Source organism: Paenibacillus sp. J22P218 (assembly GCF_056269195.1).
Map to the genome: position 1 here is coordinate 1 of NZ_JBWDNL010000007.1, position 115343 is coordinate 115343.

Annotated in this window: 92 protein-coding genes and 1 tRNA gene (1 of these 93 running past the window's edge); 14 read left to right on the forward strand and 79 right to left on the reverse strand. The window is 52.1% G+C overall.

What is annotated here, in order from left to right; genetic code table 11:
• Positions 1-118: 118 nt before the first annotated feature.
• The 7 genes from AC0YN0_RS25925 to AC0YN0_RS25955 all read right to left on the reverse strand — a co-directional run bounded on the left by AC0YN0_RS25925 (position 119) and on the right by AC0YN0_RS25955 (position 9963).
• Complete coding sequence (locus tag AC0YN0_RS25925; RefSeq protein WP_475823857.1) at positions 119-1729, reverse strand: DUF3502 domain-containing protein; 1611 nt, start codon at positions 1727-1729, stop codon at positions 119-121.
• Positions 1730-1833: 104 nt separating this feature from the next.
• A complete protein-coding gene (locus AC0YN0_RS25930) occupies positions 1834-2745 on the reverse strand; it encodes a carbohydrate ABC transporter permease (RefSeq protein WP_475823858.1) in 912 nt (303 codons plus the stop codon).
• A gap of 20 nt (positions 2746-2765) precedes the next feature.
• A complete protein-coding gene (locus AC0YN0_RS25935; protein ID WP_475823859.1) occupies positions 2766-3734 on the reverse strand; it encodes an ABC transporter permease in 969 nt (322 codons plus the stop codon).
• 19 nt (positions 3735-3753) lie between these two features.
• Positions 3754-6567 (reverse strand): beta-galactosidase, encoded by a 2814-nt coding sequence (locus AC0YN0_RS25940; RefSeq protein ID WP_475823860.1) that lies wholly within the window; start codon positions 6565-6567, stop codon positions 3754-3756.
• Positions 6568-6985: 418 nt separating this feature from the next.
• Positions 6986-8032, reverse strand: a complete 1047-nt coding sequence (locus tag AC0YN0_RS25945) for a LacI family DNA-binding transcriptional regulator (RefSeq protein ID WP_475823861.1) — start codon at positions 8030-8032, stop codon at positions 6986-6988.
• A 449-nt stretch (positions 8033-8481) separates the two neighbouring features.
• Positions 8482-9120 (reverse strand): nucleotidyltransferase domain-containing protein, encoded by a 639-nt coding sequence (locus tag AC0YN0_RS25950; protein ID WP_475823862.1) that lies wholly within the window; start codon positions 9118-9120, stop codon positions 8482-8484.
• A gap of 39 nt (positions 9121-9159) precedes the next feature.
• Positions 9160-9963 carry an undecaprenyl-diphosphate phosphatase gene (locus AC0YN0_RS25955; protein ID WP_475823863.1) on the reverse strand — a complete coding sequence of 268 codons (804 nt, stop codon included), beginning with the start codon at positions 9961-9963 and terminating at the stop codon, positions 9160-9162.
• Positions 9964-10126: 163 nt separating this feature from the next.
• Here AC0YN0_RS25955 and AC0YN0_RS25960 point away from each other — a divergent pair, with 163 nt between their 5' ends.
• Positions 10127-11209 (forward strand): GIY-YIG nuclease family protein, encoded by a 1083-nt coding sequence (locus tag AC0YN0_RS25960; protein ID WP_475823864.1) that lies wholly within the window; start codon positions 10127-10129, stop codon positions 11207-11209.
• On the opposite strand, the gene AC0YN0_RS25965 is transcribed toward AC0YN0_RS25960, so the two are convergent.
• The 17 genes from AC0YN0_RS25965 to AC0YN0_RS26045 form a co-directional block, all read right to left on the reverse strand.
• On the reverse strand, positions 11193-12380 hold the full coding sequence (locus AC0YN0_RS25965; RefSeq protein WP_475823865.1) for an alpha/beta hydrolase family protein: 1188 nt from the start codon (positions 12378-12380) through the stop codon (positions 11193-11195). The two genes, AC0YN0_RS25960 and AC0YN0_RS25965, sit on opposite strands and share 17 nt — an antisense overlap.
• Positions 12381-12543: 163 nt before the next feature.
• Positions 12544-13806 (reverse strand): allantoate amidohydrolase, encoded by a 1263-nt coding sequence (locus AC0YN0_RS25970; RefSeq protein ID WP_475823866.1) that lies wholly within the window; start codon positions 13804-13806, stop codon positions 12544-12546.
• Positions 13778-15211, reverse strand: coding sequence for a dihydroorotase (locus AC0YN0_RS25975; RefSeq protein ID WP_475823867.1), 1434 nt, complete (start codon positions 15209-15211; stop codon positions 13778-13780). Before AC0YN0_RS25975 ends, AC0YN0_RS25970 begins: the two co-directional genes overlap by 29 nt.
• A gap of 48 nt (positions 15212-15259) precedes the next feature.
• Entirely contained in the window at positions 15260-16804 is a 1545-nt protein-coding gene (locus AC0YN0_RS25980) for an HAL/PAL/TAL family ammonia-lyase (protein ID WP_475823868.1), read from the reverse strand.
• Between the two features lie 2 nt (positions 16805-16806).
• Entirely contained in the window at positions 16807-17913 is a 1107-nt protein-coding gene (locus tag AC0YN0_RS25985; RefSeq protein ID WP_475823869.1) for a DUF917 domain-containing protein, read from the reverse strand.
• 45 nt (positions 17914-17958) lie between these two features.
• Complete coding sequence (locus AC0YN0_RS25990; RefSeq protein WP_475823870.1) at positions 17959-19599, reverse strand: urocanate hydratase; 1641 nt, start codon at positions 19597-19599, stop codon at positions 17959-17961.
• A 42-nt stretch (positions 19600-19641) separates the two neighbouring features.
• Positions 19642-20442: a DUF427 domain-containing protein gene (locus tag AC0YN0_RS25995; protein ID WP_475823871.1), complete on the reverse strand. Its 801-nt coding sequence runs from the start codon at positions 20440-20442 to the stop codon at positions 19642-19644.
• Positions 20442-21767: an LLM class flavin-dependent oxidoreductase gene (locus AC0YN0_RS26000; protein ID WP_475823872.1), complete on the reverse strand. Its 1326-nt coding sequence runs from the start codon at positions 21765-21767 to the stop codon at positions 20442-20444. The genes AC0YN0_RS25995 and AC0YN0_RS26000 overlap by 1 nt, the downstream gene beginning before the upstream one ends.
• Entirely contained in the window at positions 21760-23106 is a 1347-nt protein-coding gene (locus AC0YN0_RS26005; protein WP_475823873.1) for an LLM class flavin-dependent oxidoreductase, read from the reverse strand. Before AC0YN0_RS26005 ends, AC0YN0_RS26000 begins: the two co-directional genes overlap by 8 nt.
• A gap of 101 nt (positions 23107-23207) precedes the next feature.
• Positions 23208-24095: an ABC transporter substrate-binding protein gene (locus tag AC0YN0_RS26010; protein ID WP_475823874.1), complete on the reverse strand. Its 888-nt coding sequence runs from the start codon at positions 24093-24095 to the stop codon at positions 23208-23210.
• A gap of 16 nt (positions 24096-24111) precedes the next feature.
• Positions 24112-24765 carry an ABC transporter permease gene (locus AC0YN0_RS26015; RefSeq protein WP_475823875.1) on the reverse strand — a complete coding sequence of 218 codons (654 nt, stop codon included), beginning with the start codon at positions 24763-24765 and terminating at the stop codon, positions 24112-24114.
• Positions 24762-25922 (reverse strand): betaine/proline/choline family ABC transporter ATP-binding protein, encoded by a 1161-nt coding sequence (locus AC0YN0_RS26020; protein ID WP_475823876.1) that lies wholly within the window; start codon positions 25920-25922, stop codon positions 24762-24764. The genes AC0YN0_RS26015 and AC0YN0_RS26020 overlap by 4 nt, the downstream gene beginning before the upstream one ends.
• A gap of 280 nt (positions 25923-26202) precedes the next feature.
• On the reverse strand, positions 26203-27474 hold the full coding sequence (locus AC0YN0_RS26025) for an LLM class flavin-dependent oxidoreductase (protein WP_475823877.1): 1272 nt from the start codon (positions 27472-27474) through the stop codon (positions 26203-26205).
• The gene (locus AC0YN0_RS26030; protein ID WP_475823878.1) at positions 27464-28615 is read right to left on the reverse strand and encodes an LLM class flavin-dependent oxidoreductase; all 1152 of its coding nucleotides are present in this window, start codon (positions 28613-28615) and stop codon (positions 27464-27466) included. Before AC0YN0_RS26030 ends, AC0YN0_RS26025 begins: the two co-directional genes overlap by 11 nt.
• 224 nt (positions 28616-28839) lie before the next feature.
• On the reverse strand, positions 28840-29604 hold the full coding sequence (locus AC0YN0_RS26035; RefSeq protein ID WP_475823879.1) for an IclR family transcriptional regulator: 765 nt from the start codon (positions 29602-29604) through the stop codon (positions 28840-28842).
• 173 nt (positions 29605-29777) lie between these two features.
• Positions 29778-31049 (reverse strand): S-layer homology domain-containing protein, encoded by a 1272-nt coding sequence (locus AC0YN0_RS26040; RefSeq protein WP_475823880.1) that lies wholly within the window; start codon positions 31047-31049, stop codon positions 29778-29780.
• A gap of 221 nt (positions 31050-31270) precedes the next feature.
• Positions 31271-32029, reverse strand: a complete 759-nt coding sequence (locus AC0YN0_RS26045) for an SDR family oxidoreductase (RefSeq protein WP_475823881.1) — start codon at positions 32027-32029, stop codon at positions 31271-31273.
• Positions 32030-32324: 295 nt separating this feature from the next.
• Between AC0YN0_RS26045 and AC0YN0_RS26050 the strand changes: the two genes are divergently transcribed.
• Entirely contained in the window at positions 32325-32843 is a 519-nt protein-coding gene (locus AC0YN0_RS26050; RefSeq protein ID WP_475823882.1) for a TetR/AcrR family transcriptional regulator, read from the forward strand.
• On the opposite strand, the gene AC0YN0_RS26055 is transcribed toward AC0YN0_RS26050, so the two are convergent.
• The 6 genes from AC0YN0_RS26055 to AC0YN0_RS26080 form a co-directional block, all read right to left on the reverse strand.
• Positions 32840-33682, reverse strand: coding sequence for a helix-turn-helix domain-containing protein (locus tag AC0YN0_RS26055; protein WP_475823883.1), 843 nt, complete (start codon positions 33680-33682; stop codon positions 32840-32842). The two genes, AC0YN0_RS26050 and AC0YN0_RS26055, sit on opposite strands and share 4 nt — an antisense overlap.
• 153 nt (positions 33683-33835) lie before the next feature.
• Complete coding sequence (locus tag AC0YN0_RS26060) at positions 33836-34966, reverse strand: glycoside hydrolase family 53 protein (RefSeq protein WP_475823884.1); 1131 nt, start codon at positions 34964-34966, stop codon at positions 33836-33838.
• 16 nt (positions 34967-34982) lie between these two features.
• Positions 34983-35837: a sugar ABC transporter permease gene (locus AC0YN0_RS26065; RefSeq protein ID WP_475823885.1), complete on the reverse strand. Its 855-nt coding sequence runs from the start codon at positions 35835-35837 to the stop codon at positions 34983-34985.
• A 3-nt stretch (positions 35838-35840) separates the two neighbouring features.
• Positions 35841-37250 (reverse strand): carbohydrate ABC transporter permease, encoded by a 1410-nt coding sequence (locus AC0YN0_RS26070; RefSeq protein ID WP_475823886.1) that lies wholly within the window; start codon positions 37248-37250, stop codon positions 35841-35843.
• Positions 37247-38572 carry a sugar ABC transporter substrate-binding protein gene (locus AC0YN0_RS26075; protein ID WP_475823887.1) on the reverse strand — a complete coding sequence of 442 codons (1326 nt, stop codon included), beginning with the start codon at positions 38570-38572 and terminating at the stop codon, positions 37247-37249. Before AC0YN0_RS26075 ends, AC0YN0_RS26070 begins: the two co-directional genes overlap by 4 nt.
• Before the next feature lie 427 nt (positions 38573-38999).
• Positions 39000-39752: an SDR family NAD(P)-dependent oxidoreductase gene (locus tag AC0YN0_RS26080; protein ID WP_475823888.1), complete on the reverse strand. Its 753-nt coding sequence runs from the start codon at positions 39750-39752 to the stop codon at positions 39000-39002.
• Between the two features lie 197 nt (positions 39753-39949).
• On the opposite strand from AC0YN0_RS26080, the gene AC0YN0_RS26085 reads away from it, so the two are divergent.
• Positions 39950-40591: a TetR/AcrR family transcriptional regulator gene (locus tag AC0YN0_RS26085; protein ID WP_475823889.1), complete on the forward strand. Its 642-nt coding sequence runs from the start codon at positions 39950-39952 to the stop codon at positions 40589-40591.
• A 59-nt stretch (positions 40592-40650) separates the two neighbouring features.
• On the opposite strand, the gene AC0YN0_RS26090 is transcribed toward AC0YN0_RS26085, so the two are convergent.
• A complete protein-coding gene (locus tag AC0YN0_RS26090) occupies positions 40651-41175 on the reverse strand; it encodes a GNAT family N-acetyltransferase (RefSeq protein ID WP_475823890.1) in 525 nt (174 codons plus the stop codon).
• A gap of 167 nt (positions 41176-41342) precedes the next feature.
• Here AC0YN0_RS26090 and AC0YN0_RS26095 point away from each other — a divergent pair, with 167 nt between their 5' ends.
• Both AC0YN0_RS26095 and AC0YN0_RS26100 read left to right on the forward strand, forming a co-directional pair.
• Positions 41343-42368, forward strand: a complete 1026-nt coding sequence (locus tag AC0YN0_RS26095) for a matrixin family metalloprotease (protein ID WP_475823891.1) — start codon at positions 41343-41345, stop codon at positions 42366-42368.
• A 114-nt stretch (positions 42369-42482) separates the two neighbouring features.
• The gene (locus AC0YN0_RS26100; protein WP_475823892.1) at positions 42483-42911 is read left to right on the forward strand and encodes a hypothetical protein; all 429 of its coding nucleotides are present in this window, start codon (positions 42483-42485) and stop codon (positions 42909-42911) included.
• A gap of 3 nt (positions 42912-42914) precedes the next feature.
• Here the strand turns inward: AC0YN0_RS26100 and AC0YN0_RS26105 are convergent, their stop codons facing one another.
• Genes AC0YN0_RS26105 through AC0YN0_RS26140 form a run of 8 tightly spaced genes read right to left on the reverse strand, consistent with a single transcriptional unit; the run spans position 42915 to position 52382 of the window.
• Positions 42915-44687, reverse strand: a complete 1773-nt coding sequence (locus AC0YN0_RS26105) for a sulfatase (RefSeq protein ID WP_475823893.1) — start codon at positions 44685-44687, stop codon at positions 42915-42917.
• Positions 44684-45706 carry a formylglycine-generating enzyme family protein gene (locus AC0YN0_RS26110; protein WP_475823894.1) on the reverse strand — a complete coding sequence of 341 codons (1023 nt, stop codon included), beginning with the start codon at positions 45704-45706 and terminating at the stop codon, positions 44684-44686. The genes AC0YN0_RS26105 and AC0YN0_RS26110 overlap by 4 nt, the downstream gene beginning before the upstream one ends.
• A complete protein-coding gene (locus AC0YN0_RS26115) occupies positions 45707-47029 on the reverse strand; it encodes a sulfatase-like hydrolase/transferase (RefSeq protein WP_475823895.1) in 1323 nt (440 codons plus the stop codon).
• Positions 47026-47820, reverse strand: coding sequence for an ABC transporter ATP-binding protein (locus AC0YN0_RS26120; RefSeq protein ID WP_475823896.1), 795 nt, complete (start codon positions 47818-47820; stop codon positions 47026-47028). Before AC0YN0_RS26120 ends, AC0YN0_RS26115 begins: the two co-directional genes overlap by 4 nt.
• Positions 47789-48787, reverse strand: coding sequence for an ABC transporter ATP-binding protein (locus AC0YN0_RS26125; protein WP_475823897.1), 999 nt, complete (start codon positions 48785-48787; stop codon positions 47789-47791). The genes AC0YN0_RS26120 and AC0YN0_RS26125 overlap by 32 nt, the downstream gene beginning before the upstream one ends.
• An 18-nt stretch (positions 48788-48805) precedes the next feature.
• On the reverse strand, positions 48806-49666 hold the full coding sequence (locus tag AC0YN0_RS26130; RefSeq protein ID WP_475823898.1) for an ABC transporter permease: 861 nt from the start codon (positions 49664-49666) through the stop codon (positions 48806-48808).
• A gap of 13 nt (positions 49667-49679) precedes the next feature.
• On the reverse strand, positions 49680-50666 hold the full coding sequence (locus AC0YN0_RS26135) for an ABC transporter permease (RefSeq protein ID WP_475823899.1): 987 nt from the start codon (positions 50664-50666) through the stop codon (positions 49680-49682).
• A 15-nt stretch (positions 50667-50681) separates the two neighbouring features.
• Positions 50682-52382 (reverse strand): ABC transporter substrate-binding protein, encoded by a 1701-nt coding sequence (locus AC0YN0_RS26140; RefSeq protein ID WP_475823900.1) that lies wholly within the window; start codon positions 52380-52382, stop codon positions 50682-50684.
• Between the two features lie 329 nt (positions 52383-52711).
• Between AC0YN0_RS26140 and AC0YN0_RS26145 the strand changes: the two genes are divergently transcribed.
• The gene (locus tag AC0YN0_RS26145; protein WP_475823901.1) at positions 52712-53401 is read left to right on the forward strand and encodes a TetR/AcrR family transcriptional regulator; all 690 of its coding nucleotides are present in this window, start codon (positions 52712-52714) and stop codon (positions 53399-53401) included.
• A gap of 71 nt (positions 53402-53472) precedes the next feature.
• Here the strand turns inward: AC0YN0_RS26145 and yqeK are convergent, their stop codons facing one another.
• Together yqeK and AC0YN0_RS26155 are read right to left on the reverse strand one after the other, a co-directional pair.
• Entirely contained in the window at positions 53473-54102 is a 630-nt protein-coding gene (gene yqeK, locus AC0YN0_RS26150) for a bis(5'-nucleosyl)-tetraphosphatase (symmetrical) YqeK (RefSeq protein WP_475823902.1), read from the reverse strand.
• A 26-nt stretch (positions 54103-54128) separates the two neighbouring features.
• Positions 54129-54473 (reverse strand): hypothetical protein, encoded by a 345-nt coding sequence (locus AC0YN0_RS26155; protein ID WP_475823903.1) that lies wholly within the window; start codon positions 54471-54473, stop codon positions 54129-54131.
• 361 nt (positions 54474-54834) lie between these two features.
• Between AC0YN0_RS26155 and AC0YN0_RS26160 the strand changes: the two genes are divergently transcribed.
• Positions 54835-54975, forward strand: a complete 141-nt coding sequence (locus AC0YN0_RS26160; protein WP_475823904.1) for a hypothetical protein — start codon at positions 54835-54837, stop codon at positions 54973-54975.
• A 234-nt stretch (positions 54976-55209) separates the two neighbouring features.
• Here AC0YN0_RS26160 and AC0YN0_RS26165 read toward each other — a convergent pair whose 3' ends face one another.
• From AC0YN0_RS26165 to AC0YN0_RS26200, 8 genes are all read right to left on the reverse strand, one after another.
• Positions 55210-56826 carry a beta-galactosidase gene (locus AC0YN0_RS26165; RefSeq protein ID WP_475823905.1) on the reverse strand — a complete coding sequence of 539 codons (1617 nt, stop codon included), beginning with the start codon at positions 56824-56826 and terminating at the stop codon, positions 55210-55212.
• A complete protein-coding gene (locus tag AC0YN0_RS26170) occupies positions 56823-59273 on the reverse strand; it encodes an alpha-L-rhamnosidase-related protein (protein ID WP_475823906.1) in 2451 nt (816 codons plus the stop codon). Before AC0YN0_RS26170 ends, AC0YN0_RS26165 begins: the two co-directional genes overlap by 4 nt.
• A gap of 17 nt (positions 59274-59290) precedes the next feature.
• The gene (locus AC0YN0_RS26175; RefSeq protein ID WP_475823907.1) at positions 59291-60892 is read right to left on the reverse strand and encodes a response regulator; all 1602 of its coding nucleotides are present in this window, start codon (positions 60890-60892) and stop codon (positions 59291-59293) included.
• Between the two features lies 1 nt (position 60893).
• Positions 60894-62666 carry a histidine kinase gene (locus AC0YN0_RS26180; protein WP_475823908.1) on the reverse strand — a complete coding sequence of 591 codons (1773 nt, stop codon included), beginning with the start codon at positions 62664-62666 and terminating at the stop codon, positions 60894-60896.
• A 119-nt stretch (positions 62667-62785) separates the two neighbouring features.
• Positions 62786-64516, reverse strand: a complete 1731-nt coding sequence (locus AC0YN0_RS26185) for an extracellular solute-binding protein (RefSeq protein WP_475823909.1) — start codon at positions 64514-64516, stop codon at positions 62786-62788.
• Between the two features lie 89 nt (positions 64517-64605).
• Positions 64606-65493 carry a carbohydrate ABC transporter permease gene (locus AC0YN0_RS26190; protein ID WP_475823910.1) on the reverse strand — a complete coding sequence of 296 codons (888 nt, stop codon included), beginning with the start codon at positions 65491-65493 and terminating at the stop codon, positions 64606-64608.
• 34 nt (positions 65494-65527) lie between these two features.
• Complete coding sequence (locus tag AC0YN0_RS26195; protein ID WP_475823911.1) at positions 65528-66502, reverse strand: ABC transporter permease; 975 nt, start codon at positions 66500-66502, stop codon at positions 65528-65530.
• Between the two features lie 266 nt (positions 66503-66768).
• Positions 66769-68814 carry a beta-galactosidase gene (locus AC0YN0_RS26200; RefSeq protein ID WP_475823912.1) on the reverse strand — a complete coding sequence of 682 codons (2046 nt, stop codon included), beginning with the start codon at positions 68812-68814 and terminating at the stop codon, positions 66769-66771.
• 313 nt (positions 68815-69127) lie between these two features.
• On the opposite strand from AC0YN0_RS26200, the gene AC0YN0_RS26205 reads away from it, so the two are divergent.
• Entirely contained in the window at positions 69128-70012 is an 885-nt protein-coding gene (locus AC0YN0_RS26205) for a pentapeptide repeat-containing protein (RefSeq protein WP_475823913.1), read from the forward strand.
• Here AC0YN0_RS26205 and AC0YN0_RS26210 read toward each other — a convergent pair.
• Together AC0YN0_RS26210 and AC0YN0_RS26215 are read right to left on the reverse strand one after the other, a co-directional pair.
• Entirely contained in the window at positions 70004-70354 is a 351-nt protein-coding gene (locus AC0YN0_RS26210; protein WP_475823914.1) for an MmcQ/YjbR family DNA-binding protein, read from the reverse strand. The two genes, AC0YN0_RS26205 and AC0YN0_RS26210, sit on opposite strands and share 9 nt — an antisense overlap.
• Positions 70355-70439: 85 nt before the next feature.
• On the reverse strand, positions 70440-71474 hold the full coding sequence (locus AC0YN0_RS26215; protein ID WP_475823915.1) for an alpha/beta fold hydrolase: 1035 nt from the start codon (positions 71472-71474) through the stop codon (positions 70440-70442).
• Positions 71475-71612: 138 nt separating this feature from the next.
• Between AC0YN0_RS26215 and AC0YN0_RS26220 the strand changes: the two genes are divergently transcribed.
• Entirely contained in the window at positions 71613-72692 is a 1080-nt protein-coding gene (locus AC0YN0_RS26220; RefSeq protein WP_475823916.1) for an AI-2E family transporter, read from the forward strand.
• 17 nt (positions 72693-72709) lie between these two features.
• Here the strand turns inward: AC0YN0_RS26220 and AC0YN0_RS26225 are convergent, their stop codons facing one another.
• From AC0YN0_RS26225 to AC0YN0_RS26290, 14 genes are all read right to left on the reverse strand, one after another.
• Positions 72710-72871: a hypothetical protein gene (locus AC0YN0_RS26225; protein WP_475823917.1), complete on the reverse strand. Its 162-nt coding sequence runs from the start codon at positions 72869-72871 to the stop codon at positions 72710-72712.
• A gap of 23 nt (positions 72872-72894) precedes the next feature.
• A complete protein-coding gene (gene gluQRS / locus AC0YN0_RS26230) occupies positions 72895-73851 on the reverse strand; it encodes a tRNA glutamyl-Q(34) synthetase GluQRS (protein WP_475823918.1) in 957 nt (318 codons plus the stop codon).
• 80 nt (positions 73852-73931) lie between these two features.
• Positions 73932-74008, reverse strand: a tRNA-Asp gene (locus AC0YN0_RS26235).
• 349 nt (positions 74009-74357) lie between these two features.
• The gene (locus AC0YN0_RS26240) at positions 74358-75047 is read right to left on the reverse strand and encodes an LrgB family protein (RefSeq protein ID WP_475823919.1); all 690 of its coding nucleotides are present in this window, start codon (positions 75045-75047) and stop codon (positions 74358-74360) included.
• Positions 75022-75399 carry a CidA/LrgA family protein gene (locus tag AC0YN0_RS26245; RefSeq protein ID WP_475823920.1) on the reverse strand — a complete coding sequence of 126 codons (378 nt, stop codon included), beginning with the start codon at positions 75397-75399 and terminating at the stop codon, positions 75022-75024. Before AC0YN0_RS26245 ends, AC0YN0_RS26240 begins: the two co-directional genes overlap by 26 nt.
• A 4-nt stretch (positions 75400-75403) precedes the next feature.
• Complete coding sequence (locus AC0YN0_RS26250) at positions 75404-75883, reverse strand: NanQ anomerase/TabA/YiaL family protein (RefSeq protein WP_475823921.1); 480 nt, start codon at positions 75881-75883, stop codon at positions 75404-75406.
• A 95-nt stretch (positions 75884-75978) separates the two neighbouring features.
• A complete protein-coding gene (locus tag AC0YN0_RS26255; protein WP_475823922.1) occupies positions 75979-76833 on the reverse strand; it encodes a MurR/RpiR family transcriptional regulator in 855 nt (284 codons plus the stop codon).
• Positions 76834-76850: 17 nt separating this feature from the next.
• Positions 76851-77735, reverse strand: coding sequence for an ROK family protein (locus AC0YN0_RS26260; protein ID WP_475823923.1), 885 nt, complete (start codon positions 77733-77735; stop codon positions 76851-76853).
• Between the two features lie 6 nt (positions 77736-77741).
• Entirely contained in the window at positions 77742-78437 is a 696-nt protein-coding gene (locus tag AC0YN0_RS26265) for an N-acetylmannosamine-6-phosphate 2-epimerase (RefSeq protein WP_475823924.1), read from the reverse strand.
• A 24-nt stretch (positions 78438-78461) separates the two neighbouring features.
• The gene (locus tag AC0YN0_RS26270) at positions 78462-79307 is read right to left on the reverse strand and encodes a carbohydrate ABC transporter permease (RefSeq protein ID WP_475823925.1); all 846 of its coding nucleotides are present in this window, start codon (positions 79305-79307) and stop codon (positions 78462-78464) included.
• A gap of 17 nt (positions 79308-79324) precedes the next feature.
• The gene (locus AC0YN0_RS26275) at positions 79325-80200 is read right to left on the reverse strand and encodes a carbohydrate ABC transporter permease (RefSeq protein WP_475823926.1); all 876 of its coding nucleotides are present in this window, start codon (positions 80198-80200) and stop codon (positions 79325-79327) included.
• A 106-nt stretch (positions 80201-80306) separates the two neighbouring features.
• A complete protein-coding gene (locus tag AC0YN0_RS26280) occupies positions 80307-81716 on the reverse strand; it encodes an ABC transporter substrate-binding protein (RefSeq protein WP_475823927.1) in 1410 nt (469 codons plus the stop codon).
• Between the two features lie 46 nt (positions 81717-81762).
• Complete coding sequence (locus AC0YN0_RS26285; RefSeq protein WP_475823928.1) at positions 81763-82674, reverse strand: dihydrodipicolinate synthase family protein; 912 nt, start codon at positions 82672-82674, stop codon at positions 81763-81765.
• A 324-nt stretch (positions 82675-82998) separates the two neighbouring features.
• Positions 82999-84783: a cache domain-containing sensor histidine kinase gene (locus tag AC0YN0_RS26290; RefSeq protein ID WP_475823929.1), complete on the reverse strand. Its 1785-nt coding sequence runs from the start codon at positions 84781-84783 to the stop codon at positions 82999-83001.
• Between the two features lie 277 nt (positions 84784-85060).
• Between AC0YN0_RS26290 and AC0YN0_RS26295 the strand changes: the two genes are divergently transcribed.
• The 3 genes from AC0YN0_RS26295 (at position 85061) to AC0YN0_RS26305 (ending at position 88334) form a co-directional block, all read left to right on the forward strand.
• On the forward strand, positions 85061-86458 hold the full coding sequence (locus AC0YN0_RS26295; protein WP_475823930.1) for an ABC transporter substrate-binding protein: 1398 nt from the start codon (positions 85061-85063) through the stop codon (positions 86456-86458).
• A gap of 77 nt (positions 86459-86535) precedes the next feature.
• Complete coding sequence (locus AC0YN0_RS26300) at positions 86536-87432, forward strand: carbohydrate ABC transporter permease (RefSeq protein ID WP_475823931.1); 897 nt, start codon at positions 86536-86538, stop codon at positions 87430-87432.
• A 14-nt stretch (positions 87433-87446) separates the two neighbouring features.
• Positions 87447-88334 (forward strand): carbohydrate ABC transporter permease, encoded by an 888-nt coding sequence (locus AC0YN0_RS26305; protein ID WP_475823932.1) that lies wholly within the window; start codon positions 87447-87449, stop codon positions 88332-88334.
• 88 nt (positions 88335-88422) lie between these two features.
• On the opposite strand, the gene AC0YN0_RS26310 is transcribed toward AC0YN0_RS26305, so the two are convergent.
• Positions 88423-90072, reverse strand: coding sequence for a response regulator transcription factor (locus tag AC0YN0_RS26310; protein WP_475823933.1), 1650 nt, complete (start codon positions 90070-90072; stop codon positions 88423-88425).
• Positions 90073-90332: 260 nt separating this feature from the next.
• On the opposite strand from AC0YN0_RS26310, the gene AC0YN0_RS26315 reads away from it, so the two are divergent.
• Positions 90333-91337 carry an ABC transporter substrate-binding protein gene (locus AC0YN0_RS26315; protein WP_475823934.1) on the forward strand — a complete coding sequence of 335 codons (1005 nt, stop codon included), beginning with the start codon at positions 90333-90335 and terminating at the stop codon, positions 91335-91337.
• 66 nt (positions 91338-91403) lie between these two features.
• Here AC0YN0_RS26315 and AC0YN0_RS26320 read toward each other — a convergent pair whose 3' ends face one another.
• From AC0YN0_RS26320 to AC0YN0_RS26375, 12 genes are all read right to left on the reverse strand, one after another.
• Complete coding sequence (locus tag AC0YN0_RS26320; RefSeq protein ID WP_475823935.1) at positions 91404-92135, reverse strand: creatininase family protein; 732 nt, start codon at positions 92133-92135, stop codon at positions 91404-91406.
• Positions 92132-94240 carry a beta-galactosidase trimerization domain-containing protein gene (locus tag AC0YN0_RS26325; RefSeq protein WP_475823936.1) on the reverse strand — a complete coding sequence of 703 codons (2109 nt, stop codon included), beginning with the start codon at positions 94238-94240 and terminating at the stop codon, positions 92132-92134. The genes AC0YN0_RS26320 and AC0YN0_RS26325 overlap by 4 nt, the downstream gene beginning before the upstream one ends.
• An 83-nt stretch (positions 94241-94323) precedes the next feature.
• Positions 94324-95859 carry an ABC transporter substrate-binding protein gene (locus AC0YN0_RS26330; RefSeq protein ID WP_475823937.1) on the reverse strand — a complete coding sequence of 512 codons (1536 nt, stop codon included), beginning with the start codon at positions 95857-95859 and terminating at the stop codon, positions 94324-94326.
• A 101-nt stretch (positions 95860-95960) separates the two neighbouring features.
• Positions 95961-96845 carry a carbohydrate ABC transporter permease gene (locus tag AC0YN0_RS26335; RefSeq protein WP_475823938.1) on the reverse strand — a complete coding sequence of 295 codons (885 nt, stop codon included), beginning with the start codon at positions 96843-96845 and terminating at the stop codon, positions 95961-95963.
• Positions 96846-96868: 23 nt separating this feature from the next.
• Positions 96869-97762, reverse strand: coding sequence for an ABC transporter permease (locus tag AC0YN0_RS26340; RefSeq protein WP_475823939.1), 894 nt, complete (start codon positions 97760-97762; stop codon positions 96869-96871).
• Positions 97763-97979: 217 nt separating this feature from the next.
• On the reverse strand, positions 97980-104057 hold the full coding sequence (locus tag AC0YN0_RS26345) for an S-layer homology domain-containing protein (protein ID WP_475823940.1): 6078 nt from the start codon (positions 104055-104057) through the stop codon (positions 97980-97982).
• A gap of 67 nt (positions 104058-104124) precedes the next feature.
• The gene (locus AC0YN0_RS26350; RefSeq protein WP_475823941.1) at positions 104125-105294 is read right to left on the reverse strand and encodes an alpha/beta hydrolase family protein; all 1170 of its coding nucleotides are present in this window, start codon (positions 105292-105294) and stop codon (positions 104125-104127) included.
• A 5-nt stretch (positions 105295-105299) separates the two neighbouring features.
• Positions 105300-107516, reverse strand: a complete 2217-nt coding sequence (locus AC0YN0_RS26355; protein ID WP_475823942.1) for an alpha-galactosidase — start codon at positions 107514-107516, stop codon at positions 105300-105302.
• A gap of 174 nt (positions 107517-107690) precedes the next feature.
• Positions 107691-109919, reverse strand: a complete 2229-nt coding sequence (locus tag AC0YN0_RS26360; protein WP_475823943.1) for an AraC family transcriptional regulator — start codon at positions 109917-109919, stop codon at positions 107691-107693.
• A gap of 103 nt (positions 109920-110022) precedes the next feature.
• A complete protein-coding gene (locus AC0YN0_RS26365) occupies positions 110023-111060 on the reverse strand; it encodes a LacI family DNA-binding transcriptional regulator (protein ID WP_475823944.1) in 1038 nt (345 codons plus the stop codon).
• Positions 111061-111362: 302 nt separating this feature from the next.
• Positions 111363-112385, reverse strand: coding sequence for a Gfo/Idh/MocA family protein (locus AC0YN0_RS26370; RefSeq protein WP_475823945.1), 1023 nt, complete (start codon positions 112383-112385; stop codon positions 111363-111365).
• On the reverse strand, positions 112385-113233 hold the full coding sequence (locus tag AC0YN0_RS26375; RefSeq protein WP_475823946.1) for a sugar phosphate isomerase/epimerase family protein: 849 nt from the start codon (positions 113231-113233) through the stop codon (positions 112385-112387). Before AC0YN0_RS26375 ends, AC0YN0_RS26370 begins: the two co-directional genes overlap by 1 nt.
• Before the next feature lie 157 nt (positions 113234-113390).
• On the opposite strand from AC0YN0_RS26375, the gene AC0YN0_RS26380 reads away from it, so the two are divergent.
• Positions 113391-114329: an AraC family transcriptional regulator gene (locus AC0YN0_RS26380; RefSeq protein ID WP_475823947.1), complete on the forward strand. Its 939-nt coding sequence runs from the start codon at positions 113391-113393 to the stop codon at positions 114327-114329.
• 51 nt (positions 114330-114380) lie between these two features.
• On the opposite strand, the gene AC0YN0_RS26385 is transcribed toward AC0YN0_RS26380, so the two are convergent.
• On the reverse strand, positions 114381-115343 hold the 3' portion of the coding sequence (locus AC0YN0_RS26385) for a LacI family DNA-binding transcriptional regulator (RefSeq protein WP_475823948.1). 75 nt of this gene lie beyond the right edge of the window; only the last 963 of its 1038 coding nucleotides appear in the window; its start codon lies off the right edge, out of view; its stop codon occupies positions 114381-114383.

Sequence of the window (115343 nt, forward strand, 5' to 3'; positions counted from 1 at the left end):
TTTATTTTTATGGGGGGGTATTAAAAAAACTGGGTCGCGTGTTAAAAATTTTTAACGGGGCCCCCCCAAAACCCGTCTGGGTTTTGGGGCCGCTCCCCCTGTGACTCGGCTTATTCGATTAACCTTCGATCAGCTTCTTGTAAGCGTCCATTTGACGTTGCAGCTCGGCGAGCACTTTGTCGTAGCCCGCTGTTTTCAGCTTGTTGCGGAATTCTTCAACCGCTTTGACCGGATCGCCTGCTTTACCGTACCCAATGGCAGGCCCCATCTCGCCGGATACTTGCGTAACCGCTGTAAGCTCAGCCTCGACCGGCGTTTTGTCGAAGACGAATTGGCCGTAAGGGTAAGGTTTTTTGTAGCCGTCGTATTCCGCATAAAGCGTTTCTTCCAATTGATCCCATGTCGTTGCGCTCGGAATTTCGAATTTGTCGACGCGGCCGCCCCAGAAGTCGGCGTAGAATGCGTGCTTCGCTTCGTCGTAGCCTGCCGGCTGTTGACGTTTGCCATCTACTACTTCATATTGAACGCCTTCGAGACCGTAGTTGATCAGGTGATAAATTTGCTCGTCGTTGCGAATCAGATCGTACGCCATAAGCGCGCGTTCCGGGTTTTTGCTATGCGCGCCTACCGATGTGCCGCCATGCGTGATCGACAGCTCCATCAGGTTGTTGGCGCGCGTACGGTGGAACGGGAACATTTGCAGCTCGGAGCCCGGTTGGTCTTTGTCCATTTGGACGCGAAGTCCGCCGAACGTTTGCGTATGATGCTGGTCAACGCCCGACAAGCCGGCACGGAGTGCTGCGCGTGCGTCGTTCTTATTGTTCAATACGTCTTCGCGCCAGTAGCCTTTGTCTGCCCATTCCTTCATCAGCTTGGCGTAGTTCAGGAACGTATCCTCGAATACGGGGCTGTTCACCGTATATTTCTCGTCATACGATTTCGTTGCGTAGATCGGCAGGTAGCCCGTGGCGATCGGCAGCTCCAAGTTATCGGAGTATGATGCGACATAACCGCCGAACGTGCTCGTTTGCGCAGCTGCGTCCCAAGGAATAACATCCGGCTTGTTGTCTTTAATATATTGAAGGTATTTGCCCATTGTTTCCCAATCCTTGATCGGCTCCGTAATGCCTGCTTCCTTCGCCCAATCTCCGCGATAGTAGAAGCCGTGGTTAACCCATTGCGTGTACTCGTTTTCGGGAATGAGTACGATTTTTCCATTGAATTTGCTCTCTGCCCAATCTTCTTCCGGAATCGAGTTCCACGTCTGCGGCGCGTACGTAGGCAGCAAATCGTCAAGATTCATGAATGCGCCGCGCTGAGCGTTGCCCCAAGTATCGAGCCAGTCCGTACCGATCGTGATAAGGTCGATCGCTTCGCCCGATGCGAGCAGCAGGTTGTATTTCGTTGTCCAGTCGGCCCACTCCACCCATTTCCATTCCAGCTCTGCGTTGATTTTTTCTTTCATCAGTTTATTAACTTCGGCCAGCACCGCCTCGAACTGTCCATTGGTCGGTTTATTGCCTAGTACGACGTAGCTGATTTTGACGAACTTGGACGTATCCGGACCTTTCGTTTCTTCTCCGCTGTTGTCTGGGGCATTCGTCGCTGCACCTTTATTCGTTTCGGCTGGCGGTTCGTTGTTGCCTCCGTTATTGCCTGAGCAGGCCGCTACAACGAAGATCATCATGATCGCAATCAGCAGCGCGGAAATTCGCTTCAAGTTGGACATTGCTATTCTCCCCTTTGGTTTGATTAATTGGGCCTTAGCCCGCTATGTGAATAGACCGCTTGCGACAGACAGCCTACGGCACATCGAACACCAAACGCCAAACACTACCCTTTTACCGCGCCAACCGTAATCCCTTTAATAAAGTAACGCTGCACGAACGGGTAGAACAGAATAACCGGCCCCGTAGCGACGACTGCAGTCGCCATCTTCATCGATTCCAGCGGCACATCGCGCAGCTCTACGTTGGAGGCGGCAGCGGAATTTCGAATGAAATCAGCGCTAGTAATCGTGTTGTACAGAAACAGCTGAAGCGGACGATACTTCATATCCGCCGATAGGAACAGCATCGAGTTGTACCATTCATTCCAGTACCCCAAGGCAATGAACAAGCCGATCGTGGCAAGCGCCGGCGTCGTCATTGGCAGAATCAGCTTCAGGAAAATCGTGAAGTCGCCTGCGCCGTCGATTTTGGCGGACTCGGTAATGGCATGCGGAATCGAGCGCACGAAGCTTTTCATCATAATAATGAGGAACGGGCTAAGCAGCCCCGGAAGCAGCACAGCCAAGTAATTGTCCTTGAGCGTCAAATATTGCGTCATTAGCAGGTAAAAAGGAACTAACCCGCCGGAGAACAGCGTCGTGAAGTAGATGAAGAACGAGATCCCGTTGCGGTAGCCGAAGTCGGGACGCTGGAGCGCGTAGCCGGTCATCGCAACCAGGAACAAACCGATTGCCGTGCCGGCCAAAGTGATGCCCAGTGTAACGAAATACGAGCCGATCATCATATCGGGATTTTCGAATACGATTTTGTACGCGAACGTACTGAATTCTCTCGGCCAGAAGTTAAAGCCAAACTTCTTAATAGCTCCCTCCGCGGTGAATGAAGTGCCGAGTATGAGAAGGAAAGGCAGCAAGCAGCAAAGCGCGAAGAAGGATATGAACGCATAGCCGAACACTCTGACGATAATGCCGCTCATATCGGTTCGTATGCTTCTGGACTCCTCCGATTGTTCCATGACAGTCACCTCCTAATGGGTTAGAATAGGGAGTTCTCGGGCGACGCTTTCTTCACAAGCCAGTTCGCGGTAATGACAACGATGAAGCCAAAGACGGATTGATAGAGACTCACGGCGCTGCCGAGCGAGAAGTTGAAGTTGGTCATAAGCGCCCGAAATACGTAGGTCTCGATAATATCCGTCGTCGGATACAGCGCCGTATTGTTCGCCCCGACAAGGTTGTAAAAGAGTCCGAAATTTCCTTTAAGAACGCCGCCGAGCGAGAAGAGCATCAGAATGATAAACGTCGGCTTCAGCCAAGGAATAATAATGTAGCGGATGCGCTGGAACGCGTTCGCACCGTCAATCTCCGAGGCTTCGATAATTTCATTGTCGAGACCCATGATAGCTGCGAAGTAAATGATGGAGCCGTAGCCGGTAGCCTGCCATAAGAAGGTGAGGACGATAATGAACGGCCAGATCGTAGGATTGGAGTAGGTTTTGACTGGCTCCATGCCAAGAGATTCGAGTATCCCGTTCAACAGGCCGTAGTCGTAGCTGAGGATGTTGTAGGCAATGAGGCCGATAAGCACGGCCGAGATGAAGTGAGGAAGAAACATGAGCGTTTGCGATACTTTTTTGAACCATTTTTTGCGCAGCTCGTTAAGCAGGATGGCGACGAATATTTGCAGGAAGTTGCCTAACACGATAAAGACCAGATTGTAGGCTACCGTGTTGAAGGTGAGCCGCCATAAGTCGCCGTTGATGACGAGAAAGCGGAAATTGTCGAAGCCGACGAATGGACTTTTGAATATGCCGTCCGAGTAGTTGTATTGAATGAACGCAAGGTACAAGCCCGGCATCGGCAAGTAGGCGAATATGATGAAGAAGAGGATAGCAGGCAAGCACATAAGCATTAACGTCTTGTTATTCCAAAAGCGCCTGAGCCGTCCCGAACCGGCAGGCAGGGGCTTGCTGCTCGGGACGGATGTTTTCAGAGCGGTTGACATGGTAATCCCTCCTTGTTGCCTAGCATTGAACAGGCGTGAACGAGATGGAATCCAGTGTACCTTTATTGCTGCGATCGACAGCTTCCAGCCATATCCGGACTCTGCCTTCACCCCCTTGAAGCCAAGCACCCGGCAAGTAAGCCGAATTCGTGCTTCCCCCTGTCAGCACTGGGCGATCATCATCGCAAGGCAGCCATAGTCTGCCTATGATTCGATCCTCCAGCATAACGGTCAGCTTCAGCCCCCTGCCAGTAAACTTCATGCGCCAGCCTGCGCCCGAGCTGGAATTGACGACCGCCCCATACAGCCAAGCCGTTGCTCCCGGTTCGAGCGAGATCGGCAGCTCCGCTCGCGTTGCTTGATCGCGTTCCCCTTCTGCCGCCGCTGCCAGTTGCGGCTCCTCCGCCCCGCTGACGGACCAATCGGTCGCATCATTGCCCTCGTATAAGACGACATTGCCGGATGGCAATCCGAGCACTCTCTCGATAAATAGGGTCAACCGCGTCTCCTTGCCTGCCTCTACATAAGGCGTAATGTCGACATAGGGATCGAAAGGGTTGACGATTAACTCGGCAGACGTATCCGCAACATATACCTTCGCATGCGACTGCAAGTCTTGAAAATAAAGCGTCCACGAATCGGCATCCGCCGCTGCCCGGAAGGTCCGGCTATAATATTCGAATGCCGGATGATCGGGAGACAACCAGCCGCCGAAGCTGACGATCGGCCACAGACTCCGATCGGTGTCGCCAATAAGAGCTTCCTGAAGCTCTCGCCTGTCTGCGCGGTATACGCTCCAATTCCGGCTTAGATCGCGCACAGCCGTTATCGATGCCATGCCGGACATTCCCTTCATCGCGTTCAGCCTTAATGCCGGAAGCCTCGGGTCATCGAAGTTCGTATGACCCCATATTTCAGTTCGGGCGGTGAGCCTGCCCTCCTGCAACGGACGCGCTTCGTCCAGCGGCATGTAGCGGCTGCCGCCGCCCGGCGTTGCCGTACCGACATAATCACCGTCTGCATACAACGAGATGACATCGCTTGCTTCGCGAAGCAGAATACCTTGCACGGGCTTGCCGCCAGGCACATCGACAGAGGCTTCGTACCAGGAATAGCCTCTATATACGCCTAACGTTTCCAAGCGGCTTGCTTTCGCTTCTCTGCTGACTAGATCCTCGCGAGGGTTGATCGGCTTAGCCTCATCGTCTGCGCTTATCCCATACGCGATGACCGGATGCTCTTCAGCACTCTCATAGCGGATAGCTTCGACGAAGGCGATCGCTCCAAGCTCATCGAATGGCTCGGCAATAAGCGCATCCTCTCTGCTATGCACATAAAGCGTTAGCTCGCTTCCGTCCGCCAGTCGAATGCAGCACTCGGCAGCTTCCTTTCCCTCGAAGCTTAACTGCAGCGCACTATCTCGCTGCTCGGCTGCTAGATGATGCGCCTTCTCCACGAACCAGCCTTCTCCCAGCTCCAGCAAGATGCGGCCTCTTCCTTCCGTGTGGAACGCAATCGCCGCGCCTCCTGCAAGCCGCTTCGCCATATAGAGCTCCGCTGTCGACTGTGCAAGCTTCCCTTGAATGCCCCAGCCGGTAAGCGGCAGCTGCACCGGAAGCGCCAATGATCGACCGCCCTTCAGCACGAACGTCGTAGTTCTGCCTACGATCCGTGCATCCGAGAATGCAAGCTCCTTGTCGCGATCGTCCAAATTCGTTATGAACAGCAGTTGCCCTCCGTCCTGCAAGGTCAATACATGCGGTCCAACGACTCCGCTCGTTTCCCCTGCGACTGCCATACTCGCTGCTTCCTCCGCGCTTGCTACCGTAGCGGCGGCTAGCGATGAGCCGTAGGCTTCAAGCAAACGTCCGAGCAGCCTGCCCTCGTAAGCCTCCTGCCTGATATGGCCTTCCGGCGAAATCATGCCGCCGAAATCGTAATCCGAAGTCATGAACGCAAGCGGCTTACCCCAATTGTTCGTCGCGTTCGTGAAGCCGAAGTCCGTACCCGATACTTGCAGATAAGGCCCAAGCAGCTTGGCGCCGCAGGCTAGCAATCTTCGCAGCAAGTAATGCGCTCTGTTCGTCTCCGTCACGAGCAGCGGGTAGTTCCGCTCGGCCAACAAATCACGATAATGCAATACTTTGGACTCGAACTCCGGATCGCGATTGTCCGGATAGAAGTTGCAGGTCGGAACGACTCCGTCCGCAAGACCGGATGCCTGCGGCAATCCCCCTTGTCCGGCGCAGGCGAAGATGGGTACCGAAATGCCGTGAGCCAGCGACTTATCGCGAAGCGCTGCCATGTACCCCGCCGGATCGGAGCAATCGTAGAAGTCCAGCTCATTGTCGAGCTGCACCGCGATAACCGTACCGCCTTCTCCCGCCTGGTAAGCTTTCAACAGCGGCAGTACCCGATCGTACCAGCTTGATACGCTTCGCAGGAATGTATCGTCGTTATCCCGAAGCTTCATGTCTTTGGCGAACAAATACGCCGGCAGAGCGCCGCCATCCCATTCCGAGCAAATATACGGTCCAGGTCTGGCTACAACCCACAGTCCAACCTCCGCAGCAGCCGCTAGAAAAGCGCTTATATCACGCTCGCCGCCGAAATCCCATACCCCCTCCGCCAGCTCGTGATAATTCCAAGGGAAGTAGACGTCGATGCTGTTGTAACCGAACACCTTAACCTGCTCCATCCGCTCCTTCCAGTAAGCCCTCGGAATGCGGAAGTAAAATAACGACGCGCTTAGCAGTACTTGCGGCTTGCCATGAATGCGTACCGCTTCTGCTTCGAATTGAACGGCTGCCTTCGCCTGAATGTCCATGCTCATGCCTTAACCCCCTACCGCATTTAGTGTTTAGTCGCGAATAATGTTCGCAATAATCATCGAAATATGTAACCCGTTTCATGAAACCCGTTACATTTTTGGCAAAAATAAATACACTCTCAATCGACCGAGCGTGAACGGCCAAACGCCTCTACAGTGGCGGCGTTAAGCAATCGTTTCGCGCAGAATTCTAAATGACTGGCTAGAATTCAAAAAAAACAATAATTGTTTTTTCTGCGGTATCCTGACGTGTATCGTGTGCGGATCGTCGTATGTGTGAAAGCACCGAAAAAGAAATGTAACGGGTTTCATTTGTGAGTGTGACAACTGCCAAAGTTTAGACACCTTGATTCTATTCAACCATGAAAGCGTTGTCAATAAGTTTTTTTTGGAGCTGCTATTCGTCTTATCTTCACCTTGCTTATCTCGGAACCGCAGTCGTCTCTCGTATGATGAGCTCCGGTCTTACTCTCGTATGCTTATTCGCTTTCGTCTTCGTAATCAGCTGGTGCAGCACGTCTGCGGCGCTTCGGCCCACATCGTAGCATTTCAGAGAAACCGTCGTCAGCTCGGGAATGCTGTTCGCGGCATACGGAATATCGTCAAAGCCGACTAGCGACAAATCTTGAGGCACGGACATGCCGGCTTTGTAAGCAACCTTCATGACGCCGATCGCAACAAGATCGTTCGCGCAGAAAATAGCGGTCGGAAGCTCCGCTTCTTGCAGCAGCTGGTTCATGAACCGCTTGCCGCTTTCGACCGAGAAGCCCCCATCTAGCAGCCATTCCTTGCGAACCGTCAGTCCATTTTGCTCCATTGTGCGAACGAAGCCTTGAATACGCTGCAGCGTGTTGGACATGCCCCGATAACCGCCTACAAAGGCGATATCGCGGTGCCCTAGATCAATCAGATGCTGAGTCGCCAGCACGGCGCCTTCGCGTTCATCGGCAAATACACGGTTCATCGATTGGCCGGGCAAGCTCCCGTTAATCAACACCGTCGGCACGCGTTTGCTCACCTCGATGACTTCGCTGACCTGCTCCTTCGTCGGCCTGGCTAGATTAATTCGGCCGCCGATCATGACGATACCATCCACCTGCTTCTCCAGCAATATATTTAAATATTGCGATTCACGTTCATACTGCTCCTTGGAATCGCCGTTCGTGGATGCGGTATCGCAAAGAAAGAAAGTATATCCCTTGCTTCTCGCTTCCTGCTCCAAACCTGCCAGCACCTCGGGAAAGAACGGGTTCGTAATGTCCGGTAAAATGACCCCGATCATGCCTGTCTCCTTCTTCGATAAGCTTCTAGCCAGCGCGTTCGGCTGGAACTGATACTTGTTAATGAGCTCGACGATCCGCTCGCGCGTCGATTTCTTCACGGGAGCGGTGTTGTTAAGCACGCGCGACACCGTCGCTACCGAGACGTTCGCTTCCCTTGCTATGTCGTATACCGTGACCGGTTTCAAATGTGGGTCGCTCCTTTCCCATGATCCGTTCTTAGGTAGAATAGCAGACTTTTTCCAAAATAAAAACGAATATTTTCCAGCTTTTTCAAATCTATTTATACGACAAAGTTCGACTCCTCTCCTATAGAGCTGTCAGACATTCATTCTCCTCGCTTAGAGGTACGAGAAGACATCAGAGTTTGATTGGATATTGTACAGTCATTTAGACGAGAAAAAGCTGCTGAGGGCTAAAATGCCGGTTTTGACTGTATGTTTTCCACTCAAAAGTGGCTTCACGTCAAAAATATCCCCATTAATGCGCAAAAACCTCAAACGCTCCACTGCAAAGCGGAAAGCTGAGGTTCATCGTTATGTAACTTTTTGAAACTGCTGCTGATCCTATGAAACTCGTAACCCCAGTTCCACACATCGACATATTGTCTTATTGATTTCACATGGTACCTTCGACGTTATCGATTGCCGTTCGACAAACGCCGCACACCGAAGAGCAGAGCGTCGACCCATCGATGTCCACCAGGAAATTGGATGCTTAACGCAGAGCTGAGCCATTGTTTCTCGTCCTCGGAAAGCAAGGGGAGCATCCGCCATAAATCCTGCTCATCCTTTTCCCTAATGTTCGAGCTGCCTCCCTTGTACAGCAGCTGTATTTCCGGCCTCAAGTACGGCATGCCTTCCTTCGTGCGGACAAGTATATCAGCAGCAGCTTTGCGAATCGCCGTTTCTCTTCGGTACACCCAGTCCCCCTGCTCTGTATCGACGAGCATCATTTGGAATGCCCAAGACGAGCCTCCTATCCTGCGAGCCCAAATATCGTTTGTCGCGTTTAGATACTCGCCTTGCTGCCATCTGCTAAGCTTGCCCTTCTCCGCTTTGTAAAGCTCCCATTCTGCCGACAACGGGTCGAAGGCGGCGACATGCTCCTCTCGAAAAAGAACGATATCGATATCGCCGTGCGGCCTGGACTGCTTGCCCGCATGCAGATCCAATGCCCAGCCGCCGGCGATCATCCATCTTACAGGGAGCACGGAGAATATGCCCTCAGTTTCCGATAGAGTTATAGGTTCCCAATTATGTATATCAGTCCCCATGCCGCAATCCTCCTAGGCTAGATGCGCTGCCCCAATGGGTTAGCGCATGACCAAAAAGTAAAATACCGCCGCAAGCACGAAGCGGTACAATGCGAACCATTCCAGCTTCAGCCGCTTGATCAAGTTAAGGAATGTCACAACCGCAATCATAGCGACAACGAAGGCCGCGATAAAGCCGATCAGGAACAAGAGCAGCGCGTCCGAGGTCAGATGCTCGCGGCTATCGTACATATCGAGAATCGTCGCCCCGAACATAACCGGCACCGATATAATGAACGTAAAGTCCGCAGCAGCCTTCTGACTCGTTCCGAGCAGCAAGCCGCCGGAAATCGTGGAGCCCGATCGGGAGAAGCCCGGCCAGAGCGCCAAGCATTGGAACAGGCCGATCCCCAGTGCCTGCTTGTATGTAATGTCGTCGGTATTCTCCGATGTTACCTTCCGCTTGACGCGGCTCGCAACAATCATCAGTATGCCGCCAATAACGAGTCCGATAAGCACTTTATCCGAGCCGAACAGCACTTCCTTGATAAAGTCCTTTAATACCAAATAAACGATAAGCGCAGGAATCATCGCGATGATGAGATGAAGGGCATTCAGCTTGCCCGGCGTCTTGAATTTAAAGGCCAGCATGTCCTTCAATATGCCCATATACCTAGACCAATAGAGAACGAGCACCGCCATGACCGCGCCTAGCTGAATGACGATTTTGAACGTATCCGCCGCTTCCCCTTCGAAATTGAGCAAGTCTCCCACAAGAATCATATGGCCCGTAGACGATACCGGAAGAAACTCCGTCAACCCTTCTACGATGCCAAGAATAATCGCTTTAATGAAATCGTACATAAATCATTGTCCGCCTTTCTTACCCTATCGGTTAGTGAGTGCGATAACTTAGCAAAGTATACTATAATTACAATGCTGCTTGTTTACTAGATATATAAGTTGCCAGCTGCAGTTATTCCATTATGCCAGAAATAGACAAGCCCGTACAAGGAGATTGAGGCCTATGCCGTTCTTGTTCCAACCAGGCGATTATCCGGAAAGTCCTGGCTGCTATATGATGAAGAGCGCCGATGGCCGCATCCTATATATCGGCAAATCCAAAAGCTTGCGGAATCGGCTGCGCTCTTACTTCACCAAGCAGCATGAGCATAAACGCATCAAACAGCTCGTAGAAGAAATCGCCTCTATCGAGATTGTGCTCGTCAATAACGAAGCAGAGAGCCTTCTATTGGAAAATAATTTGATCAAGCTCCATAAGCCCCCCTACAACCGTGCTCTGATGAAAGAAGAAAGCGGCTACGCCTACTTGCAGTTTACGCAGGAGAAGCTTCCTAGACTGGAAGTCTACTACCGAAATCAAATGAGCAGCCGTTCCAAGGAATCCGCCGGCGAGAAGTTAGGTCCGTTCAAGAGCTCACGATATCGCGATGCGCTCCTGACGGTCGTAGCCGAGCATTACGGACTGCGTACTTGCGATCCTATGCCGAAGCGCGTCTGTCTGCAATACCATATCGGCAAGTGCAGCGGCGTATGTGAAGGGCTCATATCAGAATCGGATTACTTGGACAATGTGCGCCAGGCTTCGGAACTGCTCATGAACAAAGGGGAAAGCTTGATCGAAACCTTATATGCGCAAATGGAGCGCTATGCGGAGCTGATGCAATTCGAGAAGGCGCAACGTCTCCTTCTTAGCATTCGCAACCTGGAGCATGCATCCGACAAACAAATCGTGGAGAGACAAACCGCGATTGACCAAGACGTCCTTTACTTTGAACATCCGTTCGTCATGATCGCCAAAGTAAAAGAAGGCATGCTGAGCGAATTCCAGTTGCTGCCCCTGGACGACGGAACGCAAGACAATGCTGTTGATACGTTTCTTATGACGCACTATGCGCCGATTAAGGGACAAAGCAGGCCAAACGAACTGATCGTGAATGAGATCGACGAATTGAAAAATGTCCGCTCAGCGTTAAACCCTCGGGGAGCAGCCCCCATTACGATCACAATCCCAAAGCGAGGGGTCAAATACGAGCTGCTGCAGCTCTGTCGAATTAATTATGAATACCGCGTCAATGCGCCAAAATAAAATCCACGACCGGCTTTGGATCCTCCAAGCTATGAGGATGATGCCCAACTCCCGGCTTGACGATCATCTCGATCTCTCCGCCGAGCTTGCGGTACCTCTCCTCAAGCACCGACGCATTTTCGCTCATCGGAACAGGAATATCCGCATCGCCTGCAACGACAATGATCGGGACGCCAGCCTGGGCTAGCGGCTCGAGCCGATCAAGAGGCGATACGCCTTCATAGGCCGTCTCCTCATCCGTCATGCCATAGACGGCTTTGCACTGCTCCCATTCTGTTTTCCATTCCCAATCTGCGCCGACTCCTTTACCTTTGCCGCCCGGCCAGCTGCTGATGTCGAGCACCGGGGCATCCAAGTAAACGGAACGGATGCGTTCGGGATGGGCAATCGCATAATTCATCGCGTAAAGCCCGCCGCGACTGAAGCCGAAGAGGACGGTCTTGTCGGCCACGCCGAACGTCTCGGTAACGAATCTATGAAACTTCTCCATCAGATCTACCGCTCCAGGGCAACCGTACAGATCGCTGATTCTGTAATAGGCGATTGCCCAGCCTTGGCTGAGAAGCGCCCGATCAACGGTTGCGAAGGCGTCGAAAAACTCGGCACGCCATAGCCATGGCTTACCCGGCGCGTAATCCTTCGGGGCCACGATGAACCCCTCTCTTCCTTCCAGCATGAACTCGCTACGTTTATAGCCGTTCCATTCTCCGACTTTAATACCGTCATCCCATTGCAGCTCTCGTTCCAACGTAATATTAAACAACGATTGAATCAGTCTTCTAGCAACTAGCCAATCAAGCTTCATTTGAGACAGCCCCGCCGGCATTTCGTCAAGCCGTACAACGTAGTCCGCCTCAAGTTCCGCACTCTCTCTGATCAATACTGAATCAGACTCCACGACAACGATCGCCTTAGCACCGGCGGAACGTACGCTCTCGATGGATCGCTTCAATGATTCTGCAGTAGAATGCAAGCTTAATAGGACCCAATCGATTGGCTCTGCTTCCAACTGAGCCCATTTAACAAAACGAATCTCCCGATTTGGGTGATGCTTCCCGAAGTATGCGTCCAAACAGCCTGCAACGCCGCCATCGTTCCAAAGGCTGCCCTCCGCGAAAGCGACTGTCAGCCTGGCGGGAACTTCGCCGTTTTTACCGAATAAAGGTATCATACCATCCCAACCTTCTCTCCATTAGTGTAGCAGTTTATTAAAGGAATCTTTGCATTGATCATACACCTTCCTCCATCAAGCGACTATCCCCGTTTCAATTAAAAAAAGCCTAGCGAAACAGAGGTTAACAACCTCAGAATCGCTAGGCATTTATTTATTTGGTTTAAACCACATTATTGTCCAAATGAATGATTGCGCGAGCCAATGCCTCTGCTCCCTGGGCGATAGGCTGAATATCCGTCCATTCTTCCGGACAGTGGGAGCGTCCGCCTAAGCTTGGCACGAACAGCATCCCGATCGGCGCAATCCGGCTCAATTGGTTGCCGTCATGGCCGGCGCCGCTTGGCAGCTCGGCATACAGCGAGTCGCTCCCTAACGTTTCACGGCATGCCAGAGCAAGCGCGCTGCGGATTTGCTCGGGAACGGTTACCGGTTCAGAGCGGGTCAGAGCTTCAATTCGAATGGATAGTCCCCGATTCTCCACCAGTGCTCTGGCGCGTTCCAAATATTGCTCGCACACTTCGGCGATCAACGCGGCGTCGATGCTTCGAACCTCAAATTTAAACGTTACTTCGCCAGGCACGACATTCGCCGCATTCGGATTAACATTTACGACGCCGATGGTGCCGACAACAGGACTGCTGTATGTTTTGCGGCAAATCGTTTCCAGCTCGACAAACAGCTCTCCGGCCGCTGGCAAGGCATCGCGCCGCATCGTCATCGGCGTTGTCCCGGCATGATCGGGTTGCCCGATAACCGTTATTTGATATCGGCTAATGCCGACAATTCCGGTTACTACCCCAAGCGGTTTGGACGTTTCCATCAAGACGGGGCCTTGCTCAATATGCAGCTCCAAATAAGCGGCAATCGAGCCTTGCTTCCTCGCCTCTTGTTCAAGCCGAGCAGGATTACCGCCCGCTTCGGCGATACAATCGATCAGCACGCGTCCCTCCGGATCACGGCTATTGCGCATATCTTCGCTCAGGTTGCCGACCATCCCCCGGCTTCCGACGGTTGAAACGCCGAAATCGGTTGGTTCCTCCGCCGTGAAATCGACGATTTCAAGCGAATGCTCCAATTGAATGCCCGCTTCCTTCAGCATCCGAACGATTTCCAACCCTACCACTACACCCGCTATGCCATCGAATCGTCCGCCGCCAGTAACGGTATCCGTATGCGACCCCACCATAATAGGAGGCAGCTCAGGCTTGCGTCCCGCAAGTCGGCCAATGACGTTCGAGGCAGCATCCTGATAAACATCTAGCCCCAGCGAATCCATCTCCCGCTTAAGCCAAACGCGTCCCTCTTCATATAGCGCCGTGAAAGGACGTCTGGTCCATGGCCGCTCCGGATTCGTGATTTTGCTTAATGCTTCAATATCGGACCAGATTCTGGCCTCACTTGGCTTCAACGACAACCGAATCATTGCTCTTCGCCTCCTTGTAAGGTTTCAATGGCAAATACGACGCATGGCTGGGCTTAACGAATTGCCCGATGCGCTTATCGGACACGGACTTGCCGTCATAAACCTCATGGCCGCGAACGTAGGACGCCCCAATTCGGCCCTTCATTTCCAGTCCGTGATACAAGCTCCAGCCTGCGTTGCTATGCTGGTCGTTCTCGTCGAGCTTCCACCGAGCGGCAGGATCGATCGCAATAAAGTCGGCATCCGCGCCTATTTTGAGCGCGCCTTTGCGATCGGAGAGTCCATATACTCTTGCCGGATTTTCGCTCACTAACCTTACAAGGTCGTGGATCGACAGCCGCCCTTCCGCTACGCCGAAGGCATACAATAACGGCACAAGCGTTTCTACTCCCGGCGCACCCGATGCATTGTCGAAAATGTTCGACGCGCTTTTTCTCTCGATTTTCCAAGGAGCATGATCAGAGGTTACGAGACCTATAGCCCCGTTTCTGCACTGCTCCCACAGCTCCGATTGATGCGTAAGCGCTCGAAGCGGCGGATTGATCTTAGCTTTGGCACCAAGGCGCATCATATCGCGGTCCGTTAGCACGAGATAGTGGATGCATGTCTCGACGCTTACGGCAACGTCTTCCCTTGCATAGCTTTCCGCCAACTTTACCGCATGCGGAACGGTCGTATGATGGAAGTGGACATGCGCCCCGGACCAATAAGCAAGCTCAAGCGCGGTCGCCACGGCCGTGCTTTCCGCAACCGGCGGCCTTGATTTGCAATGCAGCAGCGGATCATGATGCACATCCCCCGCCTCATGCTTCCTCGAAAGCCGGCGAACGATTTCATCATTCTCGGCATGCAGGCCGACGGCGCGGTTCTGAGCGGCAATATGCTCGAACGCTTCCAGCATTTCGCCGTCATTGATTCGAGGAAATCGATATGAGTTCGTATTGAACGTGGATAGCTTAAAGCCGCAAGCGCCCGCTTCAGTGAGCCTGGCGATTTCGCCCATGTCGCCATCCGGCCGGATCGTCGCAAGCAAGGCAACGTCAACGAACGCTTCCCTCCCAATCCGTTCGGCTTTCCTTTCCAGAAGCTCTGCCGTCCATACCGGCTCGTCGGAATCGTATGGCATATCGATAATCGTCGTCACGCCGCCGGCTGCCGCGGAGCGAGTCGCTCCCGATATTCCCTCGGAAGGCTCGCTGAAGCAATGAACATGCGCATCTATCGCTCCGGGGACAATCCACATGTCGGCAAAGTCTTGATGATTGCAAGAGTCAAACGGCTCTCCATCTTCTAATATCGCCGCAATGCTGCCTTGATTTATTGCCAACACGCCGTTATTCACGATTCTACCGCCGGGCAGGACCAAATTGCCGCGAACGGAAAGTTCGTAGGCTTGATCTTTCATTTTGTAGGTTCACTTCTTTCGATAGAAATCGAGATGATAAGACAACTATTATTGCTCGCCTAATGCGGATTTGATGGCTTGCAGCAGTTGACCGCTTTTGCACAATTCATATATTTGTTCAATATCCTTAGTATGCTCACGATCGTGGTCCAAGAAAGGCACAACGGAGCGAATGGCACGATATGCGGCAGCCGACCCCTTACCTAGCCGCAGCTTCCCGCGCAAATCAATCGCCTGCGCGGCATGCAGCAGCTCGATAGCGAGCACGTAGAACAGCCGATCAATGATATCCCTTGTTTTGGCTACGACGAACGGCGCGTTCGTGCCGTGATCCTCGATCTCTCCCGCGAGCGAATAATAATCGGCGGAAGCCGGATTGGACAGATGGCGAATTTCGGCGTCAATTGCGGTTACCGTTTTCTGTACGGTGCAAAAGCCGATGGACGATGCTTCATCCGCGGTAAGAAAGCGGGTCAATCCCGTAAAGGCGGGGTTGCCCAGCTTTAATGTCCGGAAGCAGGAACTCCGCGAGACGTGGACAAGCGCATTGCCCAGCATCTCGAAGCCGAGCACCCATACAATCGGATCAAAATTTGCACAGGCTACGATTCGTCCCTCATCCGGTAGCACGCACGGGTTGTCATCCGAGCTGTTCAAATGAGTAACAAGCCGACTCTCCGTGTAGGCAAACGAATCTCTTGCGGCTCCGTGAACTTGGCAAGCATCCCTAAAGCTTAGCGGGTCCTGCAGCGATTCGGCATCTTGACTGTCCCAAAGGTCGCTATCGCGAAGTAAACGACGAATGCCATCCAAGCTCTCAAGCTGCCCTCGATAAGGTCTGACATGATGCACGGCGGGATCGAGCGTGCTGACATTGCCGCGCAGCGCCTCGAGCGACAACGCAGCCGCAGCGTCTGCAAGCTCCAGAAGCAGGCGGCCTTCATGCAAAGCCAGCGCTCCGATTCCGGACGATACCGCATTGGAGCTGACGATTGCGAGCCCGTCTTTCGGTCCCATTCGCAAAGGTTCCAGCCCTGCCCGAAGCAATGCATCGCCAGCCGGGATGAGCTCGCCGCCATAGCGCACGTCCCCTTCACCGATCATGGCCAAACCAATGGGCGAGATAAGGGTAATGTCCGAAGCGCCGACCGACCCGCGAAGCCGCAGCACGGGATGAATGCCGTGATTAAGAAACTCCGCGTATCGCAAGGCGACCGCCGGCTGGACGCCCGTATGTCCTAGGAGAAGGCCGTTCAACCTGGCTAGGAGTACCGCACGCACTTCCTCCTCCGTCGCCTCCGGCTTAACTGCTGCATGATGAGAAAATAACAAATTACGGTTAAATTCTTCGAAGAAGGAGGGCGTAATCTTCTTGTCCTTGTTCCAGCCTACGCCTCGGTTCAGACCATATACGGGCTGATCCTGCTCGGCAAGCTCGAATACGAGCTTCCGCGACCGCTCAAGTCTTTCCGTCGCCGCCGCAGCTACCGAAACCCGCTTCTTTCCGTGCGAGACGTTGTATAATTCCTGTATCGTAAGGCTTCTTCCGTCAAGGAGCAGCGTTTCCCCGCGATCTACCCTCCCGCTATTCACGGCTAAACCCCTGCTCCGGACGGCGTTCCCAAATATTTCAGCAGCTCGATTCCCATCGCTTGCTCCACTTCCGGATAAACGGAAGGATCCTTCACGCTCGAGCTCAGCGGAATAAGGGAACGGTCAATGACGAATACGCCGATCTCCGCCCCTTCTTCGATATGTCCAACACTTACGGGACGTCCCGTCTCCAGCGATAAGGTGGCGATGACATCCGGGAAGGTGCTAAGCCGCTCTCCGTCCGGCCCATCCACGGCCATATATTCATTCATGACATGCAGCTTCACAACTCTGCCGTCCGCTTCTTCCAAATCAATCGTGCCAAGGTCGAAAGCGCCCGCATAATGGACGTCCTTCTTCGTTATGCGGCCTCTGGCCAGCAATTTGCCGCCGGTATGGCCGCAAATCGTTTGAAGCACATGCTCTGCGCCTTGCTGCTCCGCCTCGATAATGGCCTTTCCAAGCTCTATCGCCATAGATATGCCGCCTATCGCCGCATGCTCCCTTATATACTTCGCCGGCAGCGGATGCCGAGCGGCAGCGATAAACCCGCCAGCCATATCGGATGCCGTTCGCAAAATATTGGACGTACGCGCCGGCGTTCCTTTCACGACCAGCTCGATATACGAGCCAAGCTCCGGCTTGCCGCCGACTACCGCTTGAATGGTCTCGTATTCAAGGCTTGAAGCGAGTCCCAGCGAACCCATCTTGCCGGTTGGATGCGCCCTGATGTCGCCGGTGGCGTCTACGACGACAAGGCCGAGCGCGGCAGCGGGCAGCCAGCCGTTAATCGAGCTCGACATGCCGTTCTGCGGCGTCATGACGCCAACGATCCTTCCCTCGTACTGCTCCATAATGAGCTCGACCGCTTTAATATAATCTTTGCCTAGCATCTGCCAATCCGTACCTGCAGGCGCGCCGATTGCCGTGCATGTCAGCACGATCGCATCGTCCGGCAGCTCATCCACCGATACAAGCTTCGGTTTGCCGATCGCCAGCGCCGCGCCTCCGATTTCTAGTCCATGGTCGACCCAGCCGCCGCCTCCGCTTGCATAGACGGAACCTCCCCGGACTGCTGCGAGCACGTCCTCTTTCGTTAATTCACGCATGTCATTATCCTCCTGCCAGGTAGTAGTGAAAGTGTGCAGCTCATATCAATCGGCGTTAACGCGCCGTATCCCTTTTTTGTCGATTTCGTCGAACGATTCCTCGTAGCCGGCATCGGCGTAACGAAGCACGCCGAGGCCTGTATCATTAGTCAGCGCCGTCTGCAAACGTTCCTCCGTCGCCTCTGCTCCGTCGGCTACGATCGTAATTCCAGCACTGGTCATGAAGCCGGCATAACCGCCGCCTCCCGAATGGATGGCAACCAAATCGGCCATCGACGAGCAGCTCATCATCGCATTCAATAACGGCCAATCAGCGATGGCATCGCTGCCGTCCTTCATCCTCTCCGTCATAATCGTCGGATGCGCCATCGCGCCGGCATCCAGATGGTCGCGGGAAAAGGCGATCGGTCCCGAAAGCTTGCCTTCTCTGACCATTTGGTTAACCGCTAGCGCCAGCTTCGTCCGGTCGCCGTGCCCGAACCAGCCGATTCGAGCAGGCAACCCTTCCACCGGCACGTAGGCGTTAGCCAACCCAATCCAGTTGGTCACGATATCGTTGTCCTTGAATTCGTCCAAAATATACTCGTCGATGATGCGAATATCTTCCTTATTGCCGCTAAGCGCGATCCAGCGGAAAGGCCCGATTGCTCTTGCGAACAGAGGGCGCAGAAACGCTTCGGTAAATATATCGATGTCGAACGCATCGGGCACGCCGTATTTGACCGCTTGCGTTCGAATGTTATTGCCGTTGTCAAAAACGATTGAGCCGCGCGCTTTAAATGCGAGCATTGCGCCTACTTCCCTTGCGATGGAAGCTCCGGCGTCGTCTTGCAGCTTTTGCGGCTCCGCGCCCCTAGCTTCAGAGGCCTCGGCGACCGAATAACCGCTTGGAATGTAGCCGTATAGAAGATCATGCGCCGACGTTTGATCGGTAACGATATCCGGAATGATGCCTCTTTCCAGCAGCTCCGGATAGACGTCCGCCGCATTGCCCAGCAGCCCGACCGATACGCTTGAACCGCTCGCCTTCGCTTCGGCGATCCAGCGCAGCGCTTCGTCCAGATCGCTGGTCTTGCGCTCCAAATACCCGGCCGCGATTCGCTTGTCCATTCGCTCCTCCGACACCTCGACGCATAGGATAGCCGCTCCCGCCATCTTCCCTGCAAGCGGCTGCGAGCCTCCCATCCCGCCTAGTCCCGCGGTAAGGATAAAGCGGCCGCTTAAGCTGCCTCCAAAATGCATTCTTGCGATGCACTGAAAAATTTCATAGGTGCCTTGAAGCACCCCCTGCGAGCCAATGTACTGCCATGCGGCAGCCGTGAGCCCGCCCCAGATGATCAGCCCTTTTTCCTGAAGGGAGTAGAAGTTATCGCTTGTCGCCCAGCGCCCGACGATGTTGCAATTGGCCATAATGACCAGCGGAGCGCGCACATGCGTTTTGAACACGCCGATCGGCTTGCCTGACTGAATGACGAGCGTCTCGTCCTCCTCCAGCGTCAGCAGCGTGTTCACGATGGCGTGATAGGAAGGCCAGTTGCGAGCGGCTTTGCCGAGCGATGCGTACACGATAAGTTCCTTTTGGTTTTCGCCGTTTTCCAGTACGTTTTCCAGCATGCGGAGCAGCGCCTCCTGACGCCAGCCCTTGCAGCGAAGCTCCGTTCCTCTTTGCGCTTTAATCAAGTCCATTCGCGAGGCTCCTTTCTAGATGTTCCTAGCCTATTGAGGCAATCAGATGCCTTTCAGATACAGATGCTCGCCTTCGACGGGCTCCCACTTTTCCCCGTCGATATAGAAAGCCTCCGCCTTCTCTTGATAGAAACCAATCAAATCCTTCAGTTTAAGCGCTTCGGGAGCAGGATCCGAGTAACGAACAGCAATCTCTTCTTTAAGCCCGTTTATGTTCGCCGTCCAGACTTCCGAAGTTCCCTTGTAGGGCGAGTATGCCGTTTTGTCCGTCAATGTAAGCTTATCCAGCCGTACGTCTTCCTTCGGCAAAAAATATCGCGGAGCCATTCCCGTTTCGAAAAGAATGACGGGCTGCTGGCTCTCGGCAAGCGTCTCGCCATTAACGACGACTTTAATCGCTCGAGTACTGTGCAGCGTATCGATGCGTACTTTGGGATCGCGCGGGAAACCGAATACTTGCTCGTTTTCCTCGAACACCTGAACTTTTTTCCAATAGAAAGCGATGTACCCTTTCAGAAATGCGCTTTTTTCGATCGGATCCTCGTACGTCCAAATCGCGTTCTGCGCCAGTTCGCCGTCTACCTTGATGTGCCAATAGGAAGCGGTCCCCTTCAAGTTGCAGAATGAGCTGCGGTCGGTTTTCACCAGCCATTGCTCATTAACATCCGATAGCGGAAAATAATAGACGGGCACAACCTTCTCTTCGCGCACCAAAATGACATGTTCGCTCTCTACGATCGTCGCTCCGTTAAACACTACCTTCACTTTACGTTTTACTGGCTCGAAACCGATCGTCCGTTCTTTGACGGTAGGGACTTCGCACAACAAATCTTGGTTTTCCATTATAAAATCGCCTCCTTTATTTTCAGTCCAAGCTGCTCGCTCAAAGTTCCTTCCGCGTACTCTTGCTGAACGAGACCCCGCTTTTGCAATTCAGGCACGACAAGCTCTACGAAATCTTCCAGCCCCCCAGGCGTATGCGAAGGTATGATGTTAAAACCGTCGGCAGCGCCCGATTCGAACCAAAGCTCCAGCTGATCGGCAATCGTTTGCGGCGAGCCGGTAATCTCGAATGCGAGCTTCGATTTGGAGAAGCGTTGATAGAACTGGCGAATCGTCAGGTTTTCCTTGGCGGCCAAGGCGGCTATGCTGTCCAGGCCTGTTTTGCTTTTGTTGAATGTATCGCGGTCCGGCAATGCCGGCATTGGACCGTCGAGCGGCAGCACGGACAAATCGATGCCCAAGCTGCTAGACAGCGAATCCAGCCCGACTTCGGGCAGCACCAGTTCGGCGAGTTGCGCTTCCTTCTCGGCAGCTTCCTCATCCGTCCTCCCGACAATGAGGAACACGCCCGGCATTACCTTTAATTGCTCCGGTTGTCTTCCATATGCGGCAAGTCTGCTCTTGAATGCATTGTATTGCGCTATCCCCTCTTCCAGCGTTCGCGGGGTCGTAAACACGATATCCGCCTGCGAAGCGGCAAGCTTCATACCGGCCTCCGAAGATCCGGCATGGACAATAACCGGACGACCTTGCGGCGAACGGCCAAGATTGAGCGGACCTTTGACGCGAAAATGTTTCCCTTTGTGCTCAAGCGGCTTCAGCCTGCTCGTATCGGCAAACACGCCTGTTTCCTTGTTAGCAACGAAAGCCCCTTCCTCCCAGCAGTCCCATAGCCCAAGTGCGACGTCGACGAACTCCTGCGCGCGCTCATATCGTTCCGCATGCGTGAAATGGTTTTCCCTGCCAAAATTACGCGCTTCCTCGTCGTTCGTTGAAGTAACGATATTCCATGCCGCCCTGCCGTCGCTCAGATGATCGAGCGTCGCGAGCGACCTCGCCGCGTGGAACGGCTCATGATAGCTGGTCGATAAAGTTGCCGCAAGCCCGATATGCTCGGTTACCGCGGATAACGCCGACAGTAAGCCGATAGGCTCGACGCTTTGAAAATTAGACGTATGTTTGATCGCAAGCTCGGATTCGTATATGCATAATTTATCCGCGACAAAAAAAAGGTCGAACAATCCCCGCTCGGCCGCTTGAATCAAGCGCTTATAATAGTCCAGCTGCATGAATTGGTCAGATGCGGCCTCCGGATGCCTCCAATTCGCCAAATGAGTCGAAGAGGTAAAGGCGCCAAGCAGCATTCTATCGTTTCTTTTAACCATTTGATTTCTCTCCTCCCGACAAGGCATAGCGATTCACTGGACGGGTTAGCCCCAAGTTGTCCCTCAGGGTGGTCCCTTCGTATTCCGTTCGGAACAGTCCTCTTTGCTGCAGCAACGGAATAACGTGATCGACGAATTCGTCCAACCCGCCTGGCAAATAAGGAGATGTAATATTAAAGCCGTCAGCCATACCGCTTTCGAACCGCAGCTGCAGCTCGTCGGCAACCTGCTCGGGCGTCCCTACGATTTCCCACATCGAAGCCTTCATTAGGTCGGTATATAACCCCCGAACCGTTAACCCGCTCGATTCCGCTTCGATAAGCTTGATTAACAGTCGTTTATTCGTTTGGTCAGGAGCAAGCGTATCGGCCAGCTTAGGAAGCGGCTCATCCAGCGGATAGGCGGAGTAATCGACTCCGAATAAGTCCTGCAAGCGCGATAGGCCAAGGCCCTCCGGAATCAGGCTGTCCAGCAGCTCCGACTTCGACCGCGCCTCTTCCTCCGTCTGCCCGACGATGACCAATACGCCAGGCAAAATGTTCAAATCATGCGCTTGGCGTCCGTATTTGGCTAATCGATCCTTGAAGCTGGCGTACAGCTTCTTCGCCTCGTCTGGCGATTCCGGCGATACGAATACCGCATCCCCGTTCCGGGCAGCCTGCTCCTGGCACGCCTCCGAAGCTCCCGCGTATACGATGACCGGATTGCCTTGGGGCGGACGAGCGGCGTTGAGCGGTCCTCTAACCGAGAAATGCTCGCCGACATGATTAAGAACATGAAGTTTATCTGAATTGGCGAATACGCCTGATTCCTTGTCGACAACGAAGGCATCGTCCTCCCAGCTGTCCCAGAGCCCCTTCACGACCTCAACGAATTCATCCGCACGCGCATAACGTTTGCCATGCTCCAAATGCGATTCTCTGCCGAAATTCCGGCCTTCCTCGTCGTTCGTAGACGTCACGACATTCCATGCCGCCCTGCCACCGCTAAGATGATCGAGCGATGCCAGCTTGCGCGCCGCGTGAAAAGGCTCGTTATACGTCGTGGAAAGCGTGCCCGCAAGGCCGATATGCCGGGTTACTGCCGCTAAGGCCGAAAGAAGCGCAAAAGGCTCCATTCGAATGTAGCTCGTATAGATACGCATCGCTTCATGATCGAATACGGCCAATTTATCGGCGACAAAAAACATATCCATTTTGCCTCTTTCGGCGGTTTGTACAACCTTCTTATAGAAGGAAAAGCGGTGACGCTCCGCATCACCGCCCGGATAACGCCAGCTGCCGTTATGGTTAGTAGAAAGAAATGCATTTAAAATCATGTGCTTTGGCCGGTTAGTCATGCCGTTCCACCTCATTTTCTTGTCAGTAAAGAGAGAAAAGAGCCATTTTGAGTAAAGCGGCTCTTTTCTGCATTGATTTTACCTAGCAAATAGACAGGCAATTATAGCAATCCATTTTCCTCAAGCCATTGCTTCGCCACGTCGGCTGCCAGCTTTTGCTCAATATCTACCTGCTCGTTTAGCTTCTGCATCGCTTCGTCATTGATTTTGCCCGCCAATTTAGCGTATACGTCCTTAAGCTCGGGATGAGCTTCAAGCGTTGCTCCTTTTACGAAAGGCACCGCATCGTAAGGAACGAAAGCATTTTTGTCATCTTCAATAATGACGTTGTTGGTTGAAGGCAATGTGCCCGAAGTGGATAAAGTCGTGAAAATATCGATTTGGCCGTCTTCGGCCGCTTTGAACTGCAAGCCCGGATCCATCGTTTTGATTTCTTTGAATTGCGTATTGTAAACTTTATTAATGAGCGGCAAGTCGTCCTCGCGCGTAATGAAAACCTGCGAAGCGCCAAGCACCAGCTCTTGTGACTGCGCCGCGACGTCGGTCAAGTTTTTGATGCCGCGAGCATCCGCTTTGTCTTTCGGCATAACGAATACCAACGTATCGTTAAAGCCGATTTTACCCAGCACCTCGACGTTGTTTTGCTCTTTCATGCCTTTCTTGACGATGTCGTAGGCTTCGCTCGGCTCGTATACCGGCTCATGCTTCAACACGTTCAGCAATGCCGTTCCCGTATATTCCACATAAGTATCCACTTCGCCGGACTTGATGCCGTCGTAGAGCAGCGTATCGTTCAGCTTGACGATTTTCGTAGACAAATCCGTTTCCTTCTCGATCAGCTGCGCCACGATATTAGCAAGAATATCCTGCTCGCCGAAACCTTTCGTCGCGATTGTAATCGTTCCTGAACCAGAGGATTTAGATGAAGAGCAAGCTGCCAGCATAATAACCAAAACCAGACTTAAAGCGATACCGAACCATTTTTTCATATGAATACAAACCCCTTTATCGTTTATTCAACGTATGACGCAGTCCTTTTGGCGTCAGCAGTCGGTATAAGACAAACAAAATTATGTTAGCGATGATAACAAGCAGCGATACAGGCAAAGCCCCTTCTAATAGCGTAATCGTATTAATCGAGGCCAGACCGCGGGTAATAATGTCGCCGAGTCCGCCCGCTGCGATATAGGAAGCAATAGTCGCTCCGCTAATGGCATGCACGGCTGCCAATCGGATGCCGGCCATCATGTAGCTGCGGGCAATCGGCATTTGCACCTTCCATAGCAGTTGCCCTCTGGTCATCCCCATTCCGACACCGGATTCAATGACGGATTGGTCAACCCCTCTAATGCCCTCATACGTATTCTGAAGAATCGGGAGCAGCGCGTAGAGCGTCAACGCGATGACGGCCGGCTTGGTGCCAATCCCGACAATCGGAATGAGAAAGCCGAATAATGCCAAGCTTGGAATCGTCTGAACGACGGAAATAGCGGTAAGAATCACTTTGGCGAACCGCTCATGGCGCGTACAGTAGATGCCGAGCGGAATCGCGATTAGACATGCAATCGCCACGGAGATGAAGGCAACGTTAACATGTTCGACCGTCTTGGCGGCAATTTCCGGCCAATCCCGAGCCAGTCTTTCGAAAAACAGATTCACGCCTTCACCTCCTCGGGAAGCAGCTTAGCGGCAGCCGCCTCGATAATACTCGCTTGGCTAATAACTCCGCCGATATGATCGTTGTTCCCGAATACGGGAATGATGGCATTCCGTTTGAGAGCTTGCAGCACTACGCTTAGCGGAGCGTCAGCAGCAATGGGGTCTACTTTGACGGGCTGCAGGTCCGACAATAAGGCAGTTCCGTCAAGCTTATCCAGGGCACGCAGCTCCAGTGCGGACATGATACCTGTGTAAACCTTGTTTTCATTTAATACAATCAGCCCTTCGGCCCTTGTATCATCCGCCACCTTAACTGCTCTAGCAACGGTTTGGTCGTTTGGTATGAAGACGGGCTCCGTTATGAAATTTCGGGCTGTAGCCGAGTGATTAGCGAAGCGGTTATCCTCTTTGGCTGCATATCGCTCAGCTCCAACGAACTCCTTCACATAATCGCTTGCGGGATTGCGCAGCAGTTCATCGGGAGCACCGATCTGTTCAATCTTGCCATCCCGGAGCAATACGATGACATCCGCGATCTTTAAGGCTTCATCGATATCATGCGTTACGAAAACGATCGTCTTGCCCACCTTCTGGTTCAACCCTATAAGCTCGTTCTGAAGCTGGACACGGCTAATCGGATCAAGCGCGCTGAAAGGTTCATCCATTAAAATGATTGACGGCTCCGAAGCAAGCGCCCTGGCTACGCCTATGCGCTGCTGCTGTCCCCCGCTAAGCTCATGGGGATACCGGCGCCGGAACTTCTCCGGCTCAAGGCCGACCATTTGAAGCAGCTGGGCTGCGCGATCAGCAAGCTCCTTCTTCTTCTTCTTCGCTGATTTCAAGCGTGGAACTATCGTAATATTGTCTTCGATCGTCATATGCGGGAATAACCCGATCTGCTGAATGACATATCCGATATCGCGGCGAAGCAAGACGGGATCGAGACTGCCGATATCTCTTCCTTCCACGAAGATCGTACCGGCATCGGCATCCACCAGGCGGTTGATCATTTTCAGCAGCGTTGTCTTCCCGCAGCCTGATGGTCCGATAAGCGTTAAAATTTTCCCTGTCGGAATCGACAAGTTAAAATCTTCTAACACGTTGCCGGATCCGTAGCTTTTGGTCACGTTTCTGAAGTCAATCGCCGTTGCGCTCATGCATGTATCCTTTCTCCAAACAAATTTTAACCATAATTTCCGATGAGTTTAGTTGGTTTAATATTCGAAAAAATAAATAATCGAATCAACCTTCGCCAAATAAGAGAATGGAACACCTCCCGATGGAGCTCTATACCATCTGTATTAAACACCCTCCATTGGCATGGTTGGATTATTTATCACTTAATGATAATCAATTATTACTAGTTAAATATATTTTATAAACATCATTCTGTCAACCAACTATTCCAATCGGATTAATAGTTTTACCATTGTAAAGCTATTGGCTTCGTTCTGGCAAACCCAAGTGTTCGCGCAGCGTCGCCCCCTCATAGTCGTTGCGGAACAATCCCCTGCGTTGCAGGACCGGAATTGCCAAATCCACGAAGTCGTTTAGACCACCCGGCAAATACGGAAACATAATATTAAAGCCGTCGCTTCCTTCTTTATCCAGCCACTCCTCCATATAGTCGGCAAGCTTCTCAGGGGTCCCAACAAAAGACAGATGGCCTCGCGAATCGGATATTTTTCGGCTCAGCTCCAAGATCGACAGATTTTGTTTGGAAGCCAGCTCCGCTAATTGGCTGCGGTAAGCCAAATCATCATGCGTCAGGGGAGAGCTTGGCTCAGGCAGCTCGGGCAGAGGTCCGTTAGGATCGTAATCCGAGAGATCAAATCCGAGACTTTGCGAAAGGCTGTTAATGGACAGGGTTGGATGAATCAGACTCGATAGATAGGCCTGCTTCTGAAGCGCCTCTTCTTCGGTAGCCGCTATAATCGGGCGCAAACCCGGCAATATTTTGATATCGTCGCGATTTCTTCCGAATGGAGCCATTTGGTTTTTGACGTTCGCGTAAAAGGCTCTTCCTTCCTCCAGATTGGAGAAGGTCGTAAATACGGCATCGGCCGTCTTCGCGGCTTGACGCTGGAATTCGGCCGATCTGCCGGCCTGGATAATCAAAGGCTGCCCTTGCTCGGATACAGGGATGTTCAACTCCTCGTTAACTTCAAACCATTTGCCCCGATGATGGAAAGCTGCTTCGGAAGAGGCGCCGCTTCGCCAAAGCTTCTTAACCAGCTCGATATATTCGTCCGTCCGCTCATAACGATCGGCATGGCTCATCTCTTCCCGCTTGAACAGATTGTCATCGTCTTTGCCGATCGTGCCGGTCACCGCATTCCAAGCTGTTCGGCCTCCGCTTAACAAATCGGCAGTCGCCATCTTGCCGGCAATTTGGGTAGGCTCCATATAACTCGTATTCAACGTACAAATGAGACCTATTCTTTCGGTGTGCGATGATAACGCCGAGATAAGCGTTAACGGCTCAATGCCTCTTGTAAGGGCATGCTCGGCGATTCGGTCTCCCCGCTCCTGACCCGGCAAGGATAAGGCATCGCCAAAAAAAAGCATATCGAGCTTGCCGCGCTCGGCCGTTCGCGCCAGCTCCTTATAAAACTCGAGCGTAAAGATACCTTTCGGATCCAGCCCCGGATGCCGCCATGTATTGACCGTGGACATGATGGCGCTTAAGATCAATCTTTTACCTGCCATAGTCGTTATTCCCCTTCCTCTGATGTTCCTCAGTAAGAGAATACAGCCTATTTCCCGGACGCGATAATCCGATGTTTTCTCGAAGAGATTGGCCTTGGTAGCTTCGTTGCACGATGCCCTTCTGCTCAAGCAAAGGAATGACTTGTTCCACGAACGCTTTCACATGCGCCATCAAAGTCTCCGATGAAAGAATGAAGCCATCGACCGCTTGTTGGTCGAACCAGTATTGCAATTCATCCGCCAATTGCTCAGCCGTACCGGATAGCAGAAGCAGAGGTTTCGCTTCTCGTCCTCGTTGGTCGCTTCCAATAGGATTTTGCTTGTCTCGTTCTGCCACACTTTCCATCGACTCCGTTACTTCAATCTTAATGAGCGCAAACTGTCTCGCTTCCGCTTGAAGGCGACGCTTTATTTTCCGATTTCTTTCGATAGCGTCTGCGAAGGATGCCGGGCGCAACATAACAATATCCGCCCAACATGCCGCGTAATCATCGCTTAAAGCAGACTGCTCTTCCGTCGCCAGTACAGGATACCCTTGCAGCGGACGCGGAATGCTAAGCGGCCCTGCAACGTTAAAGTGCCGGCCACGATGATCGATCGTGCGTACACGATTGCCATCCAAAAAACGGCCGCTTGCTTGATCCGCCAATATCGCCTCATCGTCCCAGCTGTCCCACAGCTTCATCGCGACATCGAAAAACTCCGCTTTCCGCTCCTCGCAATCGCCAGCCGTTTGCCCTAATGCCAATTGCCATCCTGCCCTGCCGCCACTGGCATGATCCAAGGACGATAGCGATCGCGCGACGTGGAACGGCTCATTACGGCAAACAGCCGCTTCGGCTATGAGGCCGATATGGCTCGTTATTCCTGCTAGATAACCCATTAACGAATAGCCGTCTAGATGAATGGGCGTATTGGAAAAGGGTTCTACGGCAATAGGGGCTCCAGACGCCGGATCCCTCTCCAGTATGAATGCGAAACCCGCCGATTCGGCTAGCTGGACCTTTTGTCGGTACCAACTTCTCCATTCGGCCGCAGCCGATCGGCTCTGAGCCTGCCTATCCTGTTCCCCGATGCTCGTGCCCGCGTCTCCCAAAGACAGCGCGAATAGAAGCGGTCTTTCTCTCAAGCGATGACTCAACGCGTTCACTCCCTTGCGATCAAATACGAATTAGAGTTTTTTATAAATTATCATTATTAGATATTTAAATATTACATATCGATAATACTAGTAAATATATAACCATTCTTTTCGTCTGTCAACATCTTTTCATAGTATTCTTATCCGAATTAAACAAACAAAAAAACAGGACTGTCCCTAAAGGTGTTTTAACCTTTTGAGACAGCCCCGTTTTTGTAAATTCACTATATAGGTTCCGAATTTTCGCTTGCCTGCATTCCGAATTTTCGGGATAGCTGTTGAGCCGCGTGCCAGACAAGCCCCTCGTTGTCCGAATCCTTCACGAATCTAAAGTTAGGGCCGGCAATGGAAATACTGGCAACAACCATATTGTAGCTGTCGAGGATCGGAGCCGCAATTGCAAATACATCCGAATCAACTTCCCCATGCGTAACGGCAACTCCCTTACTACGAATAGAAGCAAGCTCTTCCCGTAAATCTGACGGAGACCCGGTATAACCTTCCGCCTCTATATCCTTAATAAACTTTTCCTGGAACTTCTGATTTTCATAAGCTAAAATGACTTTCCCGGATGCGCCAAGATGCAAGGGCAGCGAGCGTCCGTCTTCAATAACAAACTGAATCAATTCGCGGCTTTTGACATGCTGAATGCAAATGGCATTGATTCCAGAGCGAATGAACAGCAATGAAGTTTCATGCGTTTTTTCCGTCAATTCCTGCATAATCGGCAATGCCAATGAAAGCAATTCCCTATAGGTTTGCTGCGTAAGACTTCTTGCCAAGTCCAATATCCGCAGTCCCAACCCTATCTGACGCTTTCCTTTACGCTCTACAATGCCGTTCTGTTCCAGCGTCTGAAGAAAGCGGTAAGTCGTGCTCTCGGGCAAACCAGCCTTATCCGCAATTTCGGTAACGGATAAAGTGCCGTTCGATTCGGCCAATGCGAATAAGATATCGAGCGCACGGCTGAGCGTTTGCGTTCCGTTCATTTTACAACCTCCATTTACGTCCATACAATCGATCGTTTCATGCAGATATGAAATCTGGTTAGTTATAACAGGTTGCAACCTCTCAAAAAGTATAGTTAACCGTCATTAAAATAGCAATGCTTTGTCACATAGAAAAAGGGCCTGCTCATAAGCAGACCCTCCCTATTTCAAATTTATTGTGCCGCTGGAACGGTAAATACCGTAGCCGACAAATAAGTGCTCTCCATGTAACCGATATCGACGATAAATGTTTGTTCCTTATCCGTTGCTTTGAATGGCGTGAAGCGGAACGTCACCTTATTGGCTTTGGCATCGTATTCTCTCGATGTAATCTCGATCGGAGTGTACTCTCCGTCCACATCGTAAGAAAGATCGACTTCATCGATATTCATATTCGCCTTGTACGTTTTGCCGTCATACTCGTATTCAAACCAGTCCGGCTCGTCGATAAAAGTAAATTCGATAACGCCATTGCTGCTTGTGATTTGTTTGATATTGTTATAGTCCAAGCGTACCTTCTGAACGCCGACGATCGCTCCGTCTTTTTGCGACGTTGCGACAACCTCGAATTCGCCAACCCAGAAGTACCAGCCAATCGTTAAGCGGCCTGTGTTCGGGTCGATGCGAATACCGTAGTCCTCGCCATCGCTCCAAGCTGGAAGCTCCGTTTTGAACGGAAATCTAAGGCTCCATGTCACTTTCTCGCTATCGCCTGTATACGTATACGGATAGAACTCCTTCAGATCTTCAAGCGCATAGTCGAGAACGATGTTCTTCGCGCCTTTGATCGTGGTCGAAATATCTACTTTCAGCGGAGGAAGCTGGGTTGGATCGGAAGGCGCTTCGGGGCGTACCTTCAACTCCGTCATCCCTGCATCCTTTACATTCTTAATAAACTGGACCGCTTCGGCGCGAGTCAACAGCCCTTCGCCTTGGTAACCCTTGATCGTTGCGGAGTCTTTGCCTTTGGATAGCTTGTTGGCCAGCAAATAATGAATAGCGTTATTGCCTTCATAATTCACGCCGTTAGCGCCTGCAATAATCTCGGCAACCGACAATCGGCTAATCGATTGGCTGCGAATCTCCTTGCTATCTGCGCCCTTAACCGGGTAATTGAATGCATCGACGGATTGATAGACTGCATCCGTCCAATGTGCTCCCGCTGCCGTCTCGCCTACTTCGACTTTGAATGCGCCTAGCAATATCTTCACAAACTCTGCTTCAGTTACGAGTTTGTTCGGCTTGAACGTGCCGTCTGGATAACCATTAACAATCTTGTTGGCTTGTGCCCACGCAATCGTGTCCTTCGCCCAGTGCTTCTCCACGTCGGAATACGACGCTGCATCGGCTTGTACGGTTGGTACCAAAGCGATGAATAGAGAAAGAATAAGAAATAATGAAACCGTCTTTTTCGTAAAATAGCTTGCTGCTGTTCCTACTGTCACATGAACGACTCCCATCCCAATAATTTACTAATATATAATACATCAGGGCAGTCTGTTTGTCATTCCGTTTATTTACACATTTTTCTTTTTTAATAGCTAGATTATGAATAATAACCAATTAATAATTGAGATTACCCTTTGATTACAGATTAAGTTTTATAATGCATTAGCATATGAAATAGCGGTCCCGAAGCGGGACCGCTAATTTATTGACTGTATGTTTAATAAGCCAGCCAACCTGCATCTGCTGTAACGACCGTACCGTTCACGAAGCTTGCGTCATCGGAAGCGAGGAACAAAGCAACCTTCGCGATTTCCTCAGGCTCGCCCGCGCGCGGGTTAATGCCCATGCCGGCCATCGCGCGGCCCATGCCAAACTCGTTCGGTGCGGTGAGCGTGGAACTAATATTCGTAATGACACCGCCTGGCGCAATCGCATTGCAACGGATGCCTTCATTCGCGTATTGGAAGCCAACGTTTTTCGTGAAGCCGACTACGGCATGCTTAGCCGCCGTATAAGCCGCGCCCGCTCTGGAACCCTGCAATCCGCCTGCAGAGGCGATATTTACGATGACTCCGCTTTTTTTCTCGAGGAATATTTTCAAGGCTTTGCGTGTCGCTCTCATCGGGCCTGTCGTATTCACCGCGAAGACGCGATCCCACAGCTCGTCCGTCAGATCGGCAGCCGGATCGAAGTTATCCATAATGCCCGCGTTGTTAACAAGAATGTCCAGCGTGCCGTATTGCTGTACCGTCGTGTCGATCAAGTTCTGAATATCTTCTTCCTTAGCGACATTCGTTGCCAGCGCAAGCGCCGTTCCGCCCTTGCTTACGATCTCATCGACAACCTTGCCGGCCGCTTCTACATTAATATCCGATACGACTACTTTAGCGCCTTCTGCCGCAAACAATTGTGCAATTGCTTTGCCCATTCCCGATGCCGCACCCGTCACAATAGCTACTTTGCCTGATAGTTTCATGCTTCATCCTCCGTTTGCTCAATTGGTCATGCTCTATTCATCGAAACCGCTCAACATTAGCAATCATGCGACAGGATAAACATCACATCACATGATGCTTTTAGTATAATAAAGGTTAAATGGACGAACAATCAGTAATCGCCGGCCGTTTGTTCAGTAATGAACAATGAGGCCTCGTATGTTCGTTAACGCTGCAATAAAAAGGACGTGATGCAAGGTGCAAGTGTCCAAGCCCAAGCTTGACCGCAGGATTGTACGAAGTAAAGATGCCCTGAAACAGGCGTTGTTATCACTTATGATGAAGAAAAAGTTCTCCTCTATCTCGATTACGGAAATCGTCGAGCTCTTCAATTACAATCGCGGCACGTTCTACGCTCATTATGATAATAAGGAAGCTCTGCTTGACGAGATCATTGACGAGCTGATGGATGAATTCAAGCAAGCGTATCGGTCACCGTATGAGCAGGTCAAAGTATTTCATGTTGCCGAAATGTCGGCGAACGCGATCAAAATATTCGAGCATATCCATACACGGGCTTCCAGCTATAGCGCCTTAGTAAACAGCGACGTCCTCCATGTCATTAAGGACAGAATGTATCGCGTCCTGCAGCAATTGTCCATCACGGATATGAAGCAGATAAACAACGAAATCAATCAAGAGCTGCTCACGGTCTACAGCGTAAGCTCATTGCACGGCCTAATCTTCTACTGGATCGAGAACGGCTTTCCGTATTCACCGTCCTATATGCAAGAGCAGCTTCACAAATTAATTAACAGTCAAGCCATAACAAGCCCCATCCATATGCGTCACTAATCGGCAATGTGCAGCTCTCTGTACTTCGCAGGGGTCACGCCTTCCTTCTTCCTGAAGGTAGCGACAAAATGGCTTACGTCGTTAAAACCGACCTTTGCAGATACATCCTTAAGCGCCATCCCTGGATTATGGACCATAATTTTTTTGGCCTCCCGTATTCGCAATTGAATGAGGAACGAATACGGGCTCATGCCGAAGGCGTCGCGGAACAGTTCATTCAGGTAAGAAACACTCATTTGAGCTTGCTCCACGATTTCGGGAAGTCCAACGTTAGCTGCGCAGTTATTCTCCATCCACTGTACGACGGGCCTTAGTTTATCATAATACTGGGATAACGACGGCTGATCATTGCGCATTCCGAATTTTCGCAGCAGCATAAGCAAATGGTACAGCTCCGTAGAAGATTCCAGACCTGAGAATTCGGCGTCCCGGTCTGCCCTATGAAGCATCTCTCCCATGATGCTCGAGAAAGAAACGCGATCTGCTTGCTCCGTATACATCGCAGAGCTGTTCATATCGAGAGACTCCAATATAGCAGGCGCAGCTGCCCCACCGAACGTTATGTAAATAGTGGACCACCGGTCTGTAACGGGGTAGTAAGCATGCGGGGTGAACGGCGTCAGCAGAACACCTTTTCCTTCTGTCAGGGAGAGGCTTTCGCTTGCGAGATCGAACTTCCCCTCCCCTTCAAGCGTATGCAGCCAATGATAGTACGGGTACCCGTCGGGTCTCGTGAATATCCGCTCCCATGCGCTATAGCCAATCGTCTCGACGTAGACAGGCAATGAGCGCTCCAAGGAGTTGAAGACGCATCTAATGTTCTCATCTGCCCAATGCACGATTCATCCCACCCATTATTAGACTTAATATGTCATTCTTTTTGCTAACTGTTCGACAATATCCTCCTTTTCCCTTTTTAGCGTTAGCTGAAAGAATGCTGAAAAAAAAGCATTCTGCTCCATTTTAATAACAGGAACAGAACGCTCTTATAGCTAGAATTGGTTGAACACATTTATCGAATCGAGAGCTTTTCCTTGGAAATCGAATAAGCCTTGGTTAGCCCAGTGATTCCCCATTGAAGCGACATCGTTGCCATACTTCATTCCAGCGAGGCTTGCCCAGCTCGTATGCTCCACCGGCAGCCAGCCCGGCTCCCAGTATACGATGCCTAGTCCCTTGTGCGCCGGAAGCTGGCTCACCGTTGTCATCAGGTCATGCAGAAACTGCTTTTGGCCTTGAACCGTAGCCGGGTAACCGCCGCGCGATGCTAGTTCTTCGTTGAAGATATCTCCCCCTGACGGGCTATCCGATGTGAAACCGTACGCCGTCTCGACGACGAGCACTTCTTTGTCATACCTTCCGCTTATATCTTCCATATTGAAGCGCAGTTCTTCCAGACTGCCGTGCCAGATCGGATAATAGGACAAGCCTATTATGTCGTAATCGACGCCTCGAGCACGCATCTCATCGAACCAGGTCCGGTAAAGCACATTAGAGCCCCCCGCATCGAGATGCAAAATAATTCGCATGGAGCCGCACTCTCTTGTCGCCCGAATTCCAGCGCTAAGCAGGCGTGCCAATCGATCGTACGATGACTTCCATTCCTCTCCCGAGGCCGCCTCGAACTTCCGATCTTCAAACAAATACTTAGGCGTCCTGCCTTCCGGCCATAACATGCCGTTCGTTGTCTCATTGCCGATCTGTACGAAGTCCGGCAATACGTCGCATGCTCTGCATACCTCAAGCACTTCTCTCGTATAGCGATAGACTTCTTCCTCAAGCTCATAGCCCGTCAGCGCATGCCAGCTTTTAGGCTTGTATTGCTTCTTCGGATCGCACCAGAAATCGCTGTAGTGGATGTTAAGCATGAATTGCAGGCCGTGCTCCTTCGCTCGGCGCGCGAGCTCAATCGTCGTCTCCAAGTCATTCGTGCCGCCCATATACGGATTGCCTTCCTCATCATGAGGATTAACCCATAACCGAAGCCTTACGACATTCAGTCCGTTCAGCTTCAAAATCTCGAATAAGTCCTGTTTCCGACCATCGAGAAAATAGGCTCCCCCGAGTGTCTCTACTTCCTTCAGCATCGAAACGTCTGCACCCTTAATGAACGTATGATCCATCTCTGTCTACCCTCTCCTATCCTTTGTCTCCGCCTGCGGTCAAGCCGTTGATCAAATACTTCTGTAGCGCGATATACAAGACGGCTATCGGAATGGCAACAAGCACGGAGCCTGCTGCGAAAAGAGTAAATTCATTCCTCGTCTGGTCGCTAATCATGGAATATAATCCAATCGCGACTGTCTTTTTCTCCTCGCTAGATATAAGCAGCCTAGGCAATATGAAATCCATCCATGGTGCGGCGAATTGCAATACGGCAACGAAAGTGAGCATCGGCGTTGCCAGAGGCATAATAATTCGAATAAATATTTGTGTCCGGGTTGCCCCGTCGATAAGAGCTGCCTCATCAAAGCTTATTGAAATGTTATCGAGGTAGCCTTTCAACAACCAGATGTTATACGGGAGCTGCGCGGCGACCCCGACAACGACCAGTCCCGTTAAGCTGTCCAGCAATCCGAAGTTAAGGAACAGCATGTATACAGCAATCGCCGTCAGGAAAGCAGGAAACATTTGCAAAATAAGTATGGTAAGCAAGCTTGCCTTCTTCCCCTTGAACTTGAACCGGGAAAATGCATACGCGCCGAGCGTGGACAGCAGTACGCCGAATACCATGTTGGCCGCCGCTACCTTCAGCGTGTTCATATACCAAATCGGAAAGTTCGTATGCTGGAACAGCTCCTTATAATTTTGCAATGTGGCATTATCCGGTATTGCCGACGCGTTGGCCAGTCCCTTCGAGCTGCCGAAGGATGCTCCGACTATCCAAATGAGCGGATAAATAACGATAATGGCAACAACGATGAGCTCGACGTAGATGAGCAGCGTCCTGAGCAGACCTGCAACGCTTGTTTGCTTGCGATTCATTGCTTTCATAACTCAAAGCTCCTCGAAAGATTTCGATTTCCGCAGATTAATTAGCGAGAAGCTGGCAACGATCAGGAATACGATGATCGACATGACCGCCCCCATGTTGTACAGCCTGTTGTCCAGCGTCAGCTTGTATAACCAAGTAATCAACAAGTCGGTGTTGCCCGCGAAGTTGTAATCCGGGTTCGCCGGACCGCCTTCCGTTAAGAAGTAAATAACTCCGAAATTGTTGAAATTGCTAACGAAAGAAAGCATTAATAATGGCGCAGTCGCCTTATAGACGAGCGGGAACGTAATTCTCCAGAACATTTGACCCGAGGATGCTCCGTCGATACGCGCCGCCTCGTAATAACTTTCCGACACGGTCGTCAACGTACCGCCGATTAATGCCATGAAATAAGGGAAGCCCAACCACAAATTAATGAGCAATGCCAATATTCGCGCCAAATAAGAATGGCTTGGATCGGTGAACCAATAGATCCGTTCAGACGTCAAGCCGATATCCATAAGAAATTGGCTGACAGGACCGAATTGTCCATTGAACATCGACTTGAACACAAGCGCCGAAATCATCGCCGGTACCGCCCAAGGCAAAATATAAATGCTGCGCCACAGCTTCTTGAGCTTAACTGAGGAATCATTCAACAGCACGGCTTGAAAGAACCCGGCGAAGTACGTCGTTACCGTCGCCAATATCGCCCAGACGAACGTCCATAACAGCACGCCTACGAATGTATGCATCCACGAGAACACCTGCGTAACTGTAGCGAAATTGTCCAGTCCGACCCAGTGAATAAGCTTCGTTGGCGGCGTATTGCCCCTGCTATAATCGGTAAATGCAATGAGCACGCCGAACACGATCGGCAGCACGCAGACGAACAGCATAAGCACCGCGGTTGGTGACAGGATGATGTAGGCGTACATCGACTCCCATAACCTTCGTAGATCATGCAGCGAACTTCTCTGCACACCGGTTTCATTCAACAGCCGTCTCGTACGTGCCGCATCGTATATATTCCATACATAGAAAAGGAATAAGAGCATGATGAAGAACAGAGCAATGATGCCATTAGCCATAAGTACGATAGAATGATCGCCATCGGTCAGTCCGTTAAGCCCCATTTTGCGCGGATGCGTTCCCAGCGTAAGGAGACCCCAGATGCCCTTCAGGAAAAAGCCGCCATTCTCTCGGAAGCGGAAGCCGCCTTCCATAGCGATATAGTTGCCTGTAGCAATCTCCGCCGCCGCGCCGCTCATGCCAATTAGAAAGAAAAATATACCTTTTAAGTATTGACGATTCGCCAACTGGCCGGCTCCCCAGACGATTACGGACAATAATCCGGGGAACCATGCAGCCATCCGCCCTTTATGCATAGGGCTCGCTGCTGCGCCTTCTACGTTGCCTGTTACTAATCTCACTTGCCTAACGCCTTCAAGTCAGCATATTCCTTCTCAGCCTTCTGCTGCGCGTCGCCTACCGGCATCAGATTATCCCATACGTTTACGATAAGCGCATTGCCGGACGTATACATGTATTCTGGAATTTGCGGGGTCAAGTCAGCATTTTCCGACTGTGCAATAATGCCTGCAATATGCTCATTGCCGTCGATCCCTTCGATATTTTGCAGACGGTCGCCTTTAATGGCGGGAATAGCTCCTGTTGATTTGTATAACGCGGCTGCGCCTTCGTCGGATGCCATGAAGTTGGCGAACACCCGAGCTGCCGCCGGATATTTGGAATAACCCGATACGATCGCTACCGATATCCCCGTCAAGGAAGCAGCATCTTCCCCTGAGGCCGCTTTCGGCAGCTTCGTCACGCCATATTCGAATTTGTTGTCGGCGGCTGCTTTATCGAAGTCCTTGAACACCCACGGTCCTGTTATGACATATGGCGTCTTGCCTTTGACAAATTCGCTCTCGATGGAATCCCAAGTGGCATCGGCCGAGTTAACGTTCCAAATATCGCGAAGCTTCTTGTAGTAATCCAGTCCCTTGGTCAACTTCTCTGAATCGAAGTTCGGCTTATCAAGATCATCGTCTTCGTACAGATGCCAGCCAAGCGATGAAAGCACCGGGTAAGCATAATACAACTGTCCCGCAAGGAATCGTATCGTCCATTGGTTAGAGCTGCTGTTATTGTAGGTGCCCGCCAGCTCCGTTATCTCTTCCCAAGTGGCAGCCGGCTTGTCGCTTCCCGTAAGCTCCTTAAGCAATGTTTTGTTGTAAAAGAGCGCAATCGATTCCGTAGAAATCGGTATGCCGAACATTTGGCCGTCATGGCTAGCCACTTCGACGAATGTATTCGGCATGCTTTCCTTCAACGATTGCTCATACTTCCCTAGCGGTGCCGCCGTTGCGTTATCTATCGCCTGAGCCAGCTTATCGTAGTTGGCCATGAAGACGTCTGCGCCTTTGCCCGCCTCTCCGTCAAGCGCCATCCGGTCGACGCTGTCCACCTTCGCGACAACTTCAATCTCCACATTCACCTTTGGGTATTTTACCTTGAAAGCTTCCACGAGCGCTTTGCCATAGTCCTCGTATTCAACCCAAACCTTAAGCGGTTGTTCTCCGGAAGCGACCTCCGGCTCCATGACGTATTCCATTGCCGACGTATCCCATTCCAATTCGTCGTCCGCTGCCGAATTCGCGCTTGAATTGTTCCCTGCGCTTCCGCAGCCGGACATAACCAACGTCGCAACCAAAGCAGCGCTTACGCTAAATAAACCTAGTTTTTTCATTTTTATCCCCCTGATATGAAATATCTTTCCATCTCACATCGAATTATAAAGCGATTACAATTTGATTTATATATAATAAACGGAGGGTCGAAAGTATAAGAATCTTATGGTTTCACGCACGTTGAAGTCGTCGATTATGAGGGTGGTTGAAAGGAAGAGAAGGCTGTCGTTGCACTTTCTGCAACAGACCTGCGCTTTTCAGCATCCATGCCGAGCGCTGATTGCAGATTGTGCAACGGAATCAGCTTTTCATAGGCGAAGTAGTAGCAAAATTCCGTATTCTGTTGCACTTACTGCAACGAGGCTCTGTGGAGGAGTGTTAAAGAGCCCTGTCTGTTGCATAATGTGCAACGAAGCGAGGATCGCCAAAAAAAGAAACAGGATGGAGCAGAAATAGTTCCTGCTCCATCCTGTTATTTAAACCCGCTTACTTCGCCGTTACGCCGCCGTCCACCGGCAGCTCGACGCCTGTAATATACGATGCGTCATCGGAAGCAAGGAACAACACCGCTTGCGCGACCTCGGAAGCTCGTCCCACTCTCGGCAACGCTGTCTGCGACAAGAACCATTGCAGCATTTGCTTGTTGTTCACGTGCTCGGAGCTCATCGGTGTCTCAATATAGCCAGGGTGAACCGAATTGACGCGAATATTGTCTTTGCCGAAGTCGGCTGCTGCCGCTTTGGTCAACATCCGAACGCCGCCTTTGGATGCGGTATACGCGCCGGCACCGCTGCTGCCCGTCAGTCCTGCGATAGAGGAAATATTTATTATAGAACCGCCCTTGTTCGCTTGCATATGCGGAACGACATGCTTCATCCCAAGGAAGGTGCTCGTCAAGTTGATTGCCATTACTTTATTCCATTGCTCGACGGTCGTATCCAGTAAGCCGATCGCCAGCGAGATGCCCGCATTATTGACGAGAACGTCGATGCGGTCGTATGCGGCTATCGCGCCTTCCACTACTTTGACCCATTCATCCTCTGACGCGACGTTGTGTCCGAAAGCAATCGCTTGTCCGCCGCTTGCAACGATCTCGCTTACAACCGCTTGAACAGCCGTTTCATTAATATCCGTTGCTACGACAGCCGCCCCTTGGCTTGCGAACAAGAGCGCTTCCTCGCGTCCCATGCCGCTGCCGGCTCCCGTTACGATTGCTACTTTATTCGATAATCTAGTCATGCTCATCTCTCCCCTTCACGAGTGTTTTCACTAAAGATGATCTATTGGAAAGCAGGTTGTGATAGTATGTCTATTACTATGATTCATATAATATCACACGACGATTCAGAACTCAATTGTATCTTGCTTACAGGATGCCCCTATCGGTATAATAGCTAGAAATACAGGTGCGAAGAACGGAAAAGGACAAGGTGCTCATGGATCCAAAAGAAAGATACGAGAAGGAACGTTATGACAGCAAGCAGCACCGATTAGCAACAATCATCGATGCAGCGGAGCGCGTGTTCACGAAGAAGGGAATCGAGAAAACGACAATGCAGGATATTGCGAGCGAAGCGAATATCGGCATCGCGACACTATTCCGTTATTTTGCCAAAAAAGAGAAGCTTGTCGTTGCCGTCGCCTCCAAGCTGCTGGAGCCAATCTACGAGCGCTTCCAGGCGATCGCCGCGCTTCCAATGAACTGCCTGGAGAAGCACGAGGTGTTGTTCGACTTCTTCATCGAGGACCATAACAACCCCAGCGCAAAGTTTATGGCTGATTTCGAGAGCTACGCCTCTCATTCCACGGAGCCGCTTGAAGATATTTTGGAATTCAACGCCTTGAACCGGAGCGTATCGCGTGAATATGCGAAGATTATCCAGCAAGGCATCGCTGACGGCTCTGTACGATCCGATCTTCCGGTTCGCGAGACGTTGACGACGCTCGTTAATGCGTTCGGACTTTTTTCCAAGAAGCTGTCCTCGCAGAAAAACATTTTGCTGCTGGAGTCCGATCTGGAGTCCGATCATCAGTTGGCCATTCTCAGAAAAGTATTCATTGATTATTTAAAAGCATAATCACAGGTAACGAAAGAAAGCCGGGCAGAACGGAAGCTAAAACTTCCGTAACGCTCGGCTTATTTATTGTCGATCCAAAACCTTCTAATTACATTGCCGTCTTCTTCCACAAAATCGTGATCTGGGATGCCGCCGTTTTTTAGAATCGTTTTGGCAGAAGCTGCATTGCTTTCGTCGCATACCACAAGAACGCGGTTGATGCCCAGATGCTTCGCTTCAATTAGAGAAAGCCGCAACAGCTCGCCGGCATAACCCTTTCTTCGTTCCGAAGGACGAATCCCGTATCCGATGTGGCCGCCTCTATCCAACAGAAAAGGAATTAAAGCATGTCTGATGTTAACAACGCCAAGCAGCAGCCCGTTCTCGCCTACAAACCAATATGTAGAATCCGGCACCCAGCCTTCAGGCAGGTTAATTCCCCTCTCCCGCTCATCATACCACCTAAGCATTTCTTGGAAATCAGAAGGATCTTTGCCGATGACCCACGGAACAGCTTCTTCGCCGCTCAATTGCCATTCCATATAGTACGCCATATAAGCATCCCTCAAAGCTTCTGTAGGCTTCGTTAATCGAACTTTCTCCATTCCTGCCCGCCTCCCCTTCGTTGATCCGCTACTATTGGATCATTTGCCGCCCGATCAAATTTCCTTTTTGTTGCAACTATATCATATATCGACACGTTAATAGGATAGATTTGGTTATTTTTACAGAATGCATGAATCGTTAGACACATTGAGGAGGGTAATTATTTATGCGTAAAAAGAGAATGCTAGTCAGTATCGCCGCCGTACTAACGGTAGTAACCTTGCTCGTGAACAGCACGCCGGCATCCGCAACCGTCACCTCTTTCGGCAAATGGGCAAGCCGTACGAAAACGATGTACGTCAACACGAGCAGCGCCACTACGCCATGGGCAGCCGGCGCCAACAAATGGAAAACCAACACGAACTTTAACATAAGCACAACGCTTGGAACGAGCAGCACCTATTATGCGGTCAATGTGAACACATCGATGGCCACATGGGATGGGCTGTGCACATTCACCGTAGACGGAGGCATCATATCGCAAGCGACATTGAATATTAATACGTATTATACCTCGCAGAGCAAGTATACGAGCAGCATAATTACTGCCGTTGCCGCGCATGAAGTCGGGCATTCGCTAGGTCTCGAGCATACGTCCGTCGTGGAGACGACCTCTATTATGCATCCTTACACGTTTAATTCGAACGGCACAACGGCGAGAGCGCTCAACCCTTCCGCCAACGATATCTCAGTCGTCAACGGCTTGTACCCGCTCCAATCGAGCTTCGCGCTTGACGATTCGAGCATCGAATCCGAAGCGCTGGCAGACGGCGTCTACGTTCATCCATCCTGGTCCGTCTATTACGAGGACGAAGCCGCGCTCACCGAAGCGGCCGATCTCGTTGTACGCGGCCAAGTCGTGAAAGAGAAGGGAAGCAAATATAAGAAAGGCGACTACAAAAATTACAAAACAGATGTTAACGTTGGCGTTCTCGAAGTGCTGAAGGGCGAATACGAATCCGACCAACCGATTACTTTATCGCAAATGGGAGGAACGGACGGGGAAGTTACCGTGTTCTCCGATATGTCCACCTACCTGAAGAGAGGACAAGAGGTCATCTTATTCCTGCGCAAGATGGCTGATGGAACGTATATTCCGATCAACGAAGATGACGGCATTTATGTAGCCGATTCTAGTTCGTATGCGAACATTGCATCGAGCAAGAAGCTGGATCAGAAGAAGATAAAGTAGACTCCCTGCAGGAACAAAGAACCGCCTCTCGGCTTGCAGAGGCGGTTCTTTCTGTTTTCCAATAATATGCAACATCTAGGCCAAACCATGCGTTTAGAGGATGAGGTGAACAAGATGAAAAAACTAATATTAATTCTACTGATCGCTTTGACTAGCGCTTGCTCGAACGGCGATACCGCCAGTCGGGCTGACGACTCCGCCGAAGCTCCCAGCGCTGCCGCCGCCATGGCAGACAATAGCAGTACAGAGACCCTAAAGAAGAGCGTAACAAAGTCATTCGCTTCCTTCCCTTATGCGCTAGTCAAATGGAACAATACCGTTTATAGAATTACGTTCGCTGAAGCGATCATGCCAAGTGAAGAGATCGGCGAGATTCAATATACATCACTAACGGAATCCGGAGCGACGCCTAATAATTTTTCTACCGAATACGAAGTCGGAACGAAGCTTTGGTCGATCGACCAGATCGATACGAGCGACGCCATCGCCATTGAGGCAGCTCCAGGCAAATACGTGAAGGCGGTCAATCCTAAGACAGAATAGCTTCTACAGCACCAGCATGTTAAGCGCCTTTATTAATGGCTCGCCTTGAGTCCCGAATGACGATATCCATTTAACGATTATCTCCTCATCGATCTTCATGATCCCGGCAGATTGGACATAAGCAATGATGCCATCTTGAAGCGTAACCCGAACCGAAGCGGGGACCAAGCATTGTACGGCGAAATAAGCCGCTCTCCCCCGCTCCGTCCATTGTTCGCCAAGTCCTAAGTCCGCTTCATACACCCGCTTCCGAGCTTCCTTCTCCAGCTTCAAAGCTTCTTTCTCTACAATGCCGTTCAATGGAATACCGATACGTTCGAATTGCTCCGGCGGGGCATCGTTGGCCCGCATCAAATCCGCCATCAGCTTTATCATCCTAGCTTCAATCGCTTCATCCACGATAGGCGTTTGCTGGCGTGGGTCAACCTCCAGATCGAAGAGAAGCGTCCCGTGCAAGTAGGGATTCAAATACGTATGCGCCTCAATCTCCAACGTTCGGCAGCCCTTCGTAAACGCAAAAGGCTCGTGCAAGCGTAAATCGGCAAGCTCGTTAGCCCCAAATCGATTATGCATATGAGTCGGCATCAGCGTATACTCGCGAAGCGGCCCATTATCGAAGCGCTGCGGCGCCCGCATATAGACATATCTGCCGTCGGTTACGTTGATATGACCGCCATGCATGCCGAAGATAGCAGCTTCCCGCACCTTCGTCCCGTGGTCCCCATCTTTCCGGTCGATAACTCCGCTAAGCGGCTTTCCCTGCATATCCGATGGGATCGGCGTCCCGAAGAATTCAAGCAGCGTCGGCGCGATATCGATCGTCTGGACAAGCGCATCCGTTCGCGTTCCCTTCGTTTGATGGCGCGGGTCCCACACGAAGAGCGGAAGATTGACGATTTCATTGTAAAAAGGCTGAATGTTTTTGCCCCACCATCGGTGCTCACCCAATAAGAAGCCGTGGTCGGTGTTGACGATCAGCATCGTATCCTCCCAAAGATTATGCCGGTCGAAGACATCCAGCACCTTGCCCAGATACGTATCGCACATGCTGAGCAAAGCCGCATATTCGTAGATCGCATGCTGAATTTCCTCCGGCTGCTGCGAGGCTTTGCCGTAATCCGGCCAGTCGAAATGCTTGCCGTCATAGAGATGCGGATACAAATCCTTGTACTTCTGCTGAGTGAAAAAAGGTTCATGAGGATCAAAAGCCTCAATCTGCACAAACCAATTGTCCTGATTCCGATTCGTCTCGATAAATTCGATGCCGTTGCCGAAGGTTACGGCAATCGGCTGCTTCTCTTCCGTGTCCAAGTAAGCGCGATTCACCCAATCTTGGCGCCATAAGCCGCCGATCTTTGGTCCCGATAGCGAGTCGGGGATATGGGGATCCTGCACATTGCCCTTCCACGGATCGCCCTCCTGCCCCCTCGCATACTCCCAGCTGTTAAAACGAGTGTGATAAGTGGCGCCTCCATCCTCGAAATAATGCGTATGGTCCGTGGACAGATGGGTATATATGCCGTTTTTCCGTAAAACGTCGATTGCCGAATCGTCGAAGGGCTCCAATGGCCCCCAGCTGCGATGCAAAAAATTATGCCGTCCCGTGTGCAGCTCCCTGCGCGCCGGCATGCAAGGCAAGCTGCCCGCATAACAGCTATCGAACGTGACGGTCGCCTCCGACAGCCTTTCAAAGTTAGGGGCCTTGATCCATTCGCAGCCGTAGTTCGGCAGCATATGCTTGTTAAGCGAATCAAACATGACCATTACAGCCTTCATTTCCCATTGCTCCTCTCGCTTGCTCCAACCCGAAACCCCATATTGCCAGCCGAGCTATCCGGGCTGTTCGAGCTTCGAGCCGCGACGCGGTATCGATTGCAATACGACTTGTGGCATAGATACGAGCCGCCGCGGGTCGATCTCGTCTTCCCCGAGTTTGGTCCTTGCGGATTGATGCGCACATCATGCACCGGCGAAGACGGGCTGAACCAATCGGAACACCATTCCCATACATTGCCGACCATATTGTATAGACCATAGCCGTTTGGAGCATAGGCATCCACGGGCGCCGTCGTTTCGTAGCCATCGCTGGCATTATTTTTGTACGGAAACTTCCCTTGCCAGATGTTGCATCTGTGCTCGCCATCCGGTTTCAGAAGATCTCCCCACGGATAACGCTTCTGAACTAGCCCGCCGCGCGCGGCGAATTCCCACTCCGCTTCGCTTAGCAAGCGCGTGCCGGACCAGCCGCAATACGCAGCCGCATCGTTCCAAGAGATATGAACAGCCGGATGGTTCATCCTTTGATCGATATGGGAGCCTTTACCTTCAGGACTGCGCCAATCCGCGCCTTCTACTACCCACCACCAAGGTGTGCTTTGGGCCGTACTGCGTACCTCCTGATCCGATTCCTTCGTCACATATAAATGGAACACGTATGACCAGCCGAACCGCTCGGCATCCGTCCGATAGCCCGTATCGGCGACAAAGGCAGCAAACTCCGCATTCGTCACTGCGTATGGAGAGACGTAGAAAGGATCGATTGTCACCTCGCGGATAGGTCCTTCCCCGTCGGCCGGAAAGCCTTCCCGGTCTTCCGTTCCCATTAGGAAAGAACCGCCCTTTAGCAGCACCATCCCTTCGCGCGGAACACCAGCAGACTTCTTGCGGAGTTCGTGAGCCCTCGTCTCGCTTTCGTCAGCTACAGCTTCTGTGCCCCTGCCGACTTGGCAGCAGCAACTGCCAGCTGCGGCATTTCCGCCAGCAGCAGTAAGCTCCCGCTTGATCGGGTCATCCATCTAAATTCCCTCCTGACGCCGGAGCTCGTCGTACCAGCGCGTAACGGCCTCTTCCAGCTCCCGAGCCTTATCGGGGTATTGCTCGCGCAAATTGTTGCGTTCGCCGGGATCATGCTCGAGGTCGGATAGATGAACGGCATCCGGCGCCTGACGGCCGAAATCGAGCTTGCCGTTAAGCACAAGCTTCCACTTGCCTTCGCGAACGGCTAGTTGCCCCTCGTATGACCAAAATAAGCGTTCGTGATGCAGCTCCCCCGACCCCGGCTGTCCAAGCAGCGGCACGATGCTCTTGCCATCCAAATGATGCACGGGCGGTTCGATTCCCGCAAGCTCCAGAACCGTCGGAACGACGTCCATCATGGCGCAAGGCTCATGCCGGACAATACCGCCGCCTCCAAGCAGCGCCGGATAGCTTAGAATAGCGGGCTCGCGAATGCCCCCATCGAACAGACTGCCTTTATGTCCGCGGAATATTCCCGCAGAACCGCCGTAATAAAGATCCTCCGTGCCGTCCAAATAATTGCGCGACTCCGTCGACGGCCCATTGTCGCTTGAGAAAAATAGGATCGTATTGTCGTATTGCCCGGTTCTGCGCAAAGCGTCGACAATCTCGCCGACACCGTCGTCCACCGCGGAGATCATCGCTGCCATAATACGCTTATCCGGAGGCAGATCCGGATAACGATCTACGTATTTCTGCGGCGCATGCATCGGGTAATGCGGAGCGTTATAAGCCACATAAGCGAAGAAAGGCTGAGCAGGGACTCGATCATCGCTAGCTTCAATGAAGGCAACCGTCTTCGCCGTAATAAGCTCGGTCATATATTCGCCATTGCTCCACACTTCCTTGCCGTTATGCCACAGATCATGGACAGGGTTAACACCCCTCTGCTGCTCCCAATAAAAAATATGAGAGTAATAATCCACGCAGCCAGCCAGGAAACCAAACGACTCGTCGAAGCCGTGGGCGTTCGGATTCTGCTCCGGCGTTACGCCGAGATGCCACTTCCCGAACAATCCGGTGCGGTAGCCGTGCGGCTTCAGCAGCGACGAGATCGTCTTCTCGTCCAGCGACAAGCCCGCTGTTCCGCGCTTGCCGCTTAATATGCTCTCCACTCCCGTTCGAGCGGGATAACGTCCGGTCAGCAGCGACGCTCGCGACGGGGAACAGACGGGAGAGTTCGAATACCAATTCGTAAACCGGGCTCCTTCTTCCGCCAGCCGATCGAGGTGAGGCGTGCGGATATGCTCGGAGCCATAGCTGCCCAGATCGCCATACCCTAAGTCGTCGCAATAAATAACGATTATATTCGGTTTGCTCATGATTGCTCTTCCCTTCCCCATGGATTCGGTGATGCATCCAACAGAGTCCGCGTGTAAGCATGCTGCGGACTTGAAATAATCTGCTCGGTTTCCCCGCTCTCGACGATTTGTCCGCCGTACATGATAAGAATTCGATCGGACATATATCTTGCGCTTCCCAAGTTATGCGTGATCCATATCAAGGAAAGATCATAGTCGTTTTTCAAATCCAGCATTAAATTCATAATGTCGATTCCTATGGATACATCCAGCATCGATGTCGGCTCATCGGCAACGAGGACACGCGGATTAATGCCAAGCGCCCTAGCGATCATGACCCGCTGCTTCTGGCCGCCGGATAACTGGGAGGCGTACTTGTCGATGTAATCCTCGGCGGGAGTCAGACCTACTTGCGCGAGCAGCGCCAGCACTTTCGTCCGAATATCGCCCTGCTCTCCATGCAACTGAAGCGGACGGCCAATGACGTCTTGAACGCGGTAATTCGGATTCATCGTTTCGAACGGATCCTGAAAAATCATTTGCAGGTCTTTGGCGACCGCTTTGCGGTCCTTTGATTTTCTGCTCGTCCGACTGCCGTCCAGCAAAATTTCGCCGCTCGTCGGATCGATCAAATTCACGATCATTCTGGCGAGCGTGCTTTTGCCGCAGCCGGATTCTCCGACAATCGCCAGCACTTCGCCCTTGTGAAGCGTAAAGCTTACGTCTCTGACCGCACTGAACTTTTTCTTCTGCAGGAAAGAACCCGATTCGAATATTTTGCTAACGCGATTGACTTGCAGCAACGGCTTCATGGTTACCCTCCCCCGATCCATACAGATGGCAAGCTACCATCCCTCTATCGTCGTTGATTGCGCTTGGCTCAAGCGAAGAGCAAACATCGGTCGCATGCGGGCAGCGCGATTGAAAGCGGCAGCCTGCCGGGGGCTCGACGAGATTCGGCGGCGAGCCCGGTATGCCCTCGATTCGCACCTTCGGTCCCGACAAGGAAGGAAAGGAACGAAGCAATCCTTGCGTGTAGGGATGGCGAGCCCCGCTGAGCAGCTGCTCCGCGCTGCCAACCTCGACCATTTTTCCGGCATACATGATACCAATTCGATCGCAAATCTCCAGCATAAGCGGCAAATCGTGCGTAATGAACAAGACGGAAAAACCGAGCTCCTTCTTCAGCTCGACAATGCGGTTCACGATCCCTTTTTGGGTGACGACATCCAGCGCGGTCGTCGGCTCATCCATAATAATAAGCTCCGGCCGCAGCGCAAGCGACATGGCGATAACGACGCGTTGGCGCATGCCGCCTGATAGCTCATGCGGATAGCTGGCCAACTTCTCCTTGGGCATCTCTACGAGCGCAAGCAGCTCTTCCGCTCTGCGGAGCGCATCGCGCACGGATACGCCCGCCTCATGCGCAAGTATCACATCCGTTAGCTGGTTCCCGATCCTCATCACCGGATTTAGGTTATTCATCGCGCTTTGCAGCACGACCGAAATTCTCGACCAGCGATACGGCCGAAACTCGGCTTCGGTAAGACTCGTGAGCGGTTTGCCGTCGAAAACGATGCTGCCTCCTGCCAGTCGTGCGGGAGGACGCAGCAGCCTGCTGATGCCGTAAGCGGTCGTCGACTTCCCGCACCCGGATTCGCCGGCCAAGCCGAACATTTCTCCCCGCTCGATGGAGAAGCTTACGCCATCGACCGCCTTGAACATTCCCCGCGGCGATTCGTATTCCACTTGCAAATTGCTAACGTCCAGTAAACCCATGCGTATCGCCTCCTGATTTCAAGAAAAATGCTGCTGCGCGCCCCGTTTCGCCCTGAATCGCTCAAGCGTACCGTTGCCGAGCAGCACGAAGCCGAAACAAAATAGCGCAATCGCTACGCCCGGCGGCACAATCCACCACCACGCATCGTACATAATGGCATTGTTGGTATGCGCCAGCGTAAGAATCGTGCCCCAGCTTACGCTCCGCGGATCGCCGATGCCGAGAAAGCTGAGCCCGGCCTCCGCCAGCACCGCCTGCGTCGTTACGCTGACCAGGTTGGCCGCGATGATCGGGAATAGGTTCGGCAATATTTCCGTCGTCATGATTTTGAAATTGCCCATCCCGACGACCCGCGCCGCCTCCACGTAACCGCGCTGCTTCTCGGACAGCGTCTGGCTGCGGATGCTTCGTGCCATGTACAGCCAACTGAGCAGGCCGATGACGAGTATGATGCTCGTAAGGCCCATGGACGGCAGGAATGAAGCCAGAATAATCATAAGCGCGATGATTGGAATAATGAGCAGCAAGTCGACGACGAACATCAAGGCGTCGCTTACCCATTTGCGGTAGAACCCGGCGGTAAGTCCGACGAGAACGCCGATGACCGTCGTAATGGCTCCCGCCAAAATGCCGACCAGAAAAGAGGTTTGCGTGCCGTATATGAGCTGCGAAAACAAATCCTGTCCGTAGCTGTCCGTACCGAGCAGATGCTTCGCGGAAGGCTTAAGCCACGCTTCGAATTCAATGTCGTTTTTGTTATAAGGGGCAAGCAGCGGCCCGATGAACGCCGCAATCGCAAAAAAAGCGAGAATCGCGAGCCCTGACAGCTGCTTGCCGTTCCATGCGCGGGAACCTTCCAACGGGGAGTTGGTCTTCATATCCGTTCAGCTCCTAATTCAGATTGACGCGAGGGTCAATAAAGGGATAAATCAAATCGGCGATTAAATTAACGGCGATGATCGATACGGCAATAACGAGAAATGCACCTTGGATTAACGGATAGTCATGATTCAATATCGCGTTATTGGTGAGCATCCCTATTCCGGGGTAGGAAAATACGATTTCCATCGTGATCGCCCCGCCGACGACATGACCGAGCGACAACATAAATCCCGTAAACGAAGGCAGAAAAGCGTTACGGATTCCGTAGTGGAAAACACGTCTTCTCGATGACAGACCTTTGGCACGCGCGAGCACCATGTAATCCTCGGATAAAACCCGGATCAAATTGTTGCGAAGCACGAGAATATGGCTCGCAACCGATGCCAGAGCGAGCGAAACGATCGGCAATACGGCGTGATAGGCGATGGAACCGGCCTTGCGGATCGGGGAAAGCGTATCGTAATCGACGGGAATCGCCTGACCCATCGGTAACCAATCCAGCTTGTATCCGAAAATAAGAATAAGAATAATGCCGATCCAAAAATACGGAACGGAATTGATGAAGAAGCTGACGCCGAGCGCCGAGTTATCGAACCACGAGCCCGGTTTCAATGCGCCCTTGACGCCGATCAGCCAGCCGATTCCGTAGCTTAGCAAGGTGGCGATAAAAACCGTACCCAGCGTCCACGGCAAGGCGTTCCAGAGAACGTCCTTGACGGGCACCGGGTAATTGAAATAGGAAATGCCTAGATTGCCTTGGAACAATTGGACTATATAGCTGCCGAACTGATGGAGCAGGCTCGGATTGTCGAGTCCGAACTGCTTTCGCAGCTCATCCGCTACCTCGGCTGAGCCAAGCGCGGTCGTCGAAGCGATCATTTCCGCAGGATCGCCGCCGATGAGCCTTGGTAGCAGGAAGTTCATGACGATCGCCGCCAGGAGAGTCGCGATTGCGAACGCGACTCTCCTGATGACGTAGGACAATTGAATCTTCATCGGTACAGCTCCTCTTTATTTCTTCGTGACCTTCGCTAGCGAAATGACGGAGGTCGCCGGAACATTCGTGTCGTAATTCGTGAATGCCGTTTCGCTATATGGCGTCTTGCCCGTACTGTATAGCGTAACGATAGGCGCGAGCTCGGCGATTCTTCCCTGTACCTTCTTGTACAGCTCCGCACGCTGCTCCGCATTCGCTGAAGCGGCTTCGTTGAGCCATCCGTCCACTTGCTCATCCCTGAATCTCGCCCAGTTAAGTCCAGGAGAATTCTCGCCGATGGGCGCCGTCATTTTGCTATGGAACACTTCGAGCGCGGCTTGCGGGTCCGGCGGAACGGTAATCCCGTTTTGAATCAAATCATAATCGCCCGACATCGCAAGGCTCGTAAGCTCCGGCCAAGTCACCATCTTGATCGTCGTTTCAATGCCCGCTTGCTTCAGCCAGTCGGTAATCATCGCGCCTTCTTTGTTCTGCGCCGGAGCGTTAGCCGCCATATAGTACACGAAGGATAGCTTGACGCCGTCTTTCTCGTAGATGCCTTTGCCGTTCTTCGCGTAGCCTGCATTTTCTAGCGTCTTGCTCGCTTGTTCGACGCTGAACTGCAACGAAGGATCGGATGTTAAACTCTCGTCAACCAGACTGCCGAAGCCTTGGGATAGGAATCCAGGATTGCCGAGCGTGGCTGCTCCCATCTCGCCTTTCTCTACGACTTCCTCGCGATTGACTGCTTGCTGAATCGCTTTGCGGACAGCTGCGTCGTTCAAGCCCGGCTTGTCGTTATTGATAATGACCGCGTAGGTGGACAGACCCGGAAATTGCTGCAGCTTGTTATCTTTGTTCTCGAGCAGCTTCGGAAGACTCGGCATCGCGATCGCGCCTGTCGTCCCTTGAATCTCCCCTTTTTGCAGCGCTAGCGTAATAGCCGGCGAATCCTTGAACCGTTGAAGAACGAGCTCGGTAATTTGCGGAGCGCCCAAGAAGAAGGCGGTATTGGCATCGAGCAAAATCGCGCTTTCGTTGATGTTTCTGAATTTGAAAGCTCCCGTGCCGATCGGCGTTTTGTTCAAAAACGTCGCCGGATCCTCTTTCTCGAACAAGTGCTTAGGCACGATATAAACCGTGGTCAGGTAGTTCTTGAGCGAAGGGAACGGGCTGTTCAATTGAAAGACGACCGTATCGGAACCGCTTGCCGTCACGCTGCTTAGACGGGTGTCGCTCCACAATTGATAGGAATCGAGCACGGCATGATCCTTTAACGCATGGAACGTATACGCAACATCGTCGGCCGTGAAAGCTTCTCCGTCATGCCACTTCGCGGCCGTGTTCAGCTTCACGGTAAACGTCTTCTGATCCTCGGACCATGTGCCGCTATCTGCCGCGAGCCGGTTGATCAGTTCACCTTTGACCGGATTGAAGTAATAAAGCGCGTCATACACATAATCGAACAATGGACGATAATTGCCTGTTTTCAAGTAAGGATTAAAGTTGTTGACCTGCTCCGGATTAATGACGTCTCCGATGCGGTACGAAACCTTCTCGCCCTTGGCCGGCTCTGACGTCGCGGGAGAATGGGTTGCTTCCCCTTTGTTGCCAGCAGGAGGCTCGTTGTTCGCGTTATTGCTGCAGCCTGCGAACAGGGCGACCGACAATAACGCCGCGATGCCTAACGGTACATACCTTTTGAACAAATTCACTTTCGATTTGCGAATACTCATACATAACCCTCCACCATTGTAGTCTGCCGCTCCGATTCCAATATCGAATGTGCGGCTAAATAAAAAAACACAATACAAAGCTATCGCCATCAGGCAATATTTTCGCATTGTGTCTCCGGCTGTCCGGTAGACAAATATCCTATAAGATTACTCGGCTTTACAGCCGACTTCATCATCATACAACCTAGTTAACATCTTGTAAACACCTATTTATTATGTGTTCATATTTGTCGAAATAACGCTTATAATAAGGTTCGAAAGAGGAGTTGGCAGTAACTGACGCGAATGAGTAACACTATAAACCGTTGCGGGAATGAGGCTGGAGCGCTTTGAAAACATGGGAAGAGGAGTTAGACGACCTTCGTGTGAAACGTCGGGATCAAATCCTTGAGGCTGCTAGAGAAATCTTTTTGGAGAAGGATATGTCCCAAATTACGATGGTGGATATCGTGGCCAAGGCGGGGATCAGCCGGGTGACGATGTATAAATATTTTAATTCGATACATGAAATCGTGTTTGAAATACAGATCAAAATCATGAACGAAATCTCGCATTATTTTCAGGTGGACGGCGATTCCGGCAAGACCGGCGCGGATAAACTGAGCATTATGCTGAATGGCTGGCTGCTGCTTTACCGCGAGCATCCCGACCATCTGCGGTTCATCGGGCTATTCGATCACTTCTACCGAAACTCCTTTCCTTCGGAGGAGCTTCGCAAACGGTACAAAAACTCGATGGAGGATCGCGGGGAGCGTTTCAAAGCCGCCATCGAAGAAGGCATTCGCGACGGCTCGATCCAGCCTTCCTTCGATCCGAACATCCTCGAGACGATGATCCAGAACACGATCATCAGCATGATGCTGCGAATGGCGATGCGGGGACATCTCATTCAGAAGCAATGGGATGTGGATCCGGAGCAAATTCTGATTTACTTAATGAATTTCGTATCGCAGTTCGTCCGCACGAAACCCGATCTTAGCGTGTTTGAGCTTGTCTCTCCCGCCGTGACGGAGCACTAACATGAACAAAAGCCGGCTGATCAGAGAGGCCTTTCATACAGCCCCTCTGATCAGCCGGCTTTTGCCGCTGCCTAATAACCTTTGAACTCGTCGTTCGATAGCTCCTCCCTGGCCGCGATCAGCCAAGGATGGACGAGCTTCATGTTCGCCCGGTTGTCCCATAGGTGATCGAGATACACCAAGATGCCTTCGATGAGCTGGTCGTTGTTCACTTTGTCCTTGACGCTCTGCAGGTAAGGGTGGTCGCCGGGAAGCTCCCATGCCATTTTGTCCGAGATGAACAGCACTTTATCGAGCAGCGTAGAATTTGCCTTGAGCGTTGTGTGGCATTCGATCGCATTCAGGATTTCCTCGTCCTCGATATGAAACAGTTCGGCCGCCATCGCTCTCGACAGCTTCTGATGAACGATGCGGTCGTACTTCCTTTCCTCGTCGAGGATCGGAATTCCGAGCTTCTCTGCGGTTTCCATCATCTTGCTGACAGGGATGATGTTGCTAATATCGTGCAACAAAGCCGCTGTTACGGCTTTCCTCGGATCGGCCTCGTATCGTTCAGCCACCTTCTGTGCGACTCCGGCTACCTTGTATGTATGATCCAGCGTGTCCCGATCGTCGTTCAGCTCGAAAAACCGCTTAATATCTGAACGTAAATTACCGGTTGGCTCAAACCCTTGCACGTAAGGAAGTAAAACCTCATTCATCGAAACGCCCCCGCCTCTATTTATTTTCAGCCAACACGGTTAGCATTCAAAAAATCATTTAACCTACTTATTTCGTCTGTCATGAATACTAACTCTCTGTTCTTTCGCTCTAACAATACGTAATAAGATCCATCTTGTTTCAAAGCAACGCGTTCGTCCGGAATGTTGAAGCCGTATGTATGAATCAAATGCAGCATATCTTTAATCTCGATAAGATCCCTCTCGGGGTGGTCGCCATAAATTGTAAGTGCGTAAGGCTGATCGTGGCCACGCGAGTTTAAGTAGAGCGTTGCGCCGATGAACAATGCCAGCATCCCGATTCCCGAAACAAATAGTATCCGATTAAGACCCCGTTCCCTTCTGTCCCTCATGCTGTGCCACCTCTCCGATGAACGCCATCCCTAACCACCTTTATATTATAACATTTGTTAAAATTTTGAAATCGATAATTTGGAATTCAGCTAGAGCGGTTTAGTTTCATTATTACGAGCAAACTGCCGTCTAGAGTAAGGGGCTGTAGAAGTGCTGTACAACGCAATAGTGGTATTTCGTCGTCACTATTTACGTAGGCCTGAACCGAACTAAATCGCAACCTCCGCCAAAGCTGTGTAGCCATCCATAATAGGATGTGATACCCAGCTTATTCGCACAAACCTAGGTTACTTGAGGAGAATAGGATGCAAAATGCAGCTTATGGTTGGTGAAGGTGGCGATGGTGGGAGAGCAGGCGGCGTGGCTGATAGAATTGGATGGGAAATCCATCCTATTCGTACAAACCTAGGTTACTTGAGAGAAATAGGATGGGAAATGCAGCTTATGGTTGGCGAAACCGACGGTTGCGTGGGGGAGCTGGCGGCGTGGCTGTGCGTGTAACGGTATTTCGTCAAACTAATTCGGCTTTTTAGACCATACAGCGGAGATTAGCTCCATTAACGGCCTAAAATCGAACTAAATGAGGCAATTCCACTGCTACATTCCCATTAGTGGCCCAAAAAGACACTATCAGCGAGTTAGGACACTACGAGGTTTTGGAGCAGCGTGTGTGTGCTTATTTCTTGCAAAAAAAGAGGCCGCGAAGCCTCCACAGCTTCGCAACCTCTATTCCACTTATAATAATGCCTTCGCAATGAGTGCTTGCCATTCTTCGACTGACGTGTCTCGCGCGACGAACCATGCTTTGCCTTCGCCGTATTTGTTCTCGGTATAGACGCCGCCGTTTGGTCGTACGCGAATCGAATCGGTAACGAAGTTATTCGCGTTCCATCCGAATACGCTGCCGTACAGTTCTGGCACTTGAGTCAAGAAGACGTTGTCTCCGTTTTTGCGGAACAAATCCGTCGTCGCGATGAGACGACCGCCTCTTTGTACGTATTCTGCCAAACGTTGCTCCAGTGCGGCGTCATGAAGCAGATGCAGCGGTACGATGACCAGCTTATGATCGCCAATATGCTCAGGCGTATATAGGACGTCGACCGAACGAGTCTCGTCGAATAACGAACGATAAACGGTATCTACCATATAATCGGCATATGCGATATGATCGGATACCGAGATCCGGTAGCTCCATGAGCTCTCGAAGTGATAGTAAAGGCCGATTGGCGCAGCTTGCGCTTCCGTCGGCTCGATATAATCGAGGTGACGCTCCGAATAGTCGCGCACGACGCCATAGTTGGCGGACGGCTCGCCCGTCAGCGTCAGCAGTTCGGGATGTCCTCCGCCTTGCTCCTGTCCCCATGGGAACGGCTTCGCCTTGAACAGGAAAAACCGGCTGCAGCCGCGGTCCTTCAGCAGCTCCATCTCGCTGATCAAGTTGCGCGAGCCCGTGCCGTATTCCATCATCCAGAACGGACGCTGCAGCACGCCTCGGCATGCGTCTCCGTAGAAAGCAATCTCATGCGGCTTGTCGCTGTAGATGTCCATGCCTACGACATCAAGCCCGTCGAACAGCTCCGACCAGTCGACGCTGTCGCCCCAACGGAACATGAACGCGTTCGTCGTGATCGGCCGGCCGTCAATAAATGGCCTTAATGCTTCGGCCTGCTTCCGCGCATAGTTGACGATGGACAAAGATGAAAACTTGGCGAAAGCCATCTCCAAGCTCGGATTCTGCCACATCGTTACATCGGCGTCGATCTTCGCCGGAAGCGGAATTTGATCGAATCGCTCATAACGCTGCGACCAGAACACTGTGCCCCAGCGGCGGTTAAGCTCTTCTACCGTACCGTATGTTTCTGCCAGATAGACATGGAACGCCTCCCGAGAACACTCGCCGAAATCGAATTTTGTCTCGCCGCCGAATTCATTGTCGAGCTGCCACGCAACGACCGCCGGATGGCTGCCGTAGCGCTCTGCCATCTTCGTTACGATGCGCATGGAATAGTCCACATAATGCTTAGAAGAGTATGAGCGATGCTGTCTTGCCCCGAAGCGGACGGTGGCCCCGCTGCGATTCACGGGCAGCACGTCCGGATGCTTCTCAACGAGCCAAATCGGCGGGCAAGCGGTAGGCGTGCAGAGCACAACTTCCAGTCCGCAGGCTGCCGCTTCCTCAATGGAGCGATCCAGCCACTCCCAATCGAACTCGCCGTCCCGTGGCTCCAATACCGTCCAAGCAAATTCGGCGATTCGAATTTGCGTAATGCCCGCTTCTTTTATTTTCTTATAATCAATCGTCCATTGTTCCGGCTGTTCATGCTCTGGATAATAGGCAACACCAAGGATCATGCCCTATTCGCCCCTTCCGTGTTATCGTTGTCTGTACTATTGGCTGGCATTATTATGCATTCACATTCAATTGGGCCTTCCTCCGTAAAAAGGAGCTTCTCGCCGCTTGGCAATTCAACATGAACCGGCGTATCCCCCGCACGATTAACCGTTAGACGGAAGCGGCCAGCATCGATGGCCCACTTCACGGCCACTTCTCCCTTCGGCGTCATGCAGCTGCCGGAAGCCCACTGCAGCGGACCCGTATGCGGAGTGATGCTGATTGCTGCATATCCCGGCAATAACGGCTTAACGCCAAGCACGGAGGCAGGCAGATCGTAAAGCGGCAGCGCTCCCCAAGCGTGACAATCGCTGCGTACCGAGACCGGATCTTCGACCCAAGACGTCAGATTAAGTTCAGCTTGCTCGCGCCATGCATCCCATAGCTGGAAGGCATGATCGTATAACCCAGTCCGCTCAAGCGCGCGGAACAAATAATAAGACATCGCAAGCGTAACTTTCGGCAAGCTATCGTCGCGCAGCATCCGCTGCATCAACCCTTGAGCCTCTCCGTCTGAAGCCGTTCCCGTCAGCACCGCCCATATTTGCGCATGCTGGCTATAATCCTCAGAGGATGGGCTATCGCGATACAATTCCCGATCCGGCGACCAGCAATGCGCTCTTACCGCTATACGAATACGATCTGCGCGATCGCGATATTCGCTTGCCGTGTCTCTTCTGCCCGTCACTTCATTCAGCTCCGCAGCTTTCTCAAGCGCGTCCGCGTACATCAGGTTGTACACCGTCAGCGGTCCGGACTTGCCCGAAGGAGGAGCTCCGGCATTATCCCGCCACGCTTCCGTCCAATCTACGAACGACCAATACGCCTCGGGCATGATGCCCACAAGTCCGGTCGAATCAAGACGGTTCTCGAACCAGCCAAGTACGCCATCGATTGTCGAGCGGTATTGGCGAACGAGTGCATAGTCTGCAAAATGGGCGTAATGATCATGGACCATCATGACCCAGAACAGCGCGAAGCCCGGTATAATCTGCCGCGAGACTGACGGATAACGGCTCTGAAGCATGCCGCTTGGCGTAATGGAGCTATGGAAATCGTAGATCGCTTTTCTCGCCAGCCTGTCATCGCCGCTAACCTGATACGTGAACAACGCTTGCAGGCGCGTATCCATCTCATATTGCATCTGCTCGTAAAAAGGAGTGTCCTCGTACGATTCGTGCATGCAGTTACGCAGCGTGTTCAGACTGATGTTCCATAACGGCTTCAATGTAGCATCGGATGCGTCAAAATGTCCGATTTCCTCCATCGGATATCCCGTTCGGCGTATGGAGATTCGCTCCAGCACAAGCGCTTCGTCCGAAGCTTTCACCTGAAGTCTAATGTAGCGGAAAGCACGTCTATGAAAAGGCTCGTAAATCTCAGCACCATCCCGATTCCCAAAGCCTGCTGCTGTATATTCATCTGTAAAGCCGTACAGCGCCTTGCCATCCGGCTCATCGCGCACGCCTTTATTTCGTTGTCCATTCGGCTCCGGCGGATACTCGTAGCACTCGGAATACAACAGCGTAACCTTTGCACCTCTCCCGCCCGACAGCGCTAGGCGCGGATAACCCGCCATTAACTCCGGGGCTTCCAGTTCAAGCCATAGCTCCTCTCCCACAGCCACCGTTAAGCTTCCGAGATCGCCCCCGTTCAGCGTGGCGCGAGACCATATACGACCCGATCCTTCTCCCTGAACGATAGCCGTGAAATCGCACTCCGCCTCCCGCATGAGCGGAATCGGCCTAGGCGTCAGCTGCCACTTGCTTAAGCTGCCGTACATCTTATCATGCGTAGGTGCAATGACGGCTGCTTGCTTCCAGCTTGTATCATCATACGGAGCAGATTCCCAGCCGAAGGGCCACTTCGCACCGTCAACCTGTTCGCCCCCGCCGATAAACAATGTATACGTTTCAGGCTGAAGCTGAAGGGCCTCGTATCGCAAGGGAAGCGCTTTCCAATTATCGCTCGAATCCAGCGATTCCAAGCGCTCGCCGTCGCCATCCACCAAGCTGCCCTCCAGAAGAAAACTGCCGGTCCCGGAACGCCACACCGATGCCGGCCCCCATTCCGCTCCGTTCTCTCTGGCCGATGCCGGGTAGCGCATAACCCGCGCGGCCAGTACGTTAAATCCTATGTTTAGGCGGTCTGTCAGATCGATCGTCTCGTAATAATACGTATTGGCATCGCCTTTGCATGGACCTTGCGCAACCGATTCGCCATTCAAGTACAACCGGTAACGGCTGTCCGCCGATACGCGAACAATGAGCCGGTAGCCCTCTCCTTGCTCGGGAACCTCGAAGCTCCTCCGGAACAACACCGTTTCAGGACGATCCCCGCCGGCTATTGCCGAATTATCATGCTCAGCCCATATCCAGCTAGCCGTCCATGCTCTGTTCTCTTCCATCTCCTGCTCCTCCTTCGTCAGCGCGCAGAGCGGTATTCGCTCGTACTAACACCTGTATAAGCTTTGAACCGTTTATAGAACCAATCGAGCTCGTTATAACCGACCGTCTCCGCGATCTCGTATACTTTCAAGTCGCTCTGTAGAAGCAGCTCCTTCGCTTTTTCCATCCGTGTTTGCAGCAAATAATCGTTGAAGGACATGGCCGTCGTCGCTTTGAACAGCTTGCCGAGATAGTTCGGATTCATGTAAATTTGCTGCGCTACGCTCTTCAAGCTCACGTTGCCGCCATACTGCTCTTGGATGAGACGTTTCACTTCGTCCACGATTTTGTTCGGACGCAGCTCCTTGCCTCTCATGAGCAAGGCGCATACATCTTTGCATTTGCGTTCGGTAATCGCCAGAAGCTCCGCCATCGTCTTGCACTGCATGACCGATTCATAGTCGCCTAACGCATGATCGAACAAACCTTCATGGCTTGCTCCCGACTCGCGCACGATGCGGTAGAGCTGCACGAACAGCTCCACAACGGACAGCTTAGCTTGATTTGCCGGCACGCCGCCCCCTTGGAAGCTTTGCCAGAGCGCCGCAAGCGTGTCATGTGCCGCTGCGCTGTCGCCGCCGCGAATGGATTCTAACAGCTCGGCGGATAACATCTGAACCTGCTCGCGATTCATATCGTTGCCCAGAAGCGAGTTGTCCCGACCTTCCAATATCGTACCGGCCCCCGTCAGAAACTTGCGGTCAAGCGCCTGCTCAGCAGCCGCAAACGATGCCGGCGCATCTTGGTAGCCGTCGACGATCGTGCCGATGCCGATCGTAACGGTTTCTTTCGCATACTGGCTCACCGAACGGGAAAGCCTCTCCGCAAGCTCGCGCACGGTTGAAGGCGTCACCTCCCCGGGCTCACCTGCGCAGAGGATGCCGTATCGCTCCTCCGACTCCTCGAACAGAAATCCGAGCCCGCCCGTCACCTCTTCGCTAATATTGCGTGCCGCGTATCGCTTCAACTCGACGTCTCTCTCCGACAATACACTCTCTGTGTCACTAGCGAAGCTCGCTTTGCCATAGACGAAGTCCAGCTCAACAATTAGACAGCAGTACCGCTCCGGTAAGCGTCCCATCTCCAGCAGCGACAGCTGCTCCTCATATTCCTTGCCGTTCATGCCGCCATGCGTCAGCTTCCGCAGAAACTGATCGCGGATGGCCGACATGCCAAGCCGGTGCTGGCGCTCGGATAATCGCGCCTCGGCAATGCTCGCTGCCGTTCGCTTGAGCAGCTCAATCAGATCTTCCTCATCGACCGGCTTAAGCAAATATTCCTTAACGCCAAGCTTCATCGCTTCGCGCGCATATTCGAAGTCGTCATAGCCGCTTAATACGACGACGTCCGTATCGGCGGCAAAGCTTTTCATTCGGGCGATAAGCTCAAGTCCATTCATGATCGGCATGCGAATATCGGTCAGCACAAGCGAGAACGTATGCTCCTTAAGCAGCGACAGTGCTTGCTGTCCGTTCTCGGCCTCCGCTCGGATGACGAAGCCGTATTGCTCCCAATCAATCAAGTAGCGAAGCGATTGTCTTGCCACGGGTTCGTCGTCTACGATCAATACGTCATACATCCTATTCACCCTCCTGCGCTTCAAGCGGAATCGTCATCGTTACTTCCGTGCCTTGGCCATATACGCTTGTAACCTGCAGACCGAAGCCTTCGCCGTACATTTGTCTCAATCGCCGATGCACATTGCGCATCCCGATATGCTCGTCGCTCGCAAGCCCGTCTTCCTCTTGCAGCCAGCCATGAATTTCCTTCAGCCGCTCTTCCGGTATGCCAAGTCCGTCATCGCTTACGACGATATACAGCTTGCCATCCTGAGCGCTCGTCTTAATGCGGATAATCGACTGGACTGGACTTAACTCAATGCCATGCGTAACCGCATTTTCGACGATCGGCTGAATACAGAGCTTCGGAACCTGAACATCCTTGGTCGAAGCATCCGTTTCGATCGCATACAAAAACTTGTCTCCGAACCGATACTGTTGAATTTGCAAATAAATATCGATAAAGCCGAGCTCGTCCTCCAAAGGTATCGTCTGCCCGCTTCGCTTCAGCATCATGCGGAACGACTTGGCCAGCAGGCCGACGATCTTCGCATTTTCCCTGTCTCCGGCTATTAGCAGCTTCCCGCGTATCATGTTCAGCACATTGAACAGGAAGTGAGGGTTGATCTGCGTCTGCAACGCATACAATTCAACCTCCTTCGTGCGAAGCGCGTTCTCTCTCCGGTTCAGCTCCGATTGATACACCTCGCCGATCAAGTCGCGAAGCCTTCGTACCATCAGATTGAACATTTCGCCAAGCTGGGCGACTTCATCGCGGCCTCGAACGTCCACGAAGCTCTCGAAATTGTCTTTATGCAGCCGCTTCATCCGGATCGACAGCTCGGTGAGCCGCGAAGTCAACTGAACGGACAGCAGCGAGATAAGCAATACAGACAACAGGAACGCGATGATAAAAAGCAGGATGGCTAGCGACCGCAGTTGGTCGATCCTCGGCATGATTTCCGTAATCGGGACGTACGTAATGACCTTCATCCCTTTGACCGAATTGCGGGAGGCGAGGGTCATGAAGAGAAGCTGATACGTCTCATCGCCTTCCTTATAATTAAAGCTGCCTGCATCCTCTTGCATGATGCGGCTCTTCTGCGGAATATGGGGTTCGGATGCAGGCTCTCCATCTTTGCTGGCCGTATCGACAAGCACCGAGCCGTCCGGGTACAGAAACAAGAAACGTTTGCTCTTGCTCTCCTCGCTTACGAGATCGAGCAGCACCTTCAGCTTGATCTCTACGGATACGACCCTTTCCGATTCCGGTTTGAAGTTATTCATCCGTTTGCGGAAGCTGAAGAGCGGTTCTTTGTCCACCGGATTCGGGTACGGCTCCGTCCATATACCGCCGATCCGGCTATCCAGCGTCCTCTGATACCAATCGCTGTCCCTAATATCCTTGTCGATCAAATAGATGTTCGAGAAGATGAACGACGGGTTATTCGTATATTGGTAAAGATGATAAATATCCTTCGTCGTCTGTACCGCCGAAACGAACGGCTGATAGTAATTGAAATATTCGGTGTAAGCGTCGCGAAGATCGGGATATTCCTGTTCCACCGCTTCATCGAGCGCCGTATTCAGAAACAGCGTGTTGGCGATTTCCTCGTAGGAGAGCAGTTTATTATCGAGATTGCTGCCGACCTGGGAGAGTGATAATCGGTTGTTCTCCACGATCGATTCATACGCCATATCGGTGCTTTTTTTCATGAGTACATAAGTAAGGGAGCCAAGCAGAAACAGCACAATGAACAGGTTCGCTGCGATCAGCTTCGTACGTATTTTCATCGTTGCCCCATCCTCTCCCCGCCGCGGCTGCTTAGTCCCTAACTCATTAGGGCGCAAACGCGCATACTCCTTGTGCCGCATCGTACGCGGGCAAGGAGTATGCGCTTAGATTCATTTAACTATTGCCCTAAAGACTTGTTGTATTTATCAAGGAATGCTTTCCATAGCTCGGTGTAAGCGGCGTTCGCTTTATCTACGCCAGCTTTGCCCATTTGCTCGACGAAGCTGTTCCATGCCGAGTCGAACTCGCCATCGTTTTTCGCCATGATGATGCTCGGAATGTTCTTACGCCATGTATCGTCCATCTTCTGCTCTTCGACCTTCGTCGATTCCGGCGGCGACAGCTGCCATAGGAAGCCCGGCACGTATTCAACCGGCGGAAGGAAGTCGGCCCATACTTGCTTGTTGTAAGCAGCCAGCACTTCTTTGGTCATGTCGTCGTAACCGAGCTCCACGACGTCCTTGGTCATAGGGGTTGCATAGTCGCCGTCGGCAAGCTTCGCTCCGTGGCCGATGCCGAACCAGTAGAAGTCGCCTGTGCCTACGCTCTTGAATCCGCGGTTGTAGTCGATGTCCGGATCAACCGTACGCTGTTTCACTAGCTCTTGGTTGATAACGCGTTTGCCGTTCTCAACCGTGAAGTCTTCGCCCTCGATACCCCATTGCGTGAGCACTTGCGCCTCATCGGAGAACAGATAGTCGATGAATTGGATAATACGCTCAGGGTTCTTCGCTTTGCTGGAGATCGTCCATTGGAAGTTGCCGCCGCTTGTAGGCGTAATCGCATTGGAATGATCCACCGTATTGGCGTCAAAATACATCGGAAGGTAAGCGTACGCCTTCTCCGGCTTGCCTGCTGCGCGCAGCGATTGCTCGGCTTCGCCCATCATCCAGCCTGGTGCGTAAGCAGCGAGCACGCGGCCTTGAGCCGCCTTCGCTTGGAAACCTTTCTCGTCAAGCGAGAATGCTTCTTTGTCGAGCAGTCCTTCGTTGTACAGCTTGTTCAGGAATTTATAATATTCTCTCGTATCTTGCGATACCGGATTGTAGCTCACGTTGCCGCTATCGTCGATCGTGTAGTTGCCGTGGTCCGGCAAGCCTTTCGCCCAAATAACCGGGTTGTTGAACGCGATTTTCATCGTCCAGCCGTTCATATAAGCTCCGAAGCCGATCGTGTCTTTGCCGTCGATTTGCGGATGCTTGTCTTTGTAGGCTTTGATGACTTCATACAGCTGGTCGAACGTTTTCACTTCCGGATATCCCGCTTCCTTCAGCACGTCGTATTGCACGATGAAGGAACCTTTCGTATCCGCTTGAGCTTCCTTCGCTTTCTTAACGGAGTAGAGCGAGTAAATGTCACCGTTCTCATCTTTGAGCAGGTTCAAATAATCGCCGAACTTCTCCTTGATGTTCGGGCCGTATTGGTCGATCAAATCATTAAGCGGAATGATAGCTCCCGCTTCCTTGTAGCGAAGCGTGTACTTCGCGTCCAATACGACGATATCCGGATAATCGTTGCTCGCAAGCCATAGATCCCAACGCTGGAACTGGTCTCCGACCGTCAGGTCGTATTTCAGCGACACGCCTGTTTTTTCCGTAATTTTGGCATTGATCGGCGTCTCCCATTTCAGCTTGTCATCAGCCGTATTGATGGAATACGTTACGGGCGATAAGTCCGGTGCCGGCGCATCCGTTTCCTTGCCCGCATCATTCGTTGCTGCTGGCTTGTTGTCTGGAGCTGGCTCGTTTTCCCCTTTGTTATTGTTGCCGCTGCACGCTGCAAGCATGGAAGCAAGCATGACAAGCGATAACATGACCACCCATAAGCTGCGTGTCCTTTTCGTCTTCAAATCCGACATCCCCCTGTCACTGATTAGTTTGATTATATCAACGGAATTAATATTCCGCTCGATATCGATATCACTTTTTTTGCAATCAGCTATTCTTTCATGGAAGCGACCATAATGCCTTTGACAAAATATTTCTGAACGAACGGGTAGACGCATAGGATCGGCACGGTAACGATCATCGTCATAGCGGCCCTCGTCGCATCGGGATCCATTCCTTTGCTGCCCATGCTTAGGGCGTTATTGCCGTTAAGCACTTGGCCTTCCGTCGTCTGCAAAATCTTCATCAGCTCGAATTGCAACAAATCCAGACTCTCTGTGCTGCTTGTGTAGAGATAGTTGTCGAACCACGAATTCCAGTGCATAACCGCGATGAATAACGACACGGTAGCGATAACCGGCATGCTGACCGGAATTACGATTCGGAACAACGTTTGGAAGTCGGTTGCCCCGTCGATCTTGGCCGATTCGATAATGCCATCCGGCAACGATTCAAAATAACTGCGGATGATGATGACGTTATATGCGCTTATAAGCATCGGGAAAATATAAACGCCAAAGCTGTTCATCAAGCCGATATCGCGAATGAGCAAGTAATAAGGAAGCAGACCTGCGTTGACGAACATCGTGAAAACGAGAATGATGTTCAGCAGCTTGCGGAATACGAAATCTTTGCGGCTGAGCGTGAAGGCGATCATCGCCGTTCCGATAACGCCGAAAAACGTGCCGATGAGCGTTCTCGCTACGGAAATCCCCGCCGCTTGCAGCAGACCATCGCTTTGGAAAATCGCCCCGTAATTGTAGAGCGTGAACTCCCGCGGGAATAAGTAAATGCCGCCTCGAAGCGAATCCAATCCGTCGTTCAGCGAAATCGCAAGCAGATTGACGAACGGATACAGCGTTAGGAGACCGAACAGCAGCAGCACGACATAATTGAACGCATTCCATAGGCCGTCTCTCCAAGTCTCGTGCTTTGCCATTGTGAATCACCTCTATTCTTGAATCGGCCTCAAGTTAGAACAATCGGCTTTGATTCCATTTTTTGGATAAATACGTAACGCCGAGTATGAGCAATACGCTGACGACGGTCTTGAACATGTTGATCGCCATACCGTACGAATAATCGCTTAGTTGCGTGGAATACCTCAGCGCGTATAGATCGAGCACGTCCGAATAATCGTAGACGACCGGATTTCCAAGCACGAATTGCGATTCATAACCGCTGTTGATGAGCCAGCCGACATTCATCGTCAGCAGCAGGATAGCGGTAGGCATGAGGCCTGGAATGGAGATATACCACATTTTGTGCAATCGGCTTGCGCCGTCCACGTCCGCTGCCTCGTAATGCTCCGGGTTGAGTCCGACTAGAACGGCCAAGTAGATGATCGTATTCCAGCCAAGCTCCTTCCACAAATTCGAGATCGTATGGATGATCCAGAAGTTCTCGCCTTTAGCCATGAAATAGATCGGCTCTCTAATGATGCCAAGCCCCATAAGCAATTCGTTGAGCATTCCCCCGTCCGGAGAGAGAAACATCATGACGATATTGGCAATGACGACCCAAGACACGAAATGCGGAATGTACGTGATCGTCTGAATGAGCTTTTTGAACTTGGTGCTGCGCACTTCGTTCAGCATTAAGGCAAGTACGACGGCGCCTACGAAGCTTGTAACGAGGTTCAGTACACTCATTACCAGCGTGTTCCTTAGTACCCGATAAAATTGCTCGTCCCGGAACAGCTCGGCGAATTTGTCGAAACCTATGAAGGAGCTTCCCATGATGCCCTTTGCAATTTTGTAATCTTGAAATGCCATAACCCATCCCCAGAGCGGGCCGTAGGAGAAAATAGCGGCGAGTACGACGAACGGCAATGCCATAACGATCAGTTGGCGCTGCCTGACGACCTTCTGAAGGAAGTTCCGTCCTTTGCTGCGATTGACGGTCGCCGTTGCCGCTTTATTCTCTGTTTGGCTGGTCATACTTCTCATGATGCGATTCTCCTTTCTATCCTATCTGTGACGACGCCCGTGCTTCCGCAGCACTTTTTCTTCACCACATCAGAATGATTAAGTGCTTTATAGCGATAAAGCGAAAAGGAAATCATTCTGATTGGCGATAAAAACTTCCACTTAAACGCGGTCGCTCATCTCTGAAGTACTCCGATAGGCGTTTTTCTCATTATGCTGCCGCTATGGAGGACCAACAACCAGTGTAATCCGCTATGATCGCCCCATAAACGGTAGATTCCAAGCTCTTATTCGGCAGGTTTAATTTGCGCCAAAACCAGCACGTCTTCGGGCTGCAGCTGCATACTGCCGGGGGCAATGACACGCTCGCAAGCAAGCTCGTAGAAAGATTGCTCCAGCACGATTCGCTGCGGAAGCCCGCTATGATTCATAACGAAGAGGACATCTCCTTCGTCCGTGCGGCGGCGCGTCACCTCAACGCCAGGCGGCGCCGTAATTCCGCCAATCGGCACTACGCCGGCATCTTCCGCCGCTTGATTCATGAGCGCATGCAGCGTATCGTTGTCGGGATCCGTACCGATGTAATAAGCATGTCCGTTGCCGTAACGATTGCGCACGGCAGCCTGCTTGCCCGCCACATAGTCGTCCGCATAGCGGATTAACGACTCCGCAGATTCCGACTCCAGTTCGATGACATCGAACCAGGTGCTTCCTTGGCCTTGGCCTGATGGGATAGCATTGTCGCTTCGCTCCAGAGCTCGCCGCTCATTAGGCCGGAGCGTGCCATAATCCGTAACTCGGATACCGGCAAGCTCCCTGTACACACCCGGCAAAGGCTTATCGTCCATTCGGTTGTTCCACAGCTTCGAACCGGCGCGATAATCGAGTACAGCCGTCCCCCCAGCGCGAACATATGCGTATAGCTTCGTTACAATATCGGGCCTAGCCATCATATAATGCGGCAGCACGATCAGCTTATAGCGGCTGAAATCCGTGTCATCCGATACGATGTCTACCGGCATACGGCTTTCGTAGAAATAGCGATAATAGGAATACAGATGATTCATATAGCTGTAGCCCGGCAGGAGCGGCTGAATTTCCGTCGCCCATTCATTATCGAAGGAACGGATAATGGCTGCCTCCGCGCCCGAGCCGCTTCCGAGCAGCCTAGGCATAATCCGTTGCAGCTCTGCCCCTGTCTGCTTAACCTCCTCGTAGCGTCTGCCGGTCAAGCCGTCATGCTGAAGGATGCCATGCCAGAACTGCTCCGCTCCGAACAGGCAGGTGCGCCAGCGGAAATAAACGATCGCATCTGCGCCGTGGGCGACGGACTGGTAAGTCCATCTGCGCAGCTCGCCCGGCTTCGGCGTCTGGAACAGGATGTCACCGCCAGGAGGACCGGCTTGGTGTTCCATGACCCAGAACGGCTCGTTCTTAAGTCCGCGGGTCATATCATGCTGGGCTGCCGCCTTGCTCGGGTCCGTCGCCTCGCTGAAATGCAAATTCGGGTAGTTGTCCCATGAAACGAAATCCAGCTCTTCGGACAGCTTGTACCCGTCAATCTCGTTGAACGAACCCATCATGTTATGGGTTATCGGTTGATTAGGCGCCAGCCGCTTCAAAATATCGAGCTGCAGTTTCTGGAACTTCACGACCGAATCGGAAGCGAAGCGGCGATAGTCGAGCACGAGTCCCGGATTATGCAGATGGAAAGGCGCATAACCCGGCAGTGTCACTTCATGCCATTCGTTGTATGTCTGACTCCAGAACACCGTCCCCCAGTTTTCGTTCATCGCGTCGATGTCGCCTTCGTATTTCTGCTCCAGCCAGCGATGGAACGCTGTCTTGCAATTGCCGCAATAACAGCGAGTCGTTTCGTTGCAGCCAAACTCATTATCGATCTGCCAGCCGATGACATTCGGATGGTTCGCGTAACGCTCGGCCATCCGCCTCGTTATCTCTTGCGCATAGCGATGATAGGTTTCGTTGTTGAAGCAGTAATGTCTGCGGTTGCCGAAACCTCTGACATCGCCTTTATAATCCTGCATATAAATGTCGGGATGCTTATCCATCAGCCACTTGGGCGGCGTGGCGGTAGGCGTACCGAGAATAACGCTAATGCCTTCGGATTCAAGGACGGCGATGCTCCGATCGAGCCACTCAAAGTCATACATGCCTTCTCTCCGCTCAAATTTGGACCAAGCGAATTCGCCGATTCGCACGACATTAAGTCCCGCTTCGCGCATCAGCCGCGCGTCGAGCGGCCATCGCTCCTCGGGCCAATGCTCCGGGTAGTAACAGGCTCCAAACCTCACTTCAGTCACTTCCTTCACGTAGTGGTTGCTTCTATTATCCCGCCTGAGCGAGACACGAGACACCCGTCAACGAAGCTGGGATTACAGGAGAAAACAGATATGATTGCTTTGCGCACAACGACAAACAACCCCATTCTGGAAGAATGGGGTTATTTGTTTCTCATCGCTTTCGTCGGGCGTATTGATTGCGCTTTCTGCAACGGCTGTCTTCCAATGTGCTAATACGAGCCTATCAGTTGCAGATTGTGCAATGAAGGGCAACAAAGCGCATAAAGCCCGCAAATCTGTTAAAATAGTAAAACGATGACACTTTAGCGGAGGGAATTTCTCCATGTTGCTCAATGACCATAACGAGGACCAGCATCACTTGATGGCCCATTCCATAGCTTTGAAAGCCGATTGCGAGAGCTGCTTCGGCTTATGCTGCGTATCGCTTCCGTTCTCGGCTTCGATCGATTTCGGGATGGACAAGAGCGCCGGACAAGCTTGTCCGAGCCTGCGCGAAGACTTTCGTTGCGGCGTTCACAGGACGCTCAGGCAGACAGGATTCAGAGGATGTACGGTATACGACTGCTTCGGTGCCGGCCAAAAGGTGTCCCAAATCACTTACGACGGAGTCAACTGGCGCAATGCGCCGGCTACGGCGAAGCAAATGTACGAGGTGTTCCCGGTCATGTGGCAGCTTCACGAGCTCCTCTGGTACTTGGCGGAGGCACTGCGCCTGCAGAGCAACGACAGTGTCCTCCAGCACTCGCTCCTTTCCGCGTTTGAAGAAACGGAACGGCTTACTTATATGGCGCCAAACGATGTGTTGGCAATTGATATCCCGAAGCATCGGGCAGACGTGAACGTACTGCTGCTCCAAGTCAGCGAGCAAGTAAGGGCGCATGCGCTGCGCCAGTGCAAGACGCCGCCCAAGCATCCTAAAAAGGCGAGACGCGGCGCCGACCTCATGGGAGCGAAGCTCAGAGGCGCGGATCTAAGAGCCGCCAACCTGCGGGGTGCATACCTCATTGCGGCAGACCTTCGGGACGCGGATCTGAGAGCGGCCGACCTCATCGGCGCCGACCTCCGCGATACCGATATTCGCGGCACTGACTTGTCCCAGACCCTTTTCCTATCGCAGGCCCAGATGAATGCAGCGAGGGGCGACGCCTATACGAAAATCCCTGCCACGCTTGCAACTCCTAGCCACTGGCTTGCCGCTTCAGAATGAAATACCTTGCTCGTTATACGCCTTGATCGCCCGCTTCGGCGCGATGCTGCTCCATGCCTTGACGAGCAGCCCTTTCACCTCGCGCGGATCGGCATTAGTCATATGAATGTGCATATAGTTCATGTTCGAGAACGATTCAGGTATGGAATAGGCTGCGGAATCCATGTCCGTATAGATGATCCGGTCCTCTCCCGTTGTTTTCACCGTTAGCGTGACGCCGTCTTCCTGAACGACCGCAAAAATTTTGCTGCCAATCCGGTAAGACGGCTTTCCCCAATGCTCCATCTCGTGCGCCTCGGGTAAAGCCAGCGCAAAGCTTTGAACCTCTTGTTTGGTTATCACAGCAGCACCCACCTCCATCTTAATGAACGCCTCTAGCTCCAGTATAAACGAATCGGCAAGACCATATAACGCTACTCTTCATAGCTTAGACGAGAGCGTTAAGCAGGCGAACAACAGCGTCGATTACCGCCTGCGGTTTATGAATCTGTATCGCATGCCAGCTATCTTCCACAATCGTATGCTGTGTTTCTTTCGACAATTGAAGCAGCACTTTCTGCCCTTCCAGCCATTCCTCAGTCTGATTGGCAGCCGTCAGCACGGCTATCGGCAGATCTGCTCGCAAAGGCCGGGACCGGACAAGCTGAGCAGCGCTTTCCTCCACATGAAGATATTCCAGGTAAGCTGCCCGATACGCCGAACTTCGATAGCCCATTGCCGTCACATGCTTCTGAACGCAGACAGGCAGCCGCTTCGTGCCGACATGCTGCCTCACCATTCTCGGCACGCCTATAGTCGATAACAAATAACCAAGCTTATATTTCAATCGATGTTTATTGCGTTTCGTTTTTCTGCTGCTATTCAGATGCTCTTCCAAAAAACGCCCCTCGTGCGTCGCATCGACCAGCACGATTCCGGCAACCTCGTCCGGATATTCAGCCGCGAACATGCGCATGATCATCCCCCCGTACGAATGCCCTACGAGCAAATAGGGAGGGGTCAGCTTCAGCTCACTCAGCAGACCACGCAAATCCTCTACATAATGCTTGCAAGTCGGCCTCTCCAGTGTACCTGTACTCCAGCCGAAGCCGGCACGGTCATACGACAATACCTTGGTGTAGGTAGACAGCTTAGGCTGAACGAGCGACCAATCCAAGGCGCAGCCGCCCATGCCCGCTTCCAACACCACAGTAGGACAAGCCGGATTGCTCTTTCCGCTCACGATCGCATGCAAGCTGCGAGGACCGACTCGAACAAGCTCACCCTGCGGCTTATGCTTATCTCCCTCATATTGCGACAAAGCCGCCTGCATGAACGTAAGCGGGAAACCGATAACCGATATGGCCGCACGCAGCATTTGATTGCCGATAGGTATCCCCATTCGTCCTATCACCTCGATCCGATTGGTTTGTAGTCCCATCATAACGGCGCGGAGCTGGTCAAAAAAGAGAAATTGCTTCACGGTAAATTTCCTGTTTTGTGAGCGGATAACGTACAAAGCGGCAATTGTAAGCCATGCGGCTCGGGGCAAGCATAGGCCTGCACGTTTCAAATGTTTTGTAATCGGGTACGGTTACTTTAAAAAGCCGGAGGGGATTGCATGACCAAGCTGAACGATTTCAACCGATATTGCATTTCCATCATTCTCTTTCTGGTCATTGTTTATTTGGGAGCCAAGGTCAACTTCATATTCAAGCCGATCGTATCGTTGATTACCGTCATTACGATCCCGCTTATGCTGTCCGTTTTCTTCTATTATTTGCTGCGGCCGCTCGTTAACCAAATGGAAATTCACAAAATAAAACGCCCGTTGGCGATCTTGCTTATCTATGCGGCAATCGCGCTTATGTTCGTTGTATTCGGCATTCTCGTATGGCCTCCGCTGCGAACCCAATTAACGATGCTCGTCGATAATGCGCCGAGTCTGTTCGATACGCTTAACGAGCAAGCCAAGGAGCTGGAAAGAAACGAGCTATGGTCCCGATTCATCCCCGATGATCGGAGCCCGCTCAGCGCATTCACGCAATATTTGAACAAAGGTTATACGTTCGTGAGCAATTACATAACCGGCATGTTTGCCCTATTTTCCAATATCGCGATTATTCTCATCATCTTCCCGATCATTCTGTTCTATATGCTGAAAGAAGGGGACCGTTTCGGCCGAGCCCTCGTTGCCGGCTTTCCGCTTCGGTTCCGCAAGGATGCCGCGGAGGTCGTATCCAATATTGACGAAGCGCTGAGCAGCTTTATCGTCGGGAAGGTGATCATTAATCTCTCGCTTGGCGTGCTCATGTATATCGGATTTCTGATCATTGATTTGCCCTATGCGCTTTTGCTGACGGTCGTAGCGGTCATTTTGAATTTCATTCCGTTTATTGGTTCGTTCCTATCCTCGATCCCGATCGTCATCATCGCCTTTATCGAATCGCCGACAACCGCAATCTGGTCGGTCGTCATTATTACCGCGGCGCAACAAATTCAGGATAATCTGATTGCGCCCTACGTGTACGGCAGGCAGCTCGACATTCATCCGCTGACGACGATCATCCTCGTCCTTATCGGCGGCGATTTGGCCGGCATCATCGGCATTCTGATCATTATCCCGGTGTATATGATCATTAAGATCATCACGACCAAAGCGTATCAGCTGTTTTTCCGAAAAAAATGGGAGGAGGCGTAAGCCCACTCCCAGCATTCTTAACCATTGTTACTCTGCTCCGTCAGCGAATACGACCATGTAGTTGCCCATTGCGGCGAATTGGGCCGTTTCCAGCTTGTCCGGCGCGCTCTCTTGCAGCGCCGATCCGATCGCCGAGTAGAAGTCGTCTTGATCGTAGTCGCCCGTATAACGAATGACAACGATCGAATCGCCTGCTGCCAGCTTAACCCAGCAGACTTCCTAACCTGTCTTCCGTTACCGTTATTCCTGTCCGCGGGACATGCGAGAGCCGAAAATGCGGGACCAGCTCGCTGGCACTGACGGGCTCGGGCTTGTCGATAAGACCGCTGACCGAAGCCAGCCAGCCGATGACTTTCTCCGGCGCCGTGCCGGACTCGCGCAGCGCGGCGAGCGAGATGCTTCCGTGGCGCTTGGCGAGCCGCTTGCCGTCCGTGCCGAACAGCAGCGGCACGTGGGCGAAGCGCGGAGGCTGCTGACCGAGCGCCTCGTAGAGCTGAAGCTGCCGCGGCGTCGAATCGAGCAGATCCGCGCCGCGCAGCACGTCGGTGATGCCCATCTCGGCATCGTCGACAACGACCGCGAGCTGATAGCTGAACAAGCCATCGGCCCGCTTCACGATGAAGTCGCCGCCCGCTCCCGGCGGGAAGTGCTGCGGCCCGGCGATGCCGTCTTCGAAGCCGACCGGCTGCTCGTTCACGGCGAAGCGCAGCGAAGGCTGCTTGTGCAGCCCGCGCTCGGCCCGCTGCGCGGGTGAAAGGCAGCGGCAGGTGCCGGGATAAGCCGGCCCCTCGCTGCCAAGACCGTGCGGCGCGCTGGCAACCGCGGCCAGCTCGGCACGGCTGCAGAAGCAGGGATATAACCTCCCTGCTTCCTCCAGCTTGGCGAGCGCCGCCTCGTACATGGCGAGGCGCTCGCTCTGCGAATAAGGACGGTGCGGCCCGCCGACATCGGGCCCCTCGTCCCAGTCCAGACCGAGCCAGCGCAGGTCCTCCAGCGCAAGCTCGGCCAGTTCTGTCCGCGAACGGGACGTATCGACGTCCTCCATTCGCATAACGAATGTGCCGCCTGCGCTCCGAACCTGCAGCCAGGAGAGCAAAGCGGTTCTTGCATTTCCGATATGCATCAGCCCCGACGGGGTCGGGGCGAATCGTCCTCTCATCGCGGCCTTAAGCCTCCTTGCCTATGTATGCAAAAATGAGCAGGAGGCAAGCTCCTGCTCAAACTGGTTTATGAATTAAATGGCGGAGCTGACGGGATTCGAACCCGCGGTCTCCTGCGTGACAGGCAGGCATGTTAGGCCTCTACACCACAGCTCCGCGTAACAAGACAAGTAGTATCTTATCATGGCGGCGGTCGGTAATGCAACCTTTTTTTTCGCGGCTAATTATTAACCCCTATCAACAGTTAGCCCGTTTGAGCTTTTCGATTACAATAGCGAACCGTAAACATCTTATTAGCTCGTTTTCCTCTGATCGGCATCCTTAGCGAACCTAGAAACTCTTATTCGCCTCTGTTCCTTGCATACGAGTGCCATCTCGGTGAAATAGCCATTCCTAGATTCGTTACCAACCGAATATCCTCTGGAATTCAACAATAAGCGTTTCTGAATTCCTTACATCCTCCCATTTAACCGCCACAAACCCCCATACAGAAGAGAGGCTGTCGTTAAACCATCCAGTATATCGGAATCATGAGCACGGAAGTAATGATTCCGGCCGCTGCCATCGAGAATCCGCTGACGCCGCCCAACGACTCGGATTCCGCGATCATTCGCGCGGTGCCGATGCCGTGCGCGCTAGTGCCCATCGCTGTGCCGAGCGGAATATCGCCGCGAATGCCGCATAGCCGCAGCACGGCCGGACCTGTCACGCTTCCGACGAGACCGGTCAGCACGGAGAAGGACGCGCTAAGCTCAGGAATGCCGCCTGCTCTTCTCGCGATTTCCATCGCGATCGGGGCCGATACCGACTTCGACAGCATCGACCGGATCAATTCCTCGGGGCTTCCCGTCAGCGACAGAAGAAGCGCGGTGAAGGCCACCGATAGGAGCGAGCCTGCCGTGATCCCAGCGAGCACGGGGAGCAGCGCCTCCTTGATTCGGCCGGCATTCTTATAGAGCGGAACGGCCAAAGCTACCGTAGCCGGTCCAAGACAAAAACTTAACCAGTCGCCCCCGGACTGGTAGAAAGCAATCGGAATATGGCCCGCCGTGAGCAGGACGATCAACATCGCCGAGGCAGCTACGAGCGGGTGCATCCAGCTCCATCTTCTTCGGCAAGCCAGTGCCGCCAAATAAAAAAGGAGCGTGCCGCCTATGCCGAACATCGGATTATTGAGCCAATGTGCGGGATTCATCGGCGGATCGCCCCTTTCTCGCGCTATATTTGGTTACAAGACCGGTAACGAGCATCACAAGCCAAGTCCCCGCAACGATGCTCATCAAGATAGGCATCCATTGCGGAGCCATAAGCTTCGCGAACGCAAGCGTGCCAACAATCGACGGGACAAAAAACAAACCCATATGCTTCAGCGCAAGCCGTCCGCAATCCTCGATCCAGGACAACTTGATGACCTTCGCGAACAAAGCGGCTACTAATAATAGAAGACCAATTATGTTAGCTGGCAGCGGAATGTTGAGCCATTGTTTGATCCACATCCCTACCGAATAAAACAAAGTAAAGATGACCGCGCCGAGCAAAAGCTTCATGCAGCTACGCAAGCTCAAGCAGCAGATCCTTATGAATCTTCACTACGGCTTTCTTAATCGGCGAGCCGTCGCCCATTCCAGGACGATGGATATCGCCTTGGAAGAACACAGCGAACATGCCCGGCTGCATGGCGAGGATGACCTCATCCGGTTGAGGAGCGTATAACGCATAATCGGACTTCTCGTCATACGCCTGCGCGGGCAGCACCCCTTCGCGCAGCGGTGACCAGCCGATCTGCTCCGATCCTTCTATTAAATAATGAATATCGATGAATTGCTCATGCTTCTCGGCAACCTGCTCCTCACGAGTTTTCGTCTCGAATGCCATGAAGTTGACGTAGAATATGTCTTCCTTGAACGTGACACGTCCTTCAAGCGGTTCGCCGCTTTCCACCGTTTTCTCAAGCAGCTCCAAAGCCTCCGCAATAACGGCATAACCGCCCGCGGCATACTCCTTATTCGAAGCTAAAGATCCCATAATCATCGGGTTTCCTCCTCGCTAATGACCTAACCTACTACTCGCTATACTGGATTTTTGCACTGTATCCAACATAGGTTTTCTCACAGACGAACGAAAAGCTACAACAGCTTGACTGCCACCGCCGCAGACGTATTTTCCCTGCTCACGATAGAATCCTGATACGTGCGTTTGAAGTATTCGATGTACAGCACATCAAGCAAATACAGCTGAGACAGCTTCGCTGACAATGAACCGCCCTGAAGCGGTCCTTCGTTGGCCCCGCAGAGCAGCGTGATGTCCGAATACGCGGTAAGCGGCGACTTGACGAACCGGGTAATGACGATTACCGCCGCTCCCCGCTCCGTCGCCTTGCGCGCGACTTCGATCGAATCCTTCGTTGAACCGGAATAAGAGATAATGACCGCCACGTCCTTATTCGTCATAAGCGAGGCCGACATAACCTGCTGATGGGAATCGAAGGCGCATACCGTCTTGTTCGTAATGCGCATGAACTTGTTGTTCGCTTCTAACGCCGTCATTAAGGATGATCCGACGCCGAAAAAATGAATCCGGTTGGCCTCGATCAACAGCTCGATCGCATTGCCTATTTCCGTGAACTCGATTCGCTTGTACGTTTCATTCAGCGCGTTCATATTGCTGGCAAGCGCCTTGGAGGCCACCTCTTCCAGCGAATCGTGCATCAGCACTTGATCCGAGAGCTGCGGGATTTCGTTGTCGACCGAAGTGCTATGCGCAAGGTCGATCTTGAATTCCTGATAGCCCTTGAAGCTGATCGACTTGCAGAAGCGAAAGATGCTCGACTCGCCGACGCCGCATGCGTCCGCCAGATCGGTTATTGACATATAGACGACTTCCTTGGCGTGCTCGAGAATGTAGTCGGCGACTTTTTTCTCCGTATTCGTGAAGCGGTTATAGCTCGATTGAATCGTCGAAAAGATACTGATCGCGCGCAATTTGCCCCCTCCTAACACTAACTTACATACAGCGATGCGGCACCGAGAACGCCGGCTTTGTTGCCAAGCTGCGCCGGCAGGATGCGGACGCCTCTAAAGCTCGACATCACGAGCTCCTTCGTTCTAACCTCCACCTGACGTACTAGCTCCAGCTGCTCCATAACGCCGCCGCCAACGACAATCGCAGCGGGATTGAATACGTGGATTAAGGAAGCAAGGCCGATGCTGACTTCGTCGATCCAACCGCTCAGCAGCTGCGCCAGCCTGTCATCGCCATTATTGATTTTGCTGAATATCGTTCTGCCGTCCACGCAATCCGGATTGGCCTGTCGCGCCAGCTTGACGAGCGCCGTCGTCGAGGCGAAGCGCTCGTAATAGGGCAGCATGCCCGCAGAGCTAGCAGGTGCATCCGAAAGCGGATGCGTGAACATATGCCCGAATTCCGCTGCTACGCCATCCGCGCCTTTGTATAGCTGCCCCCCGATCACGATCGCGCCGCCGATGCCGGTGCCGAACGTAAGGCAGAGGAAATGCGGGTAAGGCTTGCCTGCACCGAAGCAGGCTTCCCCTAGCGCCGCCGCGTTGACATCGTTCTCCACCTTGACCGGAACGCCGAACCGTTCGCCGACGATTTTCGCTACTTGCATGCCTGTATAATGAGGAATGTTGGCGTTCGCGTAGACGATATAACCTTCCTCGGCGTTCACTTGCCCTGCCGTGCTGATGGCGATACGGTCATAGCCCTCGTATGCCGCCATATGCTCCATCAATCGCTGAACGACATGCGGACCGCCTTTGCCGCTCTCGGTCGCATATTCGGTGAACCTCTCGATATGCCCCGTCTCGTCGCAAAGGCATAACTTCGTGTTCGTTCCGCCAATATCCGCAGCTAAAATCTTCATCGTCTTCTACTCCATCGCTTTCATGAAGCGTTTCGTAATATCCATCGGCCTCGTAATTGCGGAGCCTACGACCGCCGAGTATACGCCGATATCGACCATCCGGTGCAATTCCTCCGGCGTAGAGATGCCTCCTTCGGCAATGACCGGGACGGACAATGCTTTCACGAGCTTCTCCGCTAATTCAAAGTCGGGAAGCGACTTTCCTTGCGTCGCTGCCGTATAGCCGCTAAGCGTCGTGCCGACGCAGTCGAAGCCCAGCTCCGCCGCCCTCACGCCTTCCTCGAACGTAGAGCAGTCGGCCATAAACAGCTGGTTCGGGTATTTCGCCCGGATTTGCGGGAACAGCTCCTCGATCGTCGAGCCGTCCGGCCTTACGCGATCCGTCGCGTCCATCGCAATAATGTCGACGCCTTCCTCGCACAGCGCATCAACCTCGGCCATTGTAGGCGTAATAAATACCGGCGAGCCTTCATACACCTGCTTGATAATGCCGATGATCGGGAGCCCGACGCGCGTTTTGATTTCCTTAATATCTTCCACGCTATTCGACCGGATGCCTGACGCCCCGCCAAGAAATGCCGCGTACGCCATTTTGCCCATAATGAAAGGACTGTGAAGCGGTTCCTCCGGCAGCGCCTGGCAAGACACGACCAGCTTGCCTTGAATTTGTTCCAATAGAGGGTTCTTAGTCATAAGTTGCATCTCCATCTATATTCGATTTAAGTGCTATTCTTTCACTGCGCCTGCCGTAGCTCCGGACGTAAAATACCGCTGGAACAACACGAAGATAAGCAGCATCGGAATGGCAGCCACGGAAGCGCCGGCCATCTTGTATGCGAAGTTCGGATTCAAATCCTGCATCAGCGTCGCCGTGCCGACCATGAGCGTCTTCATGTTCTTCTCTTGGCCGATGACGAGCTGCCACAGGTAGTCGTTCCAAATTTGTACGAAGTTGAGTATAAACAAAGCGCCGATGCCCGGTTTGACGATAGGCAGCATAATTTGCATGAACACCCGCCACTCGCCGGCCCCGTCGATCTTGGCTGCTTCCCGCAGCGCGTCGGGCGTGCTGTCGAAAAATCCTTTGAGCAGGAAAACGCCGAAGGCGCCGGCCACGTTCGGCCAGATCATGCCGTTAAAGCTGTTGACCATGCCGAAATCCTGAATGATGCGGAACAGCGGCACGATCATGATTTCCTTCGGAATCATTAAGCTGGAAATGAAAATAATAAAGATAGTCGTCCGGCCTTTAAAATTGATTTTCGAAAAGGCGTAAGCGGCCATCGACCCGACGGCAATGACGAGCAGCGTCGTAACGCCCGCCGTGAAAATACTGTTGAACGTCCATCTTAACGCCGGCTGATTCTGAAAAATATCGGTGTAATTGGCAAACGTAACGGAAGTCGGCCACCAATCCGGCGGCATCTTCACGACGTCCGAGCTGTTCTTGAGCGAGCTTGTAATGAGCCAATATAAAGGGAATAAGCTGACAATGGCAAAGACGGTGACGATTATATTCGATACCAAGTCGAACATTTCTATTTTCTTCGTTTTTTTCGTTTGCGTCATCATGTATCGACTCCTCGCTTCTACTTCTGCTTCATCATGGCTCTAAGCTGCGGAACGGACAACAGCAGGGTGATGGCGAACATAATAACGCCGACCGCGGAAGCTATGCCAAGCTGGTTGTACTTGAAGGCGTTGTTGTACAGGTAATACATCAGGGTGACCGAAGCGTTGTTCGGACCGCCGCCCGTTAAGAGCTGGATGACGACGAAAATTTTCAGCACCGCAATGATGTTAACGATCGTGATATAAATCGTCGTCGGCTGAACCGACGGAATCAATATTTTCATAATGACCTGCCAGCGGCTCGCTCCGTCCACCTCGGCGGCTTCGAAGAGATCCTTCGACACGCCGATCATCGAGGCGATATACAGAATGATCGCTTGGCCGACGTTGCCCGCGAACGTAACGAAGATGATGACGGGCAGCACCGTCTGCGGATTGCCGAGCAAGTTAATGTTGCCCATGCCCGCCTCGCGCGTCAAATACGAGATGAGCCCGTTGGCCGGGTTCAGCAAGAAGCTCCAGACCATACTCATGACAACCATGGAGACCATGACCGGTATATAATAACTTCCCCGTATGAAGGAAACGTACTTAGCGTTTTTATCGAAAATGGCGGATGCGACGAACAAGGCGAAGCCTACCGTCAGCAAGACGATGAAGAGGACGAACACGACCGTATTCATTAGCGCTTTGAAGAAGACGGGATCGCTGAACAACGTCGCGTAGTTATCAAATCCAACGAAAGTTTCATTGTTGTAGTTAATCTTGTACAAGCTAAGCCTGATGCCTTCCAATATCGGGTACACGAGAAACACAAGGAAAATCAACATTTGCGGCAAAATAAACAAATAACCGGTAAGGTTCTCTTTCACAAAACTATTCCGAATGCGCATGGTGGTTACCTTTCTGATCGGCGGCCCTTACTTGCTTGCAACGCAGGGCCGCTGATCATGTATTGTTTATTTGTCTATCGATGATCGATGATGGATGATAGGTAGATTACTGGTAAATGACCGAGTTTTCTTTGTTCGTTTGAATCACTTTATTGCCGTTCGCCACGTAATCATTGATCGCTTGCTCCGGCGTCTTCGCTCCCATAAGCAGCGCCTGCAGCTCCGGATAAAGCGCTTCGCGCAGTTGACTGTAGCCCGGAACGTTGCCGCTGAAGCTGAATACGTATTTCGAGTTCGCGTCATAAGCGGCGAAGAACGGGTTCTCGCTGCTCAGCTCTTCTACAACTGACGAGCGCACTGGAATGCCGTTTTTCGACGACTTCACGAGCTCAGCGTCGCTGGAGAAAAACTTCACGAAATCTTTCGCTACTTCCGTTCTCTTCGCGTCGTCCGATTGGAATACGCTTGCACCTACCACGTAAGTGAACGTGAGCGGATCTCCGCCCTCTGAAGGGATGTTCGCCAATCTTACATCGAACTTAGGCGATGTGCCGTTTGCCATATTGGTTTTGATGCCGTTAAACAAGATCGGGTTCGTGAAGCTGATCGCAAGCTGCTGATTTTGGAACATCGCGTTCGCATCGTTGGACGATACCGACTCCGCGCCGGGATTCGTATAACCTGCTTCGTATATTTTTTTCAGCCATGCAGCCGCTTTGTAGCCCTTGTCGTCATTCAAGATCATGTTGCTGTCCTGATCGAAGAACGAGCTGCCGAACATTCTAAGGTAAGAAAGATTCCATGTGTCGCCTTGGTTATTCATTGCAAAAAGCGCCATCGGGTAAGCGTTGGAGTATTGATCCTTCGGCAGCTTCGTTTTCAAAGCCTCAAGAATTTGCTCGTATTCGGCCAGTGTCCACGTCTTGATTTCGTTTTCTCCGCCGAGGAGCGATTCCAGGCCTGCCGCCTTGAACATGTCCGCGTTGTACACGAGCGTTCCCGGGTTGTTCTGGAACGGGTAGAAGTAAATATCGTCGCCGTACGTTACCGAGTCCCAGTAGCCTTGCGAAATGTCGCTTTTGGCAGCGTCGTCGATGATGTCCGTCAGCGGTACTAGCGCTCCGCGGTGAACGTAGTCGCCCATGGCAAACGAGCTTTCGAAGAAGACGTTCGGCGCGGTTCCGCCGTTCAGGTTAACGTTAAGCAGTTGGTCGCGCTGATCGCCGGCGATAACCTCAACCTTAACGGTAGCGTCGTATTTGTCATATTGCTTCGTGAATTTCTCTGCCGCGTATTTCATGAAGCTGTCGTAATCGGCACCTTCCTCGGATGCGTCAAGCACGCCTTTCCATTGCGGAGTCAGCCAGACCGATATTTCGACCTTCTCTTTGCCGCTGCCTCCCGTGCCGCCGTTCGATCCGGCGTTGTTGCCGTTATTGCCCGAGCATCCTGCAACGATCAATGCCATTGTCGTAAGTGCCGCAAAACATGTTGTAAGGAAACGTTTACTCTTCATCCGAATATCTCTCCCTTAATCTGATTGATTGTTTGCGTTGCCCAGCTTAGTTGACGTGAGATGCAATTGCCTTATCGATATCCGCTACGATGGCTTGAACGCGCTCGCCATCGTTGCCGCTCAAGCCGAGCATCGGCGCTCTGACGCCCCCGATGTCGACGCCTCTCGCCCGCAGCACTTCCTTGATCGCGGCATACATCGAACCGTTCAAGGAGCATAACGCGATGATGATGTCGTTGATCGCGCTTTGAAGGCTTGTCGCTTCCGCGAACTTGCCTGCCTTCAGCAATGCGTCCGCTTGCAAGAACAGCTCCGGCATCGCGGCGTACGTGCCGCCGATTCCTCCGTCCGCTCCCATCATCCGGCCAGCGACGAATTGCTCGTCAGGACCGTTGAATACGATGATGCCTTCGCCGCCGGTTTTTTTGAACCGTTCGATATCAAGCGCCGGCATAGAGGAATTTTTCACCCCGATGACCTTTTCGTTCTGAAGCAGCGTTTGGAATACAGCCGGTGTCAGCGTGTAACCCGTCGTCTGCGGAATGTTATAAATGATAAACGGAAGCGATGTCGCGTTCATGATGTCGTTCCAATAGTTGATGACAGCGCTGTCAGGCAGTTTGAAGTAGATCGGCGGAATCGCGGAAAGCGCATCATACCCAAGCTCTGCGGCATGCATAGCCAGCGCGATGCTGTCTCTGGTCGAAGGAGCTCCCACATGCGCGATAAGCGTCATTTTGCCTCTAAGGTGATTCGCGACGTAAGTCAGTACAGCTTTTCTCTCCTCGAGGTCCTGGTAAATACATTCTCCCGAGCTTCCCCCAACGTAGACGCCCTGCACTTTCTTGCTAAGCAGGTAGGACGCGAGTTGCTCCGTCCGATCCTTCGATACGTTGCCTTCATCGTCATAGCAGGCGTAGAAAGCGGGAATGATGCCGTGAAATTTTTGCTGGCTCACTGTAATTCCTCCTATTGTTCATAGAGTGAAGATAGCGGCATTCGGTTGGCGCGAGGAGTGTAAATTATTTTCTTTAAGATTTTTCCCTTGAAAATAATTTCCTCCAAAACGCTGCGCGGTCGACCCGACCTATCTCCTTCAAGCTGACAGGACCCCCATGTAAGTCCCTTGCTAACGTTGTAACACAAAAAAATCGCGCTGCGTCGCGATTCGGCGATGAGGTAAAAACAGAGCCTCCCTTTGTCAAAAACGGGGGATACGATTGGAAATGATTGCCGAGCAATCATGACAAAAAAACCTCGCCGACGCCGACGAGGCTTTCCCTTATTGCTGTATAGCCTTCGATGCCGGCAAACGAAGGATAACCTTCGTCCCTTCTCCAACCTGGCTGTCGATCGAGAGGCCGTATGAATCACCGTAATAATAGCGGATGCGATCATGCACATTCTGCACGCCGATATGCTCGCTGTCCAGCGTATCCGTCGCGGCTTCGCGCAACCGTTGGCGCAGCGCCGTGAATTGCTGCTCCTCCATGCCCGCCCCATTGTCCTTGATCTCGATGCAGAGCGCCTGATCGGCGACGTATGCGGCAATCTCCAGCTTTCCTTGTCCGCTCATGCGCTCAAGGCCGTGTACGATCGCATTCTCCACGATGGGCTGCAGCGTGAAGTGCAGCACCGGCAGCGCCTCCGTCCCGGGCTCGATCGTCTCCGAATAGGTGAACCGGTCGCCGAAGCGCATTTGCTGCACTTTGACATACAAGCGGGTATGCTCCAGTTCCTCGCGCAGCGTTACGATATCTTTGCCGGTCTGGATATGAATGCGGAACAGTCTGCCCAGAAGACCAATCATCTCTCCGATATCGCGCTGACCGGCGAGTATCGCTTTCATTTGAATCGATTCGAGCGTGTTGGCGAGAAAATGGGGATTGATCTGGCTCTTGAGAGCGCCGTATTGCGCGACCTTCTGCTGAGCCATCGTCATGGAGGAACGCTCGATATGATCCTGCAAATCCTCCACCATTTTGCGAATGCCTTTGTACAGCACCCCGAATTCGTCCTGCCGATCCGTACTCAGATCGACATCGAATTTGCCGAGGCCGACCGCCCTGACTTGCTTGCTTAACGAAATGATCGGCTTCGTCACACGAGCCGACAACAGAAATAAGAAAAGCAATGCCGTAGCCAGCGAGCTAAGCGCTACGCCGAGCAATATTTTACGAAACAGCGTCGCATCCTTGGTCATATCCTGCTCGTCAATGTATTGAATGACTTTCCATCCGGAATAGGCGGAGGTTACGAAGTTCAAGTAAGACGGCGTCTCGGCGATAGAAGCGTAGAAGTTGCCGGTATCCTTTAGAAGCGCGTTGCTAATGACCGCTTGTCCCAGATCGGCCAGCTCCTCCTCTCCAACCAATGCCGAGGAATAAACCGTATTTCCTTTATCGTCCACGATAATAAACTTTCGATTCGTATTCTCGGACAAGCTTAATATTTCGCGCAGCGAATCGAGCCGAATATCGACGAGAATGACCGCGAGGTTCTCTCTTGTCCCCGTCTTATTAATGACCCGGGCAATCGAGATGACCGATTCCTGAGAATCGATGCGCTGGAACGGGGCATGCGTGCCGAACAGGACCGCCTTGCCCTTCGACTGAAGCGTTTGCTTGTACCAATCTTGCTCATAAAAATGCTCTGCGTTATAGTCCGTTTGATTAAAGTCAGCGGAATAAAACACCCGGTTGCCCGCAAATACCTGAACGCTGTCGACGTTCTTGATCGTAAGCTCGATTCGGCTGATGAACTGCTCGATGACGCCGCCGTACTTGATGCTAATATCGCTTGGATCGGGGTTCTGATTATTTGACCAATGGACGAGCGAGCCTTGCAGCTGGCTGTCGAGCTGAGCGGTAAGCGTCCCCGTCTCGATGCTTTGCAAATATTGATCGATGTTAAAAGACAAATTGTTAAGAATAAGATTAGCGCTGTTCTGATATTCGTTCTTGACCGTCTGCAGGGAGAAAAAATAAAGGATGCCGGACATGACGGTAAGCGGGAGCGTGATGATACAAATCATAAGTACGAATATTTGATGGTTCACATGCTTCATCTGAAACAGCCTAGATATTCTTTTAAAGCCGCCCATAATGACCACAACCCTCATGTTAATGAATTCCTTAACGCCCATTGTACAGTTCAATCGCTCGCAATGCTAATATAGATTACAACCGTTCATGTAGTAAGAGAAACTGCTAGAGATGGTAAAAAACGAGACGTCCAATGTCAAAATCGAGGGATTTTGCGTCTTTTTCATATCGACTATGCTTAATGGCAAGGAATGAATCCGCTTCACTTGTTCATTCTAAATAATGGCAGGGGGAATTTGAATGGCAGCACCAACAAAGAAGGCAACACTTTTGATCACCATCATGCTCGTGATGCTTTTGGCAGCCTGCAGTTCCAACAACAATGGATCCGACACCAAGACAACGGCAGAACCGAATGCAACCAGTACCGCAGCGCCTAGCAGCGCCGAACCGCCAGCCGCCGAGCCGGTCGAGATTACGTGGTGGAACTTTCCCAACTTCCAAGCGCTCGACGGTGAGGTTGGCAAATACGAGAAACAAATCATCGCGGCTTTCAACGAGAAGCACCCAGAAATCAAAGTAAATCTCGAGATGATTACGTTTGACGGCGGACCCGAGAAGCTGAATGTCGCGATCGCGTCCAACTCCGCGCCGGATGTCATTTACGACGCTCCGGGCCGTGTAATCGACTGGGGCAAAAAAGGACTGCTCGCGCCGCTCGACGACATGATTACAGACGAAGTGCGCGGCGATATATCCGAAGCATTCTGGAAACAATCCATGGTCGGCGACAAAACGGTTATGTACCCGATTAATACCGCTCCATTCTCGATGGCCGTGAACAAGACGGTATTCGAGAAAATCGGCGCTCTTGATCTGCTCCCGCTGGACAGACCTGACCGCGTCTGGAGCTTCGACGAATACAAAGCGGCGCTTCAAGCCGTTAAGGAGAAAGCGCCTGACATCATCCCGTCCGTCTTCTTCGCGAAGTCTCAAGCCGGCGACCAAGGCACTAGGGCATATATCGCTAACCTTGGTTTATCCAGCTTCCTCAATGATGACAATAGCGCTGTCGCGATCAATACCGATGCTGCCGGTGCGGCGCTCGATTGGATTGCCCAAGCTCAGAAGGACAAGCTGATCATTTCCGGCTCGGCTGCGCTTGCGGCATCGGACGTCAATGATTTGTTCCTGCAAGGCAAGGTAGCGTTCTCGATTAACTATTCGGCCGTATTGAAAGCGCAGAACGCTACGCTGAAGAAAGCCGAGTTCGAGGAAGTGCTGCTGCCGTTCCCTACGCTCGATGGTTCCGCGCCTAAGCTTGAGCCTTACCTCGGCGGCATGGCGATCTTCAACAACGATAATGAAGCGAAAATTAAAGCTGCGAAGACGTTAATCGACTTCATCGCGAACGATGAAGTGTACGGCAAGAAGAACCTGATCCAAACAGGCGGCTTGTCCGTCCGCAATTCGATCACGGGTCTGTACGACGATCCTGAATACGCCTATGCGGAGGTTGCCCGCAAATTCATCACCGCTCCGCCGACGATCGCGGACGGCTACGCCGAGATTCGTACGCACTGGTTCCCTGCAATGCAAAGCGTTCTATTAGGACAAGCGACAGGAAAAGAAGCGCTTGACGACTTCGCTTCCAAAGCGAATGAAGCGATCACCAAAGCCAAGTCCGAATTGAAGTAAATAACGATGCGTTCCCGGGAGCAGCGCACGCCATGTGCGCTGCTCCCTTTCTATCACGAGGTAAGGAGAGATCACATATGTTCGCAGCGGTCCTGAAATCCAAACGTCTCGTATGGCGCGAATGGCTGGTCAGCTATTTGTTCCTGCTTCCGGCAATGGCCTTCTTCCTTCTATTCGTCGCTTACCCGATGCTGAAGGGCATCTATATCAGCATGTTCGACTACACGCTGAACCGGTTCGAGTTCATCGGGTTTGGCAATTATACCGAGTTATTCCAAGATAAGACGTTCCTGAAAGCGATGAAAAACACGATTCTCATCGTATTGATCACCGTTCCTGTCGTCATCGCATTCTCGATCTTTGTGGCCAATACGATCTATACCAAAAGCGAATTCACGCGCTCGTTCTTCCGCGGCGTCTTCTACTTGCCGGCCGTCTCCTCGGTCGTCAGCATCACCGTCGTATGGGCGTCCATCTACGATCCGAACTACGGCATCCTGAACTTCATTACTAGTCTGTTCGGCGCGGAGCCCATCGCCTGGCTAGGCGATCTAAGAACGGCGTTGTACGCAATCATTGCCGTATTAGTCACGACATCGGTCGGTCAGCCGATCATTCTGTACGTTGCCGCGCTTGGCAATATCCCGACTTCGTATATCGAAGCCGCTCAGATCGACCGGGCCACTCCGGGACAGATTTTCCGCAAAATCGTATGGCCGATGCTGATGCCGACCAACCTGTACATCATCGTCATTACGACGATCAATACGTTCCAAACGTTCGCCATCGTTCAGTTGCTTACCGCTGGCGGCCCGCTTTATGCAACATCGACCGTTATGTACGGCGTATACGAGAAGGCGTTCATGCTCGGTTCGTTCGGCATCGCTTCGGCGATGGGAATGATTCTGGCTGTCTTCATCGGCATCATCTCGATCCTGCAATTCAAATTTCTAGGCAGCGATGTCGAGTACTAGGAGGCGAGACGCATATGAAAACGTACGAACAAGCACCATATAGCCCAAGCTTCGGCAACGCACGCAAAAAACCGAAATGGCTGGCCAAGCTGACGCCAGGCTATCTGTTATCGCATTTCCTCCTGATCGTGCTGTCGCTATTTTTTATTTTCCCGTTTTACTGGATCGTAACCGGCGCGTTCAAGGTGCAGAACGTGGCGGTAGCCATACCGCCCGAATGGTTTCCGCTTGAGCCGACCTTGGACAATTTCGTAAGCTTGTTCAAAAATCCTGTCTGGCGCTGGACGTTCAACAGCTTCTTCATCGCGGCGGCGGAAATGGTCGGCATATGTATCGTTGCTTCAATGGCCGGTTATGTGCTGGCGAAGAAACGTTTTCCCGGACGGGCGATCATCTTCACCTTATTCGTCGCCGCCATGGCGCTTCCGAAGCAGGTCATTCTCGTTCCGCTCTTTACGATGATTGCCGATTTCGGTTGGATCGATCATTACAAGTCGCTTATCCTGCCGGCGATCGGCTGGCCCTTCGGCATCTTCCTGGTTAAGCAGTTCGCACAGACGCTGCCCGGCGAGCTGCTGGAGGCGGCCAAGATGGACGGCTGCTCCGAGCTGCGGCTCTATTACAGCATCGTTCTTCCGCTGCTGAAGCCGGCTTTAGGCGCACTCGCGATTTTCACGTTCATCAACGCTTGGAATGACTACTTCAGCCAGCTCATTATGATTCGTTCCACGCCTATGATGACGCTGCCGCTTGGCGTTGCTACACTCAAAGGTGAATATACGACGCCGTACGGCGTATTAATGGCGGGAGCGGCATTCGCTTCCATTCCGATGATCGCGATTTTCCTTCTGTTCCAGAAGGCGTTCACGCAAGGCATTACGATGGGTGCCGTGAAGGGATAAGGAGCAGGTTCCGGGATGAAGGAGGCATAACAACAAGAAGGGCAGCTCCAATGGGTCATATCGACCTTGGGCTGCCCTTTCTTAATCGCTAGTAAAGTATGCCAAGCTGCTTGCGGTAATCGGTCGGCGTCATGCCGGCGACGAAACGGAACATTTTCACAAAATGTTTATAGCTCCTGTAGCCGCACATCGTGCATACCTCGGTAACGAGACGGTTAGGATCCTCCAGCAGCTTCTTCGCATGGGCGATCCGTATCTCGGTCACGAAGCTAAGATAGTTCTGATTCAGCTTCGACTTGAATAAGCGGCTCAAGTACGATGGGTTATAGAAGAAATGATCAGCTACCATTTGGAGCGTAATATCTTGATCAAGATTAGTTTCGATAAAGCTCCTAATCTGGTTGAAGATCAGGTTCTCTTGCTGTACAGGATGGTTCATCTTGCTGTACAGATCATTCAGATGAATGACCCACGCCGCCAAGTAGCCGAATAGTGCGTCCAACGTTCGAAAATCGTCGACGAAAGTCAATTCCAGCAGCTTGTCGCTGGATACACCCTCCATCGGAAAACCTTGCTTATGCGCGAATCGCAGCGTAACGCTAATAATCTCCTGCATGAATGCGAGCCATTGATCGCCGCTCACATAAGGCAACGCCTCGGCGGACTGAGCGCACAGCCGATCCATCAAAGCCTTGACGGCAGCGCCGTCTCCCTGCTCCAAGCAGGCCAGAAGCGCGTTCCGATCGTCCGGCCTCAATTGAATGACCTTGTCGGTTGCTCCCGCTTGCGATGGAGCCTCGATAGATCGCTCCGTTCGGATGAGCCATCGCTCGGAATCCGCGAATCTGCCAAGCAGCGCTTTGGCTGCAGCATGAAGATTGTCGGCTAGCTTCGATACGTCGGAGGAAGCATGTCCCATAGCCATGTACAAAGCCGCAGTCGCATCGGCATTTACTCGTTCCAGCGAAAGTACGATTTGCTCCCTTAGCCGCTCAAGCCCTTCCTCTTTGTCCTCGAACTGCTCCATGACGAGAAGCATATACAGCCTGCCCCTGCTCGTATAAACCATCAACCGCTGCATCTGTCCGGTCGCTGCAGCCGCTTCAGCGACAAGACGCTCGGCCGAGGCCCGCCATTTGCGTCCATGCGCGATACTATTGCGAGCGAAGCAGGTTGCGGCAAGCGGTACGCAAAGCGACAGCGGCTGCCGTTGCATAACATCATTCTCTAGAAGGCGCGATCCAACCTCATCGGGATCTACTCCCTCCAGGATTTGCTTGACGATTTCGCTTTCCTTCCACTTCGTATGTTCTTCATAAGCTGCCTGCCATGCTTGCTTCTCCTGCTGTTCTTCACGGCTTTGCCGCAGGAGATGAATGCATTCCGTCAGCGCTTTCATACTTGGCTCGTATTCGAGCGGCTTCAGCAAATATTGCTTGACCACTCCGAGACGTATCGCGTCTTGCGCATATTGAAACTCACTATATCCCGTTAAAATGATAAAAACCGCATTAGGAAGCAGCGGCTTGAGCTGTTCAATCATTTCTAGACCGTTCATCTCCGGCATGCGTATGTCCGTAATGATGAGGTCCGGCCATTCTTTCAGCGCCGTTGCGATCCCTTCCTTGCCGTTCTCGGCTTCCACGATCGTGCCGATGCCTAATTCATTCCAAGGAAAATACTCCTTCAATCCCGCGCGAATAAGAGGTTCGTCCTCGACAATCATCACTTTCAGCATGACAGTCCCCCAAGCATCCATTTACGAATCTTTACGAATCTTTAAAAATAATTATAACGGAAACAGCAAGCGCTCACAGCCGAATAATGAAGGAAAACAAATAAGTAGTCAGAATCGGACCCTAATTGTCAATTATAGGACATACGATAACCGGCAAAATCATCGATTGAAATTATTTTAACAAAGTAATTGCCAATTTATAAAACCCATGCTATAGTGATAACGATTATCACTATCAACTACATAGGGGTGGAATTACTTTGTTTAAAAACAGAACCTTTTATGCTTTAATTGTACTCGCTTTGGCTGTTACTTTCGTACTCGCAGCTTGCGGGAACAACAACAATTCCGGTGCAGCCGGCAACGCTTCGCCAGCGCCAACGACTGCGCCGACAGCAGCTCCTGCTGACGATAGCGCAGCAGTCGAGGTGGAAACGGTCACGTTCACAGCAGGCAACGGCGACGTAGAAGTTCCAAAAAATCCACAGCGGATCGTCGATCTGACTGCCTTCTATACAGGCTACTTCGTAGCACTGGATGCCCCGCTCGTCGGAGCGCTTGATGGCGCATTGCAAAACCCTTACCTGAACGGAAAGGTAGACGGTGTCGAGAATCTTGGCAGCGAGCCTACCCCTGAGAAAATCTTGGCGCTTAATCCTGACCTCATCATTGCGTATGTTGGTACAGAAGGCCTTGAAAGCCTAGCGGAAATCGCTCCAGTCGTTGCCGTACAATACGGCAAGCTGAACTATAAGGATCAAATGGTTGATTTCGGCAAGCTGACGAACAAAGAAGCCGAAGCGAAAGCATGGGTTGAGAAGTGGGAGAGCAAAATTAACGAGCTGAAGCCGCAGGTGCAGGAAGCTGTTGGCGACAAAACCGTATCGATCCTAAACCCTTATTCGAAAGGTCTGTATGTATTCGGACATAACTACGGCCGCGGCGGAGAAATTATTTACGGCGAATTCGGTCTGAAAGCTCCGGCTGCTGCTCAGAAAGAAGCGATCGACAGCGGCACAGGCTGGGCGTCCATCTCGCTGGAGGTGCTCCCTACTTATGCGGGCGACATCATCTTCACTTGCCCATGGTCTGGCGATACAAGCGATCCGAAAGTTGTTTATGACAATGCGCTCTGGTCCAGCCTACCTGCCGTTAATGCAGGCAACGTGTTCCAACTGAATCCTGCAGCAGACACTTACAATGATCCAGTGTCGCTTGAAGCGCAGCTGGACTTTATCACAACGAGCTTACTGTCCGTAAAATAAGCTAACGCAAATAAGAAGCTCCGATAAGCGATATGCTTGTCGGAGCTTCTTCCATTAAACTAAAGCCTATCTTTTCAACTCTTCCACCCATCCATCCACGCAATAAGTAAGCCACCGCTCGCCTTCAGCAGCGGTAGCCAAGCCAGAGTCGCCTAACCAGGCGCAACTGGCTGCTTCTTCGTCAGATAAGCTTTTCATATGAACTGTCTCATTATAATCGGCCATTATGAAGGACGTTTCGATTCGGCCCGCGTGGTCGAACGGCACTCCTGCCGGAAAAGCCTCCGTTCTCCTAGCGTAGGTGTCGGGATGAGCGATCTTAATCCGTTCGAAAATTTTCGGATCGGGATAGCGATCTCCCGGTACTCGTCCCCAGCCATCTTCCCAAGAAAGTGTCGTCTCCCTCATCAACTCCGCCGCCGCCCTGCGCAAACTTAACGCCTGGAGTCCATCCTTTCCAGCATGATGCTGAAGTACGTAAATGCGACCGAACCCCATCGCCGAATAATGCTTTAACATCTCCTTGCAATAAACCGCGAATGGCTCGGGTGCAAAGTCCATCTCTCCTTCTGAGCTGCCTCCAGCCCAGCTCATTGTCGGTCCGTACGGCACGGAAGGTGCCAATACGCATTCGCAACGTTGCTCCACCCGCAATGCAATGGACTCCGCAATTAAAATATCAGTGCCGACTGGGAGATGGGGTCCGTGATATTCGACGACGCCGACCGGGATGAGCAGCGGTACGTTGCGGTGAACGGCATCCTTCAACTGCTCGGGACGCAGATGGAGCAATTTCATAGCTTTTCCCCATAAGGGACGCCATTGATTTCGACCGCCTCATCATACTCCCCGATGATCTCTCCCACTTCGTTGCCCTCGAACTTGATGCCAACCAATAGGCCATCCCGTATCCTAATGGCATTGCCTCTGAATCCGAATGACGCATTAATCTTCTTGTCCCAGCATCCGGTTAACGTAATGACGGCCGTATTATCGCCTTCGTAAGAAACTTTAGACCTTACGCCGGCCGGCAGCTCCAGCTCCCGGTATGGCATCAAGCTGTCAAGGATGGGCTCGAACTCCGCCGTTAGCGCAACCTCGAACGAATAATAATCGACGTTCGCCTTGCGAACGCCTAGTACGTCTTCGCCCTGCCTCACAAGCGCCTGCCCGTCGAGCGGCGTAAGCGGATAACAACGCATTGGGATCTTCTTATCGGTGAACCACATATCCCAAGCGATGTATTCATGCTCGCCTGCGTAGTGGAGTTCGGTCGCATAGTCCGCGAACCGCGCACCAGTCAACTCTTCGAATTCGTCGGAGATTTCCCGGCCTTCGACGGTGCAATTCGCCGGCGGACCCATGAAGACGAGTCTTCCTCCTGATGCCGCGAATGTCTGCAGAGCAAGCCATGTCGACTCCGGCATCATCGTCGGCCACAACACGAATAACACTTCATACGTATCGAGCTTTGCCTCGAACGACGGGATAACGTCGATCTCGATATGCCGATCCATCATTTTATCGAGCAATGCCTTCATGCTCATTCGATGGTAATGCATGAATTCGTCGTTCATGCGGGCTACCGATTCCCATAAGTAGAGCATCGCTACCTTCGGTCTGCTCGTTGCCGCTCCAATGAACCGCTCGAACGCATTCTCCCGACTCGTGCATAAGGCAACGTCCGCCCATGTCCGATGTTCAGGGTAACCTGGGCCGAATTCGCCGGATCGTCCATAAGCATGTGCGACCCATCTAACGTTGCGAACGGAGAGCAGCCGATGGTAATAGTCCATCTTCGCATGCGTCGGATACCGATCCCAGCACATATTGTACGCGATTCCGGTTGACGAGTATTTGGCGATGGACTCGGCCAGCATCGTCATTGACGTCATCGTTCGCTCCGCGTCGTACTGCGCATCGACAAAGCCTCCGCTCAAGTTATCCGCCAATCTGAAATAATCGATATTGCCTGCCCACAAATCTCCCGAGTTCCCTTCGCCCCACCACGTATGATGAAATCCAATGAATATATCGTCTCCATATAAAGCGGTGAACCGCTCCTTGACGTACTTCTGCACGGCGTACGTATGCTCCATGGTAAGATTGTAATAATCGTAACGGACTTTGCCTGCACTTTCGCCATCTACTTCATTGTGCAGCAAGTACAGCTTGTCTGTCAGCTCATAGCCGTATCGCTCGCGGAAGCTACTTAGGAAATGGTGGCCCGCATGATAAACGCCGTGAGCATGCGATCCTGTCCCGAATTCATCGATCGCGAAGCCGCCAATTGGCAGATTTGAATAGAGATGGACTTGAGCATCGAACTCCTGCAGAACAGCTGGAGAAGCCCAATCCAGCTTATCTTCATGGTATATTGCGTATAATAGAATTTCTCCGTCTTCCCCGTATTCGCCCGATACCGTAGGCACGGCGTCCATCTCGAAGATATAAGAGAAACCAGGCGTAATATCCCGCACCCCGACGATCCTTTCGCCGGATAAGTCTCGTTCGATGAGAAACGCTTTCTCGATGCCGACGAACTTTGCCTGTATCCCGCCAAGAGCATGGTCTTCGATTCGTAAGGTGAAACGATTTCTTTTTATTTGGCTCGTGTGCTGGACGAGCAGCTTGCGACGATCTTCCGGATAACGCTTCAACCAGTCGCGGCTCGGTCCAGGCACGATCTGAACGACCTGCATCCCGTGAGACGAGGCTTCCTTCGCTGCGATAGCGAATGCCTCGCGTCCTACCTGATCATACCCGTTAAACAAACAGTTTCGGAATTCAATGCAGATCGTATCGAATCCTTTGCTGTGTATATCGGCGACGGCAGCGCAAATTTTATTCGGCTCTAGAACCGTATCCGTGTCCAGCAACAACATAATCGGTGCACCATACATAGCTGACGACTTCCTCTCCCATAGGAAAAGGCAGGCCGATTTCCCGCGGGGAACGCCTGCCTTTGTCCTGTTAATTCATTGTCTTAGCCTTTGCTAGCGATGAACGCGTCGACTTGCGCTTGTTTGTCCGCGATGATCTTATCTAGGCCTGCTTTCTTCAAATCTTCCAAAAACTTGGTGTACTTAGCGTCCGTATCGTTTCCGTACAAGCCCGCGGAGAACACATCCTTGTATTCGCTAATGATTGCCGCGCAGTTCGCAGCTTCTGTCTTCACCTTCGAATCGTCGTACACGAAGCCCATGAGGACAGATGCAACTCCGGAATCGTTCAGAGCTTTCGTTTGCTCCCATACGTCGTCTTCGCTCGCGACAGGAACTAAGCTGTTAAATTGATTACCGAACATCCAGTCCGCGTTCGGCACGTACTTCGAATCGGCAATCGTTTCGTATTTGTTATCTCCAACTTTGTTGTAGTGCGTGCCTTCGATTCCATGAGCGAGCAGATTATACAATTCTTTATCCGTATTGATAAGCTCAAGGAACATAACCGCTCTTTCCTTGTTTTGGGAAGTAGCCGAGATCGCCGTCATCGTTGCGGTGACGTTGTTCGTCGTCAACATCGGACTTCCGACTCCATGCATAACGATTTCCTTGATGTTGCTGCTCTGCGCTTCCGCTTGCTCTGCTCCCGGGCTGACGTTAGCGGCTCCGGCGATCATTTTCGTACGATCCCAGTTAGCTGCGGTAAGTACATCCTTCGGAATAACGCCGGCCACTTGCAGTTCTTTGGCCAGATCGACAATTTCTTTGTATTCCTTCGTTTCGAATTCGTTGAATACTTTCGGGGCAGCGTCAGTGGATACGATTGATCCCGGGATGTCCGAGCCGCCGACGCTTTCCCAGCCGTTCATTTCTTTCACTTGCCATATCCAATCCGCTTTCCAAGTCATTCTATCCGTCCGAGCTGCTTCTTCACCCGCTTTTACTTGAAGGAGATAATCGGATAACGCTCTGAACGTTTCGATTTTCGTATAGTCGACATTGTATTTGTCCGTAAATTCTTTGTTGTACCAGAAGCCCGATTGTCTAGCGAAAATTTGCTGGTTAATGGAGGCGTAGAGCTTTCCGTTAATTTTCGCTGCGTCCCAAATTTCCGGTTTCATCGAAGCGTAAAGCCCCGGTGCGTATTGCGGCAGCAAGTCCGTTAGATCGGCATAAGCGCCGTTCGATGCGTTCGCCACGTAATTAAGCACCCATGGCGCCGTGAAGACTAGATCGAATTCTTCTTGCGTGTTGATCATTACTTTCATTTTTTGCTCATAGTTGTCGAAGGAAATCGGATAAAGATTAATTTCCGCATTAATCTTTTCTTTCAATATTTTGTTCATAGCATCCTGAATGACCTGCAGGTCAGGCTGAGGCGTATTCGGGAAGTAATAGCTGAGTGTAACCGGTTCCAATTCAGGGGCGGCTGGTGCCTCCGTTCCTTCGGCTGTTGTCGTTGCAGCAGGATCGGTTGAATCCGAATTGCCATTGTTATTGCCGCAAGCGCCAAGCAGCATCGTGACCAACATGGCGAGCAATACCGGTAATACAAGCTTTTTGGGTGCATTTTTCATTTTTGAACTCTCCCTTTTTGTATAATGATAGGATCTATATATAAGGAGTCGGATGTGAACGCTCCATTATATCACGAGTCATTCTTCTTGGGTCGGTCTGCTTATCCCTTCACCGCCCCAGCCGTCAAGCCTTTCACGAAATACTTCTGCAGGATAGTGAACAAGAACAGCATCGGCAGCGTTGCGACCACCATCATCGCGAACATAATAGAGTCTGAAGGAACGGATTCGGGATCGATTGATTGGGTGCTGCCCGGCATCGTATTGCCGCTCTTGATGTAATTAACAGCGGACACGATGTTGTTTAGTACGAGCTGGATAGGATACTTGTTGATGTTGTCAATATACAGAATCGGTGCGAACGCCTCGTTCCAATATCCGAGTGCCGAGATGAGCGCAAGCGTAGCGAGCGCCGGTTTCGACAGCGGCAATACAATTTTCAGGAAAGTCTTCCAATCCGATAGGCCGTCAATCTTGGCTGCTTCGGTCAACGCTGGTGGAATATCCTGAAACAACACCCGCATAAGGAAAATATTGAATGGAAGAGCGAGTCCCGGCACGATAATCGCCGTTAGCGTGTTTTTCCACTCCAAGTACTTCACGATGAGCATATAGACAGGAACGAGTCCGCCGTTGAAGATCATCGTTAGAAATATAAAACCGGATACGAAACCTCTGTATTTGAAGTCCCTGCGGGATAAGGAATAAGCGACCATCGACGTTATCAACAGATTTAGGAAGGTTCCGACGCCTGTTATAATAATGGAATTGGTGTAGCCGTTAATGAGATCTTTGGGAACCTTGAACAAGTATACGTAAGCGTCCCAAGAAAATCCGGATGGGATTAAGCGGTATCCGAATTCCGACAACTCCCGGCTATCCGTGATCGAGATGACGAGTGTCATCACGAGAGGGAACAAGGACAAGACGCAGATGACGATCAGGATGAGGTTAACGACCAAGGCATACGATTTGTTTTGGGTCATGGCAATAACTCCTCTGAAGCGATTTAGAACAAGCTATAGTCTTTATTGACCGATTTGGCTACTTTATTTGTAACTAAGATCAACACGAGTCCGACGACCGATTGGAATAAGCCGATTGCCGCGCTTACCGAGAAATCTCCGTTTCCTGCCAGCGCCCGGTATACGTAGGTGTCGATGACGTCCGTGACCGGATAGAGCTGCGCTTGATTTTGCGGGACAAAGTAGAACATCCCAAAGTCCGCTCGGATGATATTGCCGAAAGCGAGAATCGTCAGCACGCAGATCATTGGAATAAGGAACGGAAGCATAATCTTGCGAATGGTCTGAAGCCTGCTGGCTCCGTCGATCTCGGCCGCCTCGAACAATTCCTTGTCGATGTTCAAGAGCACCGAATAATAGATCAAGCTACCGAATCCCGCTCCCTTCCAGACGAAGACGATCGTTAAGATCCATACCCACGAGCCAGGACTCGCATAGAAGTTGATCTCGTAATTGAACAGCTTATAAATGAGATCCGTAAGTATCCCTGAGGTCGGGCTCAGCAGCGAGGTTAGCATCAATCCGACCAGCACCCAGGAGAAGAAGTAAGGAATGAAGAGCACGGTTTGGTAAATCTTCAGCCTCGTCCTGTTGACGACCTCGTATAATAGAAACGCAAGGACGACATTAATAGCCGTACTAGCGAGAATGCCGAGCAGGTTCAATCCGATTGTGTTGCGCAGAACGGTCCAAGCTGCTTGTGATTTGAAGAAAAACTCAAAGTTGTCGAAGCCGTTCCACGGGCTGTTCCAGATGCCCTGCGAAGGAACGTACCGTTTGAAAGCGATGATGACGCCTACAATCGGGATATAAGAGAAGATAAAAATTTTCAGCAAGGCCGGCAAGGACATCAATAACATCTCACCGTTTCGTTTCAAATCTCTCAGTCGCCTGCTCTTCCATGTCATTGCGTGATCCCTCGTTTCTGTTCGTTGCATGCCGCAGGGTTTTTGTTTGCCTGGCCACAAACTAAACATAGCTCCTATCGAGAACTCTGAATACTGCAATATCAAGGAAATCCACTTCAAAATCGCCGATTTGAGCGAAAAAATCGGGATATCGAAGTACGATATCCCGATTTCAAAGCTTGCTTCGTTACGGATGAACAGGATAAACGAAGCGCAAAAGCTCCCATAGAATAACGGATGCTTCCGCGCGGGTCGACAATCCTTTCGGAACAAAACTGCCTTTGCCGTACCCTTGAATAATGCCGGACTGTTGAAGAACACTCACCGCATCGCGGGCATAAGCGGCAACTTCTGAACCGTCATGAAAGGTCAGCGTCTTCGCCAAGTCGAGGTTTGCATCCACATACCTTAAGGCGTTGAATGCCATGACAGCCATATCTTCCCTTGTTATCTGCTCGTTGACGTTGAAAGTACCATTCGCATGTCCTTTCACGATTCCCAGCTCTTCGGCTTCGGCGATCGCCGAAGCGTACCAGCTCCCCGGCTTCACATCCTTGAAGCTGCTTATCGTTCGATCCGTATTCAGATCAAGCGCGTTCATGAGCATCGTGACAAATTCAGCGCGAGTCACTTGCCGGCTAGGCTCGAAGCGACCGTCGCCGATACCGGAGACGATGTCTCTTGCTTGAAGCGCCTCGATACTGCTCTTAGCCCATTGGACCGAACTTAAATCGCTAAAACCAGCTTCGATGTATGCCCCGGCGTATTGGCTGAAATGCAATGCTTGAAACGATATCATTCCCGTAGCCGCATCGTATCGGGCATTTTTCACTTTATGCAGCTTACCGTTGTCATCGATGTAATAGACGACAACATGGTTCGGATCCTCGCCGGGCAACAAATCGTATTTCATTTGAACCCATACTTCATTGCGTCCGAACGTGTCGACTTTCTTACCATCGATGCTAAGTGCGAAATCATACACAGCATTGCTGCCGACGACATTCTTCACTTCCGGCGGCAACGATGCTGGATCGACAAGCTTAACGGTAAGTTCAGCACCGGATTGCGCCCCTTCTGCCTGTCGGAAAACATCCGTTGAGACGGTGATTGCAGCTCCCCCGGTCAAGAACTTGATTTGCCCAGCTTTGTTGCCTGCCGCTAGAACGGGTTGAAGCGGTACTTTCACAGTAATCTCTTGTGCAGTGCCCGCGCTTTGCACATCGATCGTCACAATTCCGTTCACAGTCCTTGCTATCGCGTCTTCCAAATCCGCCGAAAGGACTTCGGCAACCGCTCTCCCTTCATTGCCTTTACTGGTGTTAACCGTAATAAGACCAGGAGAGGTTACTGGCGTCGGCCTTGTTTGCACAACCGATGTTGGTGACGGTTCAGGAGTTGCTGTTGGTGCTGGCGATGCAGTTGGTGTCGCTGTAGGCTCTGTCGTCGGCAGTTCTTCTTCCTGCAGATCATTGCCGGTCACCGTCGTATTGTCGCTGCCCCGATCGTCCAGGAATGCAAGTACCGAAGCGTCGTACTCATTGTCGTTGACGACCTGTCCGTAATTGCTCTTAGTTAACGTGACGCCAACCTTCAGATTGGACAGCTTATTGCCTTCAATAATCGAATTCGTCGTATCTCCTGTACCGCTTCCGTCCGACAAAGTGGAATGTCCATAAGCCATCAACCAAATGCCGCTTAACGGGGACGTCATTTTGATCGGATCCGTGCCCATTTCCAGCGTGTTGTCTCCCGTAATGGAATTATCTCTTGCTTCGAACCCGAGCGACAAAATGTCGTCCATCTTGCCGTCCGCGTCGAAACGGCCCGTATCCACCCCGATTCCCACTGTGTTGCCACGACGGGATACGCCTTCGAGCGTATTGCGGGCAATTCTAACGAAGTAATCCGGTACAACGGCATCCGGACTGCTGACTCCCCATACCCATATACCGCGGGAATCGACGATTTCGTTGTTCGCCGTAACCGCGTCGTACATGTTGCCGAACAGAACGATGCCGTTAGCGGAATCCTCAATATCATTGTTGTAGACGGTAAAATGGTTCAGCGGACTAAGCAACGTGAACTTGCTCGTGATGTCCGGTATGATATCGAACGCCCTGTCTACGGTAATCGTTCCCGTTAAGGGATCAATGTCGACGACTTCTCGCTGCTGCCCTACGCCAAGTCCATTCGATATGCGTACACTCAGTGTGCCGAACTGTACCGTAGGATCTTGAAGCGGACGGTCTGCCGATACTTTGAGCGTTGTCGAACTTCCCTTTAACACTTGGCCGGCATTAAAGTTCGCACCCGGCACCTCGGCGCATATCGCTTCTCCATCGTTATGCACGTTCGCCGCATCGCCTGGACCTATTATGACGTTGTTGGCGACATAGGCGTCGGACCTAGCGAACAAACCGTGTGAATCTTGATTGTATTCGTTATGGATGACGACGTGGTTGTTCTCGTAGAACGCGTAAGTTCCCATGCTATGAACATAGCCGGTAGAATACTCATAGTAGTTGTTTTTCAGCGTAATATATTCGTTAAGCGCGGTAATCGTATTGGTCGCATACCATCCGCTAAAGTGATTGTCCTGCAACAACACCCTCTCGTCGGCGACGAAGAAAAGTCCGATGCCCCTGCCGGTGCCGACAGCACCAGCGTCAGTCCATGGATAGTCGATAGTGACGTTCTTGACGAACAGTCTATTCGCCGTTCGTTTCTTCTGGTCGCCGAACGCTTGGCCATCCCCCCATTGCTGTCCTAGGGACATGAACATATCCGGTCTCGTCTGCGGATCCGAGAGAAGCAAGCTTAGCTTCGCAATGCCTTGCAGCTGAGCTACTCCTCCAGCGGAAGCAGAATCCTTCGAATTAATAAAGTTCTGCCCGTTGCTGCCCTTGTAATACAGCTTCGTACCGTTCTGGCTTTGTCCTTCCAGCACGACGCCGGCGCCTAAATTAATCGTATCGATGTAGTAGCTTCCATCCGGAAAATAAACGACGCCTCCCCCATCATCCTCCGCAGCGTCGACGGCAGCTTGAACGGCCAGTGTATCATCAGCCGTATCGCTCGCGTTTGCTCCATAGGAAATGACATCGAATACATTGCTCCAATTGAAATCCTTGGCCCACGCGACTCCCATGCCCAGAGGATCTGCCCCTGCACTCACGATCTGAAGCGTCTGTCCATTGTCCAGCCTCACCCAGTTAATCCCGTTATCGTTCGTAATTTCCACATTGTACGTTCCAAGAGGTACGCCATTGCCGATGTTGAACTTAACGTTATATGGATTCAAACTTTGGATAACCTGCTCGTAGACGCCGCCGCTTCCGTCGTTCAGCCGCACCTTCGTGCCGGTCGTTCCTCCAAATTCGCTCTGGTCGAGGTTTCTGCCTACAAGCTCGATATTCAAACCGGCGAATGCTTGATATTCGGACAGGTACAGCGGCCTGGCTGCGTTCATCTTCAGATTGCTGCTCCATCCGTTCGCGTTCTTCACCCACACGTTATAGACACCGGCGCTTGATCCTGCCGGCATACTTGCTACGACGAAAGTACCGTCCTTGTCCGTTTGAATGATGTCTGCCGTAATGGCCGTGAACGGTGGCGTTATCGGTGAGCTCCCCGTCGTGTCCAGCGCAATTGCGACTTCTACGTTAGCCGCATCCATACCGCTGCCGTTGACGCTGAACGACTTGCCGGAAGAAATCGCATCCGATACTTTGAAGATCGTCGGAGCGGTCGTCCATGGATGGTTAACCGTAAGTTCGATTGGCGCGGATACGACGCCATCGAGATCGTTGTCGGCATCCTGCGCGAATTCCGCAGCAATTAGATAGTTCCCGCCATAAGCGCAAATGTAGCTTAGGGTCGCGATTCCTGACGAATCCGTTACCGCCGTGCCCATGAGGGAAGGAATCTCTTGCCCTAGCGTTGCGCCGTCCCCAACGAAGTCTCCCGAAAGTCTGAACGTCACCGTCTTGCCGGCCAATGGCGTTCCATCCTCCCGGGTCAGCTTAGCGCTTAAGTTCGTGATCGGTTCGTTCAGATTGATTGTTATATTCCCGTTCTGTAAGTTCAGTTCAGTAGGCCCGAGAAGCGGTACGTCGACTTCGGCGGCCTCCGAAGAATCGCTATACGTCGTCCCATCCAAGTATCTGAGCCGATATTCGTAATGCGTTCCCGTAGAAATATCCTCGTCCGTCCAGCTCGTTTCCGATCCCGCGACGCGTTCAACTTGTTCGAACGCCCCGCCTTCCTTGCTTCTTTCCACGATGATGAAGTCGTGAGCGCCCGGATTGACCCAATCCAGCTTCACCTTGATCTTCTGCTCTACGACTGCCGTAAGTTCTGCTGCGACCTCGTCCGAAGGCTCGTCGAAGAAGAAACCTTGCGCCCCGAAGCCCGGCTGCGTTTGCAGCTTGAGCTTGAAGCTTCCTTTGACGATGAACGTTACGTAAGCACCGTTAGCGAACGTGTTTTTATTGATTTGGCGGCTAGCGATAACATTGTTGTTCACGTCCAAAATCTCGGCTTTCATCGTTTCGCCGGCGCTCGACGTCGAGTTCGTATAATAACTGAACTGATGCTTCTGATCGTCATTCACGTCAAAAGTATATACGGTTGTAAACGAACCGTCTCCAATCGATGCATATACGTTGAACTTGTCGGAAGTAACCCCTGCAGGAGGAGACGCCGGTTTGTCCAATATCCTGTTATCGTTGTTGTTCTTCACTGTTGTCCAATGAGCCCCGGGCCATCCGTATTCATAATCGTCCACGTAAGCCGGTAAACTTGCGAGATCCGATTGTTTATGAAGATTGTCCGTTACCCATTCGGGATTGCCTGGCGCCGGGTTTCCTTCATACCCGAACAAAATATAACCGTCGCTGCCGTATTGGCCTTCCCAATGCCCTTGCGTAGTTGTATCCGTCCCAACGAATTCCGCATTAGGCGAGACGGGCTGCGGAGGCGTTACATCATCGGATTTCTCAAATTGCAGCTTATCGACGAGCGCCCCGTTCGAAAAGTACAAATAGATGTCGTGGATGCCGGAAGCACCGCTGATCGCTGCTGTTGCTTCCTTAGCCGTCCCCCAGTCCGAGCCCGTCAACGGGATCGTTCCGAGCAGCGTTCCCGTAAGGCTGCCGTCCCTGACTTCAACCGTTCCGTCATAGGCCGTCTTATAGTACAACCGGATCGTATCGAATCCGCTTGTCAGATCGACGTCATCGTATTGCAGCCATGCTAATCCGCCGGATATGAATACTTCCGTCCCATCGTTCCAAAGCGACGGATGTACGGCGAATTCGTTCGTTACGCCTTCCGCACCGTAGCTTTCCGCTTCGATTGCAAGCGGGTCATTGCTCGCTGCATCCCCTGTTTTGCTGAATTCAAAAGCGTCCACAATCGCTCCGTTCGTGAAGTAAAAGTACAGGTTGTGTACGCCGTTCGCTCCGCTTAGAACAGCGGTTGCTTCGAGAGGTGTCCCCCAGTCCGAACCCGACAGCTCAAGCGTCCCCAGCAAAGTACCGGTCGGACTTCCGCTTCGTATCTCCACTGTACCCGCATAAGCGGTTTTATAACGGAGTTTAACGGTGTTAAATCCGTTCTCCAAGTCGACTTGCTCATATTTCAGCCAAGCGTATGGACCAGATACGAATACTTCCGTCCCGTCATTCCAAAGAGACGGATGTACGGCGAATTCGTTCGTCACGCCTTCCTCGTCGAAGCTTTCCGCTTCGATCGTAAACGGAGCAGGCGGGCTGAGTTCAAACGCGTCCACGATTGCACCATTGGTGAAATAGAAATACAGGTCGTGTACGCCGGTTACACCGCTTAGAACAGCCGTTGCTTCGAGAGGTGCTCCCCAATCCGAACCCGACAGCTCAAGCGTTCCCAGCAAAGTGCCGGTCGGACTTCCATCTCTTATTTCCACAGTACCTGTATAAGCTGATTTGTAAAAAAGCCTAATCGTATTGAAATCGCTTTCAAAATTAACTTGCTCATATTTCAGCCACGCATATGGACCGGATACGAACACTTCCGTACCGTCATTCCAAGCTGCAGGATGTACGGCGAATTCGTTCGTAATTCCTTCCGCATCATAATCCTCCGCTTCGATTCGTACTGTGGAGGACGATTCCGAACCGCTTGCGTGTGCGGAGCTGCCGTGTGATAATGGCAGCCCCAAGCTTCCCAAGAACACGAGGAACACCAAAGCTGCAACGCCTATTCTTCTAATTGAAAAAGACATAGTCAACCTCCCTAACGAAATGTCGTTCAACCGTACGTCATTCTCTCTCCCGTTTCCGTTTATCTCTCTATGTCATGGTTTCGTCAATCACCTCCTTTCCATTGAGCTCGATGCATGCCGAAGATACGGTTAGCCCTCTGGATTCGGTTACCGCTACGTAGTAAGCTCTCGCGTCAACCGGAACAACGAAGCGTACGGTAAGATTATTTTCTATCGTCAAAGGCAGCCGCCACCATTCCGTCAAACAACGCGTACCGTCCTCTGTGTATTCGATTCCTCCGGGGGCATAGAATAGAGCTGCTTCCGCTGCCTGCACGCCGGGTGGAACGATTAACCGGATTTCTTCATCCCCCGCTCTAAGCGGCACGGCCATCCGAATCAAAGGCAAGCCTTTCCCCGTCCGACTATCCGCGAAAGCGTAAACTTCCTCGCGAGACCATCCTTCGGCATGTCCATGCTCGTACCCATGGATCAACGCCAGATTCGCATCGCGGCTGTTCATATAAGATCGGGATGTCGATACGGCACAGAAGAAAGGATCGGCATCCCCGTTAAGCCATAGGATCGGCAGCTTCGCCTCACGAATCCAATGGGATGGCTCCCATCTTAGCGCAGCGGGATTAGCGTCAAATGCCAAGCTAAGACAGCTTTCCCTTCCTTTCATATAGCCGCTTCCATAGACGGGTATGGCGAAAGCGAACCGGTCGTCGATCCCGATCAGGACGCTCGTCAGGAACCCTCCCCATGAGACGCCCGTTACACCGATGCGTTCGAAGTCGATCAACGCATTCCCGCGAAGCAGCGAATGCGCCAATATCGCGTTGCCAACCGCTTGGTAGATCCATTGTTCTTCATCGGGTTTCCCGATGTCTTCGAAGAAGCCTTGTCTTGCGGTCCCACCGTGCAGATGCTCCCCTGATTCGTATGCCCCTGGGGAGATCGGACGTTTTCCTTCCAGATCAATGGCGATCGCGGCATAGCCTCGGTCGTTCCACTCCTTCACCCAATCGGAGAACGCCGTTCCGGCTCCTCCGTGCAGAAGCACAACGGCGGGCACTTTGTGCGGTCCGCCTGCTCCTGATGGATAACCCATATAGGCGAACACCTTCGTACGACCGTGGCTTCCTCCCATCCCTTCGTAAAACAGCGCTCTAACGTTTCCGACATTCCATTGCGGATCCGTGGTTATGCGGGGTGCAGACCATACGTAGTCCGGCATTGTCAGCCCTTCGTGCATGCTCCCTAACTCTCCTTATGTTCCGGTTCGACGCCGAAGTAAACAATGGCCGCGTCCGGTTTTATAAAATTCGCTTCGATGACGGCTCTTCCCGCTTTGTCGAACGTTACCGAAATGTTAGGCGGACACCAATAATCCGTATCGACGCGATGTTTCGTTACATAGCGGAATGCAATCGGACGAGGCGCGTCCCACGGACTGCCGAAAGGATTGGCGAAGATCGCGACGGCGCCGCGTCCCGTCTCGTCGTTGATTTTCTCGTAAATTTCACGGCTCTTGCCCGCTTCCCCGTCAATGATCGGCGAAGCCGCCGTCAGGTCGTCGCGAATTTGTTTATACTTATCCAGCAACAGTGCCATGTGAGCAACGCCTTCTTGGGAGATAGCCGGCAGGTCACCCCATATTCCGTTATGACCAAGAATGAGAGAAGCAACGGCTACGTTCTGGTATTCCTTCGGATCGTCCGGGTAATAATGCGTCAGGAACAGCACAGACGGAATCCATTTGTCATACCCGAGCGTCGTCCGGCACAAGCGGCTTCTAGCCGCCCCGGCATGGAAGAACACGTTCACATTGTAGTGCTCGCCGTCCCGCTCGTCCTTCGGCACATCGAAGCTCGGGTAATACGGGCCATTGTTCATTAGAAAATACTTGCCTGCTTCCAGGAAGCCAAGGCCTACGCTTCGGTATCCTTCGGTCACATCGAAATCGACGATGGCATCGGGAACGGCAGCGGTCACCTTGCGTATCATATCAGCCATTCTAAGGCTCATCTGGAAAGCATGATTGTCTGCACGTTCCTCGTGACTGTTCCCTGCCGTTCCATGATCATGATGAGGATCGTCGCAGCCATATTGACCGATACCGTCCCACTTGAAATACCGGACGCCAACTTCCTTGGCCAGCCGGATCATCTCATCCGCGAAGGCGTCTCCGTAGGGGCTGACCAGGCACATATACGTGCTCTCTTCCGTCTCCCAGATCGGATGAGAGCCTGCCTTCTTCCCTTGCCACGAATAGATGCAAGTCTCGTATTCCGCTTTCATTCGGCTCGTTAAAGCCGCTGCCTTCGGGTCGAACCAAAGTCCAAGCTTCATGCCGTATTCATCGAGCTTAGCTTTCACTTGCCGCAGCCCGTCAGGAAACTTATCCAGGTTCACGATCCAGTCGCCCGTCTTCTCGAACCACCCAACGTCAATGACGTACACCTCGATGCCGATCTGGTGAGCGACCTCGATCTCTTCCAGCACGCGACCCAGGTTCAAGGAATCCAAGTACTTCTGTTTGTTCCCGTGGCGATTCCGCTCTTGATAATTCCATGTGTTGTAGAACAAATACGGCTTGCGCGACTCGTTGTTCTCGCTGAAATCGTGCAGCACGAAGCTACGGTAAGCCTTCGCAAGCTTATCTTCACTCCCTTCGACCGCAGCGAATTGCAGCCATAACGTGCGATAACCACGGCGCAAATCATGTCCGCTGCAATAGTTGCCCTTCACGGCCCTAAGCGAAACGGAACGATCTTCCTCCAACTGAAAACGTACATATTCGTCCGGCGCCATCGAACCGTGCTCGTAAGCAAGCAGCAGCGCATAATCGTTATATTCCGCGACGAGCATCGGTCCCATTGCCTGCTCGCCATTCGCGAACAGCTCATCGCCGAGCTCGCGTTCGGACAGGGTGTAGGAGTGAGTGAGCTCATTGTAATCGGAGAACGATACTTCCTTGATTGTCCTGCTGCGGTCCAGCGGCAGCCCTGCGTAGACAAGGACGTCGCGGCCCTCTGTCTTCGTCATTCGGCACGAACCTTCCGAACGCAGCTCATAAGCAATCCGTATGACGGGACTGTTCTCAGCTATTCTGACGAAGATACGCAGCGCCAGCTCATCGTTCAACGAAGAAATGCCTTCCCAAACGTATTCCGTTGCGCCATTTCCCAGCTTGCGAGGCAGTTCCGCTTCATGGAGCAAGATCAAGCTCATCGGAACGCAACTCTCGTCGACCTCGAACACCGGCGCGGCCAGGCAGACCGTTTCACCGGATGCTTTGATCTGATATCGCCAGAAACAGTCGGCTGTCCCTTCCAAAGTAAGAGATAAGGTTGTATTCGTGAAAGTCGTCACCGTTTTCATAACCCCTTCGCTACTATCGTTAGCTGTCATTTGTTCATTCCGATTCATGGATAGTGTATCGTTCGCCGCTGCCGGGAAAAACTCCAATATCAAGGAATTGAACTCCGAATTTGACCCCATGACCAAAAAAAACAGGATATCAAAGTCGATATCCTGATTTCGTAGCTCTGACTCGCTAGATGTTATTGATTTGCGGAGTCTGCAACGACAAAAATCGGACTATCAACTTTCGATAGTCCGATTATCCATTCCGTTCCTCTGCGGTTGTTATCCGTTCAAGTTACGATATTCGCTCGGTGTAATTCCGCAATGCTTCTTGAACAAGCTGTAGAAGTAATTCGAATTCGTAAAGCCGGTTTGCGTGGCGATCTCCTGAATCGATTCTTCCGTCTGCAGCAGCAGCTGCTTCGCTTTGTCCAATCGCACTTTATTAATGTGCTCGCTAAGCGATTCGCCCGTCGCGCTCTTGAACAGCTTCCTTAAATATTCCGCGCTAATATTGAAATGAAGGGCGATTTCATCCGGATTCAAACTCGACTTGGAAAAATCCCTTTCGACGAGCGCGAGGATTTCCGTCAGCCGTTGATTCGTTTTCTCATTTTTCTTGTCGTGAATGATATCGACTTCGTTCATAAGATTGTTGCTTACCACGATTAACTCCTCCGCCAGTGCTTCCAAGCTTTCGTATTCCGATAGATGCTGCGCCAGCTCGAAGAAATAATCGATTTTGACAAGAGATGAATTGCCTTTCTTGCGATCGAGCGCTCCCTTGAACGAAATCGCAATTTGCAGTATCGTCAGCTGCAAATACGTGAAAGGGAACTTACTCGATTGCTCGAGCAATTCCCGGATCAATTGAGCCGCTTCATCTCGTTTGCCCAGAAATAATACGTTAACCAACTGATCGACCGTCGCTTCCGGAATTTTGAACTCTGCCTTGTTGATTTCCCGAATCCGGGAGATGTATATAATGGCCCGTGGACCGCCGAATATCCGGTAGTTCATCGCCTCATAACATTCTGACAGACTGTACGACACTTCCGTCAGGTCCTCGATGATGTCGCCGGCTACAGCCGAAAGCTTCAGCTTCAAATACTGTTCGGCGCGATCCATAATGGCGCGAATCAACTCCGCTACGATTAAGGACGCCTCTTCGAAATCATTGAATTCCCCATTCAGCAGAACGGCAACGTATTCATCGCCTAGTCCGAAAGCCTCCGCCTTGAACCTCGTGCCGGATGCCAATTCATTAATCAGGTTAATAAGACCGTAAGTGAACAGCTCCCTGTCTCTCGACGAGTAGCTCCCCCCGTCCGAACGGTAGCCGTCGATATGGAAGAGTAGCAGCTCCGAGCTTTCTTCGAGCCGGAACGGAATACCGTGCTGATCGAATTGACCTTGGGACGGTGCGCTCTTGTTGCCGGGTTCGGAGAGTCTCCGCAGAAACGCTTGCTTCGCTTCATACTTCTTATTCCTATCCGAAGCGAATCTCTTCTCAAGCTCGTTCATGTAGTTCCTATACCTGCCGTATAATTTGTTTCCGATCAGATAAGCGATCAACAAGAACAGGAAGACGACGCCGATGACGATCAGGAACGTGTTCATCAATACGCTTCGAATCTGCTGCGTAATCTGATCGTACGGCGTAATTCGGATATATTTCCAGTCCAGCACGTCGGAGGTTGCATACGTAATCAACACTTTCCTGCCGCCGATGTTGCCGATCTCGTAACCGCTTATTTCCTCTTGTTCGAATATCCCGCTAAGACCTGACGTCTGACTGACGGAATCTCCGTAATGATACTTATCGTTGCCCAGAATGACTTGACCCTGGGCGTCTGTCACAATGATTTCCTTGCTGATCGTAGAGTCCATCGATTGAATCGTCTCGTCCAGCCATTTGTTCGATAGATTCAGAACAATAGCGTTTTGGATGACGTCAGGACTTCCCTCGTAGAATACGAATGTGTATACATCGTCCAGCTGCGTCGAATCTTTCTTAAAATTGTAATAGCTTGGGATGCTTCTAGGTATCGGAGAAAGCTTATCGATGCTTCCGTTCAGCCTATCGACGATATCCTGATCCGGGAATTCTTCAGGACTGTACATAAGTCTGTTAAAGTAAATCGCGTTCGCGCTGCGGTTATAAATATAAATGTTGTTCTCGTAAGGGAGATTGATATTCACCGATTGCAGTTGCCTCTGCAGCTCACTGATCTCTACTTGATCCATATTCGCGTAATTGAGCAGCTTGAGCGCTGCCGGATTCGTGTTGTACTGCATAAGCGTATAGCGTGCGTTATTGAACATCAGATTCGTACTGTATTTAATGAGGGATAATTGATCCTTCGTATATGACTGAATGATATTGGAAGTCGTCTTATTGAAATTAAAGTAAAGCGCGGTAGACAATATGATTCCGATGGATAAAATTAAGACTGCGATAGATGCATACGCTTTCACATAGCCGCGGTCAAATTTCAAAAGTTTGTTCAACTGGGTGTCCTCCCGCAATGATGATATAACCAAACCATATCATACTGTCTGTCCGATTGTAATTGGTGAATAAGAAACGTCTTCATTTAAGAAAAAGGCGAATTTATTCGTCAATAGAGGCACGCACGCTGTCCCCGGACATGATGGATGCTTGCAGCCATCTTTTCTCACCGCGATACTCCCGGTCGTTCATTTGATCGAACAGCATTCGCACCGCTTCTTCTCCCATCTGCACATAGGGAATTTCCACAGAGCCTAGCGTCGGCGCCATATCGGCGTTGCTGCGGTTCGTATTGTCCCCCGCCATGAGGATGAGCTCTTCGCCAACTTTGATGCCGAGCTTCCATGCCGCGCGATAGAACCGTACGGCGCTGACAGACCAATTGATCAGTATCGGCGGCAATCCGTTATTGCCCGAGCGCTGATCGGTCAGAAACCGTTCGATCCACGCATCATCATGCGCATGAAGTCTGTACACAACCGGTGCAAAGCTTTTGCCCTTGCACCATTGCTCGTAAGCTCCGAGGCGGTCTTGTTCCGCCCAGTTCCTGCCTGGCTCTTCTAAATAAGCCTCCAGATAGACTGGGTACCTCTCCGCAGTACCGCCTATATAGTCAAGCGCGTCAATAATGCTCTTACGGTAATCAGTCAGTACCGAGGGGACGCCTTCCGTTGCCGAATACCCTTCGATGGACACGTAAGGAACGCCCGCCTCTCGAACTCGTCTCATCCACTTCTCGCATTCGTAGCCCGTGTCGTCCAAGCTGACAATACCGTCGATTTTGCGCTGTCTGTATAGATCGATCAATGCATACCGATCGTCGTCATTCGAGCTTTGCCCGCTAATGAGAACGTGATAACCGCGCTCTGCGCACGCCTTCTGCATACCCTCTAGAACTTGCAGTAACAACGCGTTCGTCATGTCTCCGAAGACACCTAAGCAGCGGCTTAGTCCGGTCTTCATCGCCTTAGCCCGCGCGTCGACCTGATAGTTCAATTGCTTGATCGCTTGGAGGACCTTCTCCCTTGTCTCTTGGCTCACGCCAATGCCCGGCGTGCCGTTGAGGACTGCCGATACGATACTCCGAGATACCCCGGCGGCTTTGGCAACGTCGAAACTCGTTGATCTTTTTCCCGTCAATTCAAACACCTCACCGAGAATATAACACGTGTTATATTCTTCGCGCAAGCGTAGATACAGAAGAAGCCCCGACAGGCTGTCGGGGCTTCTATCGCATCGCTATAACATACACAACTTCTCTGCTACAAGCTCCTGGTTACCGGCTGTAGCATTATTGTTCCGAAGCTGTCGCTCCGATGGAAATCAGGAAGCTCGGAGGCGATGAAATCGGCTCGGAGACAAGCAGCGGGGCGATTTGACGCCAATCCTTCCGAGTCATCCCCGCTGCCTCCGTTTAGTATTCAAGCGTATAGGATTCGCCTTTACGGTACATCGACCCAAGCACCGCGGTGATCCGCCGATTCCAGCTCCGCCGTTACGATCTGGATACTGCCCTTCGTGCTGTCAGGAGTCGCCGTATCGATCGGCAGCCCGCCCGCAAGTGACTCTACGAAATATTTAAGCTGATAGTAATAGCCTTGGTCGGCAGAAAGCTCGGGGCTGAAGCCGGAACTATCATTCGGATTCACCTTGACGCCGGCACCGTCGAACTGGATGTTGCCGCGCTCGAAGTTTACTTTGAAGCCCATCTCGAATCCGAAGTCGCCATTCAGCGTCCAATCGACGTGCGCGGAAATAATCTTGTTGTCGTCGTAGCGATAAGCGGTGTTTACGATATCGTACCCGCTGCCCGGTATGACATTGCGACCGTAGCAGGATACCGCCTCCGGCTTGCCGAACAGCCAGTTGATCGTATCCGTATCATGCACATGCATATCAAGGAGCGCGCCGCCGCCCTTCTCCTTCTGCAGCACCCATGGTCCCCATGAAGGCGTACCGCCGCCGCGATAGAAGTAGCCGCTCGTTACGCTGCCGAACTTGCCGCTTTCCACGAGCTCCTTCAAATAAACGTACGCCGGCCAGAATCGCAGACATTGTCCGATCATGAGCTGCTTGCCGTTTCTTGCGGCAGCCTCGATCATCGCGTCGCATTCCTCGGCATTCATCGCCATCGGCTTCTCGCACAACACATGTACGCCGCTGTCCAAACATTGAATCGTCACGTCGCGGTGCAGAAACGTCGGCAGCGTAATGTCGACGAAGTCGAGCTGCTCGGCGTCCAACATCTGCTGCACCGACGTATACTTGCTGAAGCGGCCGTAATCGATCTCGTTCTCCGAGGACGTGTCGATATTGCCGCCCCCTCCGCCGCCGTTCAGCTTCGCTTCATCCACGTCGCACAAGGCGACGACGCGAATCGGAGCGCCCTCCCTCTCCAAGCGAAGATAGTTCTCCAAGTGCGTTTTGCCCATAAATCCAAGTCCGATCAATCCGATATTCAGCATTAGCGTACCGTCCTTCCCAAGATCGCGTCCATCGCGGCCGACGTATTGTAGATGATTTGTTTCGTATGGTGCGTATATGGAGGGATCATCTCGGCCGTTACGTAGTCGTCATAGCCGATCGATTCAAGCGCCGCGACAACGGCAGGGTAATCCACGTCGCCAGCCAGCAGATCGACGAATCCATGCAGTCCGCCCGCTTGTCTGCGGTAATCCTTGAAGTGAACCTTCTTGATGCGGTTGTTCAATATCGAGATCCAATGCTCCGGATAACCGGAATACACCACGTTGCCTACGTCAAAGTAAGAGCCAACGAACGGCGAGCCGATGGTATCGATAAAGCCGCGCATCTCAAGCGGCGACAGCAGAAACTTGTTCCATACGTTCTCGATGCCGATCGATACGTTCACTGCTTCGGCCGTCTTCGCAAGCTTCGTGAAGCCTTCCAGCGCATTGTCGTAAGCGCGGTCGTACGGCACGACTTCCGCATTCGGTATGAAATCGACGCCAACCGCGCCGGGAACGATCAGAATTGTATCGACGCCCAGAACCGCGGCGAATTCCAGCTGCTTCTTCGCTATATCGATCGCTTTGCCCCGAATTTCGGGACGCTCGCTCGTCGGCGGATAATCCCAGTATAGACCGCTGGCCAAGCTGGACAGCGCAATGCCCGTATCGTCGGCGAAGCGGCGAATGGCGCGCACCTCCGCTTCCGTGCTCTCCAGACTAAGCGCCCCCGTCTCGTTCAGCGACAGCTCGATGCCGTCGAAGCCCGCATCCTTCGCAAGCACAATGCTCTCCTCGATGCTTATGCCTGACGGGAAAGACCAAATATTTATTCCTTTTTTCATCGCGCGAACAACCTCCTTAGCTCTTCTTAATGCTAATTATAAGAAGTCCGCCGGCGTTCGCCTTTAGCAAATAAGCCGTTCGTTTTGCACAAGCCGAATCGGATATATGTTAAAATGCAAATAACAGTAATGACTACGGATCGGGGTGAGACGGCAGATGGAATTCGCCAGGCATACATTGAAGGAAATGATCGCGGTTCGCAAGCTGATCTCGTTTCACTATTTTGAATTCGCTAAAGGATACGTGTTCGAAGGGGAGCAGCATGACTTCTGGGAGTTTCTCTACGTGGACAAAGGCTCGGTCGAGGTAAGGGCAGACGACCGTACGCATCAGTTGGAGCAGGGCATGATTATTTTTCATAAGCCGGAAGAGTTCCATACCGTTCAGGTCAGCCAGCAGCATAAGCCGCCCAACTTGTTCGTTCTATCCTTCGAATGCGCCTCGCCCCACATGGCTAGATTCGAGAACCAGCTAATTAGGCTGGGCACGAAGGAGCGCAACCTGCTGTCCCTGCTGCTGCAGGAGGGCTTTCACTCGTTCGAGCCGCCTTATGACAGCTCGCATACCCATGAGCTCATCAGCAATCCGGAGGCGCCGTTCGCCAGCGAACAAGTCATGCGAAACTATTTGGAAATGCTGCTGATTCAGCTCATTCGCCAGCAGGACGAGGGAGATCTCCGCGACACCTCCTCCACAGCTCGCAAGCCGGCCTCGTTCCAAACCGAGAATACGGAGGAGCAGATGGCCGAGCGAATGATCGCCTTCATGCGCGAGCACCTGCAGGAGCCGCTGAAGCTGGAGCAGCTGTGCAAGGAAATGCATCTCGGCAAAAGCAGGCTGAAGGAAATTTTCCATTCCCGGACCGGCACGGGACCGATCGAATATTTCAAGCAGCTGAAAATTGAAGAGGCTAAGTCGCTCATTCGCGAGCAGCATTACAATTACACGGAGATCGCCGCCATACTAGGCTACAGCAGCATCCATTATTTCTCCCGCGACTTCAAGAAGTCGACCGGCATGTCGCCCTCGGATTATGCGCGAACGGCCAAAGCCCGCGTAAGACTGGATACGTCAACGGCACCAAAACGCAAATAACCCTGCCCGGACGCTTAGTCTTGGAGCAGGGTTATTTTTATTAATCGCGGCCTAATGACCCGACGGCTTCCATTCCGAAGAACGGCGATGGATCATTCGGTACGGAATCGTCATCCTTATCGGGAGTGAATATTGATTGTCTAAGTAATCGAGCAGCAGCTTAACGGCGTACATGCCCATCTCGACCTTAGGCACATGAATCGTCGTGAGCGGAGGCGAAGTGAACTCGGATATCTCAATATTGTCGATGCCGATGACCGCAATATCTTCCGGAACGCGCAGCCCTCTCTCGGTTGCCGCACGCATTGCCGCGATTGCCATCATATCGCTTGCCGCGAATATCGCCGTCGGCGAATAACCATCCTTCTCGAAGGCTAGTTTCGTCATCTCATAGCTGAGGGACACGTCCCATTTGACATCGATCATCCAGTTGTCATCTACAGGCAGGCCCGCTTCGTTCATCGCGCTCTTGAAACCGACGAAACGTTTCTCCAAACGGAAGTCGTCGTTCAGCTCCGGTCCGCCAATATAGCCGATTTGCTTATGGCCTTGCTTAATGAGATGCTGCACGGCTTCCTTCGCAGCCAATTCGCGATCATAGCAGACGACCGGCAGCGTCTTGTCGGACAAATCGACGCCAACGACAGCTCTGACATGCTTCTTAATCCACTCGTAAGCATCCTGGTCAATCCGCTCCACGATAATCATACCGTCGATGCGGTGCTCCTTCACTAACGATTGCAGCTGTTGGATGTCCGATTGGTTCTCGATGCTGTAAATGAACTCCAGCCTTATGCCCGCTTCGGTAAGAGCTCTCTCCACGCCTTCCAAAATGACCGAGAAGTACGGATTATTGTATTTATTCTGAGGTATGGCAACGACGCAGCCGATATGAACCATGTTGTTCTTCGAATCACTTCTACTGCTCTTCTCCGAGCGATTCGCCTTGTAACCGATCTTCTCGGCGACTTCCCATATCCGCTTCCGCGTTTCCTCGCTGACGGAACGGGTCGA

Coding starts and splice junctions, on each gene's coding strand:
- AC0YN0_RS26270 (WP_475823925.1), bottom strand. CDS start 79,307: ATGATGACGCAAACGAAAAAAACGAAGAAAATAGAAATGTTCGACTTG.
- AC0YN0_RS26135 (WP_475823899.1), bottom strand. CDS start 50,666: ATGAAGATTCAATTGTCCTACGTCATCAGGAGAGTCGCGTTCGCAATC.
- AC0YN0_RS26305 (WP_475823932.1), top strand. CDS start 87,447: ATGAAAACGTACGAACAAGCACCATATAGCCCAAGCTTCGGCAACGCA.
- AC0YN0_RS26300 (WP_475823931.1), top strand. CDS start 86,536: ATGTTCGCAGCGGTCCTGAAATCCAAACGTCTCGTATGGCGCGAATGG.
- AC0YN0_RS26295 (WP_475823930.1), top strand. CDS start 85,061: ATGGCAGCACCAACAAAGAAGGCAACACTTTTGATCACCATCATGCTC.
- yqeK (WP_475823902.1), bottom strand. CDS start 54,102: ATGAATGAGGTTTTACTTCCTTACGTGCAAGGGTTTGAGCCAACCGGT.
- AC0YN0_RS26005 (WP_475823873.1), bottom strand. CDS start 23,106: ATGACTAACCGGCCAAAGCACATGATTTTAAATGCATTTCTTTCTACT.
- AC0YN0_RS26290 (WP_475823929.1), bottom strand. CDS start 84,783: ATGAAGCATGTGAACCATCAAATATTCGTACTTATGATTTGTATCATC.
- AC0YN0_RS26345 (WP_475823940.1), bottom strand. CDS start 104,057: ATGTCTTTTTCAATTAGAAGAATAGGCGTTGCAGCTTTGGTGTTCCTC.
- AC0YN0_RS25985 (WP_475823869.1), bottom strand. CDS start 17,913: ATGCGTGAATTAACGAAAGAGGACGTGCTCGCAGCAGTCCGGGGAGGT.
- AC0YN0_RS25975 (WP_475823867.1), bottom strand. CDS start 15,211: ATGAAAGATCAAGCCTACGAACTTTCCGTTCGCGGCAATTTGGTCCTG.
- AC0YN0_RS25995 (WP_475823871.1), bottom strand. CDS start 20,442: ATGGAAAACCAAGATTTGTTGTGCGAAGTCCCTACCGTCAAAGAACGG.
- AC0YN0_RS26120 (WP_475823896.1), bottom strand. CDS start 47,820: ATGAAGCCGTTGCTGCAAGTCAATCGCGTTAGCAAAATATTCGAATCG.
- AC0YN0_RS26380 (WP_475823947.1), top strand. CDS start 113,391: ATGGAATTCGCCAGGCATACATTGAAGGAAATGATCGCGGTTCGCAAG.
- AC0YN0_RS25960 (WP_475823864.1), top strand. CDS start 10,127: ATGCCGTTCTTGTTCCAACCAGGCGATTATCCGGAAAGTCCTGGCTGC.
- AC0YN0_RS25990 (WP_475823870.1), bottom strand. CDS start 19,599: ATGGACTTGATTAAAGCGCAAAGAGGAACGGAGCTTCGCTGCAAGGGC.
- AC0YN0_RS26080 (WP_475823888.1), bottom strand. CDS start 39,752: ATGACTAGATTATCGAATAAAGTAGCAATCGTAACGGGAGCCGGCAGC.
- AC0YN0_RS26165 (WP_475823905.1), bottom strand. CDS start 56,826: ATGATCCTTGGTGTTGCCTATTATCCAGAGCATGAACAGCCGGAACAA.
- AC0YN0_RS26115 (WP_475823895.1), bottom strand. CDS start 47,029: ATGAGCAAACCGAATATAATCGTTATTTATTGCGACGACTTAGGGTAT.
- AC0YN0_RS26155 (WP_475823903.1), bottom strand. CDS start 54,473: ATGAGGGACAGAAGGGAACGGGGTCTTAATCGGATACTATTTGTTTCG.
- AC0YN0_RS25925 (WP_475823857.1), bottom strand. CDS start 1,729: ATGTCCAACTTGAAGCGAATTTCCGCGCTGCTGATTGCGATCATGATG.
- AC0YN0_RS26075 (WP_475823887.1), bottom strand. CDS start 38,572: ATGAAAAAACTAGGTTTATTTAGCGTAAGCGCTGCTTTGGTTGCGACG.
- AC0YN0_RS26035 (WP_475823879.1), bottom strand. CDS start 29,604: ATGAACGGAACGCAAACGCTCAGCCGTGCGCTCGATATCTTATTCGCA.
- AC0YN0_RS26335 (WP_475823938.1), bottom strand. CDS start 96,845: ATGACCCAAAACAAATCGTATGCCTTGGTCGTTAACCTCATCCTGATC.
- AC0YN0_RS26310 (WP_475823933.1), bottom strand. CDS start 90,072: ATGCTGAAAGTGATGATTGTCGAGGACGAACCTCTTATTCGCGCGGGA.
- AC0YN0_RS26370 (WP_475823945.1), bottom strand. CDS start 112,385: ATGCTGAATATCGGATTGATCGGACTTGGATTTATGGGCAAAACGCAC.
- AC0YN0_RS26085 (WP_475823889.1), top strand. CDS start 39,950: ATGGATCCAAAAGAAAGATACGAGAAGGAACGTTATGACAGCAAGCAG.
- AC0YN0_RS26045 (WP_475823881.1), bottom strand. CDS start 32,029: ATGAAACTATCAGGCAAAGTAGCTATTGTGACGGGTGCGGCATCGGGA.
- AC0YN0_RS26020 (WP_475823876.1), bottom strand. CDS start 25,922: ATGAGCGCAACGGCGATTGACTTCAGAAACGTGACCAAAAGCTACGGA.
- AC0YN0_RS26245 (WP_475823920.1), bottom strand. CDS start 75,399: ATGAAGCTTTTGCTCGGCGCGGTCATCTTTACTTTGTTTTATTCGGTA.
- AC0YN0_RS26195 (WP_475823911.1), bottom strand. CDS start 66,502: ATGAGAAGTATGACCAGCCAAACAGAGAATAAAGCGGCAACGGCGACC.
- AC0YN0_RS26205 (WP_475823913.1), top strand. CDS start 69,128: ATGTTGCTCAATGACCATAACGAGGACCAGCATCACTTGATGGCCCAT.
- AC0YN0_RS26350 (WP_475823941.1), bottom strand. CDS start 105,294: ATGCACGAAGGGCTGACAATGCCGGACTACGTATGGTCTGCACCCCGC.
- AC0YN0_RS26190 (WP_475823910.1), bottom strand. CDS start 65,493: ATGGCAAAGCACGAGACTTGGAGAGACGGCCTATGGAATGCGTTCAAT.
- AC0YN0_RS26105 (WP_475823893.1), bottom strand. CDS start 44,687: ATGAAGGCTGTAATGGTCATGTTTGATTCGCTTAACAAGCATATGCTG.
- AC0YN0_RS26170 (WP_475823906.1), bottom strand. CDS start 59,273: ATGGAAGAGAACAGAGCATGGACGGCTAGCTGGATATGGGCTGAGCAT.
- AC0YN0_RS26100 (WP_475823892.1), top strand. CDS start 42,483: ATGAAAAAACTAATATTAATTCTACTGATCGCTTTGACTAGCGCTTGC.
- AC0YN0_RS25950 (WP_475823862.1), bottom strand. CDS start 9,120: ATGGGGACTGATATACATAATTGGGAACCTATAACTCTATCGGAAACT.
- AC0YN0_RS26320 (WP_475823935.1), bottom strand. CDS start 92,135: ATGAAATTGCTCCATCTGCGTCCCGAGCAGTTGAAGGATGCCGTTCAC.
- AC0YN0_RS26220 (WP_475823916.1), top strand. CDS start 71,613: ATGACCAAGCTGAACGATTTCAACCGATATTGCATTTCCATCATTCTC.
- AC0YN0_RS25935 (WP_475823859.1), bottom strand. CDS start 3,734: ATGTCAACCGCTCTGAAAACATCCGTCCCGAGCAGCAAGCCCCTGCCT.
- AC0YN0_RS25930 (WP_475823858.1), bottom strand. CDS start 2,745: ATGGAACAATCGGAGGAGTCCAGAAGCATACGAACCGATATGAGCGGC.
- AC0YN0_RS26000 (WP_475823872.1), bottom strand. CDS start 21,767: ATGGTTAAAAGAAACGATAGAATGCTGCTTGGCGCCTTTACCTCTTCG.
- AC0YN0_RS26090 (WP_475823890.1), bottom strand. CDS start 41,175: ATGGAGAAAGTTCGATTAACGAAGCCTACAGAAGCTTTGAGGGATGCT.
- AC0YN0_RS26280 (WP_475823927.1), bottom strand. CDS start 81,716: ATGAAGAGTAAACGTTTCCTTACAACATGTTTTGCGGCACTTACGACA.
- AC0YN0_RS26010 (WP_475823874.1), bottom strand. CDS start 24,095: ATGAAAAAATGGTTCGGTATCGCTTTAAGTCTGGTTTTGGTTATTATG.
- AC0YN0_RS26110 (WP_475823894.1), bottom strand. CDS start 45,706: ATGGATGACCCGATCAAGCGGGAGCTTACTGCTGCTGGCGGAAATGCC.
- AC0YN0_RS26265 (WP_475823924.1), bottom strand. CDS start 78,437: ATGCAACTTATGACTAAGAACCCTCTATTGGAACAAATTCAAGGCAAG.
- AC0YN0_RS26260 (WP_475823923.1), bottom strand. CDS start 77,735: ATGAAGATTTTAGCTGCGGATATTGGCGGAACGAACACGAAGTTATGC.
- AC0YN0_RS26180 (WP_475823908.1), bottom strand. CDS start 62,666: ATGAAAATACGTACGAAGCTGATCGCAGCGAACCTGTTCATTGTGCTG.
- gluQRS (WP_475823918.1), bottom strand. CDS start 73,851: ATGAGAGGACGATTCGCCCCGACCCCGTCGGGGCTGATGCATATCGGA.
- AC0YN0_RS26060 (WP_475823884.1), bottom strand. CDS start 34,966: ATGGATCATACGTTCATTAAGGGTGCAGACGTTTCGATGCTGAAGGAA.
- AC0YN0_RS25955 (WP_475823863.1), bottom strand. CDS start 9,963: ATGTACGATTTCATTAAAGCGATTATTCTTGGCATCGTAGAAGGGTTG.
- AC0YN0_RS25970 (WP_475823866.1), bottom strand. CDS start 13,806: ATGATTCGGTTGTCGTTGAAGCCAAGTGAGGCCAGAATCTGGTCCGAT.
- AC0YN0_RS25940 (WP_475823860.1), bottom strand. CDS start 6,567: ATGAGCATGGACATTCAGGCGAAGGCAGCCGTTCAATTCGAAGCAGAA.
- AC0YN0_RS26065 (WP_475823885.1), bottom strand. CDS start 35,837: ATGAAAGCAATGAATCGCAAGCAAACAAGCGTTGCAGGTCTGCTCAGG.
- AC0YN0_RS26240 (WP_475823919.1), bottom strand. CDS start 75,047: ATGAATCCCGCACATTGGCTCAATAATCCGATGTTCGGCATAGGCGGC.
- AC0YN0_RS26050 (WP_475823882.1), top strand. CDS start 32,325: ATGATGAAGAAAAAGTTCTCCTCTATCTCGATTACGGAAATCGTCGAG.
- AC0YN0_RS26125 (WP_475823897.1), bottom strand. CDS start 48,787: ATGGGTTTACTGGACGTTAGCAATTTGCAAGTGGAATACGAATCGCCG.
- AC0YN0_RS26275 (WP_475823926.1), bottom strand. CDS start 80,200: ATGCGCATTCGGAATAGTTTTGTGAAAGAGAACCTTACCGGTTATTTG.
- AC0YN0_RS26130 (WP_475823898.1), bottom strand. CDS start 49,666: ATGAAGACCAACTCCCCGTTGGAAGGTTCCCGCGCATGGAACGGCAAG.
- AC0YN0_RS26375 (WP_475823946.1), bottom strand. CDS start 113,233: ATGAAAAAAGGAATAAATATTTGGTCTTTCCCGTCAGGCATAAGCATC.
- AC0YN0_RS26250 (WP_475823921.1), bottom strand. CDS start 75,883: ATGATTATGGGATCTTTAGCTTCGAATAAGGAGTATGCCGCGGGCGGT.
- AC0YN0_RS26175 (WP_475823907.1), bottom strand. CDS start 60,892: ATGTATGACGTATTGATCGTAGACGACGAACCCGTGGCAAGACAATCG.
- AC0YN0_RS26095 (WP_475823891.1), top strand. CDS start 41,343: ATGCGTAAAAAGAGAATGCTAGTCAGTATCGCCGCCGTACTAACGGTA.
- AC0YN0_RS26140 (WP_475823900.1), bottom strand. CDS start 52,382: ATGAGTATTCGCAAATCGAAAGTGAATTTGTTCAAAAGGTATGTACCG.
- AC0YN0_RS26025 (WP_475823877.1), bottom strand. CDS start 27,474: ATGGCAGGTAAAAGATTGATCTTAAGCGCCATCATGTCCACGGTCAAT.
- AC0YN0_RS26325 (WP_475823936.1), bottom strand. CDS start 94,240: ATGTATGGTGCACCGATTATGTTGTTGCTGGACACGGATACGGTTCTA.
- AC0YN0_RS25965 (WP_475823865.1), bottom strand. CDS start 12,380: ATGATACCTTTATTCGGTAAAAACGGCGAAGTTCCCGCCAGGCTGACA.
- AC0YN0_RS26330 (WP_475823937.1), bottom strand. CDS start 95,859: ATGAAAAATGCACCCAAAAAGCTTGTATTACCGGTATTGCTCGCCATG.